Origin of the sequence: Pontibacillus salipaludis, from assembly GCF_014642405.1 — a bacterium.
Taxonomy (GTDB): Bacteria; Bacillota; Bacilli; order Bacillales; family BH030062; genus Pontibacillus; species Pontibacillus salipaludis.
This window is the reverse complement of record NZ_BMIN01000002.1, coordinates 1-115,343: the sequence shown is the minus strand read 5'-3', so window position 1 is coordinate 115,343 and position 115,343 is coordinate 1. Positions and strand designations below refer to the sequence as shown.

The 115,343-nt window shown below is 43.7% G+C and carries 106 protein-coding genes (1 of these 106 running past the window's edge); 90 read left to right on the top strand and 16 right to left on the bottom strand.

Features of this window, described 5'->3' with window-relative positions; all coding sequences use genetic code 11:
* Nucleotides 1-128: the final stretch of a type 1 glutamine amidotransferase domain-containing protein gene (locus tag IEW76_RS02745; RefSeq protein WP_188650692.1), read on the top strand. The gene continues 535 nt to the left of window position 1, outside the view; 128 of the gene's 663 nt are visible here — the last part of the coding sequence; the start codon falls outside the window, past its left edge; its stop codon occupies nt 126-128.
* Between the two features lie 710 nt (nt 129-838).
* On the opposite strand, the gene IEW76_RS02740 is transcribed toward IEW76_RS02745, so the two are convergent.
* On the bottom strand, nt 839-2,206 hold the full coding sequence (locus IEW76_RS02740; RefSeq protein WP_188650690.1) for a YjiH family protein: 1,368 nt from the start codon (nt 2,204-2,206) through the stop codon (nt 839-841).
* Between the two features lie 396 nt (nt 2,207-2,602).
* Here IEW76_RS02740 and IEW76_RS02735 point away from each other — a divergent pair, with 396 nt between their 5' ends.
* From IEW76_RS02735 to IEW76_RS02710, 6 genes are all read left to right on the top strand, one after another.
* Nucleotides 2,603-3,574: a YbgA family protein gene (locus IEW76_RS02735; protein WP_188650688.1), complete on the top strand. Its 972-nt coding sequence runs from the start codon at nt 2,603-2,605 to the stop codon at nt 3,572-3,574.
* Nucleotides 3,575-3,834: 260 nt separating this feature from the next.
* Nucleotides 3,835-5,007: an MFS transporter gene (locus tag IEW76_RS02730; protein WP_188650686.1), complete on the top strand. Its 1,173-nt coding sequence runs from the start codon at nt 3,835-3,837 to the stop codon at nt 5,005-5,007.
* Nucleotides 5,008-5,196: 189 nt separating this feature from the next.
* Nucleotides 5,197-5,799, top strand: a complete 603-nt coding sequence (gene pcp, locus IEW76_RS02725) for a pyroglutamyl-peptidase I (protein ID WP_188650685.1) — start codon at nt 5,197-5,199, stop codon at nt 5,797-5,799.
* A 9-nt stretch (nt 5,800-5,808) separates the two neighbouring features.
* Nucleotides 5,809-6,543: a 5-oxoprolinase subunit PxpB gene (gene pxpB, locus IEW76_RS02720; protein ID WP_188650683.1), complete on the top strand. Its 735-nt coding sequence runs from the start codon at nt 5,809-5,811 to the stop codon at nt 6,541-6,543.
* On the top strand, nt 6,543-7,310 hold the full coding sequence (locus tag IEW76_RS02715) for a 5-oxoprolinase subunit PxpA (protein ID WP_229721103.1): 768 nt from the start codon (nt 6,543-6,545) through the stop codon (nt 7,308-7,310). The genes pxpB and IEW76_RS02715 overlap by 1 nt, the downstream gene beginning before the upstream one ends.
* A 2-nt stretch (nt 7,311-7,312) precedes the next feature.
* Entirely contained in the window at nt 7,313-8,260 is a 948-nt protein-coding gene (locus tag IEW76_RS02710) for a 5-oxoprolinase subunit C family protein (RefSeq protein ID WP_188650681.1), read from the top strand.
* A 621-nt stretch (nt 8,261-8,881) separates the two neighbouring features.
* On the opposite strand, the gene IEW76_RS02705 is transcribed toward IEW76_RS02710, so the two are convergent.
* The gene (locus tag IEW76_RS02705; RefSeq protein WP_188650679.1) at nt 8,882-9,760 is read right to left on the bottom strand and encodes a fructosamine kinase family protein; all 879 of its coding nucleotides are present in this window, start codon (nt 9,758-9,760) and stop codon (nt 8,882-8,884) included.
* Nucleotides 9,761-9,963: 203 nt separating this feature from the next.
* Here IEW76_RS02705 and IEW76_RS02700 point away from each other — a divergent pair, with 203 nt between their 5' ends.
* Entirely contained in the window at nt 9,964-11,865 is a 1,902-nt protein-coding gene (locus IEW76_RS02700; protein ID WP_188650678.1) for a bifunctional metallophosphatase/5'-nucleotidase, read from the top strand.
* A gap of 56 nt (nt 11,866-11,921) precedes the next feature.
* Here the strand turns inward: IEW76_RS02700 and IEW76_RS02695 are convergent, their stop codons facing one another.
* Both IEW76_RS02695 and IEW76_RS02690 read right to left on the bottom strand, forming a co-directional pair.
* A complete protein-coding gene (locus tag IEW76_RS02695; protein WP_188650676.1) occupies nt 11,922-12,683 on the bottom strand; it encodes an AraC family transcriptional regulator in 762 nt (253 codons plus the stop codon).
* A 194-nt stretch (nt 12,684-12,877) separates the two neighbouring features.
* On the bottom strand, nt 12,878-13,744 hold the full coding sequence (locus IEW76_RS02690) for a GNAT family N-acetyltransferase (RefSeq protein ID WP_188650673.1): 867 nt from the start codon (nt 13,742-13,744) through the stop codon (nt 12,878-12,880).
* Nucleotides 13,745-13,858: 114 nt separating this feature from the next.
* Between IEW76_RS02690 and IEW76_RS02685 the strand changes: the two genes are divergently transcribed.
* From IEW76_RS02685 to IEW76_RS02675, 3 genes are all read left to right on the top strand, one after another.
* Complete coding sequence (locus tag IEW76_RS02685) at nt 13,859-15,574, top strand: ABC1 kinase family protein (protein WP_229721101.1); 1,716 nt, start codon at nt 13,859-13,861, stop codon at nt 15,572-15,574.
* On the top strand, nt 15,567-15,884 hold the full coding sequence (locus IEW76_RS02680) for a phasin family protein (RefSeq protein ID WP_188650672.1): 318 nt from the start codon (nt 15,567-15,569) through the stop codon (nt 15,882-15,884). Before IEW76_RS02685 ends, IEW76_RS02680 begins: the two co-directional genes overlap by 8 nt.
* 164 nt (nt 15,885-16,048) lie before the next feature.
* Complete coding sequence (locus tag IEW76_RS02675; RefSeq protein WP_188650670.1) at nt 16,049-16,465, top strand: IS3 family transposase; 417 nt, start codon at nt 16,049-16,051, stop codon at nt 16,463-16,465.
* A gap of 66 nt (nt 16,466-16,531) precedes the next feature.
* Here IEW76_RS02675 and IEW76_RS02670 read toward each other — a convergent pair whose 3' ends face one another.
* A complete protein-coding gene (locus tag IEW76_RS02670; RefSeq protein WP_188650668.1) occupies nt 16,532-17,398 on the bottom strand; it encodes an STAS domain-containing protein in 867 nt (288 codons plus the stop codon).
* A 192-nt stretch (nt 17,399-17,590) separates the two neighbouring features.
* Between IEW76_RS02670 and coxB the strand changes: the two genes are divergently transcribed.
* The 6 genes from coxB to IEW76_RS02640 all read left to right on the top strand — a co-directional run bounded on the left by coxB (nt 17,591) and on the right by IEW76_RS02640 (nt 25,726).
* On the top strand, nt 17,591-18,295 hold the full coding sequence (coxB, locus tag IEW76_RS02665; protein ID WP_188650666.1) for a cytochrome c oxidase subunit II: 705 nt from the start codon (nt 17,591-17,593) through the stop codon (nt 18,293-18,295).
* A 12-nt stretch (nt 18,296-18,307) separates the two neighbouring features.
* Nucleotides 18,308-20,236, top strand: coding sequence for a cytochrome c oxidase subunit I (gene ctaD, locus IEW76_RS02660; protein WP_188650664.1), 1,929 nt, complete (start codon nt 18,308-18,310; stop codon nt 20,234-20,236).
* Entirely contained in the window at nt 20,223-20,792 is a 570-nt protein-coding gene (locus IEW76_RS02655; protein ID WP_188650662.1) for a cytochrome c oxidase subunit 3, read from the top strand. The genes ctaD and IEW76_RS02655 overlap by 14 nt, the downstream gene beginning before the upstream one ends.
* 682 nt (nt 20,793-21,474) lie before the next feature.
* Complete coding sequence (locus IEW76_RS02650; RefSeq protein WP_188650660.1) at nt 21,475-22,893, top strand: Na+/H+ antiporter NhaC family protein; 1,419 nt, start codon at nt 21,475-21,477, stop codon at nt 22,891-22,893.
* Nucleotides 22,894-23,078: 185 nt separating this feature from the next.
* On the top strand, nt 23,079-24,323 hold the full coding sequence (locus tag IEW76_RS02645) for an NAD(P)/FAD-dependent oxidoreductase (RefSeq protein ID WP_188650658.1): 1,245 nt from the start codon (nt 23,079-23,081) through the stop codon (nt 24,321-24,323).
* Between the two features lie 128 nt (nt 24,324-24,451).
* Entirely contained in the window at nt 24,452-25,726 is a 1,275-nt protein-coding gene (locus tag IEW76_RS02640; protein ID WP_229721100.1) for an ammonium transporter, read from the top strand.
* 461 nt (nt 25,727-26,187) lie between these two features.
* Here IEW76_RS02640 and IEW76_RS02635 read toward each other — a convergent pair whose 3' ends face one another.
* Nucleotides 26,188-26,931: a YwaF family protein gene (locus tag IEW76_RS02635; protein ID WP_188650657.1), complete on the bottom strand. Its 744-nt coding sequence runs from the start codon at nt 26,929-26,931 to the stop codon at nt 26,188-26,190.
* A gap of 425 nt (nt 26,932-27,356) precedes the next feature.
* On the opposite strand from IEW76_RS02635, the gene IEW76_RS02630 reads away from it, so the two are divergent.
* The 4 genes from IEW76_RS02630 to IEW76_RS02615 all read left to right on the top strand — a co-directional run bounded on the left by IEW76_RS02630 (nt 27,357) and on the right by IEW76_RS02615 (nt 30,483).
* Nucleotides 27,357-28,697 carry a sodium-dependent transporter gene (locus IEW76_RS02630; protein ID WP_188651104.1) on the top strand — a complete coding sequence of 447 codons (1,341 nt, stop codon included), beginning with the start codon at nt 27,357-27,359 and terminating at the stop codon, nt 28,695-28,697.
* Nucleotides 28,698-28,709: 12 nt separating this feature from the next.
* Nucleotides 28,710-29,156, top strand: a complete 447-nt coding sequence (locus tag IEW76_RS02625; RefSeq protein WP_188650655.1) for a GNAT family N-acetyltransferase — start codon at nt 28,710-28,712, stop codon at nt 29,154-29,156.
* Between the two features lie 657 nt (nt 29,157-29,813).
* On the top strand, nt 29,814-30,095 hold the full coding sequence (locus tag IEW76_RS02620; protein ID WP_188650653.1) for a YwdI family protein: 282 nt from the start codon (nt 29,814-29,816) through the stop codon (nt 30,093-30,095).
* A gap of 22 nt (nt 30,096-30,117) precedes the next feature.
* On the top strand, nt 30,118-30,483 hold the full coding sequence (locus tag IEW76_RS02615; RefSeq protein ID WP_036780117.1) for a DUF423 domain-containing protein: 366 nt from the start codon (nt 30,118-30,120) through the stop codon (nt 30,481-30,483).
* On the opposite strand, the gene IEW76_RS02610 is transcribed toward IEW76_RS02615, so the two are convergent.
* From IEW76_RS02610 to hemQ, 3 genes are all read right to left on the bottom strand, one after another.
* A complete protein-coding gene (locus tag IEW76_RS02610; RefSeq protein ID WP_036780115.1) occupies nt 30,480-30,728 on the bottom strand; it encodes a hypothetical protein in 249 nt (82 codons plus the stop codon). The two genes, IEW76_RS02615 and IEW76_RS02610, sit on opposite strands and share 4 nt — an antisense overlap.
* Nucleotides 30,729-30,885: 157 nt before the next feature.
* Nucleotides 30,886-31,383 (bottom strand): spore coat protein GerQ, encoded by a 498-nt coding sequence (gene gerQ, locus IEW76_RS02605; RefSeq protein ID WP_229721099.1) that lies wholly within the window; start codon nt 31,381-31,383, stop codon nt 30,886-30,888.
* Nucleotides 31,384-31,806: 423 nt separating this feature from the next.
* Nucleotides 31,807-32,550, bottom strand: coding sequence for a hydrogen peroxide-dependent heme synthase (gene hemQ, locus IEW76_RS02600; RefSeq protein WP_188650651.1), 744 nt, complete (start codon nt 32,548-32,550; stop codon nt 31,807-31,809).
* 231 nt (nt 32,551-32,781) lie between these two features.
* Between hemQ and pta the strand changes: the two genes are divergently transcribed.
* The gene (gene pta, locus IEW76_RS02595; protein WP_188650648.1) at nt 32,782-33,753 is read left to right on the top strand and encodes a phosphate acetyltransferase; all 972 of its coding nucleotides are present in this window, start codon (nt 32,782-32,784) and stop codon (nt 33,751-33,753) included.
* 439 nt (nt 33,754-34,192) lie between these two features.
* Here pta and lipL read toward each other — a convergent pair whose 3' ends face one another.
* Complete coding sequence (gene lipL / locus IEW76_RS02590) at nt 34,193-35,035, bottom strand: octanoyl-[GcvH]:protein N-octanoyltransferase (RefSeq protein WP_188650646.1); 843 nt, start codon at nt 35,033-35,035, stop codon at nt 34,193-34,195.
* Between the two features lie 644 nt (nt 35,036-35,679).
* On the opposite strand from lipL, the gene IEW76_RS02585 reads away from it, so the two are divergent.
* From IEW76_RS02585 to IEW76_RS02575, 3 genes are all read left to right on the top strand, one after another.
* On the top strand, nt 35,680-36,975 hold the full coding sequence (locus IEW76_RS02585; protein ID WP_188650644.1) for an HD domain-containing protein: 1,296 nt from the start codon (nt 35,680-35,682) through the stop codon (nt 36,973-36,975).
* 13 nt (nt 36,976-36,988) lie between these two features.
* Entirely contained in the window at nt 36,989-37,486 is a 498-nt protein-coding gene (locus IEW76_RS02580) for a YwgA family protein (RefSeq protein ID WP_188650642.1), read from the top strand.
* Between the two features lie 210 nt (nt 37,487-37,696).
* Nucleotides 37,697-38,224 (top strand): YwhD family protein, encoded by a 528-nt coding sequence (locus IEW76_RS02575; RefSeq protein WP_188650640.1) that lies wholly within the window; start codon nt 37,697-37,699, stop codon nt 38,222-38,224.
* Between the two features lie 791 nt (nt 38,225-39,015).
* On the opposite strand, the gene IEW76_RS02570 is transcribed toward IEW76_RS02575, so the two are convergent.
* The gene (locus tag IEW76_RS02570) at nt 39,016-41,088 is read right to left on the bottom strand and encodes a transglycosylase domain-containing protein (protein ID WP_188650638.1); all 2,073 of its coding nucleotides are present in this window, start codon (nt 41,086-41,088) and stop codon (nt 39,016-39,018) included.
* Between the two features lie 277 nt (nt 41,089-41,365).
* On the opposite strand from IEW76_RS02570, the gene speE reads away from it, so the two are divergent.
* The 6 genes from speE to IEW76_RS02540 all read left to right on the top strand — a co-directional run bounded on the left by speE (nt 41,366) and on the right by IEW76_RS02540 (nt 47,555).
* On the top strand, nt 41,366-42,193 hold the full coding sequence (speE, locus tag IEW76_RS02565; RefSeq protein WP_188650636.1) for a polyamine aminopropyltransferase: 828 nt from the start codon (nt 41,366-41,368) through the stop codon (nt 42,191-42,193).
* Nucleotides 42,194-42,205: 12 nt separating this feature from the next.
* Nucleotides 42,206-43,078, top strand: a complete 873-nt coding sequence (gene speB / locus IEW76_RS02560; RefSeq protein ID WP_188650634.1) for an agmatinase — start codon at nt 42,206-42,208, stop codon at nt 43,076-43,078.
* 245 nt (nt 43,079-43,323) lie between these two features.
* Nucleotides 43,324-44,346 (top strand): AimR family lysis-lysogeny pheromone receptor, encoded by a 1,023-nt coding sequence (locus IEW76_RS02555; protein ID WP_188650632.1) that lies wholly within the window; start codon nt 43,324-43,326, stop codon nt 44,344-44,346.
* 504 nt (nt 44,347-44,850) lie between these two features.
* Complete coding sequence (locus IEW76_RS02550) at nt 44,851-45,294, top strand: YwiB family protein (protein WP_188650631.1); 444 nt, start codon at nt 44,851-44,853, stop codon at nt 45,292-45,294.
* Nucleotides 45,291-46,961, top strand: coding sequence for an arginine--tRNA ligase (argS, locus tag IEW76_RS02545; protein WP_188650629.1), 1,671 nt, complete (start codon nt 45,291-45,293; stop codon nt 46,959-46,961). Before IEW76_RS02550 ends, argS begins: the two co-directional genes overlap by 4 nt.
* A gap of 414 nt (nt 46,962-47,375) precedes the next feature.
* Nucleotides 47,376-47,555, top strand: a complete 180-nt coding sequence (locus IEW76_RS02540; RefSeq protein WP_188650626.1) for a XapX domain-containing protein — start codon at nt 47,376-47,378, stop codon at nt 47,553-47,555.
* Here the strand turns inward: IEW76_RS02540 and uvsE are convergent, their stop codons facing one another.
* Together uvsE and cls are read right to left on the bottom strand one after the other, a co-directional pair.
* Nucleotides 47,556-48,509 (bottom strand): UV DNA damage repair endonuclease UvsE, encoded by a 954-nt coding sequence (gene uvsE / locus IEW76_RS02535; protein ID WP_188650624.1) that lies wholly within the window; start codon nt 48,507-48,509, stop codon nt 47,556-47,558.
* Between the two features lie 15 nt (nt 48,510-48,524).
* The gene (gene cls, locus IEW76_RS02530) at nt 48,525-49,715 is read right to left on the bottom strand and encodes a cardiolipin synthase (RefSeq protein WP_188650623.1); all 1,191 of its coding nucleotides are present in this window, start codon (nt 49,713-49,715) and stop codon (nt 48,525-48,527) included.
* Nucleotides 49,716-49,941: 226 nt separating this feature from the next.
* On the opposite strand from cls, the gene IEW76_RS02525 reads away from it, so the two are divergent.
* From IEW76_RS02525 to pyrG, 10 genes are all read left to right on the top strand, one after another.
* Nucleotides 49,942-52,068 (top strand): (Fe-S)-binding protein, encoded by a 2,127-nt coding sequence (locus IEW76_RS02525; RefSeq protein ID WP_188650621.1) that lies wholly within the window; start codon nt 49,942-49,944, stop codon nt 52,066-52,068.
* Nucleotides 52,069-52,313: 245 nt separating this feature from the next.
* The gene (locus IEW76_RS02520) at nt 52,314-53,501 is read left to right on the top strand and encodes an acetyl-CoA C-acetyltransferase (RefSeq protein ID WP_188650618.1); all 1,188 of its coding nucleotides are present in this window, start codon (nt 52,314-52,316) and stop codon (nt 53,499-53,501) included.
* Nucleotides 53,502-53,521: 20 nt separating this feature from the next.
* On the top strand, nt 53,522-54,373 hold the full coding sequence (locus tag IEW76_RS02515; protein ID WP_188650616.1) for a 3-hydroxybutyryl-CoA dehydrogenase: 852 nt from the start codon (nt 53,522-53,524) through the stop codon (nt 54,371-54,373).
* 11 nt (nt 54,374-54,384) lie between these two features.
* Complete coding sequence (locus tag IEW76_RS02510) at nt 54,385-55,527, top strand: acyl-CoA dehydrogenase (protein WP_188650614.1); 1,143 nt, start codon at nt 54,385-54,387, stop codon at nt 55,525-55,527.
* A gap of 16 nt (nt 55,528-55,543) precedes the next feature.
* Nucleotides 55,544-56,686, top strand: coding sequence for an acyl-CoA dehydrogenase (locus IEW76_RS02505; protein ID WP_188650612.1), 1,143 nt, complete (start codon nt 55,544-55,546; stop codon nt 56,684-56,686).
* A 13-nt stretch (nt 56,687-56,699) separates the two neighbouring features.
* Complete coding sequence (gene meaB / locus IEW76_RS02500; protein WP_188650610.1) at nt 56,700-57,653, top strand: methylmalonyl Co-A mutase-associated GTPase MeaB; 954 nt, start codon at nt 56,700-56,702, stop codon at nt 57,651-57,653.
* Nucleotides 57,650-58,270 (top strand): TetR/AcrR family transcriptional regulator, encoded by a 621-nt coding sequence (locus tag IEW76_RS02495; RefSeq protein WP_036780067.1) that lies wholly within the window; start codon nt 57,650-57,652, stop codon nt 58,268-58,270. The genes meaB and IEW76_RS02495 overlap by 4 nt, the downstream gene beginning before the upstream one ends.
* 16 nt (nt 58,271-58,286) lie before the next feature.
* The gene (icmF, locus tag IEW76_RS02490) at nt 58,287-61,529 is read left to right on the top strand and encodes a fused isobutyryl-CoA mutase/GTPase IcmF (protein ID WP_188650606.1); all 3,243 of its coding nucleotides are present in this window, start codon (nt 58,287-58,289) and stop codon (nt 61,527-61,529) included.
* A gap of 326 nt (nt 61,530-61,855) precedes the next feature.
* The gene (rpoE, locus tag IEW76_RS02485) at nt 61,856-62,431 is read left to right on the top strand and encodes a DNA-directed RNA polymerase subunit delta (RefSeq protein ID WP_188650604.1); all 576 of its coding nucleotides are present in this window, start codon (nt 61,856-61,858) and stop codon (nt 62,429-62,431) included.
* A 189-nt stretch (nt 62,432-62,620) separates the two neighbouring features.
* A complete protein-coding gene (pyrG, locus tag IEW76_RS02480; RefSeq protein WP_188650602.1) occupies nt 62,621-64,219 on the top strand; it encodes a CTP synthase in 1,599 nt (532 codons plus the stop codon).
* Nucleotides 64,220-64,457: 238 nt separating this feature from the next.
* Here pyrG and IEW76_RS02475 read toward each other — a convergent pair whose 3' ends face one another.
* Nucleotides 64,458-64,970, bottom strand: coding sequence for a DUF2529 family protein (locus IEW76_RS02475; RefSeq protein WP_229721113.1), 513 nt, complete (start codon nt 64,968-64,970; stop codon nt 64,458-64,460).
* Between the two features lie 205 nt (nt 64,971-65,175).
* On the opposite strand from IEW76_RS02475, the gene IEW76_RS02470 reads away from it, so the two are divergent.
* From IEW76_RS02470 to IEW76_RS02410, 13 genes are all read left to right on the top strand, one after another.
* Entirely contained in the window at nt 65,176-65,535 is a 360-nt protein-coding gene (locus tag IEW76_RS02470; protein ID WP_188650598.1) for a response regulator, read from the top strand.
* 188 nt (nt 65,536-65,723) lie between these two features.
* Entirely contained in the window at nt 65,724-66,587 is an 864-nt protein-coding gene (gene fba / locus IEW76_RS02465) for a class II fructose-1,6-bisphosphate aldolase (protein WP_188650596.1), read from the top strand.
* 168 nt (nt 66,588-66,755) lie between these two features.
* The gene (gene fsa / locus IEW76_RS02460; RefSeq protein WP_188650594.1) at nt 66,756-67,394 is read left to right on the top strand and encodes a fructose-6-phosphate aldolase; all 639 of its coding nucleotides are present in this window, start codon (nt 66,756-66,758) and stop codon (nt 67,392-67,394) included.
* A gap of 77 nt (nt 67,395-67,471) precedes the next feature.
* A complete protein-coding gene (gene murA, locus IEW76_RS02455) occupies nt 67,472-68,758 on the top strand; it encodes a UDP-N-acetylglucosamine 1-carboxyvinyltransferase (RefSeq protein WP_188650592.1) in 1,287 nt (428 codons plus the stop codon).
* Between the two features lie 112 nt (nt 68,759-68,870).
* Nucleotides 68,871-69,839: a class II fructose-bisphosphatase gene (gene glpX / locus IEW76_RS02450; protein WP_188650590.1), complete on the top strand. Its 969-nt coding sequence runs from the start codon at nt 68,871-68,873 to the stop codon at nt 69,837-69,839.
* A 361-nt stretch (nt 69,840-70,200) separates the two neighbouring features.
* Nucleotides 70,201-71,490: a transcription termination factor Rho gene (gene rho, locus IEW76_RS02445; RefSeq protein ID WP_188650588.1), complete on the top strand. Its 1,290-nt coding sequence runs from the start codon at nt 70,201-70,203 to the stop codon at nt 71,488-71,490.
* Between the two features lie 193 nt (nt 71,491-71,683).
* Complete coding sequence (locus tag IEW76_RS02440) at nt 71,684-71,929, top strand: type B 50S ribosomal protein L31 (RefSeq protein ID WP_188650586.1); 246 nt, start codon at nt 71,684-71,686, stop codon at nt 71,927-71,929.
* Between the two features lie 208 nt (nt 71,930-72,137).
* Nucleotides 72,138-72,755 carry a thymidine kinase gene (locus IEW76_RS02435; protein WP_188650584.1) on the top strand — a complete coding sequence of 206 codons (618 nt, stop codon included), beginning with the start codon at nt 72,138-72,140 and terminating at the stop codon, nt 72,753-72,755.
* A gap of 271 nt (nt 72,756-73,026) precedes the next feature.
* Nucleotides 73,027-73,452, top strand: a complete 426-nt coding sequence (locus IEW76_RS02430) for a putative periplasmic lipoprotein (RefSeq protein WP_188650582.1) — start codon at nt 73,027-73,029, stop codon at nt 73,450-73,452.
* Nucleotides 73,453-73,665: 213 nt separating this feature from the next.
* A complete protein-coding gene (gene prfA / locus IEW76_RS02425; protein ID WP_188650580.1) occupies nt 73,666-74,736 on the top strand; it encodes a peptide chain release factor 1 in 1,071 nt (356 codons plus the stop codon).
* Nucleotide 74,737: 1 nt separating this feature from the next.
* Nucleotides 74,738-75,601 (top strand): peptide chain release factor N(5)-glutamine methyltransferase, encoded by an 864-nt coding sequence (gene prmC, locus IEW76_RS02420; RefSeq protein WP_188650578.1) that lies wholly within the window; start codon nt 74,738-74,740, stop codon nt 75,599-75,601.
* Between the two features lie 220 nt (nt 75,602-75,821).
* On the top strand, nt 75,822-76,526 hold the full coding sequence (gene spoIIR, locus IEW76_RS02415) for a stage II sporulation protein R (protein WP_229721098.1): 705 nt from the start codon (nt 75,822-75,824) through the stop codon (nt 76,524-76,526).
* Between the two features lie 66 nt (nt 76,527-76,592).
* Nucleotides 76,593-77,021 (top strand): GNAT family N-acetyltransferase, encoded by a 429-nt coding sequence (locus IEW76_RS02410; protein WP_188650576.1) that lies wholly within the window; start codon nt 76,593-76,595, stop codon nt 77,019-77,021.
* A 136-nt stretch (nt 77,022-77,157) separates the two neighbouring features.
* On the opposite strand, the gene IEW76_RS02405 is transcribed toward IEW76_RS02410, so the two are convergent.
* The gene (locus IEW76_RS02405) at nt 77,158-77,574 is read right to left on the bottom strand and encodes an organic hydroperoxide resistance protein (RefSeq protein ID WP_188650574.1); all 417 of its coding nucleotides are present in this window, start codon (nt 77,572-77,574) and stop codon (nt 77,158-77,160) included.
* A 156-nt stretch (nt 77,575-77,730) separates the two neighbouring features.
* Between IEW76_RS02405 and IEW76_RS02400 the strand changes: the two genes are divergently transcribed.
* The 11 genes from IEW76_RS02400 (at nt 77,731) to IEW76_RS02350 (ending at nt 89,989) form a co-directional block, all read left to right on the top strand.
* Nucleotides 77,731-78,774 carry an L-threonylcarbamoyladenylate synthase gene (locus IEW76_RS02400; RefSeq protein WP_229721097.1) on the top strand — a complete coding sequence of 348 codons (1,044 nt, stop codon included), beginning with the start codon at nt 77,731-77,733 and terminating at the stop codon, nt 78,772-78,774.
* 64 nt (nt 78,775-78,838) lie between these two features.
* Nucleotides 78,839-79,393 (top strand): manganese efflux pump MntP, encoded by a 555-nt coding sequence (locus IEW76_RS02395; protein WP_188650572.1) that lies wholly within the window; start codon nt 78,839-78,841, stop codon nt 79,391-79,393.
* 273 nt (nt 79,394-79,666) lie between these two features.
* Nucleotides 79,667-80,443: a sulfite exporter TauE/SafE family protein gene (locus tag IEW76_RS02390; RefSeq protein WP_188650570.1), complete on the top strand. Its 777-nt coding sequence runs from the start codon at nt 79,667-79,669 to the stop codon at nt 80,441-80,443.
* A 21-nt stretch (nt 80,444-80,464) separates the two neighbouring features.
* On the top strand, nt 80,465-81,586 hold the full coding sequence (locus tag IEW76_RS02385; RefSeq protein ID WP_188650568.1) for an MBL fold metallo-hydrolase: 1,122 nt from the start codon (nt 80,465-80,467) through the stop codon (nt 81,584-81,586).
* Between the two features lie 562 nt (nt 81,587-82,148).
* Nucleotides 82,149-83,540, top strand: a complete 1,392-nt coding sequence (locus IEW76_RS02380) for a WG repeat-containing protein (protein WP_188650566.1) — start codon at nt 82,149-82,151, stop codon at nt 83,538-83,540.
* 133 nt (nt 83,541-83,673) lie between these two features.
* Nucleotides 83,674-84,288 (top strand): low molecular weight protein arginine phosphatase, encoded by a 615-nt coding sequence (locus tag IEW76_RS02375; RefSeq protein ID WP_188650564.1) that lies wholly within the window; start codon nt 83,674-83,676, stop codon nt 84,286-84,288.
* A 20-nt stretch (nt 84,289-84,308) separates the two neighbouring features.
* The gene (locus tag IEW76_RS02370; RefSeq protein ID WP_188650562.1) at nt 84,309-85,619 is read left to right on the top strand and encodes a methyl-accepting chemotaxis protein; all 1,311 of its coding nucleotides are present in this window, start codon (nt 84,309-84,311) and stop codon (nt 85,617-85,619) included.
* 17 nt (nt 85,620-85,636) lie between these two features.
* Nucleotides 85,637-86,074 carry a ribose 5-phosphate isomerase B gene (gene rpiB, locus IEW76_RS02365; protein WP_188650560.1) on the top strand — a complete coding sequence of 146 codons (438 nt, stop codon included), beginning with the start codon at nt 85,637-85,639 and terminating at the stop codon, nt 86,072-86,074.
* A gap of 86 nt (nt 86,075-86,160) precedes the next feature.
* Nucleotides 86,161-86,730, top strand: coding sequence for a TIGR01440 family protein (locus IEW76_RS02360; RefSeq protein WP_188650558.1), 570 nt, complete (start codon nt 86,161-86,163; stop codon nt 86,728-86,730).
* A gap of 33 nt (nt 86,731-86,763) precedes the next feature.
* Nucleotides 86,764-87,999, top strand: a complete 1,236-nt coding sequence (glyA, locus tag IEW76_RS02355) for a serine hydroxymethyltransferase (RefSeq protein WP_188650556.1) — start codon at nt 86,764-86,766, stop codon at nt 87,997-87,999.
* 691 nt (nt 88,000-88,690) lie between these two features.
* On the top strand, nt 88,691-89,989 hold the full coding sequence (locus IEW76_RS02350) for a globin-coupled sensor protein (RefSeq protein ID WP_188650555.1): 1,299 nt from the start codon (nt 88,691-88,693) through the stop codon (nt 89,987-89,989).
* Nucleotides 89,990-90,102: 113 nt separating this feature from the next.
* On the opposite strand, the gene IEW76_RS02345 is transcribed toward IEW76_RS02350, so the two are convergent.
* A complete protein-coding gene (locus tag IEW76_RS02345; RefSeq protein WP_188650553.1) occupies nt 90,103-90,549 on the bottom strand; it encodes a GNAT family N-acetyltransferase in 447 nt (148 codons plus the stop codon).
* Between the two features lie 262 nt (nt 90,550-90,811).
* Here IEW76_RS02345 and upp point away from each other — a divergent pair, with 262 nt between their 5' ends.
* The 25 genes from upp to fabZ all read left to right on the top strand — a co-directional run bounded on the left by upp (nt 90,812) and on the right by fabZ (nt 115,079).
* The gene (gene upp, locus IEW76_RS02340; RefSeq protein ID WP_036779997.1) at nt 90,812-91,441 is read left to right on the top strand and encodes a uracil phosphoribosyltransferase; all 630 of its coding nucleotides are present in this window, start codon (nt 90,812-90,814) and stop codon (nt 91,439-91,441) included.
* A 21-nt stretch (nt 91,442-91,462) separates the two neighbouring features.
* Complete coding sequence (gene wecB, locus IEW76_RS02335; protein WP_188650551.1) at nt 91,463-92,617, top strand: non-hydrolyzing UDP-N-acetylglucosamine 2-epimerase; 1,155 nt, start codon at nt 91,463-91,465, stop codon at nt 92,615-92,617.
* A 301-nt stretch (nt 92,618-92,918) separates the two neighbouring features.
* The gene (locus tag IEW76_RS02330) at nt 92,919-95,102 is read left to right on the top strand and encodes a S8 family serine peptidase (protein WP_308422030.1); all 2,184 of its coding nucleotides are present in this window, start codon (nt 92,919-92,921) and stop codon (nt 95,100-95,102) included.
* 933 nt (nt 95,103-96,035) lie between these two features.
* Nucleotides 96,036-96,254, top strand: coding sequence for an AtpZ/AtpI family protein (locus IEW76_RS02325; RefSeq protein ID WP_036779991.1), 219 nt, complete (start codon nt 96,036-96,038; stop codon nt 96,252-96,254).
* A gap of 2 nt (nt 96,255-96,256) precedes the next feature.
* A complete protein-coding gene (locus tag IEW76_RS02320; RefSeq protein ID WP_188650548.1) occupies nt 96,257-96,637 on the top strand; it encodes an ATP synthase subunit I in 381 nt (126 codons plus the stop codon).
* Nucleotides 96,638-96,660: 23 nt separating this feature from the next.
* Nucleotides 96,661-97,383: a F0F1 ATP synthase subunit A gene (gene atpB / locus IEW76_RS02315; RefSeq protein WP_188650546.1), complete on the top strand. Its 723-nt coding sequence runs from the start codon at nt 96,661-96,663 to the stop codon at nt 97,381-97,383.
* A gap of 53 nt (nt 97,384-97,436) precedes the next feature.
* Nucleotides 97,437-97,649, top strand: coding sequence for a F0F1 ATP synthase subunit C (gene atpE, locus IEW76_RS02310; RefSeq protein ID WP_188650544.1), 213 nt, complete (start codon nt 97,437-97,439; stop codon nt 97,647-97,649).
* 184 nt (nt 97,650-97,833) lie between these two features.
* Entirely contained in the window at nt 97,834-98,367 is a 534-nt protein-coding gene (locus IEW76_RS02305; protein WP_188650542.1) for a F0F1 ATP synthase subunit B, read from the top strand.
* Nucleotides 98,364-98,909 (top strand): F0F1 ATP synthase subunit delta, encoded by a 546-nt coding sequence (locus IEW76_RS02300; protein WP_188650540.1) that lies wholly within the window; start codon nt 98,364-98,366, stop codon nt 98,907-98,909. The genes IEW76_RS02305 and IEW76_RS02300 overlap by 4 nt, the downstream gene beginning before the upstream one ends.
* A gap of 18 nt (nt 98,910-98,927) precedes the next feature.
* Entirely contained in the window at nt 98,928-100,439 is a 1,512-nt protein-coding gene (gene atpA / locus IEW76_RS02295; protein ID WP_188650538.1) for a F0F1 ATP synthase subunit alpha, read from the top strand.
* Between the two features lie 81 nt (nt 100,440-100,520).
* Nucleotides 100,521-101,381, top strand: a complete 861-nt coding sequence (locus IEW76_RS02290; RefSeq protein ID WP_188650536.1) for a F0F1 ATP synthase subunit gamma — start codon at nt 100,521-100,523, stop codon at nt 101,379-101,381.
* 42 nt (nt 101,382-101,423) lie between these two features.
* A complete protein-coding gene (gene atpD / locus IEW76_RS02285) occupies nt 101,424-102,839 on the top strand; it encodes a F0F1 ATP synthase subunit beta (RefSeq protein WP_188650534.1) in 1,416 nt (471 codons plus the stop codon).
* Nucleotides 102,840-102,902: 63 nt separating this feature from the next.
* A complete protein-coding gene (locus IEW76_RS02280) occupies nt 102,903-103,304 on the top strand; it encodes a F0F1 ATP synthase subunit epsilon (protein WP_188650532.1) in 402 nt (133 codons plus the stop codon).
* A gap of 999 nt (nt 103,305-104,303) precedes the next feature.
* Nucleotides 104,304-104,534, top strand: coding sequence for a DUF1146 family protein (locus IEW76_RS02275; protein WP_036779967.1), 231 nt, complete (start codon nt 104,304-104,306; stop codon nt 104,532-104,534).
* Nucleotides 104,535-104,806: 272 nt separating this feature from the next.
* A complete protein-coding gene (locus tag IEW76_RS02270) occupies nt 104,807-105,394 on the top strand; it encodes a YwmB family TATA-box binding protein (protein ID WP_188650530.1) in 588 nt (195 codons plus the stop codon).
* 32 nt (nt 105,395-105,426) lie between these two features.
* The gene (gene murA / locus IEW76_RS02265) at nt 105,427-106,743 is read left to right on the top strand and encodes a UDP-N-acetylglucosamine 1-carboxyvinyltransferase (protein ID WP_188650528.1); all 1,317 of its coding nucleotides are present in this window, start codon (nt 105,427-105,429) and stop codon (nt 106,741-106,743) included.
* Between the two features lie 462 nt (nt 106,744-107,205).
* Complete coding sequence (gene spoIID / locus IEW76_RS02260; protein WP_229721096.1) at nt 107,206-108,231, top strand: stage II sporulation protein D; 1,026 nt, start codon at nt 107,206-107,208, stop codon at nt 108,229-108,231.
* A gap of 112 nt (nt 108,232-108,343) precedes the next feature.
* Complete coding sequence (spoIIQ, locus tag IEW76_RS02255) at nt 108,344-109,276, top strand: stage II sporulation protein SpoIIQ (RefSeq protein ID WP_188650526.1); 933 nt, start codon at nt 108,344-108,346, stop codon at nt 109,274-109,276.
* A gap of 375 nt (nt 109,277-109,651) precedes the next feature.
* On the top strand, nt 109,652-110,680 hold the full coding sequence (locus tag IEW76_RS02250) for an AimR family lysis-lysogeny pheromone receptor (RefSeq protein WP_188650524.1): 1,029 nt from the start codon (nt 109,652-109,654) through the stop codon (nt 110,678-110,680).
* Nucleotides 110,681-111,125: 445 nt separating this feature from the next.
* Nucleotides 111,126-111,407 (top strand): sporulation transcriptional regulator SpoIIID, encoded by a 282-nt coding sequence (gene spoIIID, locus IEW76_RS02245; protein ID WP_188650521.1) that lies wholly within the window; start codon nt 111,126-111,128, stop codon nt 111,405-111,407.
* A gap of 149 nt (nt 111,408-111,556) precedes the next feature.
* The gene (locus IEW76_RS02240; RefSeq protein WP_036779952.1) at nt 111,557-112,558 is read left to right on the top strand and encodes a rod shape-determining protein; all 1,002 of its coding nucleotides are present in this window, start codon (nt 111,557-111,559) and stop codon (nt 112,556-112,558) included.
* A 21-nt stretch (nt 112,559-112,579) separates the two neighbouring features.
* Entirely contained in the window at nt 112,580-113,410 is an 831-nt protein-coding gene (locus tag IEW76_RS02235; RefSeq protein ID WP_188650519.1) for a flagellar hook-basal body protein, read from the top strand.
* A 14-nt stretch (nt 113,411-113,424) separates the two neighbouring features.
* Nucleotides 113,425-114,252 carry a flagellar hook-basal body protein gene (locus tag IEW76_RS02230; RefSeq protein WP_188650517.1) on the top strand — a complete coding sequence of 276 codons (828 nt, stop codon included), beginning with the start codon at nt 113,425-113,427 and terminating at the stop codon, nt 114,250-114,252.
* Nucleotides 114,253-114,294: 42 nt separating this feature from the next.
* Nucleotides 114,295-114,627 carry a DNA-directed RNA polymerase subunit beta gene (locus IEW76_RS02225; RefSeq protein WP_188650515.1) on the top strand — a complete coding sequence of 111 codons (333 nt, stop codon included), beginning with the start codon at nt 114,295-114,297 and terminating at the stop codon, nt 114,625-114,627.
* A gap of 14 nt (nt 114,628-114,641) precedes the next feature.
* On the top strand, nt 114,642-115,079 hold the full coding sequence (fabZ, locus tag IEW76_RS02220) for a 3-hydroxyacyl-ACP dehydratase FabZ (protein WP_036779945.1): 438 nt from the start codon (nt 114,642-114,644) through the stop codon (nt 115,077-115,079).
* The last annotated feature ends 264 nt before the right edge of the window (nt 115,080-115,343 follow it).

Genomic DNA, 115,343 nt, shown 5'->3' with positions numbered 1-115,343 from the left:
GAGCTAATTTCATGGCTGAACCAAATTATACGGAACATGTTGAAGCCGATGGAAATCTCGTAACAGGACAAAACCCACAATCAAGCTTAGCAACGGCTAGAAAAGTGGTTCAAAAACTTGGTCAATAATGTGTAAACCGTAACCCAATGACAGCTTTGCCTTTCAGGGGGATACGTTTTATAGAGAAAGGCAGGGGACTCATCCCCTGCCTTTTGTTATGTTTAATAGTTAGGCTCGGTGTATAAGCCCCCTTTGTGCGGAAGACTCCGAAGTTGAGACACTTTTGTGTAGATAGGGCCGTTACTCTTTTGGGGTGGTAAGGGTGTCTGGGGAACGACTCGCTTTCCGCGGGCGAGCTGTCGAGCCTCCTCGGGAAAACACCCTGCGGGGTCTCGTCGACCTCTTTCTCCCGCAGGAGTCTCCCCGTTCCCCAGACACCCCTGCTATAGTTTTCCGAACGGCCCCACATCTTAAGGGGCGTGAGAGTTGAGAGGTTTCCTCATATGGCATGTTTCTGTTACACCATATATAGCAGAGGTGGTTGGGGAAATTGCGAGACTCCTGCGGCATTAGGAGCCTAGGGGAGACCCCGGAGGGAGCGAATGCGACTGAGGAGGCTCCCCAGCTCGCCGCGGAAAGCGAGTGATTTCCCCAACCGCCTTATTCTCAAATAACGCAAACGGAAACATTCTCTCATTTTCAAGTCTTCAACAATCCTGGCCTATTCTTGAACAAGCTTGTTATAAACAATAACAACATTAAACTTCAACAGAGCCAAGATTTAATTTAAAACCCCCTAAAAGTTGCGCAACTTTTAGGGGGTTTTTATATAACACTCTTAGAATAAGAAATGAGCTACAAGTGTAATAACAGGAAGCGTAATGAGAGTACGTTCAATAAAGAGAATGAACAGCTCTTTAAAGTCGATTGGGATCTTAGACCCTAATACAACTCCACCGACTTCTGACATATAAATGAGCTGAGTAACAGAAAGAGCAGCGATAATGAAGCGGGTCATTTCGCTTTCGATTGAACTTCCGAGCAGAGCTGGAAGGAACATGTCAGCAAATCCTACTAAAATCGTTTCAGACGCTGCGGCTGCTTCTGGTATTTGCAACAATTCTAGTAATGGAATGAAAGGCGTTCCAATCCATGAGAAGAACGGCGTATGTTCTGCAATAATGAGGGTGACGGTTCCGATCGCCATAATGATCGGTGCAACACCCATCCACATGTCTAAAATGTTTTGACAACCTTGCTTTATAAACTGGGGAAGGCTCGGTGCTTGCTTCGTACGTTCGACTGCCTTGTAGTAGCCCCATGAGAAAGCGTTATAGCCTTTTGGTGTTCCGGGTTCAGGTTTCTTTTCTTCGCCACTAACATAAGAATCTTCTTTTCTTGATAGTGGTGGTATGCGGGGCATGATGATCGCTGCAATGACACCCGCTAAAAGAACAGTTCCGTAGAATGGAACAAACATATCACTCAATTTCACCTGATCGATTACAACTAAGGTGAATGTAATCGAAACGACTGAGAATGTTGTCCCTACGACAGCAGCCTCACGCTTTGTATAATGTCCTTCTTCATATTGTTTACTTGTTAAAAGTACTCCAATCGTACCGTCACCAAGCCATGACGCTAAGGAGTCAATCGAAGAGCGACCAGGTAAAGTGAAGAGTGGACGCATAATTTTCGTTAGTATAATCCCGAAAAATTCAAGCAGTCCAAAGTTTAAAAGCAATGGTAGGAACATCCCTGCAAATAGGAAGACTGTAAACAAAATGTGTAACAAACTACCTTCTCCACCTAGCAGGAGGCCTCCTGTAGCGCTTGAGTAAACTTGTTCTGGGCCTAGCTTGTAAAAGGTCATAATGGCAAAGACAGCGCCGAACACACGAATGATGGTCCAAGACCATGGGATGAATAAAAGTCCTGTAAAGAAAGGTGACTTCTTTACAGCCTGTCCATTTGTCAGCTTCGCGATGAGCGTTAATATAGCTGTAACGGTAATAATGAACGTCATAATGGCAGGTAACTGAGCTTGCAGTGCCTCTTGAAGAATGGATGCAAAGTGTGCAATTGGAATGGTAATGCTATCTCCGAATTTAATCGGTGTCATAAATAATAAGATCCCTATAAGGGATGGAATAATAAATAGAAAGTGATTCATTGGTTTGAATGGGAATTTATTATTTGAATTCATGGGAACGAACCCTCCAGGTACAAAGAATTTCCGACATAAAAATACAACAAAATTCATTTTAATACATGTATGAACAAAATGCTAATAAAAATTTATGGAAGTGAATAGATATGCGTATAATGAGAGGCCGCTGAATCATCATTCATAACTTCCTATCCTAATAGAACCGATATAGTTTTAGGTAAATATGTATACCGTTCAAGATGAATAGTTTATCTCCTCCTTTATGTATAAATTAGAAAGCGGTTACAATTTTATTATAAAATATCATCGGACTAAAAGAGAAGTCATGAAATAAACGGTTCAAGGAAACAATAGAAACTATTCAAATTCGAATAGAACGGGAATGGACTCTACAATGAACGTACACTATTTCTAAAAATGAGGGATATTACTATGCGCACTTTTGCAACACCTAAACTTGTCGTGAGTAAATGCTTAGAGTTCGATCATGTGCGGTATAACGGCGAACGTATACCAGACAAAGTCGTACAACGATTAACGCCATATGTAACATTTATACCTGTATGCCCAGAGATGGAAATCGGACTGGGCGTTCCCCGTGATGTTATTCGTATTGTACGAAATGGGGAAGAAGAGCGCCTTATGCAACCATCAAGCGGAGAGGATTTAACAGACTCCATGACTCATTTTGCTAAAGGATTCCTTCGTTCTTTGCCGGATGTAGATGGTTTTTTACTTAAGAATCGATCACCTACATGCGGGATTCAGGATGTAAAAGTTTATGACAAGTTAGAGAAGTCTCCTGTAGTCGGAAAGACAAAAGGTCTCTTCGCTCAAGAAGTGCTGAATGAACATGAAGCTTTAGCGATTGAAGAAGAAGGGCGACTTAAGAACTTCCGTATCAGGGAGCATTTCTTTACCAAACTTTTTACCTTAGCAAGCTTTCGTGAAATGAAGGAAACGCCATCTATGAAGAAGCTAGTCGCTTTCCATTCTGAAAACAAATACTTATTTATGTCTTACAACCAAAAGACCTTGAAAGAAATGGGACGAATTGTAGCCAACCATGATCAATTATCGATGGAAGAAGTTCTTGATGCTTATGAGGAGAAATTAGGTTGGATGTTAAGAAGAGCACCAAGCCGAAAATCAAACGTAAATGTATGTCAGCATATTTCGGGATATTTCAAAAACGAGCTGACAAGAGGAGAGAAGCAATACTTCCTGGACGAGCTAGATAAATATTATGAAGAAAAAATTCCTCTTAGCACGGTGCTCGGTATACTAAAATCTTGGGTGATTCGCTTTCAAGATGATTACTTATTAGAACAAACCTATTTCCAACCCTACCCCGAAGACCTCGTTGAAATAAGTGACTCAGGCAAAGGAAGAGCCTACACATAAACACACAAAAGCGCCCTTAGGGCGCTTTTGTGCTGTATAAAAGTAAAGGGTGCCAGACACGCGTTCAGGCTTTACTGCGGTGCAGTGAAGAAGGGTGTCTGGCACCCTTTATTGTGATAAAGAATATGGGCGAGGAGAAAATTTTTTGAATAGGTAAACGTTGTCATTGATTTTGGAAGTTTTAGAAGAATGTATGGTGGGAATCACTCCATCAGAATCACATACTAAAACTATACCGAAATAGTTGGAGGGCCTGAAAGATGTCAACAAAAGGAAAAAGCATACACGCCCTGGTCATATTAATGTTTACCCAGTTTATATCTGGTGGTGTAACAAATACAAAGGGGATCGTGTTAGACCAAGTAGAGAAAGACCTTGGTCTAGATATGAGTCAGTTTGGTCTTGTCGTATTTATATTTCAGCTTGGATTTACATTAGCAAGTGTACTAATAGGTTATTATACCGATAAAAAAGGTTTACGTATTATGACGGTTATTGGTTCAATCGTCATGGGGATTGGGTTCCTCGGAACCGGTTTTGCTCCTAATATTACGTTCTTCTTAGGTTTCTATATGATCGTTGGTTTTGGGCTTGGGTCACTTGGTGTGGCATCAAATGCCATTATTCCATCCGCTTATCCCGATAAACAAAACCGAATGTTTAACTTAGCCATGGGTGTTTATGGTCTGGGAATGGTAGTATTTCCACAGTTCTTAAACTTCCTATTCCAATTCGCTTCATGGAGATATTTCTATATCGGAATTGCAGCCAGCTTAATAGCAGTTATTATCTATGTAACGTCTACAAACTTCCCGGATGGTCGTGCTGAGAAAATTGATATTAAAGCATTCATCCCTATGCTGAAAGACGCACAGTTTGTGTTCTTGATGGTCTTCTTAATGCTTGAAGTGTCAGCAGAAGTATCCTTTATGAACTTCTTCCCGTCCTACCTTAAAGGTCTTGATTTAGGAGGCATGTCAACGGCTGATAAGGAAGCAATGGTGGCTGGAATTCTATCCTTATTCTCCGTCTTCTTTATGATTGGACGTTTAGGGGTAGCTTATCTAACGAATTGGATAAATGAACGTATTATTCTAATCGTCTTCTCAATAGGTTCTGTTGTTATGATCGGAATTAGTTTCCTATTCGCAAATGACTTTCCTTGGTTATTCGCTGGTGCAGGGTTCTTCTTCTCCACGCTCTTCCCGACCGGTACAGCGTTTGGTACATCTATTTCAAAAGCTGGGGGATCAGCTCTTGGTTTAATCTATATCGCAGCAGGAATTGGTGGCGGTATTGCAGGTTATATTGTCGGAATTGCATCAGAAATGTTTGGCAAAACAGGCGGCTTCAGCGTCGTACTCATTTTCCTTGCACTAATGACCTTAACCACATTCTTTATGGATACTAACAAATCAAATCAAGCTAAATAAAAGCAGCTCTTTAACAGAGTAAAGCGTGCCAGACACCCTTTAGCAAGCTAAAGGGTGTCTGGCACGCGCTGTTTTGGTAGTGAGATAAAGGATTTCTTGTCATCGGTTTATGGTGGCAGGATTTTTATATGGGCGTATGGAATAGGGTTTAGGAGTGGATTATTCCACACTTGAGGAGGGGTGACAACGATGAAGAAACTTCTTTTAACCGGTTTTGAGCCGTTTTTAGACTTTCCAGTTAATCCAACGATGAAGATCGTTGAAGAGCTTGATGGACAAACCATCAATGGATATAAAATAGTAGGGAAGATTTTAACGGTAGAGTTTAATCAATCTGGAGAACAACTGGTTCATCATATTCAAGAAATTGAACCAGATGCCGTAATTTCTCTTGGACTAGCAGGTGGTCGATACAAGATCACACCAGAACGAATTGCGATTAACTGTAATGATGGAGATGCTGATAACTCAGGGAGAGTGCCGCGTGATGAGTGGATCGAAAAGGATGGTCCTGATGCGATCTTCTCCACTTTGCCGATTCGCAAGATGGTGGACCAATTAACAGAACAAGAACTACCGGCTGATATCTCTAATACAGCAGGTACATATTTGTGCAATAATGTCATGTATCAAGCCTTGTTTTATATACAATCTCACAATTTGAATACCCAGGCAGGATTTATTCATATCCCTGCTTCTCACGAATTAGCTATCAAGCATAAACGGATCCCTAGTTGGTCCCATCGTGACTTGCTTCAAGGTGTTAGAACATGTATCGAGAGTATAGAATAGCAGGTGATAATGATGAGAGATATACAGTACGTACCGTTTGGAGAAAACGGGATAAAGATCGTTTTTCCAAATCATATTTCACAAGAAATACATGAGCGAATACTCAAGCTTTACCAATCTATCAAGCGCCATGCAGTAGAATCCATTACAGATATTGTTCCAAGCTATACAGTACTGACGGTTTATTTTAATGAGACACTGATTTCTTTCAATCAAATGAAAGAAAAACTAGAAAGCATATGGGCTTCTGCAGATACGAAGGAGGAAACAGCCTCATCGAGAGTTGTCGTCCTTCCTGTCTATTACGGTGGAGGTGTAGGTGAGGATTTGGAGAAAGTTGCTTCGGTCAATAACGTTTCAGCAGAAGAAGTCATTGACCTTCATTCTTCGAGAGATTACCTAACGTATATGATTGGCTTTTTACCGGGTTTCCCTTATCTAGGGGGGATGGATGAGCGTATTGCTACTCCTCGTCTAGAGAAGCCTCGTGCTCGGGTAGAAGCAGGGTCTGTTGGGATTGCAGGTAGCCAGACAGGGGTCTATCCTATTGGTTCACCAGGTGGTTGGAATATTATCGGACAAACGCCTGTCCCAATAGTTGATTTTACAAGAGAAGAACCTTTTCTGATAGAAATGGGCGACTATATTCGTTTTCGTCCTGTTCAACATACAGAATATGAAGATATTAAAGAACGTATTAAAAATGGATCATACACCATTGAAATCGTAGACAAGGAGGCGTAATGATGACGCAACTAGATATAAATGCAGACCTTGGAGAAAGTTACGGCGCCTTTCAAGTAGGGGAAGATGAGCAATTAATGAAAGTAATCACTTCGGCAAACGTGGCCTGCGGCTTTCACGCAGGGGATTACAACGTTATTGCAGATACGATTGAAAGAGCTAAATCAGAAGGGGTAGCTGTTGGAGCGCATCCGGGCTTTCCAGATCTATTTGGCTTTGGTCGTCGTGAATTCAATATGAGTCCTAAAGAGATCTATAATTTAATCACCTATCAACTCGGTGCTATAGCTGGAGTATGTAAAGTGAAGGATGTAGAACTTCAGCATGTGAAACCGCATGGCGCCCTATATAATATGGCAGCCAAAGACTATGAGATGGCAAGTTCAATCGCCAAGGCTGTACGAGATTTTGATTCGAACCTTATCCTATTTGGCCTTAGCAATAGTGAACTCGTTCGAGCAGGTAAAGACGAAGGGCTGAAGGTGGCACAAGAGGCATTCGCCGATCGCGCCTATACTTCAGAAGGATACCTTGCTCCGCGCTCAATGGAGGGATCTGTGCTTACGAGTTTAGAAGAAATAGAGAAACAGGTTCTCTCAATTGTACAAAATGGGTGCACAACGTCTCTTGATGGAAAGCAAATTCCATTAGAGGCTCAAACGATTTGTTTTCATGGAGATGGAGATTCAGCCTATCATCATGCAGAGCACATTAAAAACGTCTTACAACATCACAGTGTTGACGTAAAAAAAGTGGGGGGATCCTAAACGTGTCCTACCCTTTATGTTCGATAGAAAAAGCAGGAATATTAACAAGCATTCAGGACCTGGGCCGCTTTGGTTATCAACACTACGGTGTACCAATATCAGGAGCGATGGATAAGGTTGCCCTTCAAATTGGGAATGGGTTAGTCGGAAACGATTTGGGTGCTGCCTGCTTGGAAGTGACGATGGGAGGCACCACCCTAAAAGCATCCCATGACCACCTTGTTGCCATAACAGGAGCAGACTTAGATGCAAAGTTGAACGGCAAAAAAGCCCCTCTATGGTCTACATTTATATGGAGAAAAGGAACCACTCTTACATTTAAAGGCCCTGTAGAAGGAATCAGAGCTTACATAGCGGTTCAAGGAGGAATAGATTCTGAATCAATTCTAGGAAGTCAGTCCGTTTATGAACGGGGACAAATGGGGCGTCATATTCAATCAGGAGACCAACTATATAGCTATTCAAACCAAGTTGATCGTAAGAGGATAGGACTGAGTCATGACAAGCGCCCATCCTATGATAAAGAAGTTGACGTTCGGCTTGTTGGAAGCCAACACCAATCCTATATAAAAAAAGAAAGTATAGAAGCATTCTTTAACACCTCGTATACAGTCTCGACAGGAGACCGTATGGGCATTCAACTAGACGGGGAAGCCATGACCTTTGAAGATACAGGAGACATTATCTCTGAAGCAGTCACATTCGGAACCGTACAAGTTCCCTCAAGTGGAATGCCTGTTATATTAATGGCTGACAGTCAAACAACAGGAGGCTATGTCACCATCGGTAATATCGTTCGAGCCGACCTATGGAAAATCGCCCAGCTCCCACCAGGTGGAAAGATTAACTTCCATAAAATCTCCCATGAAGAAGCGAGAAAACTCTCTAAAAACCTCCACAGCTTTCTCTCTTCCTTACAAAAAGAAGCAAAATATATCCCATCCAAATAAAAGCGCAGCTGGCAATCCCAGCTGCGCTTTTTGGGCTGATTAAGGTTCGAAGGTGCTGGGCTTATGGTTGGTCCGTTACCGTATGGGGCTAGGACTTGCTGGGGAGCCTCCTCAATCGCTACGCGCTTTCCGGGGTCTCCCCTAGATTTAAAAGTGCAGGCGTGGTGCTTAGGACCGTACGGATAAGACAGCTTTTTGGAAAAGGCGATTAGCCTTTGTAAAAAAGATGACTTATCTCGCTAGGTCCTCCACGCTGGAACTAGATAGGCTCTTTTCCCCGTGGGAGTCTCGTCGTTCCCCAGCAAGTCCTGACGTTAATTGGATGAAAGGACCAGGTTCTTATATTATTATAGATATTTTCAAGCCCCTTGAATCTCACATATAACGCGTTTCCGTTTACTCTTACTTGGAAAAGGTGGGCCTGGAAACTGCGAGACTCCCGTGGGCAGAAGAGCCTAGGTGAGACCCCGGAGCCCGGCTTTGCCGGGTGAGGAGGCTCACCAGCTCCCCACAGGAAAGCGAGTGGTTTCCAGGCCCACCTTAGACTCAACTAAAATTAACGGAAACTTTGGAAACTTTCTCAGCTTCGAGTCTTCCATATAAGCGGCCTTATATGGATAATTATCCAACATAACGCTTCAAGATACGATCCACGCTACCGGCATAGGCCTCACCGAACAAGTTCAAATGAGCAAGCAAGTAATACAACTGATAAAGAGGCTTGATATCCTCATAATTCTCAGGTAAAGGCATTTCTTCCTGGTACGCTCGATAAAACCCTTCAGAATATCCTCCAAATACTTCAGTGAACGCCATTTCAAAAGCATGATCACCGTAAAAAACAGAAGGATCGATTAAACATGGATCACCATTTGGGCCAGCCATCCAGTTTCCGCCCCATAGATCTCCGTGGAGTAAAGAAGGTTTCACTTCATGAGTGAGCCACTGAGGCAAGCGTTCCATTAGCTTCTTTAACCTTTGCTTCCTTTCTAGTGGTAACTGACCTTTTTCTGCAGCCATGTTGAATTGAGGAACAAGACGATCGTCGTGATAGTATGTCGTCCAGTCTTCTACAAGGCGATTCGGCTGTGGAAGCGAGCCGATAAAAGTATCTTCTTCAAAACCAAATTTTTCTCCGTAGGCTTTATGCATGTTGGCTACCCCGCGTCCTAATCGCTCTTCGGTATCACCAGTAGGTTCTCCTTTTAGCCACTCCATCACGAGTGCAACTTGCTCATTTCCTTTTGGTTCATCATAGTGATACACCTCTGGTACACGGATTGCTTTCGTATCACGAATGTATTCAAGTCCCTTTGCTTCGACGCGGAAGAAGTGTTCAGGAACGTCCTTGTTTGTTTTGACGAAGTATTCTTGTTCTTTTGTGCGAACATAGAAAGCCTGGTTGATGTCACCTCCAGAGATCGGTGTTGTCTCTTTAATAGAAGACGTGTCTCCAAGGGTTTCTAATGAATGATAGATAATTTGATTTATTTCCTTCATTTACTTCACTCCCTAGTAGTTCATATGTTTTATTCATTATCCTACAATCGACCTGTTCTAACATAAACTTCCTATAAAGGTAGAAAAAGATCGAAAATTCTTTATAATAAAATTGGAAGCGACAAAACATTTCTTTATTAAATCAACTTACATAAGGACCAAACATCACAATTGTAATGTTTTAGTATGAAAGGGTCAAAATAATGAAAAAGGGGAGAAGCAATGTGGTATTAAGAAGGATTGGACAAGTTCTGGCTACAGTTCTATTATCTGTTACGTTATTTGGGGGAGCTGTACAAGCGGAGCCACTTACATCAAATGATTATATCGAATTAATGGTCGAGGGAGAAATCTTAAAAGGCGATTCTGAGGGTGACCTGAACTTAGATCGTAACATTACAGCTGCGGAGGCTGCTAGAATTATGGCTCGCACGTTAGAAGTTAAAGTGCCGGAAGATCATGTAGGAGAGCGCTTTAATGATCCGTATCTGCTATGGGCTTACGAAAAAGGAGTGGCAGACAAGAAACATTTAAACAACCCTGGTAAGAAATTAAATGCTAAAGAATTAACCAGAATGGCAGAGCAATTAGGGTTCGACTTATCTTTCGCTAAAAATGGGTTAGTTACTCGTGGGGAATTCCTGCAAACCTTTGGCGATGCCACTATAGACCATATAACGATTGCGCACACGAATGATGTCCATGGTCACATCGAAGAAGATTCTTATAACGGTGAGTTTGGCTATGCCAAAATGGCCACACTTATTAAACAGTGGCGTGAGGAAAGTGAGAACTTTCTTTTACTTGATGCAGGAGACACGTTCCAAGGGACAATCTTCGTTAATCAGTTCCAAGGAGAAACGGTCCTCCCAATATTAAATTATTTGGATTATGACGTTATGGCTGCAGGGAATCACGAGTTTGATTTTGGGTACGAGCAATTGTTAAATCTAAAAGACCAATTAGATTACCCTATGATTTCATCTAACGTCTTTAAATTAGAAGATGGAAGTACTCTATTAGCACCTGTTCATTATCAAGAAGTGGCAGGAAAGAAATATGCGTTCGTTGGTTTTGTTGCGGAGGAGACGCCAGTCTTAACTCATCCGGATAACGTAGAAGGGTTAACATTTAAAAACCCTGTAACAGTCGCACAAGACTTGATTCCGAAAGTACAAGAGAAGGCAGATCACGTCGTAGTTGTTTCTCACGTAGGGATAAATGTGGACCGCGAAATTGCTGCCTCCGTTGACGGAATCGACCTCATTGTAGGCGGGCACTCTCATACGCCTCTTGAAGAGCCGGAACGTGTAAATGATACGTATATCGTTCAGGACTGGGAGTACGGGAAATCGCTTGGAAGAGCGGACCTATATTACGTGAACGATAAACTTGTCCGATTCAAAGGCGGATTAGTCGACTATGATCCATCAGTTGAGGCAGATCCGGAAGTAGAAGAAATGGTCGAGAACATTACAAGTCAAGTGGATGAGAAAATGAATGAAGTCATTACAACAGCCACTGTACCACTGAATGGTGATCGCGTGGATATTCGATCAAAAGAAACGAACTTAGGAAATCTTATTACTGATATCTTGCGCGAGAAAACCCAATCCATTGAAGGCTATGAAGCAGATGTAGCGTTAATGAACGGCGGGGGGATCCGTGCAAAAATTAATGAGGGTGAAGTAACAAAAATGGAGCTTTACAATACACTACCATTCCCTAACACCTTAACTATCTTAGATGTAACGGGTGCAGAATTAAAAGAAGCACTAGAGAATGGAGTCAGTAAAGTAGAAGAAGGAGCAGGTCGATTCCCACAAATTAGCGGCATGACATTCACCTATAATTCAGATAGACCTGCAGGAGAGCGAGTAGAAGATGTAACTGTAGGAGGAGAGCCGCTTCAAGAAGAGGTTACCTACAAGCTGGCAACTAATGATTTCCTTGCTGTAGGTGGCGATGGATATGAAGTGTTTAAAGATAATGAATCATTTAATACAGGTTACACCATTTATAACGTTGTGGAAGAGTATTTCATGAAACAAGAGACCGTATCGCCAGAAGTAGAAGGGCGCATTGTAGATTTGGCGCAACAATAAGATAGAAAAGGACCCGGAGCATTTACTCCCGGGTCCTTTTTACATGCATACTGCTCTTAAGATAGAGCGGTTTCTTGTCCAACTTTAGAATGGGATTCTCTAAATTCTTTTGGCGTGACGTTTGTATATTTCTTAAACAAGGAGGTATAGTAGCTTTGGTTACAGAATTGAAAGAGGGTAGCAATATCGGAAATAGGAGTAGTAGTGTGAAGAAGAAAGTATTTGGATTCCTCAATTCGTTTTTGATTGATATACTGCACGACAGATACGCTTACTTCTTTCTTAAACAAGTGAGATAAATAACTTGGACTGACCAGACTGTTCTGGGCAATGGAATCGAGTGTGAGATCTTCTAAAATGCGGTCATGAATAAATGCAATCGCTTGGTTAACCACTTTACTGTACGGAAGAGTCTCTTCTTTGTTGAGGCGCTCAATAAACTTCGTCAGCATGTCTTTCTCAAGTTGAAAAAGGTCATCAACATCGTTGATTCTTTCGATCTGTTCCATGTACTGATCGCTTAAACGGAATGCATCTTCTGGTTGAACACCGCTATGAATAATCGTGCGCGTAAAAAGGGTGCAAGAACTAACGAGGACATTTTTAACGGAACGCAAGGTTGGATTTGGTGATATAATCGCTCGTTCTTCGTTTATAGAATGTAAGAGTTGATGGGCTTTTTTAGGGTCCCCTTGTGAGACAGCGACAAGAAGTTGGCGTTCCATCAGATAGGATGGATGTAAGTAATCATGGTTGCGATTCTGTAAGCGAACTTTCATAAACTGTTCAATTGTGGCCTGTTTAATAGACGTACTCATTATGTCACCTACAAATCTAGTTTTTTAACGATTTTAATATAATTGTAAGCGATTTCGCAACAAAATCAAGACGTTTTGCAATATTTTTTGTAAAATTGGAAAATTTAATCTTTTTTACGCACTTGAAGAAACCGCCCATGACTCTCTTATGAAGCAGTTTTTCACAGATCACGAGCGGCTTCTACATCACTTGTTTATCGAATTGTTTTTGTGTAAGCGACAATAGTCGTGTGTTCCTGAAACCCAAGTTCTTTGTATAACCTCTCAGCTTGAGGGTTCGTAGACCTTACCGGTACTGTGACAACGGATAGACCTTGCTCTAGGAAAGCCTGGTGGCAAGCGTACTGGATTAATGCTGAACCAATGCCTTGACCTTGTTCGCTATCTTCCACCTGCAGAAAGCATATTTCACCTTCGTCCATCCCTTCAATCTGTTCGAAGAAGATATACCCTTTTATAGTGTCCTCTTCTTTATAGCACCATAATGAAAAATGCGGATCTTGGATTAAGTGAGTCATCTCTGCTGCGTTAAAATAGGCCGCATCTGGGTGCAACTTCTGCAACTTGTCAAAGGACCCCTCGTAAGGGACTATATGTTTACTAAGAGGAGTGTGGAGGTGAGTTTGTTTAGGGAGAATCAAGTTCTTCTCCCGGTTATAAAGATTAAAGCCTTGTGATTCACAAAAGTGAAGAACATTTTGGTTTTGCTCAAAGAAAGCAACTTTCAGCTCCGTATATGTGCCCTTCCATTTAGAGATCGCCTTTTCCCATAGCGTTTCCATCACGCTTAAGGCATCCTCTCCGTAGCCAAATGGGCCAAGCAACCTTCCAACCTGTTCACCTTCAAACGGCTCAAGCCCTATAAACCCTTTTATTCTTCCTTCCTCCAAAGCGACAAAAGCATGGGGTTCTTGGAATTGGAGTAACGTTCCAAGTTGTGCTTCAATTGCACTCGTTTCTGATTCCAACCAAGCAATATAGTGAACGTCTTGTTCGTTTAATTGGGCTAGCCACTCGCTTAGGGGGGTAATTTGGTCATTTTGTAGAGTCTGAATTTCCACCTGAGTCCTCCTAACATTTATTTAGGTTTTGGATCCTATTCATATAGGGAACATCTTTCCCATGGTCTCTATTCACCATACCAAAATACATACATTACCCCAAACGAGAGGGTTGTGAGTGCTGAAAAAGGGTACAAATACTATAGAGAGATGAGAGAGGGGGAAGGGAAGCAGTTGAGGTATAATGCACTTTATCGAATTACTATTATCGTAGCAATGGCTTTAAAATTTTTCTGGCAGATCTTTTGGTTTCAACGTTTCCATCGTATTTGGGATGAACGCACAAGAGATAAATGGCAAGACCTCTTAGTAAAACAAGCAAAGGAATATAGGAAGAAGGCGCTAATGCTTGAGGGGTTGCTTATTAAGTTCGGGCAATTCTTAAGTACACGTGCCGATCTTCTCCCCCCTGTGTTTTTGAAGGAATTAGAAGGGTTAGTTGACAGAGTCGAGCCCGTTCCGTTTGAGAAATCAAAAGAAATTTTAGAGCGAGAATGGGGAGGAGATGTTTCTAAGCATCTTCAGGAAATCGGAGATGAACCTGTAGCCTCCGCTTCGATCGGTGAAGTGTATAAAGGTAAACTCCATAATGGTCAGGAAGTAGCTGTGAAGATCCAGCGCTACCGAGTGGAAAAAATATTCCATACCGACTTTAAGGCACTTCGAATCGTATTCTGGTTACTAGCCCGCTTAACTTCCATTGGAAAAAAAGCGGATCTTGGCGAATTATATCGTGAACTGGTTTACGTTATGGGGAAAGAGCTAGATTTCACTGAAGAATTAAAGCATTCCCTTTATTTTAAGAAGCGTTTCTCTGGATTTAAGGGAGTATATGTCCCTGATTATCATGAAGATCTATCAACAAGGCGAGTGCTTGTGATGGAATGGATTGAAGGAGTAAAGATTACAGACGAATCATTCATACAAGAAAACAATTTGAAGCGCGAAGATTTGGCTAAGCGAGTATTTGATCTATTTGTCGAGCAACTTGTCTCTGATGGCATGTTTCATGCGGATCCTCACTCAGGGAACTTAATGGTCCGTTCAGATGGCACCATTGTCATGATTGATTTCGGTATGGTTGGTGAAATTAGTAAAGAAGATGCCAGTTACATTCGTATGATCATTCAAGGGTTTATTATGGATGATTACGATAAAGTCATTGGCGCTTTAGAAGATATGGATTTCCTGCTTCCTTACGCAAATCGTCAGAAGGTGAAACGACTATTAAAAGAAACAGCTGATATGTACTTGCAGGGGGACTTTGAGAAATTTGACCAGGAAGCACTGAATCAAATTATGAAAGACCTCCAGGAGTTTGTGAAAGAACAACCTATTCAAATGCCAGCGGACTATGCATTCCTTGGTAGAGCCGCATCGATCGTAATTGGAGTTTTAACGACAGTGTATCCGGATATCGATTTAATGAAGTGGGGAAAACCTGTTATTAAGCAGTGGGTATCTGGTGGAGAATCAGATGCAAGCCTCTATAAAGAAGTGATTAAAGACACAGCGAAACCCCTCCTTTCCTTACCGAAAAGCTTGAATGAATACTTAACAGATGCCCCTAGGCAAAGAGCTTTTGAGGAAAGAAAGCAACAGAGGCAAATGTTTCACCATTACTACTTCTTTTATGCGTTTCTATCCTTCTTCTTATTTATAGGTGGAGGTGTGTTTGCTTTATATAGCTTTGAAAATCTTGCATCACTGTACATGTATATTGGATTTATAACAGGAGCTACGGGTCTTGCCGCCTTCATACTAGTGGCAAGTGTTCATTTCAGAACCATTAAAATTACGACAAAAGATAGGAGGAATAAGGGTGAGTGATTTGCTACGTAAAGGGTTTTTAATCGGGATTGGTGCTGCGTTAAATGGTAAAGAGAAAGTAGAGAAGGTATATAACGAAATGGTGGAAAAAGGACAGATGAGTCCTACAGAAGCTAAAGAAGCCATTCGTGAATTTCGCGAAAAAGGTGAAGCTCAAAACGAAAAGTGGAATGCTCAAACAGAAGCTTATTTCCGCGAGCAAATCCGTGATCTCGGCTTCGTGACGAAAGAAGAATACCATGCACTTGAGGAACGTGTACAAAAGTTAGAGAAATTGCATGAGACCTCAACGGATGCAGGAGAGGAATAAGAATCTGCTCCCTTACGTGTGATGGTCATAGGAGAAAGTAAAGCTCATCCAATCATGGTTTGAGCTTTATTTTTGGTTATTAGTCACATACTCTTTAAATAGATAAGGCAGTTTTTATATAAACTATTGAATAGTAAAAAGCAAATACGAAGGAAGGTATTGTGTTGGTATCTAAGCGAAAGGAAACAGAAGAAGGACAACCTATAAAATCTTCGGGTGATGGTGATAAGGAGATGAAGGAGGCATATTTAAAGAAAATCGATAGTATGGGCTCAGATCATTTAACCTTATCGAAGAGGGAAAAAGCACAAGCTGTTTATGAACTAAGTCAGGAATATCAGTGGCCAATTAATCGCTTAATAAAGGTAGCGGGATTGCCGCGTAGTACGTACTATTATACAAGGACGAAGATGAATGAGCCTGATCCTGACTTTGAGTTAAAAGAGCTTGTCTCTTCTATTTATTTTGAATATGAGGGACGTTATGGATATAGACGTGTTCAAAAAGAACTAGAAAATAGAGGCCACACTGTCAATCATAAGAAAGTATACCGAATCATGAAAGAGCTAGGGTTCAGTTAAATGGTTATTTACATGAATACAACCATCCCTAAGACATCGGAGTCAAAAGGGATGGTTGTTTGTGTTTCAAGCTTGTTTTGGTTTTGAAGTTTGATGGTAAAGCATCGCCACGGCTTGCTTTAACGTAGCTTTTGTAATGACATCCTCTTTTGTTTTAGAAACGAGACCCATTTGAACCGCCCGCATGCTTAAGTCAGGACGCATACCAGTTAAAATCGGTTTAAGGCCGAGGATCTCAAGAGATGTAAGTAGTTTCTCCAAGTGGCTCATGAAAAGGTCATCCACCTGGTAAACCCCGGATAAGTCAATAACAAGCCAATCAATATCCAGCTCATTGGCTTCCCTTAATGTTTCCTCAATGATCACATTGGCGCGTTTTTCATCAATTTCCCCGATAATAGGTAAGATGGCCACATGATCCATAATCGGCACAATAGGGGTCGATAACTTCAAATATTTTTCTTCATAATCATTTACTTTTCGTTGGTCGGCCTTAGAAAAGGCCATCGTAAATCCATGCACAATATAATTAAATAACGTATCAATGCGGTTTACAATTTCCATTAGCTGTTTAAAAGATTCATTTCTCCCGCGCGTTTGGTTCTCGACAAAGGTCCATATGGCTTCTTTGTACAGACTTAATTTCTCGATGTAATCAGATAAGACTCCTTCTCGTTTGCTGACAGCTTCCCCCATGCTCTCCCCAAGATCTGTCGCACGTTGGATAGAATTCCCTTTCTCAACGACATTCTCTCCGATCATGCCTACGAGTTTGTTTAAGAACGAAATCAGTTGTTCACGGTCTTTGGCTTCCAATCCGCTATATTCTTTCGGATAATGCTTTTCTAGTAAATCTAGAATATCAGAGGCGATCAAAGATGAATGAGCTTGCAATTGTGCTTGAAAGAAAGAGTAATGATGTCGATGTGTCATAGTCTACTTCAATCCTCCATTTAAGTTCAATTTTCTAAAAATCATTATAATCATTTTGAAAAAAGAAGTAAATCTATGATGCCTTTTATCTTCCAGGAAGTTTTACACATTTATGTAAGTTTCAGTTTGATTCGGTGGGGAGAGGGTTATAGAGTAAGAAATCGCCATCTGTTCTAAAAGTGAGGGGAATCTATGAATAAATGTAAATTACTAATGGCTTCGTTAGTCATCTTTTTAACAGGGTGCAATTTAAGAGTGTTGGATCCTAAGAGTGAAACAGCGCGTGATCAGTCTTTTCTTATTCAGTTTAGTTTTGCTCTAATGATGATCGTATTTGCAATCGTTATCATACTTTTTGTTTGGTTTTTATCGAAATATCGTGAAAATGATCAAAACAAGGATTACATACCTGCTGATGAAAAAGGAAGTCCATGGCTCGAAATTACTTGGACCGTCATCCCTTTTATTTTGTTAGCTATTCTGGCTGTTCCGACTGTATCTATAACCTTTGAACAATCGGCTCAAACAGAATCTACGCCGACTGATGCAGTCCTAATTGAGGTAACGGGTCAACAGTTTAGTTGGACCTTCTCCTATCAAAACGGAGTAGAAACCGTAAATGATCTACGCTTGCCTGTAGATCGACCTGTAGAGTTCACCTTACGTTCAGATGATATTATTCATTCCTTTTGGATCCCAAAGCTCGGCGGGAAGAAGGATCTCATACCAGGTGAGACGAGGCGGATGATTGTAACCCCTGAAGAGACCGGGACCTATCAAGGGAAATGTGCGGAGTTTTGTGGACGTGAACATACGAAGATGAGGTTTACTACAACCGTTATGGAAGAATCAGAGTACGAGCAGTGGTTAGAGGATATGAAGGAGAAAATTGAGTAAAGGATGGGTTAGATGACATTTGAGCTTTTTAATCGGACGTTCTTTATAGCTACGGACGTTTTATTTGCATATATAGTACTTATAGGCACCGGTTTAGGGGTGTTGTATCTAGTAAATCGAGCGAATAAATGGTCTGTGATTAAAGATTATGTGACAACTACTCACCACCGGAAGATCGGTGTACTTTATTTGCTTTCGGCGACACTTTTTTTCTTGAGAGCAGGAATAGAAGCGTTAATTATCCGGATGCAACTATCTGTGCCGGAAAATGACTTCTGGGTCTTTCAAGGAGATAAATTCAATGAAGCATTTACGACACATGGAACGATCATGATCTTTTTTGTAGCGATGCCTCTTTTAATTGGACTCATGAACGTGGCGGTTCCTCTCCAAATTGGAGCCCAAGACATGGCCTTTCCTTATATGAATGCGATAAGCTTTTGGCTGTTTCTGGCCGGGGCGATCCTTGTGAACATGAGCTTTTTCATGACAGCTTCGCCAAACGCTGGATGGACAGCTTATGCCCCTTTATCTACTGCTGAATTTACACCAGAAGCGGGGAATGATTACTACATATTCGGTTTACAGGTGTCAGGGGTTGGAACGATTTTAGCTGCTATTAATATGATAGTAACGATTGTCCGTCACCGGGCGCCAGGCATGAAAATGACCCGCATGCCCCTATTTGCATGGTCGACTCTTGTAACAGCTTTTCTAATTCTTATTGCTTTCCCAGTCCTGACAATAGCCCTTTATATTCTAATGTTTGACCGATTATTTGGGACCTCATTTTTCTCAGGGGAGTCAGGTTCGCCAATATATTGGCAGCACTTATTCTGGATTTTTGGCCACCCCGAGGTCTATATCATAATCATACCGGCATTTGGAATTTTCTCGGATGTTATCTCTACCTTCTCCAAGAAGCGAGTGTTCGGTTATACCTCTATGGTTGTCGCGATCGTCATTATCGGATTGCTCGGTTTCATGGTATGGGTGCACCACATGTTCACGGTGGGCCTTGGTCCAGTTGTGAATACCGTTTTTGCGATTACAACAATGCTGATCGCTGTGCCAACAGGTATCAAAATCTTTAACTGGCTCTTTACAATGCGAAAGGGTGTTATTCGTTTAGGCACACCAATGCTTTTTGCTGCAGGTTTTATCCCCACTTTTGTAATAGGGGGTGTCACTGGGGTCATGCTTGCTGTGGCCGCGGCAGACTTCCAGTTTCACGATACGTATTTTGTTGTAGCTCACTTCCACTACACCATGGTGGGTGGAACGGTACTTGGAGCCTTCGCGGGCATCTATTATTGGTTTCCTAAAATGTTTGGTTTTAAATTGAAAGACGGGCTTGGAAAAGCTCATTTTTGGTTATTCTTAATTGGCTTTCATATTACCTTCTTTCCACAACATTTTGCCGGACTTAATGGAATGCCTCGAAGAGTATATACTTATACGGCAGAAGATAATATCTTTATCTTTAATTTCATTAGTACAATCGGAGCTTTCATGATGGGGATTGGTACCTTGTTCTTCGTCTTAAATATCTATAAAAGCTTCAAGGACCCGGACAAATGCGGAAATGACCCTTGGGATGGACGGACGCTTGAATGGAGCGTACCATCTCCGGCTCCAGAGCACCCATTTGATCCAATGCCACAGGTAAACACGGTTGATCCATTATGGGAAGCAAAGCGAAACCGGGGTGGCAAGCTACCGGTTGCAAACACATCCAGGTCAGCTCCGATTGATGTTACGTCTTGGCAACCTGTAAGCTTCTATGGGGTGATCATGCTATTTTCATTGTCCTTCATTTACCACGTGACGTGGCTACAAATCGTGTCAGGGGTTATGGTGCTAGCGTTTTTCGCCCTTCGTACGTTAACAGATGAACACACGAGACTGGCGAAAGAGGGTGAAAATCATGACAACGTATAAAAGTGACCAATTTGGTGATAAGCAGCTAGGATTTGCGCTTTATTTAATCGGTGAACTCATCATGTTTGCAACGTTGTTTGCAACGTACTTTTTATTTACACCCTCTGCTATAAATCCGACCCCAAGTGAGACATTTGAGCTTAGGACGGTAATCATTACATCGGTTTGTCTCCTTAGTAGTAGTGCGACGATCCACTATGCGGAGAAGGCGTTTGAAAAGGGGAAAGGAAAAGGTGTTTGGATTGGGTTAACTTCTACCCTCATCTTAGCCACAGCCTTTATGGGATTTGAAATACACGAATTCTATAAATACGCCTCAGAAGGGTACACGCTAACAGAAAACCTATTCTTATCTTCCTTCTACATTCTAGTAGGACTCCACGCAGCACATGTTTTATTCGGAATCGGATGGATGGTATTACTATGCTACCAATACCCACGAATCCCTACTACAAGTTACGGACAAAAGCAGAAGATATTCAGCTACTACTGGCACTTCGTTGATGTCATATGGGTGTTCATTATTACATTCGTGTATGGACCCTATTTGTTCTAGAAAGAATGGTTACACAAGGTATAAATGGTTATTTTTATATGCAAAAAACATCAATAAATGCCGACACATCAAGGATTCTGTCGAAAAGTTACACGTGAAACAATAGTGAGAATTTTAACTATATTCCTTAAATAAAACCTTCAAGGACGTATGTAATTACGTTTTTGAAGGTTTTTTTATGGTTCAGTGCATAATAGCTTTTACTCTCTAAATATTTTAAACAAGCTTATAGCTACGTGGGAATCTATCCGTTTGTTTTGTTTGAGTCTTGGTAAAAAATACCTTATTATGCTAGCAAGCCAGAACATATTGCAGCACCTTATTTGAATATTCCTAGTGATATTCGAATTGTGTGCACGTTCATGAAATTTATGATAAGGGGTGTCCGGGGAACGGGGAGACTCCTGCGGGAGAAAGAGGTCGACGAGATCCCGCAGGGTGGTTTCCCCGAGGAAGCTGTTAAAAAGATAGAGGGAGTTCGACTAGGACCGTCACATCCTGTGACAACGTCGAACGACCCCACGTCGTGTGGGGCCGCGGAAAGCGAGTCGTTCCCCGGACCCCCCTACCACTCATTAAATGTAACGGCCTTCGCCAATTATCGATCACTAATGAATTCAAGCATAAAATAACGTCTTTCTCACATGCTATGAACAGCATGTCTAGAAATGAGGAGAAGTGTATGAACTGGTTCTCGATTATTCCTTTTATTGTTGTAGTCATAACAGCCATCGCTACCAAACAGGTAATTCCTAGTTTGTTCTTTGGAGTGGTAGTCGCCGGATACCTCGTTACCCCGGATTGGTTAGGTGGTATGACACAGGCGCTTGAATTTGTAATTAAAGGATTATCTGATCCGAATAACTTAAAGATTATTATCTTCCTTTATGCTTTTTCAGGACTTATAGGGCTCGTTCGAATCTCAGGTGGTATTAAGGGGTTTGTGCAAACGGCAACAGAGAAGATATCGGGGCGTAAAGGGGCTTTTGCCCTTACTTGGTTATCCGCCTTAGGGACCTTCAGTGCTCCTAGTTTTCGAATTGTAACGATTGCCCCTGTGATGAAAGCGATGGTGAAGAAATTACCGATGACGAAACAGGAACTCGGGTTTGTCATCGAAACGACGGCTTCTCCTTTTGTCGTTCTCGTTCCAGTAGCGACAGCTTTTGTCGGCTACATGTCTTCTGTTATTGGTTTGTCAATGGATCAAAACGGGATAGAGGGAGACCCTTATATGTTTTTCCTTCGGAGTATCCCCTTTAATTTCTTTGCTATCTCAATGATTCTCATTGGCTTCTATTTGAGCTTCTTCCATAAGAGCAAAAAGCAAGCCACTGATGCTGAAAATAAAGATTCTGAACAGCAGGGGGAAGAGGATGATGATCAGTGGGAAGATTGCCATCCATCTGTATCGAAAGACCTTCCTTCGAACTATTGGCACCTCATTCTTCCGTTAGCTAGTGTTATCATCTTTACATTTTTCTTTATGTATATGCTCGGTGTGAAAAAGGAGGGCGCTGAAGGGTTTGAAGCATTAATAAATGCCAGTGTTCTAGATGCAATGGTATTAGCGGTAGTGATCTCCATTACCTGGTTTATCATTTATTTAAAAATAAGGTCCTACCCTCTAAGGAAACAAATGAATGAACTAGTGACAGGTGGCAATGAAATGATGAGTGTCATCCTATTACTAGCTATGGTTTGGGGTCTAAGTAAAGGATCAGAAGCACTTAATTTCGCTCAAACTATATCTCAGTCCCTTCAATGGATACCGGCCTCTTTCGTCGCAGTGCTCGTCTTCCTAATTGGATGCGCCCTGTCATATTTCATTGGTTCTTCATGGGGAACATGGGGCATTTTAATGCCTGTAGGAGTTTCGATTGCTACTGTCAGTGGTAGTTCATTGCCGATCGTAATCGGAGCGGTGTTTGCGAGTGGAACATTTGGAGCTTTCTCATCTCCTCTTAGTGACAATACCAATACAACAGCAGGCATTTTAAACTTAAACGCCGTGCGTTATGCGAAGTTCAAGTTTAAGCCAGCCGCAATGGCAGCCGGAGTAGCAGCAGTCCTCTATTTAGCCCTACCATTTTTCTTATAAAAGGCTCTGTTAATGTTTATTTGAAACGGAAATAAGGACATGTAGATTTAATTAGGCCCCATCCACACTATCATGTGTAAGCTTCGAGTCTTCAACAACCCTACACTTTTTTAGAAGAACCTATTATAAGAAATAACAACATTTCACTTTTAATAAAGCCATAAAAAAGAAGCGGAGGTATAACTATGGATTTGAAATCCGGATCGTTATTGTGGCTAGATAGCGTAGACCATTTAAAATCATATCCACGTGTAGCTCAGAACCTAAGTTGCGATGTAGTGGTAGTAGGGGGTGGGGAGTCCGGTGCCCTTATATCGCATGAACTTATAAAAGCAGGGCTAGACACGATTTTAGTGGATAAACGAAAAATCGGACATGGTTCTTCCTCAGCTAATACGGGGTTACTACAATTCTCAAATGATAAAACCCTAACCTCTTGTATAGAAACGTACGGAGTAGAACACGGTGTTCGTTACTATCACCTGTGCTTAGAGGGGGTAGAAAAAGTAGAGGCTTTAGCTCGGGAATGTTCAATAGAACCTGAATTTGTTAGGCGCGATAGTTTATACTTTGCTAGTTCTGAACAAGACCTTCCCCTTCTTCAAAAAGAATATAAAACGTTAAAGAAATATGGTTTTAATGTAGACTACATGCACAGAGGTGATGTGGAACAGTCTTTTTCTTTCTCTAAGCCTGGGGCCATATATGCGAAAGGGGATGCTGAGGTAAACCCATTTAAGTTAACGGTGGGGCTAATTGAGGCGAATGCAGGAAAAGGCCTTCGAGTATTTGAAAACACGGAAGTGGTAGACCACCGTGAAGGAGAAGATGAGGTGACTCTTCTTGTAAAAGGGGATTATACGATCCGTAGCAAATTTGTCGTGTATGCGATGGGCTACGAAGCGCAGCAAATGAAGAGAAATCCTAATGCTGTCTTGGGAACTTCTTTCGCCATTGCGACAGAACCAGTATCACACTTCCCGGGCTGGAAGGATCGTTGTTTAATTTGGGAAACTGTTCGACCGTATTTATATGCAAGGACAACTGCAGATAATCGTATTATTATAGGCGGATTAGATGAGCCATATATAAAGAAAGATCAAAGAGAACGGCACCTGCAATCGAAACGGGATCACCTTCTTCAATCATTACTTTCCCTTTTCCCAGATTTAGAGGGGATTAACGTTGACTATTACTGGGGAGCGGTATTTGGCAGTACACATGACGGCTTTCCGATTATTGGACCTCAACCTGAATTTCCTCGTAGCTTCTTTGCTTTAAACTACGGAGGCAATGGAACGATGTATTGTACCATCGCAGCGGAATTGATTAGGGACTTCATTGTAAAAGGGGAGCATCCCGACGCGCCTATTTTTTCAAATTTTCGTGTACCTAATAAATCCAATAAAATCAACAATGGAAACGCTTAATTTATTGCTGATAAATCAAGCGTTTCTTATTTTTTTGTTTAAATTGTTGACAATTATCTGAAAACTTGTAATATTATATACATGAACATGTTAGAAAACCTAACATAAAACGTTAAGGAGGAGTTACAGTGAGTGAATTAGGCATGATGAACAGTTTGTGGACGATGGTATCTGCCGTTTTGGTTATTTTAATGATTGGTGGATTTATTCTTTTAGAAGCAGGTTCAACCCGTATGAAAAACGCTGGCCACATTGCCGGAAAGACGATTTTTACATTTGGGATTTCGTCTTTGGTCTTTTGGGCCGTGGGGTATGGAATGATCTTTGGAGAAGGCAACGCATTTGTGGGGCTATCTAATTTCTTCTATGGTGGTACGATTGATGCCGGGGGAGATTTAGCTGAAACAGTCTTCTTCGTATTCCAGCTAGCATTTGCGGGAATTGCTTTAACGATCGCATTCGGAGGATTTGCAGAACGAGCAAAGCTATCATCTTATATTTGGTTTGCTGTATTATTCTCTGTTTTCATTTATCCAGTTGTGGCGCATTGGATCTGGGGAGGAGGCTGGTTATCTGAACACGGTAAGCAGGATTTCGCAGGATCTACTGTTGTTCACTTAACGGGTGCCATGGCAGCTCTTGCAGCTACGATGATCTTAAAGCCTCGGAGCGGAAAGTACAATAAAGACGGAAGCGTGAATGAAATCGAAGGTCATAACCAGGTCTACACTTCACTCGCTGTACTCCTACTATGGGTCGGTTGGTTCGGTTTCAATGCAGGTAGTACGGTATCAGTTGATGGGGCGTTCTTTGGATATGTTGCATTAAATACTCAGCTAGCTGCAGCGGCAGGGGCGGTTGCTGCTATGTTTATTACAATGATCGTTACGAAGAAAGCGCAAATCACAACGATGCTAAACGGAGCCCTGGCTGGTCTTGTTGCTATTACCGCATCTTGTGCCTTTGTAGCTCCTTGGGCAGCCGTAGTCATTGGTCTTATTGCAGGTGTAATTGTACACTATAGCATGTCCTTCTTTGAGAAGAAGCAGATCGACGATCCAATCTTCGCTCTATCTGTACACGGTGTAGCAGGTGTTTGGGGAACTCTTTCAACTGGTTTCTTCGCTACTCCTGAACTTGCAGCGGCTAATGGTGGTCGTGCAGGACTCTTATACGGTGGAGGTTTTGAACAATTAGGTGTTCAGGCTCTAGGTGTAGGAGCTAGTGGACTATATGCCTTCGTTGTCTCTTTTGTCTTCCTTAAGATTATTCAAAAGGCAATGGGCGGTATACGTGTATCCAAAGAAGAAGAACTTCTTGGTCTTGATATGAGTGAGCACGGAAGCTACGGATATCCAGAAGTATTCTCTAGAACACCACAAAAACAACAGCAAACAAGTTAATAGATACAAATCAAAAAACCGCCTGGGATCCTCCTCCTAGGCGGTTTTAATTGGGTAAAAGAACGAATTGGATAGCAATGTTGAAGGTTGCGGCTCTAAGTGTGGCAGGGGCCGTTGTGTTTTTGGGGTCTGAGTACGACATGCTTTCCGTAGGCGGTCTGGCACGACGTTGGTTATTGACTTGACGTTTTAGTCGAACTTCCTCTTTCTTTATAGAGCTTCCTCATTCTATCTCCGCAGTTCCAGCTGATTTAACACTCGTGATTCTTTATGGGGCATGTTTCCGTTCCTTATACATATGGCAAGGGTGGTTCGGGAAATTGCGAGACTCCTGCGGCAGAAGGAGCCTAGGGGAGACCCCGGAAAGCGCGTAGCGATTGAGGAGGCTCCCCAGCTCGCCGCGGAAAGCGAGCGATTTCCCGGACCACCCTGCGCTCAATCAGGCTAACGGAAACATTCTCTCATTCCATGAGTGCTTCTTTAAAAGGATTTTTTCTAGATTGGGTCACGCGATAAACGTAATATAATAGAAGGAAAACGGAAAAAGTGAGTAGCTCTAAATTAATATAATACCATACCCCTGAACCTAATAAGTCCAATGGTGTCTCCGCTGTCGGGGCACTTGAAAGGAATAGATAATTTGATCCAATCTCTCTATTAACAAAAAATATAAAAATAGCGTACATGTTGAGCACTCCGAACGTTCCTAGGAGGGAGCGGAACGTAATGGTGACATTTGATGTTAGGATTAAGAACAAGCTGGCCCAAGAAATTGCCATATGATGAAAGAAAAACTTTAGAAAACGATAATGAGGAAAAGCATTGGGCAATTCTGGGGTGAGAAGAGCCAGAAACGCTGGTATAATGCCTATAAAGAAATTAAATTGGATAAGGGGCTTGTTCCTTGTTATAAGAGCAACCATTGCTAATATGGAAGCAACTCCACATAAATGAAGAGGAACGAATTCTTTCGTACTCCAGATATCGTTTGAAATAGCGAATAGCTGATAAGTAAGTTCTGATAGTAGTAAAATGGTAAACAACGTCCATCTGATAAACGCTGTGTAGCGCTTAGAGCGCTTGAATAGGCGGTAACTAAATAAAAGTGTTAAGAGCCCTGCGAAGAAAAGGCTAAGGATCATAATATGACTCGTCATCAGCGGCTCAAATGGTTGATGAACCTCACTGCTAAACCAACGTCCCATAGCGTCACTCCTCTCTAAGCCGGGTTTTCACCATTTTATCACAAGGACAGGTTGGCGGCAGTATAGCAATTCTAGGGAAGGGGAAAATAGGTGAAGAAAAAAGCAAATTGTTTTCAGTGTGAGCATTTTTATACTACGTGGAATCCCGCTTTTCCTAGGGGATGTAAAGCGTATGGATTTAAGACGAAAGAAATTCCGTCTATTTTTGTAGAGAAGACGACCGGCTCCTCTTGTAGAGCTTTTCAAAAGAAAGCTAATCAACCCTCGTCACAGCAGTCTTCAAACTCTAGATTTGATATTCGTCTGTAAAATGTTAATGATTTGAAATGTCTGAAATTATATCGCTAATCCTTGAGATTTGTGATATAGTTTTCCGTATTTCAGAGAAAAAGAGAGAGAAAATGAGTGAAGGGAGTTCTGTGTTTATGGCAAGAGAGAAATGGCAGTCGAAACTAGGCTTTATGTTAGCTGCCATGGGATCAGCGGTAGGACTGGGTAACATATGGCGCTTTTCTTATGTAGCAGGAGAAAATGGAGGAGGAGCCTTTCTATTATTATATTTAGCATTTGTTCTGCTGATTGGAATTCCGGTTCTATTGTCTGAATTTAGTATCGGAAGAGAGGCCCAAAGTGATGTGGTAGGCTCCTATCAAAAATTAGCACCAAAAAAGCCCTGGTTTATTCAAGGTTATATGGGTTTAATTTGTTCGTTTCTCATACTAGGCTTTTATAGCGTGGTAGCGGGCTGGTCTCTGTATTATTTTTGGAATTATCTAAATACTTCGTTCTTTACAGCGCCTAGTGGCGGGTATGAGGCAGCCTTTGGTACCTTTATAACGAACCCTATATCCCCATTGTTTTGGCATGGTATGTTTATGGCCATCACGATTCTTGTTGTTTTAACAGGAGTGAAGGATGGAATCGAACGCGCTAGTAAAATCTTTATGCCGACGCTAGCGGTGTTGTTGGTCTTGCTAGCTGCTTATAGCGTTACGCTAGAAGGGGCTGTTGAGGGTTTGAAATTCTTGTTCCAGCCTAATTGGTCAATTCTTGAAGACCCTTCCGTCTATTTAGCTGCGTTAGGTCAAGCGTTCTTCTCATTAAGTCTTGGTATGGGAGGAATGTTGACGTACGGAAGCTATTTGTCAAAAGATGAGTCGCTGCCGTCTGCAACCTTAGGGATCGGTTTAATGGATACATTCTTTGCCATTATTGCGGGCGTTGTGATCTTCCCGGCCGTGTTTGCATTTAATATATCACCTGAATCTGGGCCGAACCTTGTATTTATTACGCTTCCGAGTGTATTTGAACAGATGCCGTTTGGAGGGGTTGTGGGACTTGTCTTCTTCTTCCTTCTTTGTTTAGCGGCTTTATCATCTTCTATTTCAATCTTGGAAGTGCCTGTCGCTTACTTTATGCGAAAGTTTGGCTGGGGACGTACGTTTTCAAGTGCCGTTCTTGGTGCGATCATGTATCTTCTCGGAGTTGCAGCGTCTCTTGGTATGGGAAGATGGTCCGACGTTACACTTATCGGTGATCGAGATATTATGGGCTCAATGGAGTTTGTTGCCTCGGATGTCTTCCTGCCGCTTGGTGGTTTAATTATCGCGTTATTCGTGGGTTGGCACTGGTCAAAGACAGAGGCTTTCCAAGCAACAGATATGGCTTCTGCAGGACCTATTCGACACATCTGGCGTTTTCTAGTAAAATTTGTAGCGCCCGTTTGTATTGCGATTATCTTCTTATCGTCTGTCGGGATCCTGTAATGAGGTGATGAAGTGATCGAACGTTTACAAAACACCGTCCCTGATGTAGCTAAGGAGATTATTGAGCTACAGAAAAGGAGTTATCCCATTGAGGCTAGACTTCTTGGTGTTAAAGAGCTACCTCCGATGGCAGACACAGCCGAGCAAATTGAAAATACGAATGAGATGTTTTTCGGTTTTCGAGAAGGGGACAGACTTTTAGGAGTCATCGGTTGTGAAGAACTACGTGAAGTGAATGTCCTAGCCAGGCTAGCAGTCCATCCTGATTATTTGCAACAAGGAATCGCTTCTAGTTTGCTTGAACATTTACTTGGAGAAGTGCCATTACCATTAGAAGTCATGACCGGGAGAAATAACACACCCGCCATTGAATTATATGAGAAATATGGATTTCACTATGAAGGTGATTCTGTCATGACAGAAGAAGGCATCGAATTAGTAAGGTTAGTGAAAGCGTAAGATAAAGAGGAACCGTTCGAAGCCCGAGCGGTTTCTTTTTTATGAGGAGAAGTTGCCCCTTAGACAGATGAAACACTTGCTCATAGAAAAGCTAGTGAGTTAAAACTAAAATCGACCTTTGATGATCATACTCCCGTATTTCCCCGGAAATATGACAAAATATCTCATCATAGAGATCGATGCTTAGACTTTAGCTCTGCTGGCGTTTCATGTGTATCTTTTCCGAATAAAGAGCTGCCTGCGTTTATGAGTCCCCGAGCAAGCCCTGCCGTTAAATGGGTTAACGACACTGAGATCACATCAAGTAATCTTGTTTTTCCTTATATGACGTGTTTCCGTTCATCCTAATATGGCAAAGGTGGGCCTGGAAACTGCGAGACTCCCGTGGGCAGAAGAGCCTAGGTGAGACCCCCGGAGCCCGGCTTGCCGGGTGAGGAGGCACACCAGCTCCCCACAGGAAAGCGAGTGGTTTCCAGGCCCACCTTACAACACACTATCATTAACGGAAACATTCCCTCAGTATCGAGTCTAGATTTTATTAGAGGGACGTTGGAGATTTTGTGACAGGTAGAGAGAATAAAAGGAATCCGTGTTATACTTTTTTGAGAGAAACAAGCACACAATAACTAGAAATAGAACGTGCAAGGAGGCAACGGTATGTCCGTTTCATATGATCAAATTTTGCAGAAAATGATGAAAGAGGTTCAAGAAGCAAGCCTTGGACAACGAAATCCAGAGAAAGTGAAAGAACATGTTCGAGCGGTTAAACTGCTAAGTGATTTAATATTAGATGAACAAGGGTCTGCTTCCTATACTCAAGCAACCCCGCAACCATATGTCCAACCACAAAGGACGGTGGAGTCACCGAAGGCTGCACCTAAACCAGAACCAGAAATAGATCACGAAGAGGCGAACGGGAACTCGTTATTTGATTTTTAATAGGAAATAGGGGGAGAGGAACATGAAAGTTTTTTTACTTTTAGGTGTCATTAACGGATTTCTTGCAGTAGCGCTAGGGGCCTTTGGAGCTCATGGCCTTGAGGGTCGTATATCGGAGAAAATGATTAAGACATGGGAGAAGGCAGTTAACTATCAAATGTTCCATACGATGGCATTATTAGTTGTTGGCCTCTTATTTACCAAAGTCACCGGAAATATTGCGTCTGCTGGATGGGCTTTCTTTATAGGGATTCTGTTGTTTTCCGGTAGTTTGTACATTTATAGTGTATCCTCCATTAAGTTATTCGCTATGATTACACCATTCGGAGGCGTTGCCTTCTTAGTCGGGTGGGTCATTCTTGGTTACGCTGTAATCCGCTACATTTAAAAGTAGAGGATCGTAGAGAATAGTAAAATGATGGCTGCTCGTAAAGCTTGCTCGATGAATACAGCTGTATTTCTTTGAGCGAAATGGGCCATTCCTTCAAATACAAAACTAAAGGCAAGCGTGTAAAACATCAATAACGTTAAAATGGACCATCCATCTTTCATGAGAGAAATAATGCCTATAAAGATTGCCAAGGCAAGCATCAAATATTGAAGCTGGGCGAACTTTTGAGACGGATGTTTCATAGCAAACGCTCCTTTTCGTTTAGTAGAAAATGCGGCTGACCCTATGCAGGGTCAGCCGTTTTTTGTGTGAAAGCTCCTGGACTAGACAGACTCGTATAACACTTGCAAATGCGGGTGAGGGTTATGACAGAATGTTTTTCGTTATCCCCTTCGCTTGTTACCTTGGTCTATTATTTGAATTCCCTCCAAATGGATAGGCGTAGTTGATTTCTTCAGGGAATGTGATGTAGTCGAGGTAGACCATTAGCAGTAAGTATCGTATGCCGGTTTCTGGATCGCTCAGAATAATATGATCACGGCCAGCGGCTTCTATGATTCCTTTGAAGATTTTGGCGTTCCAGTTGTCGTTGTTCTCAAAAGTCATATACACGGTCGCTTGCTTGCCCTTATTTAATCGTAGAATGTTTTCAATATAGGATTCTTCCTCGAGTGGTAAGTTCCCACCATTTTGTGAAGGAGGGAGCTGTTGACCACTTTGCGCGCCTGGCTGTTGAGGCATTTGCCCCATTCCCATTCCCATTTGATTTTGGTAATAGGGGTACATCATCGGCTGCCCCCCTTGCATTCCTTGCATGCCTTGCATAGGGTAGCCTCCATATGAGCCTTGACCACCTTGACCTGAACCATAAGAACCGCCTTGCTTTTGATTAGCCATGTAAGCCTGCACTCCTTTCGGTAATAAGTATCATTCTCACAAACCCGTTGATAAAAAAGATTTTATGAATTGCTTCAAATCCCCCTGACTTTTACACACCATTCTGTCGTTCCGGTTGGATCGCCTGTTAGGAACGACGGCCATATACTTACGTATTTCAAAAGCATATGAAGTAAGCGTACGACCAGACGTGAGGATTTGTTTCTTGTGATCTGAAAATCTCACAATCCTCTTAGAAACATGTTTATGTAATGATGAAGATAGATATGAACAAAAGAATAGGGGATGTTTAGGCGGAGTTGGATGAGGGTGACGAGTATCTTGAGCTGGTCGCCCTTATGCGCTATACGGTTTTTGAAGAAATAAAAAACGATCCCGAAAGTTGTTAGTTAACACTTTCAGGATCGTTTAATGAGAAGGTCGTTAAATGGCTAAGAACGAATTGATCTCGTCTTGTTTCAGAAGGTTCCCTACATAGAAGGAGCCGAATTCTCCGTAACGAGCGCTCACTTCGTCAAAGCGCATTTCATATACAAGTTTTTTAAATTGAAGAACATCGTGAGCGAATAAGGTTACGCCCCATTCCCAATCGTCGAAACCAACTGAACCGGTTATGATCTGGCGGACTTTGCCGGCATACTTTCTGCCGATCATACCGTGAGAATACATAAGTTTCCCGCGGTCTTCCATCGGAAGCATGTACCAGTTGTCATCCCCTTCACGACGTTTGTCCATTGGATAGAAGCAAATATACTCCCACTTAGGAAGGATTGGCTTCAAGCGAGCTTGGATTTCAGGGTCGGTTTCAGGGTCTTTTCCTCGTGCCATATAAGTGGATAGTTCCACTACGGATACGTAAGAATAAGAAGGAACTGTGTATTCAGCTAGTTTTGTTTTATTAAATTCCGTTTCAATCGCATTTAATTCTTCCATTGTTGGGCGTAAGATCATTAAGATGAAATCAGCTTTTTGGCCCACAACGGTGTAAAGAGCGTGGCTTCCTTCTTTATTCTGTTCCGTTTGGTTCCACTTCTCTAAAAGTTGGTGGAATTCATGGATAGCAGACTCTCGCTCGTCGCTTGATGCGTGCTTCCAAGACGTCCAATCAATAGAACGAAGGTCATGTAAACAATACCAACCGTCTAAGGTTTCAACTGCTTCTGGCATGGACACTCTCTCCTTTATATAAATGAGTTCATGATTTTTTTTCTTCCGTTTTTTACTATAACATAACTTCTTTACAATATGGAAACGCTGAAGATAGCAGGTGTGTGGGGTGGGAATAGAGGAGGATTCGTCTGAAAATAAAGAAATTTTAATATGGTTTCCTCTTTCCTTTCAATTGCACACAAAAAGATTTATCATATAGTACAGATATGAACTTGGAGGGATAACATTATGAGTAACTTGTTCGACTCTTTACGAGATAAATTATCAAATACAACGAAGCGTATCGTGCTTCCAGAGGGTTCTGATGAGCGTATTTTAGAAGCGGCATCTAAGCTCGCTCAAGAAGGTGCTGTTACACCTGTACTAGTAGGTAACCCTGATGAATTGAAACAGAAGGCATCAGATTTAAACTTGGATCTTGGAAATGCTGACATTTTAGATCCAAATAATTATAGCCAATTTGACGCAATGGTAGCGAGCTTCGTTGAACGTCGTAAAGGAAAAGCGACAGAAGAGAAAGCACGCGAAATTCTTAAAGATGAAAATTACTTCGGTACAATGCTTGTTTACATGGGAGAAGCAGACGGCCTAGTAAGTGGCGCGGCTCACTCTACTGCAGACACAGTACGCCCAGCTCTTCAAATTATTAAAACAAAACCAGGCATCAAGAAAACATCTGGTATCTTCATCATGGTAAAAGACGAAGAGAAGTACGCTTTTGCAGATTGTGCAATCAATATCTCTCCTGACAGCCAGGATCTAGCAGAGATCGCTCTAGCAAGTGCGGACACAGCGAAACTGTTCGATATCGACCCACGTGTTGCAATGCTTAGCTTCTCAACAAAAGGTTCTGCACAATCTCCAGAAACAGAGAAAGTGACAGAAGCTGTTAAAATCGCGAAAGAACAAAACCCTGAGCTTGCACTTGATGGAGAATTCCAATTCGACGCTGCATTCGTTCCATCTGTTGCAGAGAAGAAAGCACCAGGCTCTGAGCTTAATGGAGACGCGAACGTATTCGTATTCCCAAGCTTAGAAGCAGGAAACATCGGTTACAAGATCGCACAACGCATGGGCGGATTCGACGCAGTTGGCCCAGTTCTTCAAGGACTAAACCAACCCGTAAACGACCTATCCCGCGGCTGTAGCGCAGACGATGTGTACAAGCTATCTCTAATCACAGCAGCACAGTCTCTATAATTTAATATTCATTACTAAAGAAGGAAGTCAAATTGGCTTCCTTTTTTTATTTGTTTAGGAAGGTTCGTTACGGTAAAAGTACTCCAGCCAGCCCACCTCATAAATATATGAACGATCTTCAACCCAGAATAATAGAGCGCTCTCGCTTCATATAGGTTGTTTCCGTTTTTCTCATTTGGCAAAGGTGGTCGTGGAAAATGCGAGACTCCCGTGGAAAAACGGGCTTCCGAGATCCCGCAGAGAGCGTAGCGAACGAGGAAGCTCGGGATATAAAAGAAGAAGTTCGACTAAGACCGTCACGTCCTGTGACAACGTCGAACGACCCCACATCGTGTGGGGCCACAGGAAAGCGAGTGTTTTCCAGGACCACCTTTCACTCTACCTTGGAACGGAAACGCACCAATTCCCCAAATTTGAAACAGAAAAGCACTGCGAGCCCTTATTTAAGGGAGCGCAGTGCTTTCTCGTTGCGGGCAACCATTTGATCAAACCGTTTATCAAACCAGCCCATTTCTGTATCATCCAAGGGACTTGTATCAACATGTCCGCTTAGGTTATAGAGAAGGTACAGAATTCGATTTCGTACATCTTGAACAGTAAGCTCTTTCCCGAATAATTCAGATAGGGAAGCCATCGTCTCAGGTTCAATAGTAGGATAATCGAATGTGGTCTCTTGATCGTTTATGCCAATTTCATAAAACTGGCGGATAAGTTCTGCCCGATCAGAGCCGCTTCCTTCTACACATAAATAGATCTGGACAGCGCTACCGTTTTTGACACGTCTCTGAGAGATGCCGGCAAATTTCTTCCCATTAATACTTAAATCATACGTACCAGGGCAATAAGAGCCTTTAATTTCAAAAGCTTCAATCGGAAATCCTTCTTCTTCAAACAGTTTCTGAATAAACGAAACCATGGCTTCATAACCGTCGTGAATATCAACCTGCTTCGCATCGGGGAAAATAAAGGATAGGTTGAGAACCCCTGCATCAAGTGCCACAGCTAAACCGCCCGAATTTCTGACAATCGCTTGATATCCTTTTTCACTCAAGAAACTCAAACCTTCATCAATGGAAGGAAGGCGAGCATCAGGAATCCCCAACACAACCGTTTGGTGATGCACCCACAAACGAGCCGTCACCGGAGAGCGCCCCTGACCAACACTCATCGCTAACGCATCATCCGTTGCAAACGACTGAAGCGCAGAGAAAGTAGGCCCAAGCTCACTTTGATCTATAAATCGATAGGAGTTGGTTTGTAATAGTTCATGAATCTCTTGCATGATCGGTCTCCTTTACGTGCTAAACTAACAGACCTATTATACCAAAAATCCACCCACATGCATCATCAAGACTCGAAGCTGAGAGAATGTTTCCGTTTACTTTCATCTGAGCGTAGGTGGTTCGGGAAATCACTCGCTTTCCGCGGCGAGCTGGGAAGCCTCCTCGTTCGCTAGCGCTCTCTGCGGGGTCTCCCCTAGGCTCCTACTGCCGCAGGAGTCTCGCAATTTCCCGAACCACCTTGCCATATATGGGGATAACGGAAACATACCATATTTGGAAATCCCGCAACTCTTACCACCCTGAAGATGCGGGGCCGTTCGTATAACTATAGCCAGGGGTGACTGGGGAACGGGGAGACTCCTGCGGGAGAAAGAGGTCGACGAGACCCCGCAGGGTGGTCTTCCCGAGGAGGCTCGACAGCTCGCCCGCGGAAAGCGAGTCGTTCCCCAGACACCCCAATCACTCAACAAACGTAACGGCCTCTCCTCATAAATATATCGATTCGACATATTACGGGGTTGTTCATGGTGGAGGTAGCATCTAGAATGGGTAGAGGACAAAAGATCGCCAGAATGCTTTATGAATTGGAAATTATCGTATATAATAGAACAAATATTGTCGGGAATAGGAAGGGCAGAATGTTATGGCGTATAAAGACGAAAAATTACACGAAGAAAAAGTATTTAAAGACCCTGTTCATCGGTATGTACACGTTCGAGATCGCGTCATTTGGGACCTGATCGGGACTCCTGAATTCCAGCGCCTTCGACGAGTAAAGCAACTCGGGACGTCCTATACAACCTTCCACGGGGCCGAACATAGTCGCTTTAATCATTCACTAGGGGTTTATGAAATCGTTCGCCGTATCATTAATAATTTTGAAAACCGACCAAATTGGAATGAAGATGAACGCTTATTATGTCTGGCCGCAGCGCTCCTCCATGATTTGGGACATGGCCCATTTTCCCATAGCTTTGAGAAAGTTTTTAAGCTTGATCATGAAGATTTTACAAGAAAGATTATTCTTGGGGACACTGGGGTAAACGCCATATTAAGAAGAGTGGATTCCAAATTTCCCCACAAAGTGGCAGAAGTGATTAACAAAACGTACGAAAACAAACTTGTTGTGAGTTTAATTTCGAGCCAAATTGACGCGGATCGTATGGACTACTTGCAGCGAGATGCCTATTTTACTGGTGTCAGCTATGGTCACTTTGATATGGAGCGCATACTTCGAGTCATGCGACCGATGGAAGATCAGGTCGTTGTGAAGGAAAGTGGTATGCACGCTGTCGAAGATTATATAATGAGCCGCTATCAGATGTATTGGCAAGTATACTTCCACCCAGTAACAAGAAGTGCGGAAGTCATCCTCACGAAGATTTTACATAGAGCGAAAGAATTGTATGAAAACGAGTACTCGTTCTACCTGGAGCCTTATCACTTCACGTCCTTTTTTGCAGGTGATGTGGACCTTCAGGATTATTTGAAGTTAGATGAAAATGTTGTCATGTATTACTTCCAAATTTGGAAAGATGAGATAGACCCGGTTTTAAGCGATCTGTGTAAACGCTTTGTGGATCGTCATTTATTCAAATACGTTGAATTCAATCCAAACCAGCAAATGAGTGAATGGATGGAATTGCATAAGCTTTTCCAAAAAGCAGGCATTGATCCTGACTACTATCTCGTAGTAGACTCCTCGTCGGACCTTCCTTATGACTTTTATCGTCCTGGGGAAGAAGGGGAACGTTTACCGATTCACTTATTGCGACCAAACGGAGAATTAAAAGAGTTGTCAAGACAGTCAGACATCGTAGAATCCATTTCAGGAAAGAAACGTACAGATCACAAGCTATATTTCCCTAAAGATCTTATTGAAGGGTTATCCAATCGGAGTAAAACGAAGAAACGTATTTTGGAAATCTTGTACGGATAGGAGATGAGCCGTTGTGTTAAATAATCACGCCAAGCTGGTTCGGTTTTTTTCACAATGTGAAGAAGTTGTCGGCCGTAAGCGACTACAGAAAATGATTTATATTTTAAAGAAGGCAGGGTATCCCTTTGAAGAGCGTTATGAGTTCCATTTTTACGGACCGTATTCCGAGGAACTTACGCTACGCGTGGAGGAGTTGTGTAACCTTGGCTTTCTTAATGAGACCCATGAGAAGAAGAGCAACTACCACCAGTATCGCTATAGCTTAACAGAGGGCGGAGAAGAATTTTTAACTCACTATGAGAACATGCCATTTGAGGATATGACTGAGCATATTCACAATATGAACGAAGAAAGCTCCCGTTTCTTGGAGCTGGTTTCAACGATGCTTTACTTTGATCAACTCTCGCGCGATGAATGCGAGGAGAAAGTCAGAGCCGTAAAGAAAAAGATGAATTATACAGAAGAAGAACTTCAACAAGCCTGGAGCTTTATTGACCGACTTCTCAACTAACCAAACCCTTGCCACCGCAAGGGTCTTTTTTTATGCACTAGAGCACTAAAGGGTGCCAGACACCCTGCAACACACTAAAGTGGTGCAGGGTGTCTGGCACGCGTTGTTGCTTTAGTGTGTTGCTGTGGTTGTGGGAGGTGATGGGGAGTGGGTGGTTGTGTTAGAATAAGGGAATAAATATTTTCGGGTAAGAAGAAGGAGGATCACGCGATGAGTTCAAATGATCAGTCTAATAACAAGAAGAAGAATCAGTTTACAATTTTAAAGGATGACTCAACGGATGGTCATGGTGGTTACGGTGTAGGTTCGGTAAGTTTAGAGAACATGTCGCCTGTTATGATCGATCCAAATGAGGGAGAAGCCTACATTGATATGGGTGCTATGCACGCACGTAGTAAGCTTGAGAGAAGAATCAAGTTTAAGCCAGACCGTGAAATCGCTCCTAACGGGAAGACGTTCTGGATTGTTTGGGTAACCGTTGCTCATAACGAGAATGGCCCTTATTATGCGGGTGTAACCGGCTGTGAAATGGTCATTGATCATGAGACACGCCGCGGCTATAAGTCGCTTCCGGAGCACGTTAACAATATGGATAAATCGCTAAAAGGTAAATTGGTCGTAGAGAACATGGATGATCCATCAAAGCAGCTCCTAGGAGACTTTTTACGTTCTCACAATGCAGATATGTGGGCGAATTCTTCTGATGATTTAAAGGCTTCTCTTCCGGCTGAACAGTAAAAAATGTGAATAGTGTTTGAATAATGATTGAAAATCTTGAGTATTTTGATAGAAATTTGTAAAATATGAATCACATGGATACCACACATGTTTATTAGGACACAGAAAAAGGTCGGCCCACACAGCCGACCTTTTTCTATATTTCAGGAACTTCTAATAGTTGGTTTTGATTTTACTATACATAAGCTCCATTATGGAGAAGGCTCGAAGCTAAGATATCTTAGCTGGAAGGGGCCGTTACGTTTGATGAGTGCCTGGACTTGCTCGGGGACAACTCGCTTTCCTGCGGGGAGCTGGGAAGTCTCCTCGTTCGCTTGCGCTCTCTGTGGGGTCTTCCCTAGATTTAAAGTGCAGGAGTGGTGCCTAGGACCGTACGGATAAGTCAGCTTTTTGGAAAAGGCGATCAGCCTTTGTAAAAAAGCTGACTTATCTCGCTAGGTCCTCCACTCCGGAACTGGATAGGCTCCTTTTCCCGCGGGAGTCTCGCAGTCCCCGAGCAAGCCCTTACGTTAATTAGGTTAACGGCCCCACGGTCACACCAAGTAATCTTTTTCCTCATATGACTTGTTTCCGTTCACCCTAATATGGAAAAGGTGGGCCTGGAAATTGCGAGACTCCTGTGGGAGAAAGAGGTCGACGAGACCCCGCAGGGTGGTTTTCCCGAGGAGGCTCGACAGCTCGCCCACGGAAAGCGAGTGATTTCCAGGCCCACCTTACGCTCCATTAAAGCTGACGGAAACCTCTGTCCATCTACCGCAAAACATCTCTAGCTCAGTTTCAATAGAGCAATATTAAAAGAATAAATCGTAAAGCCAACTCTTCTTTTCTTTCTCTTTTTCAGAGTCTGGCGGATTCGGTAATCTTCCTTCAGGAGAATCCCCTGGGAAGTGGTGTTCACAATACGTCGTTGGCTCAGACCCTTTCTCAAAATAAGCGAGTCGTTGATGAGGGCAATACGGAGTAGCTAACTGACCACTATCTGGATCAATATACACACCGACTACATCATCTGTAGGAGAGAAGGTCTTGTATGGACGATCTTTGTGGACCGATTCCATATACGAAGCCCATATCTCTTTGGCGTACTGGTGGTCAACAATCTTTGTGATTGGTTTATTCTCATCGTATCCTGTCCAAATCCCTGTTGCTACTTGAGGACTGAACCCAATCATCCAACTATCTGTGTTGGTCGTTCCTGACTTTCCAGCATACGTACGCGTTAATTGGTCCGCTATTGAAGAACCTGTTACCGTCATATAATCATTTAGTGATTCATCAAACATGCCAGTCATTAGATGAGATAACACAAACGCTTTATCCCTGTCGATTACTTGCTTTTCTTTTCCTTTTTTACGTTCATAAACAACATGTCCATAAGCGTCCGTGATCTTCTCGATGGTATGTGGCTTCACTTCAGCGCCACCATTGGCGAACACGCTGTAAGCTCCGACCATTTCTTGCACAGAAACAGAAGCAGTACCGAGTGCGAGAGAAGGGACAGCTGGGAGATCACTCGAGATCCCCATACGTTTTGCTGTCTCAACGAGTGTCTCTTCACCAAGGAAAACATTTGTTTTAACCGCGTACACATTATCCGAAAGGGCAATGGCCTGAGCTAACGTAATAGGCTCATAGGCGTAGTAACCCATATAATTACTTGGTTCATAAACGGATCCATCTTCTAATTCAAAGTATGTCGGTTTACTTAATAAGGTTGTGGCAGGTGTGTAACCATTCTCTAGCGCTGCATAGTAGAGGAATGGTTTGAAAGTAGACCCAGGCATCCGCTTGGCTTGCACGGCACGGTTATAAGGACTTTCCGTGTAAGACCGCCCCCCGACCATTGCAAGAATCCCACCTGTTTCTGGATGAATACTGACCGCGCCGATTTGAATGTCTGATTTAGGATCTATTTTTTCTTCAACCGTCTTCTCTAATTCTTCCTGCATCGGAATTTTCAAGCTTGTGTATATATGAAATCCCCCAGATCGAATCGACTCAGCGTCTAGCTCAAGTATTCTCGACGCCTCTTGCATAACGCGATCCTGGAAGTAAGGAGCCACCTGAGCCACAACCGTCTCGGATTGAGGAGCTAACTTAATCGATTGTTGTGAAGCCGTCACATATTGATCTTCAGTTATCACGTTGTTCTCTTTCATATTGTGTAAAATCAAAGACTGTCTTGCTTTTGCATTCTCAAGATTTGCATATGGAGAATAGTAAGAAGGCCCCTTAGGAATGGATGTAAGAAGGGCGGCCTCGGCTAAAGTAATTTCATCAGCGTGTTTGTCAAAATAATACCGACTAGCAGCTTCAATACCGTAAGCCCCGTGACCATAGTAAATGGTGTTTAAGTATCCTTCTAAGATCTTATCTTTCTCATAAAACATTTCTAAACGGGCTGCATAAAGTGCTTCCTTAATCTTACGCGTCCATGTTTTTTCATGTGATAAGTACAAATTCCTGGCATATTGCTGTGTAATGGTGCTGGCTCCTTGAACCTTCGCCATGGCTTTTATATCCTGAATGACAGCTGCTACAATTCGTTTTACGTCAAATCCGAAGTGATCGTAAAAACGTTTATCTTCTGTTAAAAGGGTGGCTTGGATAAAAGCAGGACTCATTTCCTCAAGCTCAACCCAATAGCGATTCTCCCCGCCATGCTCTTCTCCAATAATACGCTTATCCTGGGCGTAAAAAATCGTATTCTGCTCATTATTCAATGGTGGAGGCCCTGCGATATAGCAATACAAAAGAACTCCTATTAAACTTGTAACAAAAAGCGTAATAAGAGATGCAGTCGTTAGACTAATCCACTTTAATGGTTTATTTTCAAATAGAATTTGAGGTATTCGTAGTTTCATGGAACGATCTCCCCTTATAAATAGACGAACCTATTATTACAATCAGTATGGGTTAGGGGAGGCCGTTTTAAACATTGGCTTGAAAGACAGGGTAAAAAAGACTTGATTTTTTCCTGGGCTTCTCTATAATTTGATTGTTTGAAAGGTTTTCATCCGTGCAAGATAAATGAAGAAGGTACAACTGGAAAACGCATCGAATGGTATAATGTTAGGGACATTTTGATAATCGAACTTTAATAAAAAAAGACAACGCGATTCGCGAAGGGAGTATGAATACATGAGTATTTGGTATACAGAGAAGCAAACAGAAAACTTCGGCATTACAGCGAAGATTAATAAAACACATCATACAGAACAGACGGAATTTCAAGATTTAGCAATGCTAGAGACAGAAGAGTGGGGCAATATGCTAACCCTTGATGATATGGTGATGACAACGGAACGAGATGAGTTCGTCTATCACGAAATGGTGGCACACGTCCCATTATTTACTCACCCAAATCCGAAGCACGTTTTGGTTGTAGGTGGAGGCGACGGCGGAGTCATTCGTGAAGTATTGAAGCACCCAAGTGTTGAGAAAGCAACGCTTGTAGAGATTGATGGGAAAGTCATCGAGTACTCTAAACAGTACCTTCCTTCGATCGCAGGCGCGCTTGATGATCCTCGTGTGGAAGTGAAAGTGGATGACGGTTTTATGCACATTGCAAAGAGTGAAGGTGCTTATGACGTCATTATGGTAGATTCAACAGAACCAGTTGGACCTGCGGTGAACTTGTTCACGAAAGGATTCTACTCAGGCATTTCGAATGCATTAAAAGAAGACGGAATCTTTGTTGCACAAACGGACAACCCTTGGTTTAAAGCTGACTTAATTCAGCAGGTTATGGGTGATGTACGTGAAATCTTCCCGATTACTCGTCTATATACGGCTAATATTCCTACGTACCCAAGCGGATTATGGACGTTTACAATAGGAAGTAAAACACACGACCCGCTAGAAGTGAGTGAAGAGCGCTTCCACGAAATCGATACAAAATATTATACAAAAGAGCTTCACAAAGCGGCCTTTGTGCTTCCGAAGTTCGTCCAAGACTTAACGAAATAAAGGGGAGATACGATGCGCTTTGATGAAGCCTATTCAGGTAAAGTATTTATTATGAGCCGACCAACAGTGGAAGAGTCGGACGTTATTTTATATGGAATGCCAATGGACTGGACGGTTAGCTTTCGCCCAGGTTCTCGCTTCGGACCGAACCGAATCCGCGAAGCATCGCTTGGTCTAGAAGAATATAGCCCCTATGTCGATAAGCACCTAGAAGAGGTCACGTACTTTGATGCTGGCGATATTCCATTGCCTTTTGGAAATCCACAACGTAGCCTGGATATGATTCAGGATTATGTAACGAAGATTCTTGATCAAGGGAAATTCCCGCTCGGTATGGGCGGAGAGCACCTAGTAACATGGCCAATCATTCAAGCCGTTCACAAAAAGTACAACGATATGGCTTTGATCCACATTGATGCTCATGCGGATCTTCGTGAAGAATACGAAGGAGAAGCTCTATCCCATTCGACTCCTGTGCGAAAGATTTGTAATTTGATAGGTCCTGAGAATGTCTATTCATTTGGGATTCGCTCAGGCATGCGTGAAGAATTCCAGTATGCAAAAGAAAGCGGTATGCATATGGCAAAGTTCGATGTTGTGGAGCCTTTAAAGAAAGTCATCCCGACGCTTGCAGGCCGAGATGTATATGTAACGATTGATATCGACGTACTCGACCCAGCCTATGCACCAGGAACAGGAACCGCAGAAGCAGGAGGCATTTCTTCGAAGGAGCTGCTAGAAGCCATTCACATGATTGCAGATTCAGACATCAATGTAATCGGCGCAGACCTTGTAGAAGTCGCACCAGCCTATGACCCATCTGAACAAACCCAAATCACAGCAAGCAAAATGATTCGCGAAATCCTCCTCGGATGGACCAAATAAAAAACCAAATCCCCTTCCCTAACAAGAGAAGGGGATTTTTCACACTCACAACTTTACCCAACTAAAGCGTGCCAGACACCCTGCTTCACTTCACCGCAATAAAGGGTGTCTGGCACGCAGTTATACTGTACAGTAGTAAAGCGCGCTTTTTTCTTGATAGTCTGTTCGATTTGTGAAAAAATGGTTTTTGTGCAAACGTTCGTAAGGCAACAGCTGAGGTAGACGCCGATAAAGGAAGTGGAGATGTGGATGAGAGTATAAATGTTGAAGCCATTATTAGCCCTTTTCAAAAGCCGGAAGAGGCGCCGATTTTTGCTGTATATAAAATCCTGTCGCGTCAGTATGATAGAGCCCAAGTGCTAGAATACATGACGCATTTTTGTTTAACGTCGCAAAGTGAAGAAAACCAGCGTAAAGGCTTAGAGTTCTTGTATATTATAGGGGCTCATGAGGACTGCGGGAAGCTAATAAAGATCAACGAAGCCAGCTCGAACCCTTTGAATCAGCAGTGGGGACAGGTTTACAGAATCGTATTAGAACGAAAGACACATTATAATGACCCCAATGAAATACTGATGGAGCTAGCCCGAATCAAACCACTTAGTAAAGAGATTCACGTTATTATGCTGTTCTTAAAATTGTATGCTCATGTAGATTTAAACCAATATGGCAAGATGGGGAACGATGTAGAAGCGATTACAGAGGAAATGTCACAGGTTCGTGATTCCTTTTTGTTCCTTTGTTATGAGGAGCGGCTGGATGAAGCCTTTTTCGTTTACCACTTCTCCAAGAACGAACTGCTGTTAGGTCGAAAATACGCTTTCAAAGTATTGAATAAGACATTTAATCAGAGAAAGAAAGCCTTTGTTCATAACCTTTTGGCTATTAGTTATGCACTCGATAGCTATCAACAAGCGATGTATCATGTAAATGAATCATTGCGTATTGCCGAAGAGGCGGGTGACACCCGCTATCTTGAAAGTATAAAAAATCATAACATTCCTTTCGTTTCAGCTTTAAATGGAATTTATGAAGGAATTACAACGAATGATCGATCTGAACAAGCTCACTTAGCGATCGCTAAAGGTGATCGTCAAACCGCGATCAACATACTCGAACCGATTGAAGACCGAAGCCCGTTCCAGAATTATTACTTAGGTAAAGCGAAGAAAGATAAAGAACTTCTTACAAAATCTCACCAAGCCTTTATCCGACAGGGGCATTATCTGTTCGCTAGAATTCCGTTAAGTGAATTGAAGAAGTTATAATTGGAAAATTTTACTGTGAAAGACTCGCTGATGCCGGGTCTTTTTTTATTGAACAGTTTCCTTGTGGGGGAGAGCGTCGGGAAGCTGGGGGAAAGTGTCGGAACGTGGGCGGATAGTGTCCGGATGAGGGGAGGAGTGTCTGGATGAGAGGTTGAAGAGTCCGGACGAGAGCCGAAAGAGTCGGAACGAGCGCTAAGAGTGTCCGGACAAAAGACAAAAGTGTCTAAATGCGCGCCAAAAGTGTCGAGACGCACAATAAAAGTGTCCAGACTCCGCCCCCTTGCGCTTTTCTGGATCTAGCTCCGGCGGGGAAGGGCTAGCGTGATAAGCAATCTACCTCCAGTCTGCTGCGCAGACCTACGGTAGCTTGCTTATCCGTACGCCCTTGACCACCCCGCCTGCGCTTTTCTAGTAATCATCTATTGAGTTTTTCGTCTGGAATTCTTATAATGGTTAAGTTAAGAAGATCGGGATTGACGACTGGTTAGAAAGAAGAGGTGACGTATGATGGCGGAGGATCGTACTCTTGTACGTGTTCGACTAGAGACTGAGATTAAAGATGAGGATCAGAAGCAAAACATTGTTGTAGACGAGCCCGGGGATTATGTTCAGAAAGGGGATGCTCACATTATTCGTTTCACAGAGAAGACAGAGGATGAGGCGAAAGTGGACAACCTTGTAACGATTCATCCGGACAAAGTCATCATTCGTCGGACGGGTCCTATACGAATGAATCAGGTATTCCGTGAGAAACAAAGTACGGAAAGTGTGTATCATCATCAGTACGGAAAGTTTCACCTGCAAACCACAACGAAAACGATATCCTTCGAAGAATCTAATGACGTCTTGAAGGGCATGCTGAAAATAAATTACGACTTAGAAGTGAACGGACAACAGAAACAACGTCATCGTTTATCCTTACGATTTAAAGAGGAGGGCCAATCATGAATATTGTTGAACAAACGGAACAAAAGTTAAAGAATGAGATTATTCAAGCCGTATTGAAAGCCGAATTAGCAAGTGAAAGTGAATTACCCCCTGTTGTGTTAGAAACGCCGAAAGATAAGAGTCACGGCGACTATGCGACGAACATGGCGATGCAGCTAGCTCGTGTTGCACGTAAAGCGCCACGTCAGATTGCAGAAGATATTGTGGCGAATTTTGACCAATCGAAAGCATCGATTAAACAAATGGAGATTGCAGGTCCTGGTTTCATTAACTTCTTTATGGACAATCAGTACCTAACAGACCTTGTCCCAACCATCCTGAAAGCAGGCGAAAGCTATGGTTCTAGTCAGGTTGGAAACGGCCACAAGATTCAAGTAGAGTTTGTATCCGCAAACCCAACAGGTGATCTACACCTTGGCCACGCGCGTGGTGCCTCTGTAGGGGATGCGCTTTGCAACATCCTAGACAAAGCAGGATACAATGTGACTCGCGAATACTATATTAACGACGCCGGTAACCAGATCAACAACCTGGCTACATCCATGGAAGCCCGCTACATGCAAGCGCTTGGCGAAGATTTCCCAATGCCTGAAGACGGGTACAACGGGAAAGATATTATCGAGCTTGGTAACAGCCTTGTAGAGGAATATGGCGACAAGTGGAAGCACACATCAGAAGATGAGCGTCTGAAGTTCTTCCGCGAATACGGGTTGAAATATGAACTGAAGAAAATCGAAGACGACTTAGCGATGTACCGCGTTCCGTTCGATGAGTGGTTCTCTGAAACATCTCTATACGATTCTGGAAAAGTCCAACAAGCCGTTGAAACGTTAAAGGAAAAAGGCTATGTTTACGAACAAGACGGAGCAACATGGTTCCGCACAACAGACTTTGGTGATGATAAAGACCGCGTTCTTATTAAAAATGACGGCAGCTACACGTACCTGACTCCAGACATCGCTTATCACCAAAATAAATTAGAGCGTGGCTACGAAACACTCATTAACATTTGGGGAGCAGACCACCATGGCTACATCCCTCGTATGAAAGCAGCGATCCAAGCTCTTGGGAATGATGAGGGTACACTTGAAGTGGAAATCATTCAAATGGTGAACTTGTTCCAAGACGGTGAAAAAGTGAAAATGAGTAAGCGTACAGGGAAAGCTGTCACTCTACGTGAACTAATGGATGAAGTCGGAATCGACGCAATGCGTTATTTCTTCAGCATGCGCTCTAGTGATTCTCACCTTGATTTTGATATGGACTTAGCGAAATCTGAGTCAAACGATAACCCAGTTTATTACGTTCAGTATGCGCACGCACGTATTTGCAGCATGCTTCGTTCTGCGAAAGAGAAAGGCTTCGAATTCACTCAAGAAATCGATGGCACACATCTTTCTTCAGAAAAAGAAGAAGCGCTATTGAAGCGTCTTGGCGACTTCCCACAACTAGTGGCTGATTCTGCTGAGAAGCGCATGCCACACCGCGTGACGCAGTATGTGTTCGACTTAGCATCTGACTTACACAGCTTCTACAACGCAGAGAAAGTGTTAGATACAGAACAAGTAGAACGCACACAAGCACGTATGGCGCTTATGGAAGCAACTCGCCAAACAATCGAAAACGCACTGAAACTAATTGGAGTATCCGCTCCAGAAAGAATGTAAGTGTACGGAAAAAAGGGATCTTCATGGAGAAGATCCCTTTTTTTAATATGGCTCTGTTAGTATTTATTATTGAATTTCATTTAATCTATATAAGCCCCTTATGAAGGCTCGAAGCTGAGAGAATGTTTCCGTTTGCTTTAATTGAGTGTAAGGTGGGCCTGGAGACCGCTCGCTTTCCTGTGGGAACTAGACCGGCTCTTTTTCCCACGGGAGGCTCGACAGCTCGCCTGCGGAAAGCGAGTCGTTCCCCAGACCCCCTAGCTCTCAATAAACGCGAACGGCCTAAAATCAAATAAAGTGTCTCGGCTATAACAAAGCTTTTAATAGAGACAACGATGCACAAATCATCTTGATAACGAACTGGAAAAAAGACTATACTAAAACCAACTTATAACAACAAAGGGGCACGTCGTTATGAAAGTAATCTTTCTTTCCATTATTACAGGATTTTTAGTTGGCTTCATATTTGCTCTTTTTAAACTGCCCATACCAGCGCCACCGGCCTTAGCAGGTGTAACAGGCATTGTAGGGATTTACCTGGGCTTTAAAGCCTATGAGCAGGTAAGTCCATTAATCGAATCTTGGTTCAAATAATCAAAACTCGATCTCACCACCACGTACACGTTTCACGCCACGGATCGCACTCAGATCTTCTATAATCTGGAGGAGGGCGCGATCTTTTTCTTTTGCTTCAATCATCACATCAAGAACGTCTGTCTCTTTCTTGCACGCTTTTAAAAACGGAAGTGCATATTCTGGATCAACGAAGTCCGCATGAGCCCGGTACTTCTCAGTTGATTTAGGTGAAGATATGTGAACTTTAGGCGGATAGCCAGTACCTGACCAGGTCTGAAACAAACGAGGGAGGAGAGATTCGTAATTCTCCTTGCCTGGATTCGCCATTTCATGGTGATAGTCAAACATAACAGGAAGTCCAGCTTGCTCGGCAGCTTCGAGCGTCTCCGAGGTCGTATACGTTTTATCATCATTTTCAATCGTCATCCGTTTACGAACTTCATCTGGCATCTCATATATATTTTGATGGAATCGCTCTAAAGCAGACGTTTTATCCCCGTAGGCTCCACCGATATGGATATTAATAAACCCTTCTTCCTCAAGACCCATCGCTTCAAGCATTTTATAGTGGTACACCATGTCGGTTACAGCATTTTCGGTGACGTGTGGTTTGTCACTTGTAAATACCGTAAACTGATTCGGGTGAAAGCTAATCCGCTGACCACTTGCTCTTACAATATCACCAATCTCTTTCCAATCTTTTTTAAAAGGGGTGACGAAATCCCATGCTACTTCAGGATGAGTAGCCAAGGGGACGATGGATGAGGAGAATCGGTAAAGCGGGATTTCAGCTGCTCTGCTAAACCAGAGTGCACGCTTCGTATGGTATAAATTTTTAGCTGTAACCTCTAAAAGTTTATCTTTGCGCTCCTCTTTAGTCATGGCTGAATAGCGTTTAAATGTTAAAGTCTTAGCAGGGACCGCCTCCCACAGAGACAGCGTGTGGGAAACAAATCCAAAGCGTATGCGCATGAATGTCATCCTTTCTTATAGTAGGGGGCGGAAAAAGCGAGCGATTCCTATTTTAATTTTAGTTCGAATGGTAAAGAGTTGGATCAAATGATCGTTGAGAGGTTCGCTGTCTTGTACATCTTTTAAAAAGGCCAAGCGCAAATCCATCACAAAACGCGGGTTATGAATAATCGTGTTGACTTCTTTATTTAAGAACAGACTTCTGCGGTCAAAGTTCGCTGTTCCGATATCACATAACTGTTGATCCACAATAACCACTTTTGCGTGATAGAAACCCTGATCAAACATATACACCTCGCCACCTGCATCGATGAGGCGCATCATATAAGGAAGACCTGCTTCTTTCACAAGCGGGTGATCGGCCTTCATAGGCACAATCACTTTTACATTCACACCGCGCTCTAAAGCATCAGTCAGGCATTTAAACAAACGTTCACTCGGAATGAAATAAGGCGTACCAATAAATACTTCCTCTTTCGCCTGACAGATTAAGCTTTCAAAGACATCTTCAAGCTGTACACCATCTGTTGCGGCAATTTCAATCCATTTCTCTCCTTCAGTTTCAGTAGGGACAGGCTCTTCATCATGATGCCCCGTCGCTAGGTACCAGTCATCGAAAAAAGTAGATTGAAGGTGCTGTACAATATCTCCGAGTAATCGAAGGTGGTAATCTCGCCAGTTGCCAAGTTCAGCATCCTTGCCTAAATATTCACGCCCGACATTAAATCCTCCTATGTACCCTACATCACCATCAATAATCGTAATCTTGCGGTGATTTCTTCGTTGTGAGCGGTAGAAGAAATACGGAAATTTTGGCTTTTCGCTAAAGGCAAACTCGACCCCTGATTGATTTAATTCCTTAATGACTTTGGAATTAATGCGATAGCTGCCAATCCGATCAAGGAGTAATCGAACTTGAAGACCTTCTTCTGCCTTTTGCTTTAAAATCTCCAATAGTTCCCGGCTGATTTCATCGGTCTTAATGATAAAGAACATCATATCAATCTTCTTTTTAGCGTGTCTTAGATCTTGGAAGAGGTCTTCAAACAAAGGATCTCCGGCGGTGTATATTTGATAATCACCTGTAGTGCTTTCAAAATCGAGAAAGCGTACGTTTTTTCGGTGATTTTTTTTACCTAAAGAGAAATCCAATAATAGCAAACCGATTAATAAAAGAATAGCTACAATAATATATATAAAGATCATAAACGGAGAGAAGCTCCTTTCAAGGCTTTCAGATATGTAAGCATACTTTTATCTTTCCCTGAATTATATAAAATTGAACATAAATAAGATGGAAAGATGTTGACTGAATGTTCATTCATTCTGTAATATAAAGATATAGATGTCAGAATATTTTTGTTGTTTTCGTTTTTAAGGGGTTAGGAGAAGGAAAAAGGAAACACGCATATAAACAAAGGGGGCGCAGTGAATGGATTTACTGTTGTTAAATTGGATTATGTTCTTAATTGTAACCGCTTACGGTTTGTATTTGTTTGTACGAGTTGTTAGAACGCGCATTGCCTACATTCAACTTGGCAAGAAAATGGACTTTGACCTGCAATTAACAGAACGTCTCAAGGATATTATGGTCTACGTGTTCGGACAGAAGAAGTTGTTAAAAGATAAGAAATCAGGCGCTATTCACGTCATGATGTTTTATGGATTTATTTTAGTTCAATTTGGTGCCATTGACTTTATTATTAAAGGTCTTAGTGAAGAAGGTCATTTGCCGCTTGGACCGCTTTATCCTGGCTTTACATTCTTCCAGGAACTTGTGACCTTAACCATTATTACAGCGGTGGTGTGGGCGTTTTATCGTCGTTACATCGAGAAGCTCGTTCGTCTGAAACGTGGCTTAAAAGCTGGTCTGGTTCTAATCTTTATCGGAACATTAATGGTTTCTGTGTTACTTGGTAATGGGATGGAGATTATCTGGCACGGGGAAGAGTTAACATGGTCAGAGCCAGTCGCTTCAGGCATTGCCTTCCTATTTAGCTGGATTGGCGAAACGGCAGCTGCCGCCATATTCTTTATCTCCTGGTGGGTCCACTTATTGATTTTACTTACATTCCTTGTTTACGTACCGCAATCCAAGCACGCTCACTTACTCGCAGGACCGGTGAACGTGTTCATGGCGAAGGACAAACGTGCTGGGAAGCTTGAGAAGATCGACTTCGACATCGAAGGGGAAGATGAAGAAGAAGTCACCTTTGGAGCGGGCAAGATTGAAGACTTTACTTATCTGCAAATGATTGATCTATATGCTTGTGTAGAGTGTGGCCGTTGTACAAATGCTTGTCCTGCAACAGGGACAGGGAAGATGCTGAGCCCGATGGATTTAATCATTAAACTACGTGATCACCTAACAGAAAAAGGAGCTGCCGTAACAGGTCAGTCACCTTGGGTACCGACTTATGCATTCTCGAACACAGACGGGAATCAGTTGGCTCAAATGGCGAAAGCTTCTCAGAATGAAACAGCGGCAAGCTTAGAGAATGTTGAAACATCAAGCCTAATCGGTGATGTCATTACAGAAGAAGAGATCTGGGCTTGTACGACGTGTCGTAACTGTGAAGATCAGTGTCCGGTTATGAATGAACACGTTGATAAGATTATCGACCTTCGTCGTTATCTTGTACTAACGGAAGGTAAGATGGATCAAGATGCTCAACGTGCAATGATGAACATTGAGCGCCAGGGGAACCCATGGGGACTTTCTAAGAAAGAGCGCGAAAACTGGAAGAAAGAGAACGAATCTGTTCGCATCCCTACAGTGAAGGAGCTTCAAAAAGACGGAGAAGAATTTGAGTATCTGTTCTGGGTAAGTTCAATGGGCTCTTACGATAATCGCTCACAAAAAATTGCGATGTCATTTGCTCGCTTGTTAAATGAAGCGGGTGTGAAATTCGCTATACTCGGTAACAAAGAGCGAAACTCAGGGGATACAGCCCGCCGTCTAGGAAACGAATTCTTATTCCAGGACCTTGCTGAGAAGAACATTAAAGAATTTGAGAAAGCAGAAGTGAAGAAGATCGTTACGATCGATCCGCACGCTTATAACGTATTCAAAAATGAGTATCCGGACTTTGGTTTTGAAGCCGAAGTGTACCATCATACAGAACTATTAGCAGAACTTGTGAAAGAAGGTCGCTTACAGCCGAGTCACGAAGTAAAAGAAAAGATTACGTACCATGATTCTTGTTACCTTGGTCGTTATAACGAAGTGTACGAACCACCTCGTGATATCCTGAAGCAAATTCCGGGAGTTGAGGTCGTTGAAATGCAGCGAAATCGCCAAAATGGTATGTGTTGCGGGGCCGGTGGAGGTCTAATGTGGTCAGAAGAGAAGACAGGAAACCGCGTGAATGTAGCCAGAACAGAACAGGCGCTGAAAGTAGAACCAACGACGATCTCTAGTGGTTGTCCGTTCTGCTTAACGATGCTTAGTGACGGAACAAAAGCGAAAGAAGTAGAAGAAGATGTATCAACAGAAGATGTGGCAGAAATCTTAGCTCGTTCCATTTTTGGTTCAGAAAAAGAGGAACAAACGGCTTAATTGTCGAAATAGAGTGACTATAAAGGATGTGTGGCGTCCATTGAACTGGACGCCTCCTCATTCTGTTCATAGTAAGCCTTGGTTAGCGGTTCATTAGGGTCAGGTTCATGGTAGTTGGAGGCCTGTTCCGTTTATTTATGAGTGTATGTTGAACGAGCGTTCAGTCAAGGTGGGACTCCATTGTCGAATGAAGAAAAGTTGTTGGGAATTTTGAAAGCGTTATCAAAAAGAGGGAGGAATAAAGTATGGCGAAGACAGTGATTGTAGCAGGAGCAAGAACACCTTTTGGAAAATTGGGAGGATCGATTAGTTCATTAACAGCCTCACAACTTGGTGGTACGGCGATTAAGGCGACACTAGAGCGAGCGAATTTTAAACCAGAAGACGTGGGCGAAGTGATTATGGGAACGGTTCTTCAAGGTGGGCAAGGGCAGATTCCGTCTCGTCAGGCTGCTCGACACGCTGGCATTCCGTGGGAAGTAAAGACAGAAACCATTAATAAGGTATGTGCATCTGGTATGCGCTCTGTAACGCTTGGCGACCAACTCATTCGCTTAGGAGATGAACAGGTTATTGTGGCCGGAGGTATGGAAAGCATGTCGAACGCACCGTATTTCCTACCGAAAGCACGTTGGGGCTTCCGGATGGGTGACCAGCAAGTGAAAGATATGATGGTGCATGATGGTCTGACTTGTTCATTCGAGGGCGTTCATATGGGGAACTACGGCAACAATACAGCAACGAAGTACGAGGTGAGCCGTGAAGCGCAGGATGAATGGGCTTATCGCTCTCATCAAAGAGCTGTTAAAGCCATGGAAGAAGGCAAGATGGCTGAAGAAATTACTAAAGTTGAAGTTCCACAGCGTAAAGGCGACCCGGTTGTTGTCGACCAGGATGAAGCTCCTCGTAAAGATACGTCCGTTGAGGCTCTAGCGAAATTGCGTCCTGTATTTGATCCAACCGGAACGATCACAGCAGGAAACGCACCTGGTGTGAATGATGGGGCTGGTGCCATGCTTCTCATGTCAGATGAGTATGCAAACGAGAACGGGTACACACCACTTGCTACGGTGATCGGTCACGCAGAAGTGGCAGTTGAAGCAAAAGACTTCCCGGAAACACCGGGACGCGTCATCAATGCTATTTTGGAGAAAACAGGCAAGTCCATTGATGAGATTGATCTATTTGAAGTGAATGAAGCCTTTGCTGCTGTGTCCCTTGCGAGTGGGAAAATTGCTGGATTAGATGAAGAGAAAGTAAACGTAAATGGTGGTGCTGTAGCTTTAGGTCACCCGATTGGAGCGAGTGGAGCGCGCATTATTTTAACCCTTATGTATGAACTGAAGCGTCGGGGAGGCGGAACGGGTATTGCGGCAATTTGTAGCGGTGGTGGCCAAGGCGATGCCATCATGATTGAGGTACCGAAACAGTAAGACGGGGGAGGACACGAGGTATGAATGTGAAAACGATGATGGTTATTGGAGCCGGTCAAATGGGAGCCGGCATCGCCCAGGTCTTTGCGCAGGCTGGGTTTCAAGTGAAATTGAACGACCTTTCTGAAGACGCTCTTCAGAAAGGAAGAAGCGGGATCGAGAAGCGACTCTCCCGAGCAGTTGAGAAAGAACGGATATCTGAAGGGGAAGCATCAGCCACTTTAGAGCGTCTGCAAACAACAACAAAGCTAGAAGATAGCTATGACTGTGACCTTGTGATCGAAGCGGTAGTAGAGAATATGGACGTGAAAACGAATGTGTTTCAAACACTAGATAAACATGCACCATCTCATGCCATCTTAGCTTCTAACACATCTTCTTTACCGATTACTGAAATCGCCGCAGTCACAGAGCGGCCATCTCAAGTTATTGGGATGCACTTTATGAACCCTGTCCCCGTGATGAAGCTTGTTGAAATTATTCGAGCACTGCAAACAAGTGATGAAACCTATGAAGCGATTGAGACAATTACGAAGCAGTTAAGCAAAACACCTGTAGAGGTCAATGACTTCCCAGGCTTTGTCTCAAATCGCGTGTTAATGCCGATGATAAACGAAGCGATTTATACCGTGTATGAAGGCGTGGCCACACCTGAAGCGGTTGATGATGTGATGAAGCTTGGCATGAATCATCCGATGGGTCCGCTTACGCTCGCTGATTTTATCGGCCTTGATACGTGCTTATATATTATGGAAGTACTTCATGAAGGATTCGGCGACAGCAAATACCGGCCATGTCCGCTGCTTCGTCAGTATGTGAAAGCAGGATGGCTTGGCAAGAAGTCCGGACGAGGGTTTTATCAGTACAGCTAGGAGGTTAAATCATGAACCTACAATTTACAGAAGAACAAGAAATGATGCGCAAAATGGTCCGTGACTTTGCCGAACGTGAAGTGGCTCCTGCTGTGGAGCGAATGGAACGAGAAGATCGTTTCTCGACAGAACTCATTGAGAAAATGGGAGAACTCGGGTTGATGGGGGTTCCGATACCTGAGCAATATGGCGGTGCAGGAATGGATTTTACTTCTTATATTATTGCCATTCATGAACTGTCCCGGGTAAGTGGATCGGTTGGTGTCATATTGTCCGTCCACACGTCAGTCGGGACCAATCCGATTCTTTATTTTGGAACAGAAGAGCAAAAGAAAACCTATATTCCAAAGCTTGCAAGCGGAGAATACATCGGCGCCTTCGCTTTAACAGAACCAGGGGCAGGTTCTGATGCCGGTGGACTTCGCACGCGAGCCAAGAAAGACGGCGATTACTACGTGCTGAATGGTTCCAAAGTGTTTATCACAAACGGAACGGATGCCAACACATTTATCGTATTCGCAAGAACTGATCCTGAAGCTGGGTCCAAGGGAATTTCAGCTTTCATCGTAGAGCGAGGAACACCTGGATTTGAAGTCGGTAAGAAAGAAAAGAAGATGGGCATGCACGGGTCAGGTACAGTGCAGCTTAATTTCGACCAGTGCCGCATTCCCGAGAGTCAGCTTTTAGGGGAAGAGGGAGAAGGGTTTAAGATTGCCATGGCCAACCTCGATGTAGGACGCATCGGCATTGCTGCTCAATCTCTCGGCATTTTAGAAGCAGCGGTTGAACAATCTGTTGCCTATGCAAAAGAGCGCGAGCAATTTGGCAAACCGATCGCACAGCAACAAGGTGTTTCATTTAAATTGGCTGATATGGCAACATCTCTTGAGGCTTCCAAACTATTAACCTATCATGCCGCATCTCTTAGATCGATGGGCATTGCTTGTGGCAAAGAGGCTTCTATGGCCAAACGCTACGCTTCAAGTGCAGCAATGGAAGCAAGCATTGAAGCCGTCCAAATTCATGGAGGTTATGGATATACAGAAGATTACGACGTGGAGCGCTTATTCCGCGATGCGAAAGTATGTGAGATTTACGAAGGCACCAACGAGATTCAGCGTATGGTGATTAGCAAACATTTACTAGCTAAGTAACGGAGGGGGAACGAGGATGAATTTTCAATTAACAGAAGAACAAGAAATGCTTCGTAAAATGGTTCGTGATTTCGCGAAGAACGAAGTGGAACCGACAGCAGCGGAGCGAGATGAAGAGGAACGTTTTGACCGTGAGATTTTCGATAAGATGGCAGAGCTTGGACTCACGGGGATTCCTTGGCCAGAGGAATACGGAGGGATTGGATCTGATTACGTCAGCTATGTGATTGCGGTAGAAGAACTCTCACGCGTCTGTGCTTCAACAGGAGTAACGCTCTCCGCCCACATTTCCCTTGCAAGCTGGCCGTTATTTAAATACGGAAACGAAGAACAGAAGAAAACATACTTAGCCGAACTAGCGCGAGGAGAGAAGCTTGGCGCCTATGCCCTCTCTGAACCAGGGGCAGGATCTGATGTTGCATCCATGCGTACGACAGCGAAAAAAGACGGAGACCATTATGTGTTAAACGGAAGCAAGGTATGGATTACAAACGGTGGTGTTGCTGATACGTATATCGTGTTCGCTAAAACGGATGTAGACGCAAAACACAGAGGGATTAGTGCCTTTATCGTCGAGAAAGGTACGCCTGGATTTACTTTCGGTAAGAAGGAGAAAAAGTTAGGCATTCGTTCCTCGCCTACAACAGAATTAATTTTTGAAGAGTGTAAAGTTCCTGCGAAAAATATGCTTGGAGCTGAAGGGGAAGGATTCAAGATTGCGATGACGACGCTAGATGGTGGGCGTAATGGCATTGCCGCGCAAGCACTTGGAATTGCGCAAGGAGCGCTTGATGCATCCGTTGGTTACGCAAAAGAACGAGAACAGTTCGGAAAGCCAATTGCCCAGAACCAGGGGATTTCTTTCAAACTAGCTGATATGGCAACAGACGTAGAAGCAGCGAGACTTCTTACGTACCAGGCTGCTTGGCTTGAATCAGAAGGAAAGCCTTACGGGAAAGCGTCCGCGATGTCGAAACTGTTTGCAGGGGACGCAGCCATGCGTATTACCGTTGAAGCGGTGCAAGTTTACGGAGGCTATGGGTATACGAAAGATTATCCGGTCGAGCGCTACATGCGTGACGCGAAGATCACACAAATCTATGAAGGCACGAACGAGATTCAGCGTCTCGTTATTGGACGGATGTTGACGAAAGAATAGAAAGGAAGGTTCGATGCACGAGCTAGCTGAACGCATTCAGGCAGGGGATATCAGAGCGATGGCGAGGGCTATTACATTGGTGGAAAACAATCATCCTGACAAATTGGCCCTCCTTAGCGATGTATTTTCGATTAAGAAACAGGCTCATTATATTGGCATTACCGGCTCACCTGGTGCGGGGAAGAGCTCGCTCGTTAATCGTCTGCTTACACATTTGCGGGATAGGGGGTTAACAGTAGCAGTGATTGCTGTTGACCCAACAAGTCCGTTTAGTGGAGGGGCACTCCTTGGAGATCGGATCCGCATGCAGCAGCACTTCACAGACCCCGGTATCTTTATACGAAGTATGGCGACTCGGGGGAGCCTTGGTGGATTATCAAGAGCCACGAAGGATTCTATCCGGATTTGCGATGCTTACGGATTCGATGTCGTCCTCGTTGAAACGGTAGGAGTGGGTCAGTCAGAACTCGATATTATGAAAGTGGTCGATACGACGGCTGTTGTACTTACACCGAATAGTGGGGATGTCTTGCAGATTTTTAAAGCAGGCATTATGGAAATCGCGGATCTATTCGTATTGAATAAGGCCGATCTTCCTGGTGTCCGAAAGCTAAAGGTGCAGCTTGAAGAACTGTTAATGATCTCAGGACATACGGATTGGGTGAATCCGATCATTGAGACGGTTTCAACGGAGAATAAAGGAATTGATACGCTTTGGCAAGAGTTCGTAAAGCATCGCGCATATTTAGATGAAACCGAAGCGGGCAGGCAAAAGCGGAAGAACCAACTTGAGCTTGAGGTCTATGACCTTATGCGAGAGGAATTGTGGAAAGACGTGCAGACATTCGTTGAGTCGGATGAGAGAAAGCAGGAGCAACTAAAAGAAGAGAATCTCGATCCGTATGAACAGGCAAGTGCCTGGCTTGAAGAATGGAAGAAACAGCGGGGAAGGATGGGGAGTTCGTGACGAAAAAGGTGCCATCATCCATTAAAGATGAACGATTGATTAAGAAGCGGCGCGACCAGATGATCAAAGGTGCCGTTGCCTTGTTTAAAGAGAAAGGCTTTCATAAGACAACAACACGAGAACTGGCCAAAGCGTCTGGCTTCAGCATCGGAACGCTTTATGAATACATCCGCACGAAGGAAGATGTATTGTTCCTCGTCTGTGACTTCATCTATGAACATGTTAAGGAACGAATGGAAGCGGTCATTGATATGAACGAAACAGGGATGGACAGTCTTGAGCGCGCAATCCGATCTTATTTTCAACTCATGGATGACATGCAAGATGAGGTCGTAGTGATGTATCAGGAAGTAAAGTCTCTTCCGAAGGATGCACAAGATTACGTCCTCGAAAAGGAGCGTGACATGCTCCATATGATTGAATGTGTGATCGAGAACTGCCTTCCGGAACCGATTCATGAGAAAGACCGAAAGCTTTTGGCCAATAACATCTTCGTTCAGGGACAGATGTGGGGATTCAGGCGCTGGGTACTCCAGAAGGAATTTACCCTGCAATCGTACACCGAACGACAGATGCATTTTTTGTTTCAAGGATTATCATTGTCAGAGCCTATCTAAGTAGGAGGGAAATGAAATGGAACAAGCACAAATCTATCAGCCGAAGAACGCCGTTCGTTTTGTAACGGCTTCTAGTTTGTTCGATGGTCACGACGCGTCGATTAATATTATGCGCCGGATCCTTCAGGCAAGCGGGGCTGAGGTTATTCATCTCGGACATAATCGTTCAGTAGAAGAAGTCGTAAATGCGGCCATTCACGAAGATGCGCAAGGGATTGCCATCTCATCATACCAGGGTGGTCACGTCGAGTATTTTAAATATATGGTGGATTTACTTCAGGAAAAAGGTGCCGGTCATATCCGCGTTTACGGAGGCGGGGGTGGGGTTATTATCCCACGAGAGATTAAAGAACTTCATGAATACGGCGTTTCCAGGATTTTCTCACCGGAAGACGGCCGCCAATATGGACTCCAAGGTATGATTAATAGAATGCTTGAAGAGTGTGATTTTGTCACACCGCTTGAATTAGATGAAGGGCTTGCGAGTTTAAAAAATGGCAGTCCACAGGCCATCGCCCGGTTTATTACGTATGTGGAGAACACCGACAACGCGAATGAGGAAGTGGCTTCAGCTGTTGAGCAATTGCTAGCAGAAAAACCTTCACAGGCGCCGATACTCGGGATTACGGGTACAGGAGGAGCAGGAAAGAGTTCTCTTACCGATGAGCTGATTCGTCGTTTCTTAAATGAGATTCCAGATAAAAAGATAGCGATTCTCTCCGTAGACCCAACAAAGAAAAAGACCGGCGGGGCGCTGCTTGGAGACCGCATACGCATGAACGCAATCTTCTCGGATCGAGTATACATGCGCTCACTTGCAACACGTGACTCTAGAAGTGAATTGTCGAAGTCGATTAAAGAAGCGATTGATGTGGTTAAAGTGGCTGGTTTTGACCTGATTATTGTTGAAACAAGCGGCATTGGTCAGGGTGATGCGGCAATTACGGATGTAACCGATTTGTCCATGTACGTGATGACAGCGGAGTTCGGTGCGCCGTCTCAGCTTGAGAAAATCGATATGATTGATTTTGCTGATTTTATCGTCATTAATAAATTTGAACAAAAAGGATCCGCTGATGCGTTAAGGCAGGTCCGGAAGCAATATGAGCGAAGTCACGGTTTGTTCCACCAGGATCCATCAGCGTTTCCGGTGTATGGGACGATTGCGAGTCAGTTTAATGATCCAGGCACGAACACGTTGTTTGCTGCGGTGGTTGATAAACTTAATGAAACCCATCATTGGCAGGAGAGCACATCTTTTGAACGGGTGACAGATGTTGAGAAGCAAAACCTGATTATTCCACCAGAGCGTCGCCAATACTTACGTGACATTGTGCAGTCTGTGAGGGGGTATCACGAACAGGCTCATAAGCAAAGTGAAGTGGCCAGGAAGTGGTATCAGTTAAAAGGTGCCGTGAGCGTCTTAGAAAATGAAGACTTAAGGGAACAAGTAGATGAAATGGCAGCCTTCTATGAGAAAAAGCTCGAACCAGATTTCAAGAAGATGCTAGAAAATTGGGATGAGACGAAGGAACGTTATGCACAAGATCAGATGACGTTTAAAGTTCGCAATAAAGAAATTACGATGGATTTAAATACGGAAACGTTGTCAGGATTAAAGGTTCCGAAAGTTGCGCTCCCTCATTATCAGGACTGGGGCGACCGGTTACTGTGGATGCTGAAGGAAAACGTACCAGGCGCATTCCCGTTTACAGCCGGAGTGTTTCCGTTTAAGCGTAAAGGAGAAGACCCGACTCGTCAGTTTGCTGGAGAAGGGACCCCAGAACGCACAAATCGACGCTTCCACTACTTATCAGAAGGCGAGCCAGCTAAGCGTTTAAGTACAGCGTTTGACTCGGTGACGTTGTACGGAGAAGACCCGGATGAGCGGCCGGATATTTACGGGAAGGTCGGCGAGAGCGGCGTTTCAATCTGTACGCTTGAGGATATGAAGAAGCTGTATGATGGATTTGATTTATGTCAGCCGACAACTTCTGTGTCCATGACCATTAACGGACCTGCTCCAATTATTCTTGCTATGTTCTTTAATACGGCAATTGACCAGCAGCTTGAGCAGTTTAAGGAGCGCGAAGGTCGAGAACCATCCGTTGAAGAGCGTGAGAGGATCAGGGAAGAGACGCTATCCGTCGTTCGCGGAACTGTTCAGGCAGATATTTTAAAAGAAGACCAGGGACAGAATACGTGCATCTTCTCGACAGAATTTGCCTTACGGATGATGGGGGATATTCAGCAGTACTTTATTGATCATGAGGTGCGAAACTATTATTCTGTTTCTATTTCTGGATACCATATTGCAGAGGCTGGGGCGAACCCGATTTCGCAGCTTGCCTTTACGCTGGCTAATGGATTTACGTATGTGGAGTATTACTTAAGTCGTGGCATGGATATTAACAAGTTTGCTCCGAATCTATCATTCTTCTTCTCGAATGGACTTGATCCGGAATACACCGTGATAGGCAGAGTGGCCCGTCGCATCTGGGCTATTGTCATGCGGGATAAGTACGGAGCGAATGAACGAAGTCAGAAGCTGAAATATCATATTCAAACATCAGGGCGCTCTCTGCACGCGCAAGAGATTGACTTTAACGATATTCGTACAACACTTCAGGCATTAATCGCCATTCAGGATAACTGTAACTCGCTTCATACGAATTCATATGACGAAGCAATTACAACACCGACTGAGGAATCGGTACGGCGGGCAATGGCGATTCAGATGATCATTAATAAAGAATTCGGTCTGACGAAGAATGAGAATTCACTGCAAGGATCATTCGTTGTGGAAGAGCTAACGGACTTAGTCGAAGAAGCGGTTATGCAAGAGTTCGAACGGATTAACGACCGCGGAGGGGTGCTTGGCGCGATGGAGCGTCAGTATCAGCGTGGTAAGATTCAGGAAGAATCACTCTACTATGAAGGGAAGAAACATAGTGGAGAGTTACCGATTGTTGGGGTGAATACGTACCTGAATCCGAACCCATCATCAGAAGATGACATTAACTCTATGCAGCTTGCCCGAGCGGAGAAAGAAGAAAAGATGCATCAGATTACGTCTCTACGAGAATTCCAAGGAAAGCATCAAGGAGATACAGAGGATGCATTGAACCAATTGAAACAAGTCGCCGCAAGCGGTGGCAACATCTTTGAAGAGCTCATGAAAACCGTAAGAGTCGCAAGTCTCGGCCAAATCACCAACGCCCTATACGAAGTCGGTGGCCAATACCGCCGCAACATGTAACAAAAAGGGGAACCTATGAGGTTCCCCTTTCTCACGCTATCGTGCATTAGCGAAGTAAAGCGTGCCAGACACGCTGTAGTGCGGTAGAGGGGTGAAGGGTGCCAGGCACGCTGTAGTGTGGTAGTGAGCTGAAGGGTGTCTGGCACCCTGCGGCGCTGTAGTGTGTTAAAGGGCATGACGGGGTTATTGTGAAAAAACTCAGCGAAACTCTAGCATAAACAATATTCAATTGTTTATAATGTATGATATGGTTGAAAGCGAGCAACGTAGAATTTATACTATTATGTTATGATGAGTAAATATTTGATATAAAGGGAGTGCTGTACGTGAGCTTTAAAAACTATAGCCACGACGAAATTGCTGAAATGTCTATGCTAGAAATCGCGCATGAGATCCTACTTGACGAAAAGCAAGCGCTGGATTTTCAAGACCTATTTGATAAAATTGGCGAAATTAAAGGGTTTTCCAAAGATGAGAAAACGGAGCGTATTGCACAATTCTATACGGATTTAAATACAGATGGCCGTTTCCTTACAATTGGTTCTAACATGTGGGGACTAAAGCGTTGGTACCCTGTAGAACAAGCGGAAGAAGAAATTCAAGCTCCAGTTAAGAAGAAAAAGAAAGCCGCTTCTAAGAAGAAAAAAGCAGCAGCTCCTGCTGTTGAAGAAGAGGAAGACATCGAAGAGGATGAGATTGAAGACGATCTTGACCTTGATGACGAAGAACTTGACCTTGACGAAGACGGTGAAGAGAACAGTGGCTTAGATAGTGACTTCGACTTAGCAGAAGACGAAGATACAGATCCAAGTTACGATGATGATGAAGAAAAGAATCTCTATGATGACGATGAAGAAGATGATGATGAGGAAGAGGAAGAAGAAGAGAACAAAGATTTATAAGCGTTCTTGACTTTCTTACCCTGAGTCAGTATTATTTTATTTGGGCTCTCTAAAAGAGATCGGAATTAATAAGCGCTCCCGTTAGATTTAACGGGAGCGCTTTTCTATTTTATAAAAAGATAATGAAATGTGTAGCATATAAGTATCGAAGACCTCCTAAGGATTAAATAAAGGAAGAGGGATGACGAAATGGCAGAAACGAAATATATCTTTGTAACAGGTGGGGTTGTTTCTTCACTTGGTAAAGGGATTACAGCAGCATCACTTGGTCGTTTATTAAAGAACCGTGGAATGAAGGTAACGATTCAAAAGTTTGACCCATACATTAACGTAGACCCAGGGACGATGAGTCCTTATCAACACGGTGAAGTATTCGTAACAGAAGACGGTGCCGAAACGGACTTAGACCTTGGTCACTATGAGCGTTTTATTGATATTAACCTAAGCCAATACAGCAACGTTACAACAGGTAAAATCTATTCTACTGTCATCAAGAAAGAGCGTCGCGGTGATTACTTAGGAGGAACGGTACAGGTTATTCCTCATATCACAAACGAGATTAAAGAGCGTGTTTTCCGTGCTGGTAAAGAAACAAACGCAGACGTAGTCATCACAGAGATCGGCGGAACAGTAGGGGATATTGAGTCTCTTCCGTTCTTAGAAGCCATTCGCCAGATCAAGAGTGATATTGGGAAAGAAAACGTGATGTACCTACACTGTACGCTTGTGCCATACATTAAAGCGGCAGGAGAAATGAAGACAAAGCCAACGCAACACTCTGTAAAAGAACTGCGTTCACTTGGAATTCAACCAGACGTGATTGTTCTTCGCACAGAGAGCGCAATCAGCCAGGATATGAAGAACAAGATTGCACTATTCTGCGATATTAATGAGAACTCTGTTATTGAAGCAGGGGACGCAGAGACACTTTACGACGTACCTCTTATGCTTCAACAACAACGTCTTGACCAAATCACGTGTGATCACTTCGGTTTAAACTGCGGTGAAGCGGATATGACAGAATGGAATGGTCTTGTAGATCGCGTGAAGAACTTAAAAGCGGAAACAACAATTGCGCTAGTCGGTAAGTATGTGGAACTTCCAGATGCATACATTTCAGTTGTTGAAGCACTAAAACACGCAGGCTATGCATTTGATAGCGATATTAAAATTGACTGGGTAAACTCTGAAGAAGTGACACCTTCAAACGTTGAGGAAAAACTTTCTCACGCTGACGGTATTTTAGTGCCAGGCGGCTTTGGTGACCGTGGCATTGAAGGAAAAATCGAAGCTATTCGTTACGCACGTGAGAAGAAAGTACCATTCCTTGGCATCTGCTTAGGTATGCAACTGGCAACAGTAGAATTTGCCCGTAACGTACTAGGTTATACGGGTGCACACTCTGCTGAAATTGACCCAACAACGGCTCATCCAATCATTGACCTTCTTCCTGAACAGAAGGACGTAGAAGATATGGGCGGAACGCTTCGTCTAGGTGTATACCCTGCGAAATTAACAGCAGGCACACGTACGAAAGAAGCATATGGCGAAGAAGTGATTTATGAGCGTCACCGTCACCGTTACGAATTTAACAATCAGTATCGTGAAGAAATGGAAAACCAAGGCTTCCTATTCTCAGGGACAAGCCCAGACGGCCGCCTTGTTGAGATCATTGAACTTCAAGACCACCCTTGGTTCGTTGCATCTCAGTTCCACCCAGAATTCAAATCACGCCCGACAAACCCACAAAGCCTATTCCACGGCTTCATCGGAGCTTGTCAGAAATAAACGAAATACTATACCAAAAAAGCCTGCCAGTTCCCTGGCAGGCTTTTTTATTCCCCACTAACTTTAACACGCCAAAAGACCAACGCGTGCCAGACACCCTGCACTATGGTAAAGCACTAAACGGTGCCAGACACCCTGCACTATGGTAAAGCACTAAACGGTGCCAGACACCCTTCAGTACGGTAGAGCGCTAAACGGTGTCTGGCACGCACTCTCGCTTTACAGTGGTAAAGCTCTATTAGTCGAGGTCGTATTCGTCGGTGATTTCTTTGACGGTGACGAAGAGGGCGTGGTGAACGTAGAGCATGGCAATGGTGCTTGGGAATCCAACGCGGTCCATTTCAAATGGGAGAAGTGGCCCGTTTGCTTTCGTGTCGATAAAGAAATCAGCCTGATCTTTAGCTGGGTTGCCTTCTTTCGTTGCTGCTGCAATAAGGATTACTTCTGCACCCTGCTCTTGAACGCTTTGAATAAAAGATAAAGCCGCTTCATCATCGGCAAATCGAGAAGCAACAATAACCCGGTCTAAGTGACTTAACGGAACAGATGGTTCATACACGTATTGCTTCGGTAATGGTTCAGGGCCCGAGCGCACTTCTGACTCGATTGCTTCCATTTCTCCGAAGCCTTTCACATAAATCGCTCCATCTCCCACAACAGCTTGAGAAAGGGAACGAGCGACATCCTCTATTTGAAATTCTTCCTTTTCATGAATACCTCTGAAAAGGCCGGTAATTTGAGTCGCTAACATTTTAAGCACCGGCATGACCTCCTTTTGCTTGAACTCGCTCATATTGTATCGAGTTTTTCGCCATGGGTAAAATAATTGCTGTAAAGGGAATATAAGGGTTTTCTAGAAAAGAGGCAGGAATTAACGATCTTATAGGAGAATTTACATAACGTAGAGGCCATACATAAAAAAAAAAAAGGATTAATTACTCGGATGGAGGGGAACTATGACGAAGACCGTATTAGTGGTTGATGACCAACCTGGAATACGCATGCTATTAAAAGAAGTCATTAAAACACTAGACTATAACGTAACGGAAGCTAAAACTGGGCAAGAAGCGATCGATTTCGTCAAAGAACAACACCCAGACCTTATGCTACTGGACTATAAATTACCGATTAAAGATGGTCTCGAAGTATTAAATGAATTGCAGTCAGAAGACTATCAAGTTCCTGCAATTCTTATGAGCGGTTTAGCGGAGGACGATCTGCAGGGAGCTCACTCTCATGCTCTTGTGAAATCAGTTGTTGGAAAGCCTTTTAATGTACAAGAAATTAGAGAGATTATTTTGAATATTTTGCGATAAAACAGGGCTGGCGGGAAATTTTTAAATGTAAGCGCTAACGTTTGATTGTGTTGTTGCACCAGTGGTACGGACTTGGTATGCTATACATGGAAAAGGTGTTAAATTCCTATATCAGAGAATCGGAACGTGTATGGGTGTAAACACTATACGATGAGATTCTGTGAAAGTATATAAAGGAGGACTAGTCCATGCCGCTAGTATCAATGAAAGAAATGTTAGAAACGGCTAAAGAAAACCGTTATGGTGTTGGCCAATTTAACCTAAACAACTTGGAGTACGCTCAAGCGATTCTTCAGGCTGCTGAAGAAGAGAAATCTCCAGTAATCTTAGGTGTATCTGAAGGCGCAGCACGTTACATGGGTGGCTTCAAAGTTGTTGTATCAATGGTAGAAGCACTTATGGAATCTTACGGTACAACAGTTCCAGTTGCGATTCACTTAGACCACGGTTCTAGCTTCGAAAAGTGTGCGGAAGCAATCCACGCTGGTTTCACATCTGTAATGATCGATGCTTCTCATGATCCTTTAGAAGAAAACATCGCTGTTACGAAAAAAGTTGTTGAATTAGCTCACATTCACGGAGTATCTGTTGAAGCAGAACTTGGCCGTGTTGGTGGTCAAGAAGACGATATCATCGTTGACGATGCTGAAGCAGCATACGCAATTCCATCTGAGTGTAAGAAACTTGTTGACGAAACAAACGTTGACGTATTCGCTCCAGCACTAGGTTCTGTTCACGGCCCTTACAAAGGCGAACCAAACCTAGGCTTCGACCGTATGGAAGAAATCATGGGTCTTGTAGACAAGCCTCTAGTTCTTCACGGTGGTACTGGAATCCCAACTGATGACATCAAAAAAGCAATCTCCTTCGGTACTGCAAAAATTAACGTAAACACTGAGAACCAAGTATCCCAAGGTAAAGCGATTCGCGAAGTTCTTGCTGAAAAGCCAGACCTTTACGACCCTCGTAAATACATGGGCCCTGGTCGCGATGCGATTAAAGCAACTGTAATCGGCAAAATGCGCGAATTCGGTTCTTCTCAGAAGGCATAGTAAACAAAAGAGTAACCGCCGTGAAATCGGCGGTTTCCTTTTATATACAATGAAAACGTTTTACTGATCGAAAGTACTAGTTCATTAGAGCTAAATGAAAGATGCTGTTCACGAAATGGCGCGTGGACAGGGAAAAAACAATGCACATCATTAGGGGAGGAAATCGACATGAAATTTTTTATTGATACAGCAAACATTGACGAAATCCGTGAGGCAAACGCATTAGGAATCCTAGCAGGAGTTACAACAAACCCTTCACTAGTTGCGAAAGAGAAAAACGTATCGTTTCATGACCGTTTAAAAGAAATTACAGATGAAGTAGAAGGTTCTGTTAGCGCGGAAGTAATGGCTGAAGATGCAGAAGGAATGTTGCGCGAGGCAGAGGAATTAGTAAAGATCGCAAAGAATATTACTATTAAGGTTCCAATGACGCTTGAAGGACTAAAAGCTGTTAAAAAATTATCTGAAAAGGGCGTCAAAACGAACGTTACACTGATCTTTAATGCCAACCAAGCGCTTTTAGCTGCGCGTGCGGGTGCCACATACGTATCACCATTCTTAGGTCGCTTAGATGATATTGGCCAAAACGGCATGGACTTAATCGCGCAAATCGCAGAGATCTTCGACCGCCACAGCATTGATTCAGAAATTATCGCTGCCTCTGTCCGTCATCCAATGCACGTAACAGAAGCCGCTTTACATGGGGCTCATATTGCCACCATTCCATTGAAAGTCATTAATCAGTTAGTGAAACATCCATTAACTGATCAAGGTATTGAAAAGTTCAATAACGATTGGAATAAATAAATCGTGCATGAACTTGGAAATATTGTGCAAAATAAGCCTATTAAAAATTAGGCTTTACTGAAAGAAGGGAGTCCGTCATGGAAAAATTACTTGTTGAAGGAGGTCACTCGCTCAAGGGTCAGGTACGTGTCAGTGGTGCAAAAAATAGTGCAGTAGCTTTATTACCTGCCGCTATACTAGCTGAATCGCCTGTTACCATTGAGGGGTTACCGAATATATCTGATGTTGACACTCTAAGCCACTTGCTGCAAGAAATCGGAGGACGCGTTTCTAAGCGTGGCCAAGATATCTATATCGATCCTTCAGACATGATCTCTATGCCCCTGCCAAACGGACGAGTAAAGAAGCTTCGTGCTTCTTACTACTTTATGGGGGCGATGCTAGGTCGCTTTAAGAAAGCCGTTATCGGTTTACCTGGGGGATGTCACTTAGGCCCTCGTCCAATTGATCAGCACATTAAAGGATTTGAAGCCCTTGGAGCTCAAGTGACAAACGAGCAGGGTGCCATTTACCTGAGAGCAGAGGAATTACGTGGAGCACGCATTTACCTCGACGTGGTTAGTGTAGGAGCTACCATAAACATCATGCTTGCTGCTGTAAAGGCAAAAGGACGAACTGTTATTGAGAACGCGGCAAAAGAGCCGGAAATTATAGACGTCGCAACCCTTTTAACGAGTATGGGTGCAAAGATTAAAGGCGCAGGTACAGACGTTATTCGTATTGAAGGCGTGGACCATTTAAATGGGTGCCAACATACGATTATTCCGGACAGAATTGAAGCAGGTACTTACACAATTATGGCTGCTGCTAAAGGTGAAGAAGTCATTATTGATAATGTCATACCGCTTCACTTAGAGTCCTTGATTGCGAAGTTAAGAGAAATGGGCATAGTGGTTGAAACACGTGATGACCAGCTACTTGTCAGGCGTTCAAACCCTCTCAAAAGTGTGGATATTAAGACGCTTGTCTATCCTGGTTTTCCGACGGATCTTCAGCAGCCGTTTACGTCTCTTTTAACACAGGCAACTGGGACAGGCGTTGTAACCGATACGATTTATCAAGCACGATTTAAACACATTGATGAACTGCGACGTATGAACGCAGACATCAAAGTCGAAGGGAGTTCGGCCATTGTGAATGGACCGATTACTCTTCAAGGGGCAAAGGTAAAAGCTAGTGACTTACGAGCAGGCGCTGCTCTAGTCGCAGCTGGTTTAATGGCGAACGGCGTAACAGAAATTACAGGTCTTGAGCACATTGACCGAGGTTATGAGAATTTAGTTGAGAAGCTATCTGATCTTGGCGCTGTGATCTGGCGTGAAAAAATGACTGAGGCCGAAATCGAACAATTTCAAAATTCATAAAGTGTGTTCCATGGAGATGTGGGAAATAAGCATCGCATAAACGTGAAGGAGGAGCTCTTGTGGGAGGGAGCTTCTTCGCCGCTCACGTTTACATTCAAGGGGAGGAATTACCATGGAAAGAAGTTTAACAATGGAGTTAGTACGCGTAACGGAGGCTGCTGCACTAGCATCAGCTCGCTGGATGGGAAGAGGAAAGAAAGACGAAGCGGATGACGCTGCTACAAGTGCCATGCGTGACGTTTTCGACACGATTCCCATGAAAGGTACTGTCGTAATCGGCGAAGGGGAAATGGACGAGGCTCCGATGCTTTACATTGGAGAAAAACTCGGAAATGGATACGGACCACGTGTTGATGTAGCGGTCGATCCTTTAGAAGGAACGAACATTGTTGCTCAAGGAACGTGGAACGCTCTATCTGTTCTCGCTGTTGCTGATCATAGTAAACTTCTTCACGCACCAGATATGTATATGGAAAAGCTAGCCGTAGGGCCGGAAGCAGTGGGGTCAGTGGATATTAATGCTTCCGTAGAAGAGAATTTGAAAGCTGTCGCAAAAGCAAAGAACAAAGATGTCGAAGATGTTGTAGCGATTGTGCTAAATCGTAAGCGACATGAAGGTCTGATTGAAGAGATTAGGCAAGCTGGCGCGCGCATCAAGCTTATATCAGATGGGGACGTAGCCGCTGCGATCAATACGGCATTCGATCATACAGGCGTTGATATTTTGTTCGGAAGCGGAGGAGCACCTGAAGGCGTTTTAGCAGCAGCCGCTCTAAAATGTTTAGGTGGAGAAATACAAGGGAAATTACTCCCGGAGAACGCAGAACAAGAAGAGCGTTGTATGAAGATGGGCATCGATGATATTCATAAAGTGTTACATATGGATGACTTTTGTGGAGGAGACGATGCCATATTCGCCGCAACAGGCGTAACGGATGGGGAGTTGCTTAGAGGTGTACAGTTCAAAGGTGTGCACGCAACAACTCAAACGATTGTTATGCGAGCGAAGTCTGGAACGGTTCGCTTTATTGACGGTGATCATTCTCTGAAGAAGAAACCAAATCTAGTGATTAAGCCATAAATCAAACCAGTAAATGAGGATAGAATAAGCGACTGCTTCATCATGTATGAGTAGTCGCTTACCTATTCATGAACCTTTCTTTAGATCCTCTTTCACCGAGATCATCTTAGCTTTAAAAAGGGTGCAGTCATTTTTTTTAATCTAGAGTTGAATAAACAGATGGATTAGGGTTAAAATGATAGTTGTTTAAAAAGCATCCATAAATATATTCGTTTTTTAAACCCCGTTGGCAAACTTCTATTCTAGCTTCTAAAGACTTCCTTCAATTAAAAGATCCATTTATTACCCATTACAGAAGCTATATTCGAACTGTTTCCTTTCATAGATTATAAAAATAAATAAACATAGGTGTGGTGATATTGTGTCCGTTTCACTATCCATTTCGCATCTAGAGACATTGAATCTTAAGGAATTATACTCCTTAGCACGTGAATACAAAGTCTCTTATTATGCGAAGCTAACGAAACGAGAATTAATCTTTGCGATCTTAAAGGCGCAAGCTGAAAAAGATGGCTTCCTATTCATGGACGGAATTTTAGAAATTATTCCTTCTGAAGGCTTTGGTTTCTTACGTCCAATTAACTATTCTCCAAGTGCAGAAGATATTTATATTTCAGCGTCACAAATCCGTCGCTTTGACCTTAGAAATGGCGATAAAGTATCTGGTAAAGTACGTCCACCAAAGGAAAATGAACGATACTATGGCCTTCTTCACGTTGATGCGGTGAATGGGGAAGACCCGGATTCAGCAAAAGAGCGTGTACACTTCCCGGCTCTAACGCCTTTATATCCTGATCGCATGATGGGACTTGAAACTGAGACCAAAAAGCTATCAACTAGAATCATTGATCTAATGACACCGGTTGGTTTTGGGCAACGTGGTCTTGTGGTAGCACCACCAAAAGCCGGTAAGACAATGCTTTTAAAGCAAATTGCAAACAGCATTTCTAAAAATCATCCTGATTCCAAATTGATTATTCTTCTAGTGGATGAGCGCCCTGAAGAAGTAACCGATATTGAGCGTTCTGTGCAACCTGATGTGGATGTTGTTAGTTCAACGTTCGACGAAGTGCCAGAAAACCATATCAAAGTATCGGAGCTTGTATTAGAGCGTGCGATGCGCCTTGTAGAACACAAGAAAGACGTTATTATCCTGATGGATAGTATCACGCGTCTCGCTCGTGCGTATAACCTGGTTATCCCGCCAAGCGGTCGTACGCTTTCTGGTGGTATCGACCCTGCTGCATTCCACCGTCCGAAACGTTTCTTCGGTGCGGCTCGTAACATTGAAGAGGGCGGTAGTTTAACGATACTTGCGACAGCCCTTGTCGACACAGGATCTCGTATGGATGATGTTATTTACGAAGAATTCAAAGGTACCGGGAATATGGAACTTCACTTGGATCGTTCTCTTGCAGAGCGCCGCATCTTCCCTGCGATCGACATCAAACGTTCAGGTACTCGTAAAGAAGAATTGCTATTGCCTAAATCGCACCTTGAGAAGATATGGGCAATCCGGAAAACGATGGGCGACCAACACGACTTCGTTGACCGTTTCTTACGTCGCTTAAAATCTTCTAAGAATAACGACGAATTTTTCCAACTCATGGATGAAGAAATGAAAGGGAAGACAAGTTCACGTCGTTCATAGCAAGGATTTTTTAGCCTCAATTACGAAAAAAAACAGGTCCTTTTAAGTCTTTGAATGGCTGTTGCATTTAGGAAGGGCTACTGTTATAATCTTTTTATGTGAGTTTAAGTTCGGCTGGGTCGATCCAGCCAATTAAAAGCTCTTGGAATAACTCTGTTTCCAAAGGACTCAGGGCAAAAAGGAGTGGAAAAGCATGAAGGAAGGAATTCATCCGAATTACCGTAAGGTCGTATTCTTAGATACGAGCTCTGACTACAAATTCCTAACGGGTTCAACGTTACATTCCGATGAAACAGTTGAATGGGAAGATGGCAACACTTACCCACTAGTCCGTGTGGAAATTAGCTCAGCTTCACACCCATTCTACACAGGTAAGCAAAAAGCTGACAAAGCTGGTGGCCGTGTAGATCGCTTTAAGAAAAAATACAACCTTGGCTAAGTTGCGATTCGTCGCTTAGTTTTTGGAGATAAAAAACAGGCAAATTGTCTAACCTTTTGCCTGTTTTTTTATGCCATGAATAGCTACAGGGGGTAAAAATCACCTAAATTATAGGTGATTTCCCTTTTGAAATAGAGTTTTGATAGTACTCACGAAAGTGGTACATGATAAGAAAAAGGAACGAGGAAGAGAAGGGAGAGACCGGCTTGTGCATGTGATGAAACACAGCGGGTGGATTGAAGTGATTTGTGGGAGTATGTTTTCTGGGAAATCAGAAGAGCTAATCCGCCGCGTCCGCCGTGCTACATACGGAAACCTTTCCGTAAAAGTATTTAAACCAGCGATTGATAACCGTTATGCAGAGGATTCCATCGTATCTCACAATGGAACGTCTGTCTTAGCTCGACCACTGGAACATTCAACGGATATTCTTGATGTTGTGGATGAAAATGTAGATGTTGTAGGTATTGATGAAGTGCAGTTCTTTGATGAGCATGTAGTTGAGGTTGCCCAAACCCTTGCTGATCGAGGCCATCGCGTCATCGTAGCCGGTTTGGATCTAGATTTTCGTGGAGAACCGTTTGGATGTATGCCAACCTTTATGGCTGTCAGTGAATCCGTTACAAAATTATCAGCGATCTGCCCTGTATGTGGCTCCCCAGCGACTCGGACGCAGCGCTTAATTGATGGACGCCCAGCTTCATATGACGAACCGATTATTCTAGTCGGAGCTTCTGAATCATATGAACCTCGTTGCCGTCATCACCATGAAGTACCCAACAAACCCAGCCACGTCGTAAAAGCGACCCAAACCCAAAAATCATAACCAAAAGCCCTTTCCCGCACCGCGGGAAAGGGCTTTTTTACCTTTAGCGCTATAAAGCCACCCAGCGTGCCAGACCCCTTTTCGTGCAGTAGAGCGGTGCAGGGTGTCTGGCACGCTTTCGTGCAGTAGAGCAATGCAGGGTGTCTGGCACCCTTTACTGCGTTAGTAAAGAACAGTTCCCTTTTCTTCCTCGATTTACCTAGTGAGATGTATCATAGTCCGACTGCTTAAGGAGAAGCTAAAAGAAACAAGCCGAGAAGGAGGTTTCTCCATGAGAGCAGCTTTAGTGTCAGTAGGTTTAGCCGCAGTGACGTTGTTAAGTGCTTGCGCCTCAAACCCACAAGGAACAGATGAAGTGCGTGATGTGCAGTTTTTCGCAAAGAATACGGATTCATTAATGGAACACGAACCAAAACGCTCCCGTAATTTACAATCCGATAATCCAATGCAGATCAACCAAGTAGGCGAAACTTGGGGACTAAAGAAAGATAAAGAAAAAGTGTTTGAAGCAGTCGATACGCTAGAAGGCGTAACGGTCAGGCGTGTTACATTCAATAAAGATGTTGTGCGCGTTCGAGTGACAGTAGAAGAGGAAATCAAGAGCAACGATGAAAGAATGGTGAAAGCTAAGAAGATCAAAACCGCCATTCAACGTGCACTCCCTCGTTACAACATTCGCGTCAAGATCGTCGATTAACTTTAACAGTCTAAAGGGTGCCAGACACCATTTAGTACTTTATAGTAATAAAGCGAATTACGAAGGTCAGCTGTTTTATAGCTGATCTTTTTACATAGTTAGATGGGCTTGATGGGCAGGGATTAAAAAAATGTGCGTTTATGACTTCTTTTGACTCCCATTATCGCCTATACTATAATTAGAATGTTATGGACAAAAAAGAGGTGGATGCAAGTGTTAGAAAGACTTCAAACCTTAGAAGATCGGTATGAAAAACTAAATGAATTGCTTAGCGACCCGGAAATCGTGAGTGATTCAAACAAACTACGTGAATACTCGAAAGAGCAAGCGGGACTTGAAGAAACGGTTCAAGTTTACCGTGAATACAAAGATACTTCAGAACAGCTTGATGAAGCTAAAGCCATGTTAGAAGAAGATCTTGATGAAGAAATGAAAGAAATGACGAAAGAAGAGATCTCTGAGCTCTCCGAGGAGAAAGAAAAGATGGAAGAGCGCCTGAAAATCCTTCTTATTCCTAAGGATCCAAATGACGAGAAAAACGTTATCATGGAAGTCCGCGGTGCTGCAGGTGGAGACGAAGCCGCTTTATTTGCTGGTGACTTATACCGCATGTACTCTCGTTATGCAGAAGCACATGGATGGAAGACAGAAGTCATTGAAGCGCACGAAAGTGAAGTAGGCGGTTATAAAGAGATTATCTTCATGATCAACGGTAGTGGTGCATTCTCGAAGCTTAAATTTGAGAACGGTGCACACCGTGTACAACGTGTTCCTCAGACGGAGTCTGGTGGTCGTATTCACACGTCTACAGCGACCGTTGCCTGCTTGCCAGAAGCAGAAGAAGTAGAAGTGGATATCAATGAAAAAGAAATCCGCGTTGATACGTTCGCATCAAGTGGACCAGGAGGACAGAGTGTAAACACCACAATGTCTGCTGTTCGTCTAACGCACGAACCAACTGGTATTGTCGCTTCTTGTCAGGATGAAAAATCCCAGATTAAGAACAAAGAGAAAGCGATGAAGATTTTGCGTGCCCGTATTTATGAGAAGTTCCAACAGGAAGAGCAAGCGAAATACGATGAAAACCGTAAATCTGCAGTTGGTTCTGGTGACCGCTCAGAGCGTATTCGTACGTACAACTTCCCACAAAACCGCGTGACGGACCACCGCATCGGTTTAACGATTCAGAAGCTTGATAAGATTCTAGAAGGAAACTTAAATGAGATCACAGAAGCGCTTATTTTAGAAGAACAGACAAAAGCGCTTGCTTCTATCGGAGAATAAAATGGCGAAACACACAATTTGGGAAGCCCGTCGATGGGCTTCCTCTTTTTTAACGGAATACAATCGAGAAACAAATGTAGCAGACTTGTTACTGATGCACCATTTGCAGTGCGGTCGCGCTCAGCTTTTAGCTAACGGCAGAGATGAAGTAGACGAAGAGATCTTCACTAAGTTTCAGCGAGATATCCATACCCATGCTGAAGAAGGCGTTCCTGTTCAGCATTTGATTGGACATGAGGAGTTTTACGGTCGTGAGTTTATAGTGAACCAACACGTCTTAATCCCACGACCTGAAACAGAAGAACTCATTGTCGCCGTTACCGAGCATTTGAAAAAGAAAGCTTGGCTCGAGCGCAAATTGAATATGGTGGACGTAGGAACAGGCAGTGGGATTATCGCCATTACACTAGCGTTAGAGCTAACAGATGTAGAGATGCGAGCTGTGGATCTGTCCTCTGAAGCGTTACACGTTGCAAAGCAAAACGCGGCAACCCATAAAGCTGACATCTGCTTCTATGAAGGGAGCTTCCTTGAACCGATTATGGAAGCTGGGGAGAAAATGGATGTGATTGTGTCTAATCCTCCTTACATTCCAGAATCAGATCGCTCATCGCTATCAGATGTCGTCATCAATCACGATCCTGAATTAGCGCTGTTCGCAGAAGATAACGGTTTAGCCGCTTATCGCACCATTGTGAGTCAAGTGCCTCGCGTGAAAGCAGAAGAAGCTCTCCTAGCTTTCGAAATCGGCCATAACCAAGGAGAAGCCGTATCGACTATCATTACAGAAACCTTCCCTGATGCAACAGTCAGCGTCCTACAAGACATCAATCAAAAAGACCGAATTATCCTAGCCTGGCTCTAAACAAGCCAGGCTTTTTCTATCTCTCCCCTTCGCTTTAAAGCACAAAAGCGTGCCAGGCACCCTTCGCCACAGCACAGCGTGAAAGCGTGTCTGGCACCCTTCAGTTTACTAAAGTAATAGTTTTATTTTTTAGTAGATTTGTGTGTATAGGGTTTGGTTTGGGTGTTCATACTGTTTGTAAGAGAAAAGGACGAAGCAAAACAAAAAGGGGACGGGGGATATGAATATGTTGAAGAAGGTGAACGTGAAGAAGGCAATTGGCGTTGTGTTGTTGGTGGTGCTTGGTGCAGTTTTATTTCCTTACACGCTTGAAGGATATAATGAAGCGCCAGACCGTGGTACGGATATTCAAGTTATTCCAGATCAAGCGATTCGTTTACGCATTCTAGCAAATAGTGATGGGGATAAAGATCAGGCCATTAAGCGAAAAGTACGAGATGCTGTGAACGCTGAAATTACCGTATGGGTAGAAGAGTTAACGTCTATTGAAGCAGCTCGTGAGCTAATCCAAAGTCGATTAGGTGAATTAGAAGACATTGTGGATAACGTGTTGAAAGAAGAGAGCATTCATCAAACCTATACTGTGGATTATGGAAAACAAGTCAAGTTCCCAGCTAAATTATACGGGACTTATCTATACCCTGCTGGTGAGTATGAAGCTATTCTCATCTCACTTGGAAAAGGAGATGGCGCCAACTGGTGGTGTGTTCTATTCCCGCCACTTTGCTTCCTTGATTTTAACAATGGCACCTCGGTAGCTGCTGAGACAACAGACCAACCTGAGCAGTCACAGGAACCAGTCCAATCTGAAGAGTCTAGTGATTCAGAAGAAATCGAAGAAACAGAGGTAGAATCAAATGCAAAGGCTGAGCGAGAAGAAGTGGAAGTAAAGTTCTTCTTGTCTGAATGGTTCAACTTTTTATAGAAATCTATCATATCCTCTCTAGTACCTCATATAGATGGTAATAAGAACGCTAGGGAGGGAATGGAAATGATTGAATTAACTCATATAAAAGATTATGAACCATCCACAATGGAAGACTTCTTTGGGGATAAAATGGAGGAACTTACCGATCGGGAAAGACTGATGGAACACGGCCACATCGTAACGTTGAATGGAGAACAACAAGGGTTTGTAGCGCTTGTTCCTGTTGAAGAAGGCTCAATTTGGCTGCGATCACTCTATTTTCAATCTGGTGTACGACCAGAACTGGTCCTGACGCTTTTTGAAGTGCTCCAGCAGCATGTAGAAGAACAAGGGCTTGATAAACTCTATGTGTTTAGTCACCAAAGGACGCTCGAGCCTTTACTTGAAACGTATCAATACCAACAGATCGACTCATCCGACGTCCCCGTAAAAGATGAAGATCGACCAGTCCAAACAGGGAACTGGTGGTGTTATACATCAAAAGCTGTATAGTTATTCACACTTGTGGATAAAGACTGTTAATAACTTGTGCAAACATGTGGATGAACCCCCCTTTTATTCACATTTGCTATATAAAAAGAGGCTATCCAAAAAGGATAGCCTCTTCCTGCGTTCGATTAAGCCTGCTTTACACAGCCTTCGTTTCTAGAGATACTTCAATATTACCGCGTGTCGCTTTTGAATAAGGGCATACATCGTGTGCTTTATTCACAAGCTCTTCAGCTTTCGCTTGATCCACACCGCTAATCTCAACGTAGATTTGCACGCCAAGACCTAAGCCGTCATTGCCTTTACCAATGTCAACTTTAGCCGTTACCTTGGATTCAATATCTTCACCAGACTGGTCCGCAACAAGGTTTAACGCACCATCGAAGCATGCGGAATAACCACTAGCAAATAGTTGCTCAGGGTTCGTACCTTCGCCACCTGGCCCGCCAAGACCTTCAGGCGTAGACAAGTTATGTTCAACTTTGTTATCTGACGTGGAGACCGAACCTTCGCGGCCGCCTTTTGCTGTTGCTTCTGCTGTATAAAGTACTTTCATGAATAATCCCTCCATACATTTGTTTGCTTCACAATTACACTCTACCCGTTTAATCTGGATCTTACTCATAAGAATGTGTAGAAGACTTGCGGAAAAGGGATAAGAAAGCTCATAATAAGAGAATAATGTTGGCAAACAAGAAAGGATGCTCGACAATTGAGTACAACCGAAACGAAATTTTGGACAATCGACCCGAGTAACGTCGATTCAATACAAATAGAAGAAGCAGCGGCTCTCCTAGAAGATAATCAAGCGGTAGCCTTTCCGACTGAGACCGTTTATGGACTTGGTGCAAATGCGCTGAACGAACAAGCGGTGCAAGGAATTTTCGCTGCTAAAGGCCGTCCAGCGGACAATCCTCTTATTGTTCATGTGGCTGATAAAGACCAGATTGAAGAAGTCGTAACCCATATTCCGCAAATGGCTCACAAGTTAATCGATGCTTTCACGCCCGGTCCGTTGACTCTTATTTTGGAAAGTAACGGTTCTTGTGCCTCTAATGTAACGGCTGGATTACCCTCAGTTGGGGTGCGTATTCCGGATCACCCTGTAGCGCGAGCTTTGCTACAAGCATGTCGCCTGCCTCTTGCGGCTCCGAGTGCAAACCGATCAGGTCGTCCGAGTCCAACTTCAGCTGAGCACGTTTATAAAGATTTAAATGGTCGTGTAGCTGGAATTGTAGATGGTGGCCCTACAGGTGTTGGCGTTGAGTCAACAGTTGTGGACTGTACAGGTGCTCGGCCGGTCATTTTAAGACCAGGCGGAATTACAAAAGAGGATCTTGAGGAAGTCGTAGGGCCGACGGATTTTGATCCAGCCTTAGTCAATCAAGAGGAAAAGCCGAAGTCACCAGGAATGAAATATACCCACTATGCTCCAGAAGCTCCTCTGTGGCTAGTCGAAGGCGACCTTGCATTTCTGCAGCGTCAGATCGAACAACTTCAGCAAAACGATAAGCGTGTGGGCGTGATTGTTAGTCAGGAACATGCAGAACAGATTCAAGCCGATGAAGTTCAGGTCTGTGGCTCACGTGCCCATTTAAATGAAGTCGCCGTCCACTTATATAGCGCGCTTCGTTCGTTCTCAACAGATACGATCGATGTCATACTATGTGAGAGTTTTCCGGAACACGGAATGGGCTATGCGGTCATGAACCGGTTGAAGAAAGCTGCGACACAAGTCATTACTCAAGATAAATAGATTCTTCTAAACTCCTCCTCTTTCGCATATGCTGAACTAGCATGTCCCGAGGGGGAGTTTTTATATGGATTCGGTAACGATCATTGGAGAAATCGTCACCCTTGCCATGATGGCGATCGCACTAGGCATGGATGCTTTTTCAATAGGACTTGGTATGGGGATGATCCCACTTCGCCTTCGTAAAATAGGTACCATTGGACTCACAGTAGGTATCTTTCACGTAATTATGCCTTTTGGTGGCATGGTGCTCGGGCGATTTTTATCTGCTCAACTAGGTTCAGTAGCCACGGTGGCAGGTGGCGTTTTGCTTCTCGTACTAGGGGCTCAGATGTTTTATTCGTCCTTCAAAAAAGACGAAACGCCTGCCTTCACACCTGTAGGCTTTGGCCTCATTATATTTTCCCTAAGCGTTAGTTTAGACAGCTTCTCAGTAGGGCTAAGCCTTGGTATGTCCGGGGCTAGAACCCTCGTTACGTTAATTCTATTCGGTCTCGCAAGCACCGTACTGACATGGGGTGGACTTTTATTAGGTAAAAAAGTCCAAGGCCTCCTCGGCAAATACTCCGAAATGTTCGGAGGCAGCATCCTCTGCGCATTCGGACTCCAACTCATCCTATAAAACGCGCGCTTCTTTAGTACAATAAAGCCCCACAGCGTGCCAGACACCCTGCACTGCTCTAAAGCAAAGAAGCGTGCCAGACACCCTGCACTGCTCTAAAGCAAAGAAGCGTGCCAGACACCCTTCATTGCGTTAAAGCGGTGGAGGGTATTTTTTATGTTTTGTGAGTACTTGTGGTGGTATAGGTATTGGGAAGGTAATTTTAAGGATAAAAAGTGGACGGGGATTGCAGACTAAGAGAGAAGCTGTGGCAGGTAAAGAGGTGCTAGTTGTATGGAATGGTCATTATTGATCACGGTATTTGTTATTGGACTTGTAGGTTCTTTCGTGTCTGGTTTAGTAGGCATTGGTGGCGCTATTGTTAACTATCCGATGGTGCTTTACATCCCGCCACTTCTCGGTTTTGCAGCATTTAGCGCTCATGCGGCCGCGGGCATTGTCGCTGTTCAGGTTTTCGTTGCATCATTTGGGGGCGTATGGGGGTACCGAAAAGGGAACTACCTTCACAAGAAGTTAATTCTCTACATGGGAATAAGCATCCTCCTCGGTAGCTTATTAGGAGGATTTGGTGCCTCTTACTTATCTGAAAAAGTCGTCAATATTGTCTACGGCGTCCTTGCCCTCATAGCCGTAGCGATGATGTTCATCCCCACTCACGAAGAGGAAGAGGGGAGCGATCATCCTGATTTCAACAAATGGATCGCCTCTATTTCCGCCTTTCTTGTCGGAATTGGAGCCGGAATCGTCGGAGCAGGTGGGGCATTTTTGCTCGTTCCGATTATGCTAAGCATCCTTCACATACCGACCCGGATGACGATTGCTTCCTCACTGGCGATCACATTCATCTCATCCATCGGTGCTGTGACAGGCAAACTGTTCTCTGGTGATGTCCCCATCATGCCCGCATTGTCAATAGCTATTGCGAGCATCATCACCTCTCAACTTGGAGCAGAAGCCGGGAAGAAAGCCAATACGAAAGTGCTACAAACGATTCTTGCCGTACTCATTATCGGTACAGCCATCAAAATTTGGTGGGACATTCTTTTCTAATTATGAACAGGAGGGGTTTAAATGGCACTACAACCATTGACAGTCGATGTATTAGCGAAGAAGATTTTAAACAATGAAGAAGTGTTTCTATTAGATATTCGAAAAGAAGAAGACTACGAAGGGTGGGCCGTTGAAGGCCGCAATGTTCGAAGTCTGAATATCCCGTTCAAACAGCTCGAGAGCGACCCAGGTGATGTAAAAGAGAAGCTTCCAAACGATCAGCCTGTATACGTCGTCTGCGCCCGAGGTATATCTTCACAAAAAGCAGTCGACATTCTAAAAGAAGCAGGTCTTGAGGAAGTAACGTACCTTGAAGGAGGCATGACTTCTTGGAGTGAACACCTTGAACCCGTCAAGATTGGTGACCTTAACGGAAAAGGTGAACTGTATCAATTCCTTCGTCTTGGAAAGGGTTGCCTATCCTACATGATCATTGCGAACGGAGAAGCTGCTGTAGTCGATGCGAACCGCATGACGGGTCACTATGAAGAGTTCGCTAAAAAGCAAAATGTCACGATTAAACATGTACTCGATACGCACCTACACGCTGACCACATCTCAGGCGGTAAGGAGTTAGCTGATCATAACGGTGCCACGTATTGGTTCCCGAAACAGGATGATGTAGGAGTTGAATTTTCTTATAGCGCTCTAGAAGATGGCAAGGAAATCTCAGTCGGCGATGTCACGATTGCTGCATTCTATTCTCCAGGCCACACAATCGGAAGCACAAGCTTCATCGTTGATCAGGAATACCTGCTAACGGGAGACATTTTGTTCGTTCAATCCATCGGACGTCCAGACCTTGCAGGGAAAGCAGAGGACTGGGTAGAAGACCTTCGCCAAACGCTTTACAGCCGCTACAAAGAGGTTTCCCAGAACCTAACCGTGCTCCCGGCTCACTTTGGTAAGATGGAAGAGATCAATGAAGAAGGTACTGTTCAAGCCAAGCTTGAAGACCTTTATAAGAAAAATGATCGTCTACAAGTTGAGGATGAAAGTGAATTCCGTCATCTCGTAACGGATAACCTTCCGCCTCAGCCGAACAGTCACGAAGAAATCCGTAAAACAAACATGGGTAAAAAACAACCAGACGCAGACGAACGACGCGAAATGGAAGTCGGTCCAAACCGCTGCGCTGTATAATATATGAAGTCGTCCGAACTAGTTTCGGGCGGCTTTTTTATCGCAAGTTTCGAAACTGAGAGAATGTTCCCGTTTGCTTTGATTAGGTGTAAGGTGGTTCGGGAAATCACTCTCTTTCCGCGGCGAGCTGGGGAGCCTCCTCAATCGCTACGCGCTTTCCGGGGTCTCCCCGAGGCTCTTACTGCCGCAGGAGTCTCGCAATTTCCCGAACCACCTTTGCGATTTCTAGTAGTAACGTGAACATGCCATATGGAGCAATTTTGTCACTTCCACTGGTCTTCAAATTTGTGGGGCGTTCGTAAAACTACAGTCTGGGGTGTCTGGGGAATGGGGAGACTCCTGCGGGAGAAAGAGGTCGACGAGACCCCACAGAGAGCGCTAGCGAACGAGGAGGCTCGACAGCTCGCCCGCGGAAAGCGAGCCGTTCCCCAGACACCCCCGAGCGCTCATTTAACGTACGCCCCCCCTTTTTTTGCACAACTACAAGAGGATAATTTTCGAAAAAGCACCCCACTTCCTGCTACAATAGTAATAGACATAGGAAAATTGTGGAGGTGAAGTGGTGGGAGAGTGTAAGAACTGTGGTACCCCGGTTGAAAAGGGGGAGACGTGTGAGAAGTGTAAACAGCACCAGGAATACATACAACATAAAAACGAAGAATCAATGTTCGATTTTGAACCTCAACAACATACATACGAAACACCTAAAAAGAGGCAGGAAGAAACAAGTCCAGAACCATCAAACGAAACAACGGTAGAGAGTGTGCCCACACTCCCTATTCGGCAAGAAGCGGAGTCAGAGGATCCGTTTTTATTTTCGGAGAAAACGGAACGAAAAAGCTTTAAACGGCCAAAGATCACATGGCTCATAGCCGGGATTCTAGTTGTCCTGATGAGCGCTGCATTTTTCATTTATAGCCAGATTACTTCAAAGGACACGCTTTATTTTACATTGGATGAGAAATCTCAATTAGGGTTCGTGAACGGAGCTGGTGAGTTGGTTCTAGAGACCGAATATGATGGTGCCTATCTTATGTCTCAAATTGAACCGAATGCTGGGATATATGGCCGAGGTCCAGAACACCTCATGGAAAGTTATTATTTTAATGGAGTCCTGTTTCCCGTAATAACAGGAGAGCCTGGTGAACCGAAATCTTTTGGGTTTATCAATAAAGAGGGGGAGTGGGCGATTGAACCAACCTTTGATGCAGCTCGTCCATTTTACAACGAGCGTGCCCTTGTCTATACCGAAGGCGCACATGGCTTTATTAACCAAGAAGGAGAACTTGTCATCCCCCCTCAATACCGATCTGCAAAAGATTTTAAAGATGGGTATGCCCCTGTCTTTAAAGATGATCAATGGGGATATATCGACAAAAGCGGTGACATGGTCATTGATCCTACCCTTGATGAAGCCTACCACTTTAATGATGGCGTGGCTCTTGTGATAAAAAATGGGCAGTACCAGTATATTGATACGAACGGGGAACAGGTCATGGGGCAAACGTTTGAAAAGGGATATGGCTTCTCGGAGGGCGTAGCTCCAGTGAGCGTGGATGGACAATATGGTTTTGTCGACAAAGAGGGCACCATGAAGATCGAACCTCAATATGACCGAGCTTTCCCTTTCCATGACGGGCATGCTACGGTTTGTATGGATCAGAAATGCGGGGTCATCAACAAAGGTGGTCATATGGTAGTCGATATGAAATTTGATAAGATTAGCTGGTATGTTGATGGATTAGCTCACGCATTTACAGGGATTCAGCATGGCTTTATTGATACAGAAGGGAACTGGAAGATTGATCTTGAAGGAAATTTTGTGGCTGCGTTTCCTTTTTATAAAGGAGTCGGGCTTACCATCAAGAGAGTCGACAACCCTTCAAGAGGAGACGGGCGCCGTAATACATTGGAGTACAAAAATAAAAACGGAGAAACGATTCACGAATTTTAACCTTCGTACCTAAAAACACTCCTTTACTCTGGCTGAGTAAAGGAGTGTTTTTAAAAGATTTCTCTCACCGACGAGAGCCGGGTGGATATGTTATAATGCAGGTAAGATTAGCACAAGTAGTGGAGGTTTGAGAATGAAGCATATTTTGTTTGTGTGCACGGGGAATACGTGCAGAAGTCCGATGGCAGAGGCATTGTTAAGAGAAAAGCATGAAGACATTGAAGTGAGATCTGCTGGGATCTTTGCTCACAAGGGCTCGAAAGCTTCTAAAGGTACCGAAGAGGTGTTAAAGAAGAAAGGAATTGCGTTGAATCATGAATCGCAACCTCTTTCTGAAGACCTGATGAGATGGGCAAATATTGTCCTGACAATGACCGCTCAGCACAAGCAAAGCGTCGTGATGGAATATCCACGCTATGAAGATAACGTGTTCACGTTAAAGGAATATGTTCTTCAAAATGATCACAATCAATGGCAGCAATTGAAAGAAGCCTATTCTACGTTAGAAGATAAAAAGGCCGTCTTTTTACAAAAAAATCGTGAAAAATATAACTCGCCACAAGAGCTTGAACAAGCCCTTATCCAACACTTAAATGAAGAGATTTCGCTTATTCGTGAAATTGAAGCCAACCTCCCAAATTCAGACATCTCCGATCCATTTGGAGGAGACATAGATACGTATGAAAAAACGCTTACAGAAATTGAAAAACATGTTGAACTTCTTATCAAAAAATTAGACAATAAGTAGGACAAAGGATTTGTAAGGGGATGGCAGGTTTGGAGGAGAAAAAGAAATATCGGTTTAGTCTTCGGTTAAAGCTCGTTGTGTTCATTACAACGCTTGCGGTGATTACGTATTCAACGAGTGCGTGGTTTATCTATGTACTCTATGATCGGATTAAGGATACCATCGGCATTTCTGTCGTTCCTTTTACGTTGATCACGTTCGCTTTAGGCATTCTCTGGTCAGGGATCCTTGCCTATGTGGCGGCAGGTTTTATCACAAAGCCTCTTCTTAAATTGGAACAGATCGCAGCCAAAGCAGCTCTTGGGGATATCACGGACGAAGTCGCTGTATCTAAATCAGACGATGAAATCCGCTCCCTTGGCACGGCTTTTGGAACGATGATGACCAATTTGAGAGGCATGGTACATAATATCGACCACAATTTTGGCGAAACGAACAAATCGGTAACAGCCATTAAAGAGGCGACCGAGCAAGCGACGAACCAAGCGCGGCTCATTTCGGAGACGATCGATGAAATCTCTGAAGGCTCCGAGAACTCTTCTGTAGCCATTCAGCAAACCGCCGAAGCGATTGAAGAAACAACAGAACTTGCAACCATGGTACAAAACAAGGCCAAGCTCTCTCAAGATATGTCCACTCACATGATTACGACATTGAATGAAAGCGAGAAAGTGGTGTATTCTCTTGTTGAAGGCATTCAGTCGATTGCAGAGGAACAGGAACTGTCTTTAGAAGCGGTTGAACGAATGGAAACGAACGCGAAGAAAGTAGAAGACATTATTTCCCTTGTTGGAAACCTCGCCGAGCAGACGAACTTACTTGCATTAAATGCTTCAATTGAAGCAGCACGAGCAGGAGAACACGGGAAAGGTTTTGCTGTTGTAGCAGAAGAAGTAAGGAAACTTGCTGATGAAAGCGGGAAAGCAGTTAAAGGGATATCAGATCTCATTCAAACGATGCAAAAAGACGTCTCCCAGGTCGTTCATAAAATTAACAACCAGGTTCAATTCGCTCGCCAGGAAGCAAACAGGGGCGAGGAAACGAACCGGACAATTGCGGATATGTCTACGTCTGTAAATGAAGTAGCACTAGCGGTTCAAGAGATTTCTGCACTCGTTGATCAACAGCTGGCATCGCTCCAATCGACAGCCATTCAATCTCAGGAAGTCTCAGCCATCGCAGAAGAAACCTCAGCCGGAACACTCCAAGCCAGTTCCACAGTACAGCATCAGACCGAGTTGATTGAATCAATTGATCAAATCGCTCATGCACTGGGTGAACAAGCGGACGGATTAAGGCAACAAATCCATCGATTTCGAATTACAGAATAAGAGAAGGGATGATCACCATGAAAGTAATCGTAGCGTCAGATCACGGAGGCGTGAACATTCGTAAAGAAGTAACAAGTCTATTAGAAGAAATGAACATTGAATTTGAAGATATCGGATGTGACTGTGAAGGTTCTGTCGACTATCCAGACTACGGAATTCCGGCAGCCGAGCGCGTAGCCAACGGCGAATTTGATCGTGCCATTTTAATTTGCGGAACAGGCATTGGTATGTCCATTTCTGCAAACAAAGTAAAAGGCGTGCGCTGTGCGCTTGTTCATGACCTATTCACGGCTAAAGTAACGCGTGAACACAATGACTCTAACGTACTTGCAATGGGTGAGCGTGTCATTGGGCCAGGCCTTGCGCGCGAGATTGCGAAGACTTGGTTAAGTGCGGAATTTGAAGGGGGACGCCACGCCAACCGCGTCTCTAAAATTACTGAATACGAAGCATAAAGTGAGAGAAGGGGGAAGAAAAGCATACGTGTTTTTACTTCTCCTTTTTGTGCCTCTGATATCCTACTAAAGGGAGTGATTCTTCCATGGCTACAACTGTTAAAGAGGACATAAAGCATATTGTCGATGAGTGGATCGACAGTTCATACTTAAAACAGGGCGACCTATTCGTTGTGGGCTGTTCCACAAGCGAAGTCGCAGGAGAACATATCGGAACAAGCGGAAGCGCACGTATTGCTGAGGATATTTTTGAAGAACTCATGCGCCTCAAAGAGCAATGCGGGATTCACATAGCCTTTCAGTGCTGTGAGCATCTCAATCGAGCGCTCGTTCTAGAAAGAGACGTCATGCGCGAGCACCGTTTAGAAGAAGTGTCAGTTATACCGGTCCGTTCTGCAGGCGGTTCGATGGCAACGCATGCGTATCATCACCTGAATGATCCGGTCGTGGTTGAAGAAATCATAGCCAACGCCGGCATCGACATTGGAGACACATTCATTGGCATGCACATTAAGAAAGTGGCTGTACCTGTCAGGTTTAAGCAAAAAGAAATCGGAGAGGCTCACGTGACATCCGTGAGATCACGTCCGAAGTTAATTGGTGGCAACCGGGCAGTTTACACAATAGAACAACAATCGTCCGTAACCTGTGATTAGGAAGGGCGAACGAATTTAAAGGGGGACGTACACATGAAGCACGTAAAACAAGTTGATCCAGAGATTATGGAGGCCATTCAACTCGAAAAAACGCGTCAGCAGGAGAAAATCGAACTGATTGCATCAGAAAACTTTGTTTCTGAAGCGGTTATGGAAGCTCAAGGATCTGTATTAACGAACAAATATGCAGAAGGTTACCCTGGCAAACGCTACTACGGCGGCTGTGAACACGTAGACATCGCCGAGAATCTTGCTCGCGACCGCGCGAAGAAACTCTTCGGAGCAGACCATGCCAATGTTCAGCCACACTCCGGCGCTCAGGCGAACATGACGGTTTATTTTGCTGTGTTAGAACCAGGCGATACTGTCCTTGGTATGAATCTAAACCACGGCGGCCATTTAACACACGGCAGCCCTGTCAACTTCAGTGGGAAACTCTACAACTTCGTGGACTACGGCGTTGACCAAGAAACAGAACAAATCGACTACGAAGCGGTACGCGAGAAAGCGCGCGAGGTACAACCGAAACTAATCGTAGCCGGTGCTTCTGCGTACCCTCGCTCCATCGACTTTAAGAAATTCCGCGAAATCGCAGACGAAGTAGGAGCTTACCTCCTTGTAGATATGGCGCACGTTGCTGGACTAGTGGCTACAGGCCATCATCCGAATCCTGTTCCATATGCTGATTTCGTTACAACAACAACGCACAAAACCCTTCGCGGCCCACGCGGTGGAATGGTGCTTTGTAAAGAAGAGTACGCTAAGAAAATCGACAAATCCTTATTCCCGGGCATGCAAGGCGGCCCACTCATGCACGTCATCGCTGCAAAAGCCGTAAGCTTCCAAGAAGCGCTTCAAGATGATTTCAAGGACTACTCCGCGTCCATCATCAGCAATGCCAAGCGCCTAGGCGAATCCCTGCAAAAAGAAGGCGTCCGTCTTGTATCAGGTGGAACAGACAACCACTTGCTTCTACTAGACCTACGTCCATTAAACCTTACTGGTAAAGTCGCTGAACAAGCCCTTGATGACATCGGTATTACAGTAAACAAAAACACAATCCCGTTCGACCCGGAGAGCCCATTCGTCACAAGCGGCATCCGCATCGGAACAGCAGCCGTTACGTCCCGTGGCTTCGGAGAAGAAGAAATGGATGAGATCGCATCCATCATCGCCTTCACCCTGAACAACCACGAAGACGAAGGCAAACTAGCCGAAGCCCGCGACCGCGTGCTCGCCCTAACCTCTCGTTTTGAGTTATACGCTTAAATGAATGAACCGCCTCTTCCCTTTGGGAGAGGCGGTTTTAGTTTTAATGGTTGAAGAGGGTGGAGCAGTTACGAAAGCAGGGGGAGAACTTGCTAAAGTGAGGGCGGAGTTACTAAAGAGGTGATAGAAGTTACTAAAGTGAGGGCGGAGTTCCCAAAAAGGACCTCGAAGTTATCAAAAGGTCGAGAGAAGTTACGAAAACTTTCATCGAAGTTACCAAAACCTCAAGAGGAATTACTAAACAGACGCAGCACTTACTAAAACGAGAACGAATTTCCCAAAAAGGACCTCGAAGTTACCAAAACCTCAAGAAGAGTTACTAAACAGACGCAGCACTTCCTAAAGCGAGAGCGGAATTCCCAAAAAGGTCATCAAAGTTACCAAAACCTCAAGAGAAGTTACTAAACAGACGCAGCACTTACTAAAGCGAGGCTGGATTTCCCAAAAAGGACCTCGAAGTTACCAAAACCTCAAGAGAAGTTACTAAACCAGAAGCAACACTTACCAAACCGAGAGCAAAGTTACGAAAGAGCTCCCCCAATTACCAAAAATCAACGTACTCATCACCAAAAAACTAAACCTACTTTCACAAAACCCCCAGCCGCAGGCCCACCATACCAAATGTGCAACCATGATTAAGATTCCCCCACCTAAAGCCGATATAAGAAGAAGGAATAAAGGGGGAATTACGATGAGTATTTTTACAAAAAAGAGACAAGCAGCACGGTTCGAGGCGATTGATGCCTATTCAGATATGGGCACACCAGTAACAGTTGAGGATCAAGACTTGGCTGGGCGTTTAAGTTATATGAGCTTAACAGATAAGCAACTTGCTACGCTAAAGGAAGTAAAACCAGATGTATTAGCGCTCAGTGATCAACTTTTAGATAAAGTGTTGGAGCATTTGTATGCACATCCTCGTCTGAATGCGATTGCTACGAATCATAGTTCTCACGATAGGTTGAAGCAAGTATTCGTAGAGTATTTTGATAGTGCATTTTCTGGGAACATAGATGAAGCCTATTTGAACATGAGGAAGCGAATTGGACGTACTCATGGCGGGGTGGAGCTTCCGGTCGCGTGGTTCTTAGCTACCTATTCGGCACTGAGCAATCTACTTATTCCAAAAGTGGTTGAGTCTTATCAGGATCAGCCTCATAAACTATCGGATATCCTAGTGGCCGTAACAAATATTATGAACCTGGACAGTCAACTCGTCGTAGATCACTACCTTGCTGTGAAAGCGGTAGAAGCGAATGAAGCGAACGATCGAAATGAACTTCTGCGCAGAGAACTCGTTGCAATCAGCCAGGAGGTTGCTGCTTCTGTGGAACAGACCGACGCATCAATGAATGAAACCTCTGAGAAAGCAGATCGCATTCGTAAGGACACGGAGAATACGCAGAAGAGTAGTCAGAATCTGATCTCGTTAACGGAAATGAACGACAATAAGGTCAACGAAATGCTTACTTCTTTCCAAACTGTCTTGGAACAGTTTAACAATAGCATGGCAACGATGGAGAAGCTTGATCATCTTTCCCAACAGATCACGTCGATCACAAACCAAATTGAGGGCATTGCCGATCAGACCAACCTCCTTGCTTTAAACGCATCGATTGAAGCAGCTCGTGCTGGGGAGAGTGGGAAAGGATTCGCTGTCGTGGCTGAAGAAGTTCGTAAATTAGCGGAGAACTCAAAGCAAATGAGTAATCAAATTAATACGATCACAAACGAAAGCAACGAAAACATTCAAACGCTCCAAGTTTCCATGCAAGAAATGAATGCCTCTACGAAACAGTCTCAAACAGATATGAAGCAAGTAACGAACGGATTGGCTACTGTGAAGATGGAAATGAACCAGTACGTAGACATGTTCAACCGAAATAAAGAAGACCTCGATCTGATTGTCGATGCCATCCAAGATATCCATGGCACGACCGACAACCTATCAGGCCTCGCGCAGAAACTATTAAACAAAACAGAAGAATAGAAACGAGAAACACTCCAACTCTATAGAGTTGGAGTGCTTTTAGTTGCTCATGGGGAGAAGGGGAGGGTGTTGATGTACTATCCTTTGGCGCCTGGTATTTTCTTGAGCGTTATCTACTTCCTCATAAATAAAAAGACAGTATCTTCCCGTGGAAGCTTTTCTTCTTTATAACCTACATAGCCAAGCTTTTCATAGAACGTAATATTCTCACGGCTCTTACTCCCTGTGAATAGTTCAAACGTGCAGCCTGCAAACTGACGTTCAATCTCGTTCATAAGCGCACGTCCGATGCCTTGTTTTTGAAAATCAGGGTGAACCATGACTTTTCCGATGTGACACGTTCCTCCCTCTTTCTTAGCACGAGCAGAACCGATCACTTGATTGTTATGTACATACTTTAGAATAAAAGCCTCTTCAAAATCGGCTCTCACTTGATCAAGCGTTTGAGTAAGGGGTTGTATAGTATAGTCGTTATACCGTTTAGCCTCTTGAAGATAGGCTTCTTTCTGTAATCGTAAAATGGCTTCTGCATCTTGAGGGTTAGCTTGAGTAATCGGCATTCAGTTCTCTCCTTTTTATTCCTATTCTATTACAAAATTATAGAGGAACCTTTTCGCTCATGAAACAGTAAACCTTGTGGTAAACTAAGAAGGAAAATGTATCGCCTATTTAATAGTAGAAAAAATTCACAAAACCGTCACAAATGCCAAATAACTTTTAGAATGTTTTGTCGAGAGATTGTGTAAATCACCTTGAAACGCATCCCATAATTCAGTACAATTTTAAGGATGCAAACTATTCAATTAAAGGAGAGATCGGCTCATGGGTAAGGTATATGTATTTGATCATCCTCTTATTCAGCACAAACTAACGTACATACGGAAGACAGAAACAGGAACGAAGGAATTCCGTGAACTTGTAGATGAAGTAGCAGCTTTAATGGCGTTTGAAATTACACGTGATTTACCATTAGAAGAAGTAACGATTCAAACACCCGTTTCAGAAGCGACATCTCAAGTGATTTCAGGTAAGAAGATTGCGATCATCCCAATTCTACGCGCGGGACTAGGAATGGTAGACGGTATTTTAGACCTTATTCCAGCGGCGAAGGTAGGACACGTAGGACTTTATCGTGATCCGGAAACACTGAAGCCAGTTGAATATTACGTGAAGCTTCCAAGCGACGTTCAAGAACGTGAAATGATCGTTGTAGACCCAATGCTTGCAACAGGTGGTTCTGCGATCGAAGCAATCCATTCTCTTAAGAAGCGTGGAGCTAAACAAATTCGCCTGATGTGTCTAGTAGGCGCGCCTGAAGGTGTAGAAGAAATTCATGCAGCACACCCTGATGTAGACATTTATCTTGCAGCAATGGACGAGAAACTGAACGAAAAAGGTTACATCGTACCAGGTTTAGGAGACGCAGGAGACCGTCTGTTCGGAACGAAATAAGTTTTGTTTGGAGTGAACGACATGAGCCAACGAATTAAGGTGATGACGATTTTTGGGACAAGACCTGAAGCGATTAAGATGGCGCCTCTTGTCTTGGAACTAAAAAAACGTTCAGACCAATTTGAACCAATAGTAACCGTGACAGCCCAGCATCGTGAAATGCTTGATCAAGTGATGAACATCTTTGGCATTGCCCCTGATTACGACCTGAACATTATGAAATCGCGTCAAACTCTAGCAGAGATTACAACGCGTGCGCTTGAAGGTTTAGATAACGTTATGAAGGAAACAAAGCCAGATGTGGTGCTTGTGCATGGTGATACAACAACAACATTTGCAGCAAGCCTTGCCGCTTACTACAACCAGATCCCAGTAGGGCACGTAGAGGCAGGACTTCGCACTTGGAATAAATACTCTCCATTCCCAGAAGAAATGAATCGCCAGCTAACAGGCGTTATGGCCGACCTTCATTTCACACCAACGAATCAATCCAAGCAGAATCTATTGGATGAAAATAAACCTGAAGACAGCTTGTTTGTTACAGGAAACACAGCGATTGATGCGCTGAAAACAACCGTTAAAGACGATTATGCACATGAGATCCTAGAGAAGACAAAAGATAAACGTCTTGTGCTCGTGACGGCTCACCGTCGCGAAAACCTAGGTGACAAAATGCGCGGTATGTTCAAAGCCATCAAGCGTTTAGTTGATACACATGAAGATGTTGAAGTGGTTTACCCGGTTCACTTAAACCCAGCGGTTCAAGAAGCAGCCAACGAAATCTTAGGCAGCGATGACCGTATCCATTTAATTGAACCGTTAGACGTAATCGACTTCCACAACTTCGCGTCAAGATCCCACCTGATCATGACCGACAGTGGCGGCGTTCAAGAAGAAGCGCCTTCTCTTGGTGTACCAGTCCTTGTCCTTCGTGACACAACTGAACGTCCTGAAGGAATTAAAGCAGGTACATTGAAGCTTGCCGGAACAGACGAAGAAAACATCTTCTCTATGGCAAACGAATTGCTCTCAGACGATACAGCATACGAAGCAATGGCCAAAGCCTCCAACCCATACGGAGACGGCCAAGCATCAGCGCGTATCGCCGAAGCCATGCGTTACTTCTTCAACTACCAAGAAGAAAAACCACAACCATTCACAACCAAAGACGACTAACCAAAAAAGCAAGAGGGCTAAGCGCCCCTTGCTTTTTTCTTTACCCACCTAAAGCGTGCCAGACACCCAGCATTACAGCACAGCACTAAAGCGTGCCAGACACCCAGCGTTACAGCACAGCACTAAAGCGTGCCAGACACCCAGTGTTACTGCACAGTACTAAAGCGTGCCAGACACCCAGCACTACAGCACAGCACTAAAGCGTGCCAGGCACCCTGCAGCTCTGCACAGCACAAAAGTGTTTTTGTATGTATGAAGTGGAGGGTTCTTTCAGAAGATAGGATAAAAGGGTGGTGGAATTGTGAAGAGGGTTGTTGTGGTTTTGATGCTTGCAGGTCTATTTATGATGAATATTCCAGGCGAGATCGCGTTAGGAAAGCGTGAGCTGGAGTCGATTATTATCGAGGTCGAAGATGATGCACACAAGTGGAAAGAGTATATAGAAAAGTACCACCCTCGTGTCGAAGTCATTCAAGTGTACGATACGCTTCTTCAAGGCTTAGCTCTTAAAGGGACGGTTCGTGACTTAGAACGGGTAGAGAAGTCAGACTTCGTAGAGCAATCTTTCCCTGAGCAAACCTATCAGGTACATATCAATGAAAGTGTTCCTTTCGTTTTAGAAGACAAAGATCCATTTCGGTCCACTTCCTACACCGGTAAAGGAGTTAAGGTTGGGGTAATTGATACAGGCATTGATTACACGCATCCTGATCTGAAGAAGAATTATAAAGGCGGATATGATGTTGTTGATCTTGATGAAGATCCGATGGAAACACTAGAAACGCAAGGGGAGCCAACGCTTCATGGGTCACACGTTGCAGGTATTATTGCAGCCGATGGAAAGCTTAAAGGGATGGCTCCAGATGCCGAACTTTATGGATACCGTGCCCTTGGTCCGGGTGGCATTGGTTCTTCCGTTCAAGTTATTGCAGCGATCGAACAGGCGGTTGAAGACGGAATGGATATTATCAACCTCTCCCTGGGCAGTTCTGTGAACGGTCCAGACTGGCCTACAAGTATCGCCGTAAATCAAGCTGTAGATATGGGCGTGGCCATGGTCATTTCAAACGGCAACTCAGGTCCTGGCGAGTGGACGGTCGGTTCCCCCGCGACAGCAGTTAAGTCCATTGCAGTCGGAGCATCGACGCCTCCCATTCAAATTCCATACCTCTATGATTCTCTTTCCCGTAAAGCAATCCCCGTTGCACCAATGATGGGTTCAGTTCCATGGGATCTTAAAAAAACGTACTCGATTGCTTCGGCCGGTCTTGACATCCAAATCTCAAACAACCTTCGTGGTAAAATCGCTTTACTTGAGCGTGGAGAGATCACGTTTACTGAAAAAGCTATGATGGCTCAAAAAGCCGGAGCCGTAGCAGCCCTCATCTACAATAATGAAGATGGGAAACTACAAGGGGCAATCGAAGGAGAAGTGACCATCCCTGTCGCTTCTCTAACGAAACAACAAGGCAAATGGCTCAAGAAAAAAATTGCGGATACAAATAACTGGCTCGATACGAAGTACCAGACGCATGAAGATACAATTGCAAGCTTTAGTTCAAAAGGACCTGTAACATGGAATTGGGACATTAAGCCCGATATCGTCGCACCGGGAGTTGCCATTTCTAGCACCGTGCCAGGAGGTTATAAAGACCTGCAGGGCACAAGTATGGCAGCTCCGCATGTCGCTGGGGCGCTAGCTTTACTGAAAGAGGCGCACCCTGATTGGGGCCCTGAAAAACTAAAAGCAGCCCTCCTTTCAACCGCTACGGTTCTAAAAGAAGAGAACGGTGAGAACGTTCAACCCATTTCACAAGGAATGGGGCGCATTGAACCACTTGAAGCGATCAAGCCTTCATCCATTCTTTATAATGGTCGTTTAGCCTTTGGTCGAATACTCGACGACACTGAAACGCGGGAAACCACAATTACAGTGGAAAATGCAAGTGACGAAACACAAGATTACCGATTCACGATCCCGAAACAAGAACAAGGAGTCCGTTTCCAACTGCCCATGAGTTTTGCACTTCAACCAGGCGAAAAGAAAACCGTCCCTATTTCATTATCGATCCACCAGCGGAATTTACAACTGGATGAATCATTTGTTCAAGGATGGCTTGAGTTAAAAGATAATCACAAAACCTATCAACTACCTTACTTAGCCCTAACTAAAAAAGCAGAATTTCCACGCGCCATGGGACTGGAATTCACACTTAAGCCGTTCTCAGACGAAGAATATCAGTACAAACTCTATCTCCCATTAGCAGCTGACGTCCTAGAAGTGGACTTATATGATCCAGAAACGCTTCGCTATATTAGACCGCTATTTATGAACGAAGATGTCGAACGAGGCGTAGTAGAAGGAACGCTTACTGAAAAAGAAGTCGGGCAAGACGGAACCTACCTAGCCGTTGTAACAGTTAAAAAAGACGGAGTAACACAGTCATTCGATACACCAATAACAATTGGTCAAACCTTTCCTTAATAAGAGGGGAGGGGACTCTTTTGTTCACTTAAGGGCCGGATCGTGATTGGGACCGCCCAAATCCATCTCCGCACGGCCAGAAAGCTCGGCGCGACGGCCTAAATCCAAGCGAGCACGGCTAGAAAGCCTGTTGGGACGGATCAAATTCATGCGAGCACGGCCAGAAAGCCTGCTGCGACGGCTCAAATCCATCTCCGCACGGCCAGAAAGCCTGCTGGGACGGCTCAAATCCATACGATTACGGCCAGAAAACTCGCCGCGACGGCCTGAATCCATGCGAGCACGGCCAGAAAATCTGCTAAGACGGCTCAAATCCATGCGAGCACGGCCAGAAAACTCGCCGCGACGGCTCAAATCCATACGATCACGGCCAGAAAACTCGCCGCCACGGCCCAAATCCATCTCCGCACGGCCAGAAAGCCCGAACGCACGGCCCAAACTCAACCCAGCATGACCAGAAAGCGCACGACAACGATCCGAAGTCCAGTCACTCACCACCAAAAGAACGAAGAAAACTCCAAAACAAAATTCGTCTAATTCCGACGTGTTTTACCATATAATATAGACCCCATAAAAAAGAGGCTGTTCCAAAAGTTTTAGTAGTAACTTTTGGAACAGCCTCTATTAAAAAAATTCACAAAAACGTCACAAAGTAACCAGTATCGAAATAGAAGAGTGAGTAAGCGTTTCATAACCAAAAAATACTTTTGATTTCCGCAAGGGATTTGTGTACAATACGGGTGCACTTGTGAAATAATGAATTTGTGATATTAAGAATGTGTTCTCACATATTTTTACAGCGATGACTTTTCTTCACAAACGGATTGACAATAGAAAACCCCTATTGTATGCTAATTTAAGCGGAATGATAAGGTTTTCATAAATCGACAAAATTTTTAAGATATCTATGAAAACTAGGTGGGAGCTGTTTTCATGGCCTCGAACGATAATCCATTTAAAGCAATGGCATTAACGAGTGGGATCTTATCCCAACTATCCGGATGCACATTAGTAGGAATTTTTTTTGGACGTTGGCTTGATAACCAGTTTACCACATCACCACTCTTTTTAATCCTAGGTCTTTTCACCGGACTAGCCGCAGGTACATATGGCACGATCTATTTAGTGCGAAAATACACGGGAGAAGATTAAACATGCCACAACAATTCCAACAGATGATTACCCGCCAAAGAAAATGGATGTTATACCTTCTCGCATTGATTGTACTCGGTGCTGGGTTTACGGACTACCAGGTCATTTTTTTGAGCTTGCTCCTTGGAGCTGTTATTAGTTTTTTTAACCTCTGGCTAATGCAGCGTAAGATTAATCATATGGGACAAGCTGCTTCAGAGAACCGAACTAGTCGGGCTTTAGGAACCTTTTCAAGGTTTGCTGCTGCAGGTCTAGCCATTCTAATCGCACTTCAATATTCACAACATTTCCACTTAATTGCAGTCGTTATTGGATTAATGACAACGTACGTTGTTATTATGATAGAATTTTTAATCTCTAGATTTAGAGATACACAAGATTAGCCCAAGGAAGAGAGGTGAAGAATTTGGATCACAAACAACCTATGGTTACGGATGTACTTGGCATATCCTGGCTGGATTTCAATATGTCCAACGTGCTAATGATTATTGTCAGCGCTGTTATCGTTTTCATTTTGGCTGTGTCAGCAACGTCCAGCTTAAAACGAAAGCCAACAGGGATGCAGAACTTTATGGAATGGGTTATTGATTTCGTGAAGGGGATCATTGGAAGCAACATGGACTGGAAGACAGGGAAGCAATTTTTGCCTTTGGGATTAACTTTGCTACTGTTCATCTTTGTTTCAAACATGCTTGGAGTTATCACAATGATTAGTGTTGATCACACGATTTATTGGAAATCTCCAACCGCGGATCCTGGATTAGCACTTACACTCGCAACAATGGTAGTTGTTCTTACACACTACTACGGGATCAAGATCAAAGGGGTAAAAGAGTACGGGAAAGACTTTCTCCGTCCAATGCCTTTCTTGGCACCACTTAAGATTATTGAGGAGTTTGCTAACACCTTAACACTTGGACTCCGTTTATTTGGTAACATTTACGCTGGTGAAATTCTTTTAGGTTTACTGGCAGGATTGATGACCTCTGGTATAGGAGGATTCTTTGGCGGACTGATTCCGATGATTGCTTGGCAAGGATTCAGTGTGTTCGTCGGCGCAATTCAGGCCTTTATCTTTGTTATGTTAACAATGGTTTATATGTCTCACAAAGTGAGTCACGACCATTAATTTATAAAATTTAAGTAATGCATTATCTAATATCTTAGAGGAGGAATTTTCAAATGGGAGCTTTAGCAGCTGCAATCGCAGTAGGTCTAGCAGCACTTGGTGCTGGTATTGGTAACGGATTAATCGTAAGTCGTACGGTAGAGGGGATCGCTCGTCAACCAGAACTACGTAGTGCCCTTCAAACAACAATGTTCATCGGTGTTGCACTAGTAGAGGCGATTCCAATCATCGGCGTTGTTATCGCATTTATCGTAATGGGAAGCTAATAGATTTTGAATCAAATGGCGGAGTACGACCAGTATTGTCTTCGCCATTCCTTATACCTTTAAAGAATTGAATAGAATAAAAGATACATAGAAAAACTCCGACTTTTCACCCTTATGGGGAGTAAAAAGCCGAGTTTTTCTAATGTAATGCCTGTTACAGATAAGTGTGAAAGGAGTGAATGGTGTGCAGTCATTAACTGGATTTTTAGTTCTAGGCGCTGAGGCAGAAGCTACCGGCGTTGCATGGGGAGATATGGCCACGCTTCTTTTCACGTTCATTATCCTTTTAGTCCTTCTTCGCATATTTGCTTGGGGACCACTAATGAACGTTATGAAAGAACGCCAAGATCACATTTCCAATGAAATTGATACGGCTGAAAAGAACCGCCAAGATGCTGAGCGTATGTCGAATGAAGCTCAAGAAGAGCTTAAGAAGACGCGTCAAGAAGCACATCAAATTATCGAAGATGCTAAGAAAACTGCTAAAGAGCAGGAACAAGATATTATTACAGCTGCCCGCACTGAGGGTGAGCGTATTAAAGAATCAGCTCGTCAAGAAATTGAGACTGAGAAAGAAAAAGCGATTCAAGCCCTTCAAGATCAAGTGGCTACCTTGTCCGTACGCATTGCAAGTAAGGTAATTGAAAAAGAATTATCTGAACAAGACCAAGAGAAACTAATCAATGAGTACATTAAAGAAGTAGGAGAAGAGCGATGAGTAACGAAGTAGTGGCAAAACGCTATGCAATGGCTCTTTTTCAACTCGGACAAGAAAAATCGAAACTAGAAACATTTGAAGAAGAACTTCGTACCATTCGTGAAGTTTTTCGTAACAATAAGCAACTAAATTCTTTCCTGAAGCATCCGCGTATTAAGAAGGATAAGAAGAAACAGCTTCTTAGCGAAGTGTTTCAAGGGTACTCCGAAGAAGTGACGAACACGCTTGAGATGTCAATCGATCGTCACCGTGAGGACATGATTCCGGCTATGGTTGATGCGTTTATTGAGCGAACCAACGAAGCGCGCGGGATTGCAGAAGCGGAAGTCTATTCAGTTCGAGCGTTAGGTCCAGATGAAGAGAAAATGGTTCAAGATGTTTTCTCTAAGAAACTGAACAAGCAGTCTCTACGCATCCACAACGTGATCGATCCATCCTTACTTGGTGGCATTAAGCTACGTATCGGGAATCGGATCTATGACGGCAGTGTGAGTGGCAAGTTAGAGCGAATCGAGCGGAAATTGGTTTCTGCAAACAAATGATGATAGGGGTGAAATTGCATGAGCATCAAAGCTGAAGAGATCAGTGCGCTGATTAAGCAGCAAATTGAAAATTATGATTCTGAAATTGAAGTCAACGATGTAGGTACAGTCATCCAGGTTGGTGACGGTATTGCTCGTGCCCATGGCCTTGATAACGTCATGTCTGGTGAGCTCGTTGAATTCGCAAACGGCGTTATGGGTATGGCCCAGAACCTTGAGGAAAACAACGTCGGTATCGTTATCCTTGGTGAATTCACAGAAATTCGTGAAGGTGACGAAGTTCGTCGTACTGGACGTATCATGCAGGTACCAGTAGGGGAGGAACTACTAGGACGTGTTGTTAACCCACTTGGACAACCTGTAGACGGAAGAGGACCAGTTGAAACAAGCAAAACTCGTCCAATCGAATCTCCAGCACCAGGTGTTATGGATCGTAAATCCGTTGACGAACCACTTCAAACAGGTATTAAAGCGATTGACGCTCTTGTACCAATCGGTCGTGGTCAGCGTGAGTTAATTATCGGAGACCGTCAAACGGGTAAAACAACGGTTGCCGTTGACTCCATTATTAACCAAAAAGATCAGGATATGATCTGTATTTATGTAGCGATTGGTCAGAAGGAATCAACAGTACGTGGTACGGTTGAAACACTTCGCAAGCACGGAGCGCTAGATTACACAATCGTTGTAACAGCAAGTGCTTCACAGCCAGCTCCACTTCTTTACCTTGCTCCATATGCGGGTGTATCTATGGGTGAAGAATTCATGTACAACGGTAAGAACGTTCTTGTTGTATATGATGACCTTTCTAAACAAGCGGCTGCATACCGTGAACTTTCCTTGCTACTTCGTCGTCCTCCAGGCCGTGAAGCATTCCCTGGTGACGTATTCTACCTTCACTCTCGTTTACTTGAGCGTGCAGCGAAGCTTAGTGATGCAAAAGGTGGCGGTTCATTAACAGCCCTTCCATTTATCGAAACACAAGCAGGCGATATCTCAGCTTATATCCCTACAAACGTAATTTCCATCACAGATGGACAGATCTTCTTACAATCTGACTTGTTCTTCTCAGGTGTACGCCCAGCGATCAACGCTGGTCAGTCCGTATCCCGAGTTGGTGGTTCTGCCCAGATTAAAGCGATGAAGAAAGTTGCAGGTACCCTTCGTCTGGATCTTGCATCCTTCCGTGAGCTTGAAGCATTCGCCCAGTTCGGTTCTGACCTTGATAAAGCAACACAAGCGAAACTGAACCGTGGTGAGCGTACGGTAGAAGTACTGAAGCAGGGTCTTCATAAACCACTTGTTGTTGAGAAGCAGGTTGCGATTATTTACGCACTTGTTAATGGTTATCTTGATGATATTCCAGTTGACAACATCCAGCGTTTTGAAGATGAACTTCAAACATGGATTGGCAAGAACAATCCAGAACTTTATGAGCATATTCGCACAACAGGAAAACTTCCTGAAAAAGAAGACTTCAACAGCGCGATCGAAGGCTTTAAAAAGACATTCGTCGTATCTGAACAATAATTTAACCGGTTTTCAAAGTGGCCTAATGGGCTACTTTGAAGATCAGATAAGCAACCTTTGAAGAAAGGGTGGTGAAACAGCGTGGCATCCCTTAGAGATATAAAGAATCGGATCAGTTCTACGAAGAAAACGAAGCAGATCACAAAAGCGATGGAGATGGTTTCAGCTTCTAAATTGAATCGGGCTGAGCAAAACGCAAAGTCGTTCAATCCTTACATGGATAAGATTCAAGAAGTTGTGGCTTCTATTGCAAATGGTGGTGGTGATGTGAGTCACCCGATGTTAAACACACGCCCTGTTAAGAAGACAGGTTACCTTGTGATTACATCAGACCGTGGTCTTGCAGGAGCTTACAACAGTAGCGTGCTTCGTAAGGTGTATCAAAAGATTCAAGATACACATAGCTCAAAGGATGAATATACAGTCATTCCAATGGGACGTGTAGGTCGTGATTTCTTCTCAAAACGCAATATGCCAGTTGAGCGTGAGATTACAGGAGTGGCGGACCAGCCAGCTTTTGCTGACATTAAAGATGTTGCAAGCGAAGCAGTCCAACTTTATACCGACGGCGTTATTGATGAACTGTATATTTACTACAACCATTATGTAAGTGCAATTACGCAGGAAGTAACGGAAACGAAACTACTTCCATTAACAGATATCTCAACAGAAGGTAAGAAGCTAAGCTCATATGAGTATGAGCCAGACCAGGATCAAATCTTGAAGTCACTTCTTCCTCAATACGCTGAAAGTTTAATCTTCGGAGCCTTGTTAGACGGTAAAGCCAGTGAACATGCTGCTCGTATGACAGCCATGAAAGCTGCAACAGATAATGCGGACGATCTTATCGGAGATCTTACGTTATCCTACAACCGTGCACGTCAGGCATCCATCACCCAGGAAATCACCGAAATTGTCGGTGGAGCTGCAGCCTTAGAGTAGGCGAGCCCTGGATGAACGTGAAAGTAAGTTAGGAGGGAAATCATGAGTAAAGGACGCATTACACAGGTAATGGGACCCGTTGTAGACGTTCAGTTCGAAGATGGCCATTTGCCTGAGATCTATAACGCCTTAACGGTCCATCACGAAGCAAAAGATGAATCCGAAAGTAGCGTAGACCTTACGCTAGAAGTAGCACTTCACCTTGGAGATAATGCGGTTCGTACAGTAGCGATGGCTTCTACAGAAGGTCTGACTCGTGGACTAGGAGTCGTTGATACAGGTGCGCCAATCTCCGTTCCAGTAGGTGACGTTACACTTGGACGTGTCTTTAACGTATTAGGTGACAAAATTGATTTAGACGAACCACTTCAAGAAGGTATTCGTCGTGACCCAATTCACCGTGAAGCACCAACATTTGAACAACTATCTACAGAGACAGAAATTCTTGAAACAGGAATTAAAGTTGTAGACTTACTAGCTCCTTACATCAAGGGTGGTAAGATCGGTCTATTCGGTGGTGCCGGTGTAGGTAAAACCGTATTAATTCAGGAGTTAATCAACAACATCGCACAGGAGCACGGTGGTATTTCCGTATTCGCAGGTGTTGGAGAGCGTACTCGTGAAGGTAACGACCTTTACTACGAAATGACAGATTCAGGAGTTATCAAGAAGACAGCCATGGTATTCGGTCAGATGAACGAACCACCTGGTGCACGTATGCGTGTTGCGCTTTCTGGTCTTACAATGGCGGAGTACTTCCGTGATGAGCAAGGTCAGGACGTACTATTCTTCATCGATAACATCTTCCGCTTTACACAAGGTGGTCTTGAGGTATCCGCCCTACTTGGTCGTATGCCATCAGCCGTAGGTTACCAGCCAACTCTAGCAACAGAGATGGGTCAACTTCAGGAACGTATCACATCAACTGAAAAAGGTTCCGTAACCTCTATTCAGGCGATCTACGTACCTGCCGATGACTACACGGACCCGGCACCAGCCACTACGTTCGCACACTTAGATGCGACAACAAACCTTGAGCGTAAGCTTTCTGAGCAAGGTATCTACCCAGCCGTAGACCCACTTGCTTCCACATCTCGTGCCCTTGACCCAGCTGTTGTTGGAGAAGAGCATTATGAAGTAGCACGCCAAGTACAAAGTACATTACAGCGTTACAAAGAGCTTCAGGATATTATCGCAATCCTTGGTATGGACGAATTATCTGATGAAGATAAGATGACTGTATCCCGCGCGCGTCGTATCCAGTTCTTCTTGTCTCAGAACTTCCACGTTGCTGAGCAGTTCACAGGTCAGAAAGGTTCTTACGTGCCAGTTGCTGAAACTGTTAAAGGATTCAAAGAAATCCTAGAAGGTAAGTACGACGACCTTCCAGAGGACGCATTCCGCCTAGTTGGACGCATTGAAGATGTAGTTGAAAAAGCAAAATCAATGGAACAATAATAAAAAAGCGGCATTTTGTTACGAACAAATGCCGCTTCATTCCAGCCCAAAGGGGGGGTAATCTTGAACACACTAACTGTGAGTGTTGTCACTCCTGATGGCCCGGTTTTAGAAGACTCATTTGAGATGGTAAGTTGTAAGGCGGAAAGTGGCGAGTTAGGGATTATGCCAGGGCACATACCACTAGTTGCACCATTAGCAATCAGTGCAGTACGCCTAAAAGGTAGCAAATCCACTGAGATGATTGCCGTAAGCGGAGGTTTTGTAGAGGTTCGCCCTGATAAGGTAACAATCCTTGCCCAATCAGCGGAAACTCCAACAGACATCGACGTAGAACGTGCTCGCAAAGCGAAAGAACGTGCTGAACGCCGTAAAAACTCCAAACAAGATGACGTCGATCTAGTCCGAGCCGAGTTAGCACTAAAACGTGCCCTCAACCGATTAGATCTATTAGAAAAGTCTTAAGCTGACAAGATGTTAGCTTAAGACTTTTTTTCTTGTCCTCCTTTTTCCACAAACTGAGGCAACATAGGTAGGGTCCGTTACCAGGTAGGTGCTTGGGCTTGCTGTGGGACAACTCGCTTTCCTGCGGGGAGCTGGTAAGCCTCCTCCTTCGCTGGCGCTCAGTCCGGGGTCTTACCTAGGCTCCTCACCCCGCGGGAGTCTCGTCGTCCCACAGCAAGCCCTGACGTTAATAAGGTGAACGGACCGCGTATTATAAGTGCTCTGAAGCCCACCATACATGGCACATTTCCTTCTCTCTATTTGGCAAAGGTGATTCAATATAATCACCGGCATTCCACAGCACCAAACCACTTGGGGGCGTTCGAGTTTGTGTATTGAAGTGAGGGTCTTAGTCTACCTTCGGCTTTATTAGCGAGGCTTTAACTACTGCAGCAAGCTGGTAATTTCCTGAACCACCTTTACCATTTAGGGAGTTGACGGAAACAAGAGAGATATATGGAACCTTTACTGGCCTTTAGCGGCGGGGCCGTGTGTACATTATAGCAATGGGTGTATGGGGAACGGGGAGACTCCTGCGGGAGAAAGAGGTCGACGAGACCCCGGACTGAACGTAGTAAGGAGGAGGTTCGAAAAAGAAAGAGGAAGTTCGACTAAAACCATCACGTCAATAGCCAACGTCGAACGACCCCACGTCGTGTGGGGCCGCCCGCGGAAAGCGAGTCGTTCCCCATACACCCCAAGCACTTTACAAACGTATAGGCCCCATCCATACAAAAATGTCTCAGTTATTCCAAGTAATAAGTACCAAAAACTTCAAAATCTTAACATGACATCCGATATTAGTGAAGGGGAATTAACTTTTCTCGAGCCTAATAGGTTTAGAGGGCTTCGGAAAAAGGAATGGTATACCTAGTCGCGCCCCTAGATTGACATTTATCAATGCGAATGTCACAGTTTAAATGACAAAGCATTGAATGGTCTTGAAAGGTGTGACAACAGATGGATTTAGTAGGGTATCAATCGCTTACGAACATGATTTCCCATATTGTTTTTATTTTGATTACGTGGCGTCTATTACAAGCAATCAACTTAGATGGCATAATCAAGAAGGGACGGATATTCGAAGCGCGAGTGCTGCTTATGTTCCTTACGATTACGATTGGAACAGCTGTAAGTAACTTCTTCTTAGATTACTTGCAATGGTCTCAGAATTTAAAGTTTTTATTATAAGAAGAACTGCCGCTTGAGGCAGTTTTTCTCTCGAGAACTGTCGAAGGGTTTCAAGTATGTTTGGGCCCTCTCCTGTTGATACTGGAAATATGATTTTTTTCAGAAGGGGAGAGGTTGTAATGTTAAACAAAACGAAACCATTTTTTATTGTCATTTTATTGGCAGTTACACTGAACTCATACGTTTCTCAAATAAGTGCTGGCGGGAGACCCCAGTCGCCATTGCAACCACTCCATGATATATCCACCTTTCTCTCTGAAGAGGGGCTTTCAATGACACATTGGGAAATTGTCATGAAGGAAAAAGTTCAGGAGAAACACCTTCCTACCCTTATGAAACAGCTAAAAGAAACGCAATCAAATTTCACCATTTCAAAAGAAGAAACGGAAGCTGCAAGTAAAATAGTCGCAAAGAACCATCAAAAAACAATGCTTGAATCCGAACAGTTTATAGTGATTGTGTCTAAAGAGGCAGCCCCGTATGCGGAGATCATTTATAAAATGACTGGCCAAACATGGGACGAAGAAACAGCTAAGTTCGTTACACGTCGACTTAATCAGACTAAAACTGCCTATTTTCAAGAAAATACCACAATTTTTACTTGTGTGAAAGCGGATAAAAATGATAAAATGAATGGTGTTTTACTGCTTGAAAAATTTAGTACAAGACTAGAAATCGAAAAACTACAAACAATAACAGAACCAGGTTTTATTTCAGTAACCGGATTTACAAATGAATGGAATCAGGCGCTTCCTTACTCGGACAATGGGGCGATGAATGTTCAGTATGCCCTTCGGCAAGGAATGGGCGCAAAGACAACCCTCATATTTGGAACGCCGATAATAACGAGTGAATATTAATATAGAGAAAATGGACGCGGAGGGGAATGACCTTGGAAAAAATCATCGTCCGCGGTGGCAGCAAGTTAACAGGCACTGTAAAAGTTGAAGGTGCAAAGAATGCTGTTCTGCCTGTCATCGCAGCAGGTTTAATCGCTAGTGAAGGAAAAAGTATCTTAAAAGACGTACCCGCTCTTGCTGATGTTCATACAATTAGTGAAGTTTTACGATATATGAATGCCGACGTAAATGTAGAAAACAACACTGTTACAATTGATGCATCAAAAGAGCTGACAACAGAAGCACCGTTTGAGTATGTTCGCAAGATGAGAGCTTCTGTCCTTGTATTAGGCCCATTATTAGCACGTTATGGGCATGCAAAAGTAGCACTACCAGGAGGGTGTGCAATTGGTTCTCGACCAATTGATCAACACCTAAAAGGGTTCGAAGCTATGGGAGCAAAAGTAAATGTCGGAAACGGCTTCATTGAAGCTTATACCGAAGGCCGTCTACAAGGCGCCCGTATTTACTTTGACGTTCCTAGTGTTGGTGCAACAGAGAACGTGATGATGGCCGCTGCTTTAGCAGAAGGCAAAACCGTTCTTGAAAACTGCGCCAAAGAGCCAGAAATCGTTGACTTAGCGAACTACCTGAATAAAATGGGAGCAAAAGTCATCGGTGCAGGTACAGAAACGATCCGCATCACAGGTGTTGAGAAACTTGTAGGCGCGGAGCACAACATTATTCCTGACCGTATTGAAGCAGGAACATTTATGGTTGCTGCTGCGATTACGAAAGGAAACGTACTCGTAAAAGGTGCTGAACAAGAGCATCTAAGGTCCCTTGTGGCCAAAATGGAAGAAATGGGTGTCATTATCGAAGAGGAAGACGAAGGTCTGCGTGTTATTGGACCTGAAAAGCTAAAAGCCGTTGACCTTAAGACAATGCCGCATCCAGGCTTCCCAACAGATATGCAGTCACAAATGATGGCCCTTATGCTGCAAGCAGAAGGCACAAGTGTCATTACAGAGACAGTCTTCGAGAACCGTTTCATGCACGTAGAGGAATTCCGTCGTATGAACGCGAACCTGAAGATTGAAGGCCGTTCTGTTATTGTAGAAGGTCCTTCATCCTTACAAGGTGCAGAAGTATCTGCTACAGATCTTCGCGCAGCCGCTGCTCTTATCGTAGCTGGTTTAGTAGCGGACGGTCACACACGCGTCACCGACTTGAAGCACTTAGACCGCGGCTATGTCGACTTTGAAGGCAAATTAGCAGCACTTGGTGCAGATGTTGAACGCATTGATGACGAAATTGATGTAGAAGAAGACCATCCAGAAACTGACGTTAAATCATCCTTATCTTCTTAATTAGATATCAAATAGCTAGGAGACTACCTCACAAGTTGAGGTAGTCTCTTTTTTATTATGGTAAGTAGTTTCTATGTTTTGGTGGAATCTGGCTGGACTTCGATTTTGCCGTAGCACCCCCTTATTTGTCCGTGCTCGCACACAATCCAGCCATGCGCCCCAGTAAACTGTCCGTGCTCACACACAATTCAGCCGTGCTCACACACAATTCAGCCGTGCTGCCCAATAAACTGTCCGTACTTGCACATAATTCAGCCGTGCTCGCCAATAAACTGTCCGTACCCGCACGCTATTCGGCCGTCCCTCTCAATAATCTTTCCATGACACCTTCATCACTCCACCATATTCAGCCATAGCTCTAGTCAACACATAAACTTGTAGCTTTTTTTATAGGTGTTGTTCTACTAAAGGCAAAATCTGTATAGATTAGATAGTAGAGTAACTAGAAAAGGGGGCTTCTTAATGAAGATGTGGAAGGGGCCGAGTTTTATATTCATAAGTGGATTAATTCTTATGATCCTCGTACTCCCGACGTTAATTGTCGTACCATTTATCCAACATGAACCGATGGAAGTAGCCACAGACCAAACGGCGTCGACTGAAGCAACAGATGAGTACAATCTGGAGGGGAACCCGGCTTTCGTCGTATCAGTCCTTCGCGATCAAGCCAATCAAGTTGAAGAGGTACCGCTCGAGCTGTATGTTTCGCGTGTAGTAGCCTCTGAAATGCCAGCAGACTTTGAACTTGAAGCATTGAAGGCACAAGCCCTGGCGGCACGAACCTATATTGTACGATACCTTGTAGAAGGCGGAGAGGAGCTACAGGGCGGTGCGGACGTCACAGACACCGTGCAGCATCAGGTCTATAAGAATGATGCAGAACTGCGCCAAGTATGGGGAGGAGACTACGAATGGAAGATGTCTAAGATTCGTCAAGCAGTAGGAGAAACAATGGGTGAGATCTTAACATTTGAAGGAGATCCGATCTTTGCTGCATTCTTCTCTACCTCTAACGGGCAAACGGAAAACTCTGAAGATTACTGGCAAAATGAAATCCCTTATTTACGGAGTGTCGCAAGTCCGTGGGATGAAACATCGCCAAAGTATTTAGATCAGAAGGTGTTCTCAGAAGCACAGATGGAGCAACTGTTAGCCGTAACGATCGATTCTTCCCAGCCTGTTTTAGCAAATGTTGAGAAAACAGAGAGTAATCGTATTTCAAAAGCAACGATTGGTGACAAAACTCTTACAGGCAGAGAGATCAGGGAATCATTAGATCTTCAATCCTCTGATTTCACTGTTGAACATAAAGATGGTCACTTCGTTTTTACGACGAAAGGCTATGGCCATGGTGTAGGCATGAGTCAATTCGGAGCGAACGGTATGGCGCAAGAGGGTAAGTCCTATAAAGAGATAGTAACCCACTTTTACAAAGGCGTAGCCATAGAAGAAGTGGATTCTTATTTGCCTAAAATGGCAGCGAAATAAAAAAAGCGTATAAGATCTTCAGTTTGTCGAAAAATAAGTTTAAAAAATTTTTTATAAAAAATGTATAGTTCTTCCTCTTTCTGATCAGAATGATTCCTGAGGTGATGATGAAATGAGAGAGGAAGAAAACAAAAACGTTTCAAAAAACAATTGGAAGCGTGTTTTCCGCAAAAAATGGTTTTTCCCAAGTGTTTATCTAGTTGCTGCAGCTTTGATTTTGACAGGAGTACTTGTTTTCCAAAGTATGAACACAGGTGTTGATAACGTACAACCTGAAGAAGGCCAACAAGAAGGTGGCATTGAGTACTCTTACGAGGATGACAATTCCGTACCGGTTATGGACCTGAAAGAGAACTTAAATATGCCAGTTCTAAACCAGGACCAAGCTGTCATCAAAACAAAGTTCTACGATCATGACAGCAGCAGCGAAGAGAAAGAACAGGCCATCATTCAATTCAACAACAAATTTTACCAAAGTAACGGAATTGACATTGCAAGAGAAGATGGCGAATCTTTTGATGTAGTAGCTTCTGCAACTGGAACTGTAACGGAAGTAAAAGAAGATGCGCTATATGGCAAATACATCGAAATCACTCACGAAGACGACATTAAAACGCGTTACATGAGTCTTGGTGATGTGCTTGTAGAAGTAGGCGCTAAAGTTAATCAAGACGATGTTATTGGAACATCTGGACGTAGTCTAGCAGGTCAGGCAAGTGGCCTACACGTACACTTTGAAGTACGCAACGGCGACCAAGCTCTTAACCCAGAAGATTACTTCTTCCAACCACTAAGCAAACTTAAAGATAGCAACCAAACGGATGCTGATGCTGAAGCGGATCAAGAAGAAGGTGCTGAGGTAGAAGGCGAAGGCCAAGACCAAGGTGAGGACCAAGAGCAAGTTGAAGAGCCAGGTCAAACTGAAGACGGTACTGAAGGTGAAGAGGATGGAGAGTCCACTGACACTGACGAAGACAAACAACCTGAAACAGAACAACCAAACCAAGACGACGAAGAATCCTCAATTTCTATGACAAACGCATAAAGAACACAAAAAACCACCATTACATGGTGGTTTTTTTGCATTACAGCACTAAAGGGTGCCAGGCACGCGCTGATACGGCAGAGCACTAAAGGGTGCCAGACACGCGCTGATACAGCAGAGCACTAAAGGGTGCCAGACACGCACTGATACAGCAGAGCGCTAAAGGGTGCCAGACACGCACTGATACAGTAGAGCGCTAAAGGGTGTCAGGCACGCACTATTACTGCAGAGCAGTAAAGAGGCGTTTGAAATGGAGGTTTTGTCGATTTAGTTCTTGTTTTGTAGAAAGGGTATAAATTAATTAGAAAATTTGGTAATTTTAGTTTGACCTTGTTTGTGGGTGTCGCAAATTGTTCAGAATGGAGGGGTATATCAGTGACTGCTAAAGCGATTATAAATGATCTGTCTTCAAAAAATATTTCCTTACATATGTTAAAGAATACGTTGTATAGGATTCATGGTAGAGATTCTGCACTACATATCCTTAAAGAAATTTGTTTGGAAAGGAAAACTCCCGAAACGCGTCAACACGGGATGGAGTTTTTATTCGTTAACGACTTGTTTACTGAGCTGAAGTGGTTAATCCACGAAAACAAGCATTCTACGGATATCATGGATCGATCATGGGGGCAGTTGTATGATGTTTACCTTAATTATAAACTACAGAAAATAAACGTTTCCGAAGCCTTCGAGCATTTAAACTCAATCGTATTGGTAACAGGTGAACAAGAGTGTTATGTAGATTTAATTCAATCGATTCTTTACTTTGATTCTCACCGTTTTAGTATGTTTGCTGTATACATAGATCGTTTTAAAGACAAATTGAGTGAATTAGAGCCCTCCCTTTTGAAAGACTATCTGGATTTACGTCATAAATATCTGTTATTTCGTTATCACTGGAGAAACAACGAGTTAATCATTGCCCGTAAATATGCCTTTAAACTTCTTCAAGAAGACCTTTCACCAGAGAGAATAGGAAAGATTCATTCATCCCTTTCCCTTACCTACCTCTTTGAAGGGTATGACGCCGCGTTTTATCATATTGCGGAAGCGCAAGCGGTTGCGGAACACTATAATATACATGCACTCAAATTTGCATTAGAGAATCATAATATTCCATTCATATCAGCCGTAAACGGAAGAGTGGAAGGGATCTCTACACTAGACTCTTCAGAAATAGCTCATCTGGCCATAGCTCGAGGGGAGAAGGATAAAGCGATCAGTATTTTAGAACGTATTCAAGAGCCTACTCCTTTTCAGCTCTATTACCTTGGCCTTGCAAAAGAGGACAAGTCTATATTGTTAGATTCCTATTTTAGATTTGTCAATGAACTGAGTCATTACTTCTTCGCCAGACTCCCACTTCGAGCCATGAGTAATCTCGATATGGAGATCGTACAATAGCCAAACTACGAAACCGAACATCGGCACTTCCACAGCCGATGTTCGGTTTCGTTTTGTCTTTAACACGTTAACAAACAGCAGCGTGCCAGGCACGCATCATTGCATTAGCGTGCGAAAGCGTGCCAGACACCCGTCACTGCATTACCGCACTAAAGGGTGTCAGACACGCTTTTTTGCTTTAAAGGGGTGGTTTTGGGTGATTTGTGAAAGAAATGTGGCTAAAGTCCTTGTCCGTTGTGATGTTTTAAGCATAAAGGGTTTTTGTGAAACATATTCTGTTACAAACCGAGTTATAGAAAGGTTTGGGGTGAGAGTCTTTAGAGGTTTATCTTAACGCACATAGAAGAGCCTACATCTTAGAAGCTGCATACTAAACATATACTTATAACCTAGTGCCTTGTCTCATTTCACACCTTTGACATCCAATCATCAGGAGGCGAGTGGTGTGCACGATTACATCAAAGAGCGAACAATCAAGATTGGGAAATATATCGTGGAGACGAAGAAAACCGTCCGAGTCATTGCGAAGGAATTTGGAGTGTCAAAGAGTACTGTACACAAAGATTTGACGGAGCGGTTGCCGGAGATTAATCCTGAATTAGCTAGCGAGGTAAAGGGGATTTTGGATTATCATAAAGCAATTCGTCACCTTCGTGGAGGGGAAGCAACAAAGAAGAAGTATAAAACGAAATCAAGTCAGGAAGAACCGGCAAATACGGCCGGATAAAAGTGTGGTCCTCCCAAAGACCTATTTCTTTTGGTATGGAAACTTTTTTCTCTAATTATGACTAAAAATGTGGAAATTTGTGATAAAATATATCATTAGAAGAAATCTGTTTTCGGAAGTATCAGAAGAGCAGGGAGGATCAATATCTCATGTTTGCAAGAGATATCGGAATAGACTTGGGTACGGCGAACGTACTCATACACGTAAAAGGTAAAGGTATCGTACTTAATGAACCATCCGTTGTAGCGATGGATCGCAACAGTGGCAGAGTGTTAGAAGTGGGGGATGAAGCCCGTCGTATGGTGGGACGTACTCCTGGGAATATAGAAGCAATTCGCCCGTTGAAAGATGGGGTTATTGCTGATTTTGACGTAACAGAAGCAATGCTTAAACACTTTATCAATAAGATTAACGTACGAGGGTTCTTGTCTAAGCCTCGTATGCTGATTTGCTGCCCGACGAACATAACGAAAGTTGAGCAAAAGGCTATTAAAGAAGCGGCTGAAAAGAGCGGCGGAAAGCGCGTTCTTCTTGAAGAAGAGCCGAAAGTTGCTGCAATTGGGGCCGGCATGGACATCTTCCAACCAAGCGGTAATATGGTAGTAGATATCGGCGGTGGGACCACGGATATCGCAGTTCTATCTATGGGCGACATTGTCACCGCCTCATCTATTAAAATGGCCGGAGATAAATTTGATCATGAGATTCTTCAATACATCAAGCGAAACTACAAGCTCCTTATTGGTGAGCGTACGGCAGAAGATATTAAGGTAAATATCGCAACGGTCTTCTCTGGATCTCGTAAAGAACAAATCGACATTCGTGGTCGTGATATGGTTTCTGGTCTGCCGCGCACTATTACGGTGTACTCAGAAGAAATCGAGGGAGCACTGAAAGAATCCGTTACAGTCATCGTTCAATCAGCTAAACAAGTGCTAGAACGTACTCCTCCTGAACTATCTGCGGATATTATCGATCGTGGTGTTATTCTAACAGGCGGTGGCGCTTTGCTTCACGGACTTGACCAACTGCTAGCTGAAGAACTTAAGGTTCCTGTTCTTGTGGCAGAAGAGCCAATGAACTGTGTTGCTAAAGGCACAGGGATCATGCTTGAGAACATCGATAAATTACCGAAAAACAACATTGTCTAAACCTAAAGGAGGACAAGTCTCGTGTTAAGAGGATTCTATTCAGCAGCTTCAGGCATGCTCGCTCAGCAGCGACAGCAAGAAGCGCTCTCCAATAATTTAGCCAACTCGACAACACCTGGGTACAAGGCCGATCAGTCAACGATGCGTGCTTTCCCAGAACTATTAATGCAAAAAATGGGCAGCAAAGAGATCCCCACGCAATCCGGTGGTCTCAAGCTACCTGTGAACCAGGATATCGGAAGTATGAACACTGGCGTATATGTTCAAGAAGAGATTCCGGATTTTGCTCAGGGCGATATTAGAGAAACAGGAATCCTTTCCGACATGGCGCTTGTAAACGGGAACCTCCCAGATGAGGCAGGAGGGCTTTTCTTTACCGTCCAAGGCACAGACGGCGAACAGCGCTACACTCGGAACGGGAATTTCACCGTGGATGGACAAGGCTTCCTAACCACTCAGTCTGGAAACTACGTACTCGATTCTAACGGCAACAGTATTCAAACGGGTGGCATGGATTTCAATGTTACTGAAGATGGTGTGCTACAAGCGGGTGGACAAGCTACACCACTCGGTATTACATATACGGACGACGTGAACCAAATGGTGAAAGATGGCGGCAACTTATTCCGATTTGAAGGAGAAGAGGGTCAGGCTGTTCTAAATGCACGCGCAGCAGATGGCGTTACCTTTTCGATTCAACAAAACTTCCTGGAGAGGTCCAACGTCGATACCTCTCAAACAATGGTAGAGATGATGAATTCTTACCGTCTTTTCGAAACGAATCAAAAAGTACTGAAAGCTTATGACCAAAGTATGGACAAGGCTGTTAATGAAATTGCGAGAGTTCGTTAGGGGGATCTCAAGAAATGCTAAGATCGTCAATGCAAGCGGCTGTCACGATGGGGCAACTTCAGCAGAAGCTTGATTTAATCGGAAATAACTTAGCCAATATGGAAACACCAGGTTACAAAACACGAAACTCTGAATTTGCCTCCCTTCTCTATCAACAGATCGATAACTTAGAGGATGAAGGTGAAAACCCGAATCGCTTAACACCTGATGGACTGCGCATGGGTTCAGGTGCTAAACTGGCTCATACGGATATAGATCTGTCTCAAGGTTCCATTAAAGAAACAGGCCGAGCGTTAGATGTAGCTCTGCAAGATGAGAAGCATCTATTCCAAGTTCAAGTAACTGTTAACGGCCAAACGGAGACCCGTTATACTCGTGACGGTTCATTCGCATTTTCTCCAGTAAACGATGGTGAAGTCATGCTTGTAACGTCAAATGGGAATCCTGTTCTTGGTGAAGATGGCCCCATTGTGATGGACGATACGTTTGATGACATGACGATACGAAAAGACGGTTCCATTTTCCTTACCCAAAACGGTGAGCAAAATGAAGCGGGACGTTTAGCCATTGTAAATGCAGAACGCCCACGTTTATTAGAAGCTGCCGGTCAAAATGTGTTTCGTATTCCACAAGAGGGAATAGAAGATATACCAGTAAATGAAATCGTCCAAGCAGTTGCTCCACAAGACATTAATACAAAACAAGGAGCACTTGAAACATCGAACGTAGACATGTCAAAGCAAATGACAGATATGCTTACGATGCAACGCGCTTATCAGTTTAACAGTCGTTCCATCGCCATGGGCGACCAAATGATGGGACTTGTGAACCAGTTACGTTAAACGCGTAGTAGCGCCAAACGAATGGATAAGGAGTCTGTAGGTATGCCAGAAAAGAAACAAACAGAGCCAACCAGTCGCGGTGAACGACGCGAACTACAAAAACAACAACAGAATCAAGAAACGACGAAGAGCCAAGCCTCGAAAGAGACCGATAAAGTAAAAAAACAAGACAAAGAAAAGAAGTCTAAAAAACGCTATCGTCGTCGGATCTTTCCAATCTGGTTGCGAATTATTGTCGTTCTGGTCATTAGTGCAGCTGCTTTAGTCGGTGGCGCCATGATTGGATACGGTGTAATTGGAGACGGAACTCCAACAAACGTCTTGAAACTTGAAACGTGGCAACATATTATAGATATCGTAACGAAAACTGAATAGGAGGCTTCCTATCTATGCTAGATATCGAACAAATTAAAGACATCATCCCGCACCGCTATCCTTTTCTTCTAGTCGATCAGATTACAGAACTAGAAGAAGGCAAACGCGCTGTCGGGAAAAAGAACGTAACAGCAAATGAACCCTTCTTCCAAGGTCACTTCCCAAGCTATAACGTCATGCCAGGCGTTTTGATTGTAGAAGCCCTTGCTCAGGTGGGCGCAGTGGCGATGCTGAAAAAGGAAGAAAACCAAGGTCGCCTTGCATTCTTCACAGGCATCGACAAATGTCGTTTCAAACGCCAAGTCCGCCCAGGAGACACGCTCGTTTTAGAAGTGGAAATCATCCGCGCTAAAGCAAGCATCGGCAAAGGAAAAGCCACAGCCAAAACCATCGAAGGTGAAACGGTGTGTGAAGCTGAAATCATGTTCGCCCTAGGCGACAAAGAAGACTAACCTTAAAACGCCCCAGAGTGTAAACTCTGGGGCGTTTTATTTTAGTGTGATGGGGCCGTTATCCTTGTTGAGTGGTTGGGGTGGCTGGGGAACGACTCGCTTTCCGCGGGCGAGCTGTCGAGCCTCCTCCTTCACTATGAAGTGGACCCTTGTTTTTGGTCATAATCAAAAACAGGAGGTGCGATGGTGAATACTATTACATCAGCTATGAAACAAGACATCGCGGTACGCTATTTGAGTGAAATGACGACTTATAAAGATTTA

Bases quoted from the DNA above. Each gene is read 5' to 3' on its own strand.
- IEW76_RS02700 (WP_188650678.1), top strand. From the start codon at position 9,964: ATGAAAAAGGGGAGAAGCAATGTGGTATTAAGAAGGATTGGACAAGTT.
- IEW76_RS02275 (WP_036779967.1), top strand. From the start codon at position 104,304: ATGGATTTAGTAGGGTATCAATCGCTTACGAACATGATTTCCCATATT.
- IEW76_RS02360 (WP_188650558.1), top strand. From the start codon at position 86,161: ATGGCTACAACTGTTAAAGAGGACATAAAGCATATTGTCGATGAGTGG.
- IEW76_RS02320 (WP_188650548.1), top strand. From the start codon at position 96,257: ATGCCACAACAATTCCAACAGATGATTACCCGCCAAAGAAAATGGATG.
- IEW76_RS02715 (WP_229721103.1), top strand. From the start codon at position 6,543: ATGATGACGCAACTAGATATAAATGCAGACCTTGGAGAAAGTTACGGC.
- IEW76_RS02240 (WP_036779952.1), top strand. From the start codon at position 111,557: ATGTTTGCAAGAGATATCGGAATAGACTTGGGTACGGCGAACGTACTC.
- fsa (WP_188650594.1), top strand. From the start codon at position 66,756: ATGAAATTTTTTATTGATACAGCAAACATTGACGAAATCCGTGAGGCA.
- rpiB (WP_188650560.1), top strand. From the start codon at position 85,637: ATGAAAGTAATCGTAGCGTCAGATCACGGAGGCGTGAACATTCGTAAA.
- IEW76_RS02695 (WP_188650676.1), bottom strand. From the start codon at position 12,683: ATGAGTACGTCTATTAAACAGGCCACAATTGAACAGTTTATGAAAGTT.
- ctaD (WP_188650664.1), top strand. From the start codon at position 18,308: ATGACATTTGAGCTTTTTAATCGGACGTTCTTTATAGCTACGGACGTT.
- IEW76_RS02515 (WP_188650616.1), top strand. From the start codon at position 53,522: ATGAATGTGAAAACGATGATGGTTATTGGAGCCGGTCAAATGGGAGCC.
- prmC (WP_188650578.1), top strand. From the start codon at position 74,738: ATGGCGAAACACACAATTTGGGAAGCCCGTCGATGGGCTTCCTCTTTT.
- upp (WP_036779997.1), top strand. From the start codon at position 90,812: ATGGGTAAGGTATATGTATTTGATCATCCTCTTATTCAGCACAAACTA.
- IEW76_RS02585 (WP_188650644.1), top strand. From the start codon at position 35,680: ATGGCGTATAAAGACGAAAAATTACACGAAGAAAAAGTATTTAAAGAC.
- glpX (WP_188650590.1), top strand. From the start codon at position 68,871: ATGGAAAGAAGTTTAACAATGGAGTTAGTACGCGTAACGGAGGCTGCT.
- IEW76_RS02610 (WP_036780115.1), bottom strand. From the start codon at position 30,728: ATGAAACATCCGTCTCAAAAGTTCGCCCAGCTTCAATATTTGATGCTT.
- IEW76_RS02350 (WP_188650555.1), top strand. From the start codon at position 88,691: ATGAGTATTTTTACAAAAAAGAGACAAGCAGCACGGTTCGAGGCGATT.
- IEW76_RS02655 (WP_188650662.1), top strand. From the start codon at position 20,223: ATGACAACGTATAAAAGTGACCAATTTGGTGATAAGCAGCTAGGATTT.
- IEW76_RS02390 (WP_188650570.1), top strand. From the start codon at position 79,667: ATGGAATGGTCATTATTGATCACGGTATTTGTTATTGGACTTGTAGGT.
- IEW76_RS02645 (WP_188650658.1), top strand. From the start codon at position 23,079: ATGGATTTGAAATCCGGATCGTTATTGTGGCTAGATAGCGTAGACCAT.
- pyrG (WP_188650602.1), top strand. From the start codon at position 62,621: ATGGCAGAAACGAAATATATCTTTGTAACAGGTGGGGTTGTTTCTTCA.
- IEW76_RS02410 (WP_188650576.1), top strand. From the start codon at position 76,593: ATGATTGAATTAACTCATATAAAAGATTATGAACCATCCACAATGGAA.
- IEW76_RS02405 (WP_188650574.1), bottom strand. From the start codon at position 77,574: ATGAAAGTACTTTATACAGCAGAAGCAACAGCAAAAGGCGGCCGCGAA.
- IEW76_RS02705 (WP_188650679.1), bottom strand. From the start codon at position 9,760: ATGAAGGAAATAAATCAAATTATCTATCATTCATTAGAAACCCTTGGA.
- fabZ (WP_036779945.1), top strand. From the start codon at position 114,642: ATGCTAGATATCGAACAAATTAAAGACATCATCCCGCACCGCTATCCT.
- IEW76_RS02550 (WP_188650631.1), top strand. From the start codon at position 44,851: ATGATGGCGGAGGATCGTACTCTTGTACGTGTTCGACTAGAGACTGAG.
- IEW76_RS02615 (WP_036780117.1), top strand. From the start codon at position 30,118: ATGAAAGTTTTTTTACTTTTAGGTGTCATTAACGGATTTCTTGCAGTA.
- IEW76_RS02505 (WP_188650612.1), top strand. From the start codon at position 55,544: ATGAATTTTCAATTAACAGAAGAACAAGAAATGCTTCGTAAAATGGTT.
- IEW76_RS02325 (WP_036779991.1), top strand. From the start codon at position 96,036: ATGGCCTCGAACGATAATCCATTTAAAGCAATGGCATTAACGAGTGGG.
- uvsE (WP_188650624.1), bottom strand. From the start codon at position 48,509: ATGCGCATACGCTTTGGATTTGTTTCCCACACGCTGTCTCTGTGGGAG.
- IEW76_RS02385 (WP_188650568.1), top strand. From the start codon at position 80,465: ATGGCACTACAACCATTGACAGTCGATGTATTAGCGAAGAAGATTTTA.
- atpA (WP_188650538.1), top strand. From the start codon at position 98,928: ATGAGCATCAAAGCTGAAGAGATCAGTGCGCTGATTAAGCAGCAAATT.
- IEW76_RS02300 (WP_188650540.1), top strand. From the start codon at position 98,364: ATGAGTAACGAAGTAGTGGCAAAACGCTATGCAATGGCTCTTTTTCAA.
- spoIID (WP_229721096.1), top strand. From the start codon at position 107,206: ATGAAGATGTGGAAGGGGCCGAGTTTTATATTCATAAGTGGATTAATT.
- speB (WP_188650634.1), top strand. From the start codon at position 42,206: ATGCGCTTTGATGAAGCCTATTCAGGTAAAGTATTTATTATGAGCCGA.
- IEW76_RS02740 (WP_188650690.1), bottom strand. From the start codon at position 2,206: ATGAATTCAAATAATAAATTCCCATTCAAACCAATGAATCACTTTCTA.
- IEW76_RS02475 (WP_229721113.1), bottom strand. From the start codon at position 64,970: ATGTTAGCGACTCAAATTACCGGCCTTTTCAGAGGTATTCATGAAAAG.
- atpD (WP_188650534.1), top strand. From the start codon at position 101,424: ATGAGTAAAGGACGCATTACACAGGTAATGGGACCCGTTGTAGACGTT.
- glyA (WP_188650556.1), top strand. From the start codon at position 86,764: ATGAAGCACGTAAAACAAGTTGATCCAGAGATTATGGAGGCCATTCAA.
- IEW76_RS02230 (WP_188650517.1), top strand. From the start codon at position 113,425: ATGCTAAGATCGTCAATGCAAGCGGCTGTCACGATGGGGCAACTTCAG.
- argS (WP_188650629.1), top strand. From the start codon at position 45,291: ATGAATATTGTTGAACAAACGGAACAAAAGTTAAAGAATGAGATTATT.
- IEW76_RS02520 (WP_188650618.1), top strand. From the start codon at position 52,314: ATGGCGAAGACAGTGATTGTAGCAGGAGCAAGAACACCTTTTGGAAAA.
- IEW76_RS02650 (WP_188650660.1), top strand. From the start codon at position 21,475: ATGAACTGGTTCTCGATTATTCCTTTTATTGTTGTAGTCATAACAGCC.
- IEW76_RS02620 (WP_188650653.1), top strand. From the start codon at position 29,814: ATGTCCGTTTCATATGATCAAATTTTGCAGAAAATGATGAAAGAGGTT.
- IEW76_RS02735 (WP_188650688.1), top strand. From the start codon at position 2,603: ATGCGCACTTTTGCAACACCTAAACTTGTCGTGAGTAAATGCTTAGAG.
- IEW76_RS02510 (WP_188650614.1), top strand. From the start codon at position 54,385: ATGAACCTACAATTTACAGAAGAACAAGAAATGATGCGCAAAATGGTC.
- icmF (WP_188650606.1), top strand. From the start codon at position 58,287: ATGGAACAAGCACAAATCTATCAGCCGAAGAACGCCGTTCGTTTTGTA.
- spoIIQ (WP_188650526.1), top strand. From the start codon at position 108,344: ATGAGAGAGGAAGAAAACAAAAACGTTTCAAAAAACAATTGGAAGCGT.
- cls (WP_188650623.1), bottom strand. From the start codon at position 49,715: ATGATCTTTATATATATTATTGTAGCTATTCTTTTATTAATCGGTTTG.
- IEW76_RS02375 (WP_188650564.1), top strand. From the start codon at position 83,674: ATGAAGCATATTTTGTTTGTGTGCACGGGGAATACGTGCAGAAGTCCG.
- IEW76_RS02670 (WP_188650668.1), bottom strand. From the start codon at position 17,398: ATGACACATCGACATCATTACTCTTTCTTTCAAGCACAATTGCAAGCT.
- atpE (WP_188650544.1), top strand. From the start codon at position 97,437: ATGGGAGCTTTAGCAGCTGCAATCGCAGTAGGTCTAGCAGCACTTGGT.
- IEW76_RS02345 (WP_188650553.1), bottom strand. From the start codon at position 90,549: ATGCCGATTACTCAAGCTAACCCTCAAGATGCAGAAGCCATTTTACGA.
- IEW76_RS02270 (WP_188650530.1), top strand. From the start codon at position 104,807: ATGACACATTGGGAAATTGTCATGAAGGAAAAAGTTCAGGAGAAACAC.
- pxpB (WP_188650683.1), top strand. From the start codon at position 5,809: ATGATGAGAGATATACAGTACGTACCGTTTGGAGAAAACGGGATAAAG.
- meaB (WP_188650610.1), top strand. From the start codon at position 56,700: ATGCACGAGCTAGCTGAACGCATTCAGGCAGGGGATATCAGAGCGATG.
- IEW76_RS02575 (WP_188650640.1), top strand. From the start codon at position 37,697: ATGAGTTCAAATGATCAGTCTAATAACAAGAAGAAGAATCAGTTTACA.
- spoIIR (WP_229721098.1), top strand. From the start codon at position 75,822: ATGAATATGTTGAAGAAGGTGAACGTGAAGAAGGCAATTGGCGTTGTG.
- IEW76_RS02430 (WP_188650582.1), top strand. From the start codon at position 73,027: ATGAGAGCAGCTTTAGTGTCAGTAGGTTTAGCCGCAGTGACGTTGTTA.
- pta (WP_188650648.1), top strand. From the start codon at position 32,782: ATGAGTAACTTGTTCGACTCTTTACGAGATAAATTATCAAATACAACG.
- hemQ (WP_188650651.1), bottom strand. From the start codon at position 32,550: ATGCCAGAAGCAGTTGAAACCTTAGACGGTTGGTATTGTTTACATGAC.
- IEW76_RS02395 (WP_188650572.1), top strand. From the start codon at position 78,839: ATGGATTCGGTAACGATCATTGGAGAAATCGTCACCCTTGCCATGATG.
- speE (WP_188650636.1), top strand. From the start codon at position 41,366: ATGAGTATTTGGTATACAGAGAAGCAAACAGAAAACTTCGGCATTACA.
- lipL (WP_188650646.1), bottom strand. From the start codon at position 35,035: ATGCAAGAGATTCATGAACTATTACAAACCAACTCCTATCGATTTATA.
- IEW76_RS02440 (WP_188650586.1), top strand. From the start codon at position 71,684: ATGAAGGAAGGAATTCATCCGAATTACCGTAAGGTCGTATTCTTAGAT.
- IEW76_RS02470 (WP_188650598.1), top strand. From the start codon at position 65,176: ATGACGAAGACCGTATTAGTGGTTGATGACCAACCTGGAATACGCATG.
- IEW76_RS02730 (WP_188650686.1), top strand. From the start codon at position 3,835: ATGTCAACAAAAGGAAAAAGCATACACGCCCTGGTCATATTAATGTTT.
- wecB (WP_188650551.1), top strand. From the start codon at position 91,463: ATGAGCCAACGAATTAAGGTGATGACGATTTTTGGGACAAGACCTGAA.
- murA (WP_188650592.1), top strand. From the start codon at position 67,472: ATGGAAAAATTACTTGTTGAAGGAGGTCACTCGCTCAAGGGTCAGGTA.
- IEW76_RS02635 (WP_188650657.1), bottom strand. From the start codon at position 26,931: ATGGGACGTTGGTTTAGCAGTGAGGTTCATCAACCATTTGAGCCGCTG.
- IEW76_RS02525 (WP_188650621.1), top strand. From the start codon at position 49,942: ATGGATTTACTGTTGTTAAATTGGATTATGTTCTTAATTGTAACCGCT.
- coxB (WP_188650666.1), top strand. From the start codon at position 17,591: ATGAATAAATGTAAATTACTAATGGCTTCGTTAGTCATCTTTTTAACA.
- pcp (WP_188650685.1), top strand. From the start codon at position 5,197: ATGAAGAAACTTCTTTTAACCGGTTTTGAGCCGTTTTTAGACTTTCCA.
- fba (WP_188650596.1), top strand. From the start codon at position 65,724: ATGCCGCTAGTATCAATGAAAGAAATGTTAGAAACGGCTAAAGAAAAC.
- IEW76_RS02570 (WP_188650638.1), bottom strand. From the start codon at position 41,088: ATGAAACTACGAATACCTCAAATTCTATTTGAAAATAAACCATTAAAG.
- IEW76_RS02630 (WP_188651104.1), top strand. From the start codon at position 27,357: ATGGCAAGAGAGAAATGGCAGTCGAAACTAGGCTTTATGTTAGCTGCC.
- gerQ (WP_229721099.1), bottom strand. From the start codon at position 31,383: ATGGCTAATCAAAAGCAAGGCGGTTCTTATGGTTCAGGTCAAGGTGGT.
- IEW76_RS02225 (WP_188650515.1), top strand. From the start codon at position 114,295: ATGCCAGAAAAGAAACAAACAGAGCCAACCAGTCGCGGTGAACGACGC.
- IEW76_RS02540 (WP_188650626.1), top strand. From the start codon at position 47,376: ATGAAAGTAATCTTTCTTTCCATTATTACAGGATTTTTAGTTGGCTTC.
- IEW76_RS02370 (WP_188650562.1), top strand. From the start codon at position 84,309: ATGGCAGGTTTGGAGGAGAAAAAGAAATATCGGTTTAGTCTTCGGTTA.